The 101,539-nt window shown below is 69.8% G+C and carries 75 protein-coding genes, 7 tRNA genes, 4 pseudogenes and 1 riboswitch (1 of these 87 cut by a window edge); of the genes and pseudogenes, 38 read left to right on the top strand and 48 right to left on the bottom strand.

The features are described from left to right. The 6 genes and pseudogenes from D456_RS0111960 to D456_RS27475 all read left to right on the top strand — a co-directional run. Positions 1-15, top strand: partial view of a roadblock/LC7 domain-containing protein gene (locus D456_RS0111960; protein ID WP_017576420.1) — the end only. It extends 414 nt beyond the left edge of the window; the window shows 15 of its 429 coding nt (coding positions 415-429); its start codon lies off the left edge, out of view; its stop codon occupies positions 13-15. Positions 16-176: 161 nt separating this feature from the next. After that, a tRNA-Gly gene (locus tag D456_RS0111965) sits at positions 177-249 on the top strand. Between the two features lie 78 nt (positions 250-327). After that, positions 328-400, top strand: a tRNA-Gly gene (locus tag D456_RS0111970). A gap of 50 nt (positions 401-450) precedes the next feature. After that, a tRNA-Cys gene (locus D456_RS0111975) sits at positions 451-525 on the top strand. Between the two features lie 23 nt (positions 526-548). Further along, positions 549-625: transfer RNA gene (locus D456_RS0111980), tRNA-Val, on the top strand. Positions 626-842: 217 nt separating this feature from the next. Then, positions 843-1,045 (top strand): annotated as a pseudogene (locus tag D456_RS27475) (IS5/IS1182 family transposase); the annotation flags it as partial. Between the two features lie 110 nt (positions 1,046-1,155). On the opposite strand, the gene D456_RS0111985 reads toward D456_RS27475, so the two are convergent. The 3 genes from D456_RS0111985 to D456_RS27765 all read right to left on the bottom strand — a co-directional run bounded on the left by D456_RS0111985 (position 1,156) and on the right by D456_RS27765 (position 4,461). After that, on the bottom strand, positions 1,156-2,754 hold the full coding sequence (locus D456_RS0111985) for an ABC transporter permease (protein WP_017576421.1): 1,599 nt from the start codon (positions 2,752-2,754) through the stop codon (positions 1,156-1,158). Positions 2,755-2,843: 89 nt separating this feature from the next. Beyond that, positions 2,844-3,773: an ABC transporter ATP-binding protein gene (locus D456_RS0111990; RefSeq protein WP_026115790.1), complete on the bottom strand. Its 930-nt coding sequence runs from the start codon at positions 3,771-3,773 to the stop codon at positions 2,844-2,846. Further along, positions 3,766-4,461, bottom strand: a complete 696-nt coding sequence (locus D456_RS27765) for a TetR/AcrR family transcriptional regulator (protein ID WP_017576423.1) — start codon at positions 4,459-4,461, stop codon at positions 3,766-3,768. Before D456_RS27765 ends, D456_RS0111990 begins: the two co-directional genes overlap by 8 nt. Before the next feature lie 780 nt (positions 4,462-5,241). Between D456_RS27765 and D456_RS0112000 the strand changes: the two genes are divergently transcribed. Beyond that, a complete protein-coding gene (locus D456_RS0112000; protein WP_017576424.1) occupies positions 5,242-8,616 on the top strand; it encodes a pyruvate carboxylase in 3,375 nt (1,124 codons plus the stop codon). 197 nt (positions 8,617-8,813) lie between these two features. Here the strand turns inward: D456_RS0112000 and D456_RS0112005 are convergent, their stop codons facing one another. The 3 genes from D456_RS0112005 to D456_RS0112015 all read right to left on the bottom strand — a co-directional run bounded on the left by D456_RS0112005 (position 8,814) and on the right by D456_RS0112015 (position 12,513). Then, a complete protein-coding gene (locus tag D456_RS0112005) occupies positions 8,814-9,944 on the bottom strand; it encodes a Gfo/Idh/MocA family protein (protein WP_026115791.1) in 1,131 nt (376 codons plus the stop codon). Between the two features lie 127 nt (positions 9,945-10,071). Beyond that, positions 10,072-11,481 (bottom strand): LCP family protein, encoded by a 1,410-nt coding sequence (locus tag D456_RS0112010; RefSeq protein ID WP_026115792.1) that lies wholly within the window; start codon positions 11,479-11,481, stop codon positions 10,072-10,074. A 339-nt stretch (positions 11,482-11,820) separates the two neighbouring features. Further along, a complete protein-coding gene (locus D456_RS0112015) occupies positions 11,821-12,513 on the bottom strand; it encodes a PepSY domain-containing protein (RefSeq protein WP_017576427.1) in 693 nt (230 codons plus the stop codon). A 160-nt stretch (positions 12,514-12,673) separates the two neighbouring features. Between D456_RS0112015 and D456_RS0112020 the strand changes: the two genes are divergently transcribed. Together D456_RS0112020 and D456_RS0112025 are read left to right on the top strand one after the other, a co-directional pair. After that, positions 12,674-13,339 (top strand): response regulator transcription factor, encoded by a 666-nt coding sequence (locus D456_RS0112020; RefSeq protein ID WP_017576428.1) that lies wholly within the window; start codon positions 12,674-12,676, stop codon positions 13,337-13,339. Beyond that, the gene (locus D456_RS0112025; protein WP_017576429.1) at positions 13,336-14,709 is read left to right on the top strand and encodes a sensor histidine kinase; all 1,374 of its coding nucleotides are present in this window, start codon (positions 13,336-13,338) and stop codon (positions 14,707-14,709) included. The genes D456_RS0112020 and D456_RS0112025 overlap by 4 nt, the downstream gene beginning before the upstream one ends. Before the next feature lie 373 nt (positions 14,710-15,082). Here D456_RS0112025 and D456_RS0112030 read toward each other — a convergent pair whose 3' ends face one another. Further along, the gene (locus D456_RS0112030) at positions 15,083-17,629 is read right to left on the bottom strand and encodes a glycoside hydrolase family 2 protein (protein WP_017576430.1); all 2,547 of its coding nucleotides are present in this window, start codon (positions 17,627-17,629) and stop codon (positions 15,083-15,085) included. 527 nt (positions 17,630-18,156) lie between these two features. Here D456_RS0112030 and D456_RS0112035 point away from each other — a divergent pair. Beyond that, a complete protein-coding gene (locus tag D456_RS0112035) occupies positions 18,157-18,786 on the top strand; it encodes an SDR family oxidoreductase (protein WP_017576431.1) in 630 nt (209 codons plus the stop codon). 8 nt (positions 18,787-18,794) lie between these two features. On the opposite strand, the gene D456_RS0112040 is transcribed toward D456_RS0112035, so the two are convergent. From D456_RS0112040 to D456_RS0112065, 5 genes are all read right to left on the bottom strand, one after another. Beyond that, on the bottom strand, positions 18,795-19,970 hold the full coding sequence (locus D456_RS0112040) for a PP2C family protein-serine/threonine phosphatase (protein ID WP_017576432.1): 1,176 nt from the start codon (positions 19,968-19,970) through the stop codon (positions 18,795-18,797). 384 nt (positions 19,971-20,354) lie between these two features. After that, on the bottom strand, positions 20,355-21,188 hold the full coding sequence (locus D456_RS24025; RefSeq protein WP_017576433.1) for a (2Fe-2S)-binding protein: 834 nt from the start codon (positions 21,186-21,188) through the stop codon (positions 20,355-20,357). A gap of 70 nt (positions 21,189-21,258) precedes the next feature. Next, positions 21,259-22,341: an ABC transporter ATP-binding protein gene (locus tag D456_RS24030; protein ID WP_449289278.1), complete on the bottom strand. Its 1,083-nt coding sequence runs from the start codon at positions 22,339-22,341 to the stop codon at positions 21,259-21,261. Next, positions 22,338-23,384, bottom strand: coding sequence for a FecCD family ABC transporter permease (locus D456_RS27485; RefSeq protein WP_239643821.1), 1,047 nt, complete (start codon positions 23,382-23,384; stop codon positions 22,338-22,340). The genes D456_RS24030 and D456_RS27485 overlap by 4 nt, the downstream gene beginning before the upstream one ends. A 5-nt stretch (positions 23,385-23,389) precedes the next feature. After that, positions 23,390-24,616 carry an ABC transporter substrate-binding protein gene (locus tag D456_RS0112065; protein WP_017576436.1) on the bottom strand — a complete coding sequence of 409 codons (1,227 nt, stop codon included), beginning with the start codon at positions 24,614-24,616 and terminating at the stop codon, positions 23,390-23,392. A 206-nt stretch (positions 24,617-24,822) separates the two neighbouring features. Beyond that, a riboswitch (cobalamin riboswitch) is annotated at positions 24,823-25,010 on the bottom strand. A 324-nt stretch (positions 25,011-25,334) separates the two neighbouring features. On the opposite strand from D456_RS0112065, the pseudogene D456_RS28030 reads away from it, so the two are divergent. Then, positions 25,335-25,631 (top strand): annotated as a pseudogene (locus tag D456_RS28030) (dihydrofolate reductase family protein); the annotation flags it as partial. 109 nt (positions 25,632-25,740) lie between these two features. Continuing rightward, positions 25,741-25,890, top strand: a complete 150-nt coding sequence (locus tag D456_RS27770; protein WP_272980474.1) for a dihydrofolate reductase family protein — start codon at positions 25,741-25,743, stop codon at positions 25,888-25,890. A 22-nt stretch (positions 25,891-25,912) separates the two neighbouring features. Here the strand turns inward: D456_RS27770 and D456_RS0112080 are convergent, their stop codons facing one another. The 9 genes from D456_RS0112080 to D456_RS0112120 all read right to left on the bottom strand — a co-directional run bounded on the left by D456_RS0112080 (position 25,913) and on the right by D456_RS0112120 (position 40,335). Beyond that, positions 25,913-30,382: a molybdopterin cofactor-binding domain-containing protein gene (locus tag D456_RS0112080; RefSeq protein WP_017576439.1), complete on the bottom strand. Its 4,470-nt coding sequence runs from the start codon at positions 30,380-30,382 to the stop codon at positions 25,913-25,915. Between the two features lie 146 nt (positions 30,383-30,528). After that, the gene (gene guaD / locus D456_RS0112085) at positions 30,529-31,977 is read right to left on the bottom strand and encodes a guanine deaminase (RefSeq protein WP_017576440.1); all 1,449 of its coding nucleotides are present in this window, start codon (positions 31,975-31,977) and stop codon (positions 30,529-30,531) included. Between the two features lie 211 nt (positions 31,978-32,188). After that, positions 32,189-33,718 (bottom strand): fatty acyl-CoA synthetase, encoded by a 1,530-nt coding sequence (locus D456_RS0112090; RefSeq protein ID WP_017576441.1) that lies wholly within the window; start codon positions 33,716-33,718, stop codon positions 32,189-32,191. Between the two features lie 205 nt (positions 33,719-33,923). Then, positions 33,924-34,775: a DUF2231 domain-containing protein gene (locus tag D456_RS0112095; RefSeq protein ID WP_017576442.1), complete on the bottom strand. Its 852-nt coding sequence runs from the start codon at positions 34,773-34,775 to the stop codon at positions 33,924-33,926. 174 nt (positions 34,776-34,949) lie between these two features. Continuing rightward, entirely contained in the window at positions 34,950-35,486 is a 537-nt protein-coding gene (locus D456_RS0112100; RefSeq protein ID WP_017576443.1) for an Hsp20/alpha crystallin family protein, read from the bottom strand. 464 nt (positions 35,487-35,950) lie between these two features. After that, complete coding sequence (locus D456_RS0112105; protein WP_017576444.1) at positions 35,951-36,775, bottom strand: carbohydrate ABC transporter permease; 825 nt, start codon at positions 36,773-36,775, stop codon at positions 35,951-35,953. Further along, on the bottom strand, positions 36,772-37,695 hold the full coding sequence (locus D456_RS0112110) for a carbohydrate ABC transporter permease (RefSeq protein WP_017576445.1): 924 nt from the start codon (positions 37,693-37,695) through the stop codon (positions 36,772-36,774). Before D456_RS0112110 ends, D456_RS0112105 begins: the two co-directional genes overlap by 4 nt. Continuing rightward, a complete protein-coding gene (locus D456_RS0112115) occupies positions 37,688-39,022 on the bottom strand; it encodes an ABC transporter substrate-binding protein (protein ID WP_017576446.1) in 1,335 nt (444 codons plus the stop codon). Before D456_RS0112115 ends, D456_RS0112110 begins: the two co-directional genes overlap by 8 nt. Positions 39,023-39,090: 68 nt before the next feature. After that, positions 39,091-40,335, bottom strand: coding sequence for an ROK family transcriptional regulator (locus D456_RS0112120; RefSeq protein WP_017576447.1), 1,245 nt, complete (start codon positions 40,333-40,335; stop codon positions 39,091-39,093). 95 nt (positions 40,336-40,430) lie between these two features. Here D456_RS0112120 and D456_RS0112125 point away from each other — a divergent pair, with 95 nt between their 5' ends. From D456_RS0112125 to D456_RS0112135, 3 genes are read left to right on the top strand one after another with little or no spacing between them, the layout of a single operon-like run. Beyond that, the gene (locus tag D456_RS0112125) at positions 40,431-42,575 is read left to right on the top strand and encodes an alpha-N-acetylglucosaminidase (RefSeq protein ID WP_017576448.1); all 2,145 of its coding nucleotides are present in this window, start codon (positions 40,431-40,433) and stop codon (positions 42,573-42,575) included. 50 nt (positions 42,576-42,625) lie between these two features. Further along, complete coding sequence (locus tag D456_RS0112130) at positions 42,626-43,519, top strand: N-acetylmuramic acid 6-phosphate etherase (RefSeq protein WP_017576449.1); 894 nt, start codon at positions 42,626-42,628, stop codon at positions 43,517-43,519. Then, a complete protein-coding gene (locus D456_RS0112135; RefSeq protein ID WP_017576450.1) occupies positions 43,516-44,469 on the top strand; it encodes an N-acetylglucosamine kinase in 954 nt (317 codons plus the stop codon). The genes D456_RS0112130 and D456_RS0112135 overlap by 4 nt, the downstream gene beginning before the upstream one ends. Positions 44,470-44,533: 64 nt before the next feature. Here the strand turns inward: D456_RS0112135 and D456_RS0112140 are convergent, their stop codons facing one another. Then, complete coding sequence (locus D456_RS0112140) at positions 44,534-45,484, bottom strand: helix-turn-helix transcriptional regulator (protein WP_017576451.1); 951 nt, start codon at positions 45,482-45,484, stop codon at positions 44,534-44,536. 62 nt (positions 45,485-45,546) lie between these two features. Here D456_RS0112140 and D456_RS0112145 point away from each other — a divergent pair, with 62 nt between their 5' ends. Next, the gene (locus D456_RS0112145; protein WP_017576452.1) at positions 45,547-46,710 is read left to right on the top strand and encodes an epoxide hydrolase family protein; all 1,164 of its coding nucleotides are present in this window, start codon (positions 45,547-45,549) and stop codon (positions 46,708-46,710) included. Between the two features lie 194 nt (positions 46,711-46,904). Next, positions 46,905-47,849, top strand: a complete 945-nt coding sequence (locus tag D456_RS0112150; RefSeq protein ID WP_026115793.1) for an SGNH/GDSL hydrolase family protein — start codon at positions 46,905-46,907, stop codon at positions 47,847-47,849. Positions 47,850-47,900: 51 nt separating this feature from the next. Here D456_RS0112150 and D456_RS0112155 read toward each other — a convergent pair whose 3' ends face one another. After that, entirely contained in the window at positions 47,901-48,395 is a 495-nt protein-coding gene (locus tag D456_RS0112155; RefSeq protein WP_017576454.1) for a nucleoside deaminase, read from the bottom strand. Positions 48,396-48,711: 316 nt separating this feature from the next. Here D456_RS0112155 and D456_RS0112160 point away from each other — a divergent pair, with 316 nt between their 5' ends. The 3 genes from D456_RS0112160 to D456_RS24040 all read left to right on the top strand — a co-directional run bounded on the left by D456_RS0112160 (position 48,712) and on the right by D456_RS24040 (position 53,106). Continuing rightward, positions 48,712-49,800 (top strand): hypothetical protein, encoded by a 1,089-nt coding sequence (locus tag D456_RS0112160; protein WP_017576455.1) that lies wholly within the window; start codon positions 48,712-48,714, stop codon positions 49,798-49,800. Positions 49,801-49,932: 132 nt separating this feature from the next. Then, positions 49,933-50,595 carry a TetR/AcrR family transcriptional regulator gene (locus tag D456_RS0112165; protein ID WP_026115794.1) on the top strand — a complete coding sequence of 221 codons (663 nt, stop codon included), beginning with the start codon at positions 49,933-49,935 and terminating at the stop codon, positions 50,593-50,595. Positions 50,596-50,637: 42 nt separating this feature from the next. Then, the gene (locus D456_RS24040; RefSeq protein WP_017576457.1) at positions 50,638-53,106 is read left to right on the top strand and encodes an MMPL family transporter; all 2,469 of its coding nucleotides are present in this window, start codon (positions 50,638-50,640) and stop codon (positions 53,104-53,106) included. 133 nt (positions 53,107-53,239) lie between these two features. Here the strand turns inward: D456_RS24040 and D456_RS0112175 are convergent, their stop codons facing one another. Next, positions 53,240-54,460 (bottom strand): flavin monoamine oxidase family protein, encoded by a 1,221-nt coding sequence (locus D456_RS0112175; RefSeq protein WP_017576458.1) that lies wholly within the window; start codon positions 54,458-54,460, stop codon positions 53,240-53,242. Positions 54,461-54,784: 324 nt separating this feature from the next. On the opposite strand from D456_RS0112175, the gene D456_RS0112180 reads away from it, so the two are divergent. Genes D456_RS0112180 through D456_RS0112190 form a run of 3 tightly spaced genes read left to right on the top strand, consistent with a single transcriptional unit; the run spans position 54,785 to position 59,284 of the window. Beyond that, entirely contained in the window at positions 54,785-55,813 is a 1,029-nt protein-coding gene (locus D456_RS0112180; protein WP_026115795.1) for a LacI family DNA-binding transcriptional regulator, read from the top strand. After that, complete coding sequence (locus D456_RS0112185; RefSeq protein WP_017576460.1) at positions 55,806-57,335, top strand: sugar ABC transporter ATP-binding protein; 1,530 nt, start codon at positions 55,806-55,808, stop codon at positions 57,333-57,335. Before D456_RS0112180 ends, D456_RS0112185 begins: the two co-directional genes overlap by 8 nt. Beyond that, entirely contained in the window at positions 57,335-59,284 is a 1,950-nt protein-coding gene (locus D456_RS0112190) for an ABC transporter permease/substrate-binding protein (RefSeq protein WP_017576461.1), read from the top strand. The genes D456_RS0112185 and D456_RS0112190 overlap by 1 nt, the downstream gene beginning before the upstream one ends. Before the next feature lie 150 nt (positions 59,285-59,434). Here the strand turns inward: D456_RS0112190 and D456_RS0112195 are convergent, their stop codons facing one another. Further along, on the bottom strand, positions 59,435-59,962 hold the full coding sequence (locus tag D456_RS0112195) for an ArsR/SmtB family transcription factor (protein WP_017576462.1): 528 nt from the start codon (positions 59,960-59,962) through the stop codon (positions 59,435-59,437). A gap of 222 nt (positions 59,963-60,184) precedes the next feature. Between D456_RS0112195 and D456_RS0112200 the strand changes: the two genes are divergently transcribed. Then, positions 60,185-60,688 carry a DUF7144 family membrane protein gene (locus tag D456_RS0112200; protein ID WP_026115796.1) on the top strand — a complete coding sequence of 168 codons (504 nt, stop codon included), beginning with the start codon at positions 60,185-60,187 and terminating at the stop codon, positions 60,686-60,688. Between the two features lie 133 nt (positions 60,689-60,821). Here the strand turns inward: D456_RS0112200 and D456_RS0112205 are convergent, their stop codons facing one another. Then, positions 60,822-61,712 carry an oxygenase MpaB family protein gene (locus D456_RS0112205; RefSeq protein WP_308433799.1) on the bottom strand — a complete coding sequence of 297 codons (891 nt, stop codon included), beginning with the start codon at positions 61,710-61,712 and terminating at the stop codon, positions 60,822-60,824. Positions 61,713-61,835: 123 nt separating this feature from the next. Next, on the bottom strand, positions 61,836-62,282 hold the full coding sequence (locus D456_RS0112210; RefSeq protein WP_017576465.1) for a carboxymuconolactone decarboxylase family protein: 447 nt from the start codon (positions 62,280-62,282) through the stop codon (positions 61,836-61,838). A 150-nt stretch (positions 62,283-62,432) separates the two neighbouring features. Between D456_RS0112210 and D456_RS0112215 the strand changes: the two genes are divergently transcribed. Continuing rightward, positions 62,433-63,791 carry an MATE family efflux transporter gene (locus tag D456_RS0112215; RefSeq protein WP_017576466.1) on the top strand — a complete coding sequence of 453 codons (1,359 nt, stop codon included), beginning with the start codon at positions 62,433-62,435 and terminating at the stop codon, positions 63,789-63,791. An 18-nt stretch (positions 63,792-63,809) separates the two neighbouring features. Here the strand turns inward: D456_RS0112215 and D456_RS0112220 are convergent, their stop codons facing one another. The 3 genes from D456_RS0112220 to D456_RS25040 form a co-directional block, all read right to left on the bottom strand. Then, positions 63,810-64,499, bottom strand: a complete 690-nt coding sequence (locus D456_RS0112220; RefSeq protein WP_017576467.1) for a response regulator — start codon at positions 64,497-64,499, stop codon at positions 63,810-63,812. Next, positions 64,496-65,830 (bottom strand): sensor histidine kinase, encoded by a 1,335-nt coding sequence (locus D456_RS24045; RefSeq protein WP_017576468.1) that lies wholly within the window; start codon positions 65,828-65,830, stop codon positions 64,496-64,498. Before D456_RS24045 ends, D456_RS0112220 begins: the two co-directional genes overlap by 4 nt. A gap of 149 nt (positions 65,831-65,979) precedes the next feature. Continuing rightward, a complete protein-coding gene (locus D456_RS25040) occupies positions 65,980-66,165 on the bottom strand; it encodes a hypothetical protein (protein WP_152442548.1) in 186 nt (61 codons plus the stop codon). 96 nt (positions 66,166-66,261) lie between these two features. Here D456_RS25040 and D456_RS25045 point away from each other — a divergent pair, with 96 nt between their 5' ends. Then, complete coding sequence (locus D456_RS25045) at positions 66,262-66,540, top strand: hypothetical protein (RefSeq protein WP_152442549.1); 279 nt, start codon at positions 66,262-66,264, stop codon at positions 66,538-66,540. Positions 66,541-66,564: 24 nt separating this feature from the next. On the opposite strand, the gene D456_RS0112240 is transcribed toward D456_RS25045, so the two are convergent. Then, complete coding sequence (locus D456_RS0112240; protein WP_017576471.1) at positions 66,565-67,788, bottom strand: MFS transporter; 1,224 nt, start codon at positions 67,786-67,788, stop codon at positions 66,565-66,567. 90 nt (positions 67,789-67,878) lie between these two features. On the opposite strand from D456_RS0112240, the gene D456_RS0112245 reads away from it, so the two are divergent. Beyond that, positions 67,879-68,463, top strand: coding sequence for a TetR/AcrR family transcriptional regulator (locus D456_RS0112245; protein WP_017576472.1), 585 nt, complete (start codon positions 67,879-67,881; stop codon positions 68,461-68,463). Between the two features lie 46 nt (positions 68,464-68,509). On the opposite strand, the gene D456_RS0112250 is transcribed toward D456_RS0112245, so the two are convergent. Next, positions 68,510-69,163, bottom strand: coding sequence for a TetR/AcrR family transcriptional regulator (locus D456_RS0112250; RefSeq protein ID WP_017576473.1), 654 nt, complete (start codon positions 69,161-69,163; stop codon positions 68,510-68,512). Between the two features lie 222 nt (positions 69,164-69,385). Between D456_RS0112250 and D456_RS0112255 the strand changes: the two genes are divergently transcribed. Further along, complete coding sequence (locus D456_RS0112255; protein ID WP_017576474.1) at positions 69,386-70,561, top strand: acyl-CoA dehydrogenase family protein; 1,176 nt, start codon at positions 69,386-69,388, stop codon at positions 70,559-70,561. 205 nt (positions 70,562-70,766) lie between these two features. Here D456_RS0112255 and D456_RS0112260 read toward each other — a convergent pair whose 3' ends face one another. Together D456_RS0112260 and manA are read right to left on the bottom strand one after the other, a co-directional pair. Next, a complete protein-coding gene (locus D456_RS0112260) occupies positions 70,767-71,141 on the bottom strand; it encodes an FKBP-type peptidyl-prolyl cis-trans isomerase (protein ID WP_017576475.1) in 375 nt (124 codons plus the stop codon). A 55-nt stretch (positions 71,142-71,196) separates the two neighbouring features. After that, entirely contained in the window at positions 71,197-72,567 is a 1,371-nt protein-coding gene (gene manA, locus D456_RS0112265) for a mannose-6-phosphate isomerase, class I (RefSeq protein WP_017576476.1), read from the bottom strand. Between the two features lie 743 nt (positions 72,568-73,310). Between manA and D456_RS25630 the strand changes: the two genes are divergently transcribed. Further along, a complete protein-coding gene (locus D456_RS25630) occupies positions 73,311-73,664 on the top strand; it encodes a transposase (protein ID WP_152442550.1) in 354 nt (117 codons plus the stop codon). Positions 73,665-73,677: 13 nt separating this feature from the next. Continuing rightward, positions 73,678-73,779: pseudogene (locus tag D456_RS27915) on the top strand (hypothetical protein); the annotation flags it as partial. A 148-nt stretch (positions 73,780-73,927) separates the two neighbouring features. Here D456_RS27915 and D456_RS0112275 read toward each other — a convergent pair. Continuing rightward, positions 73,928-74,485: a TetR/AcrR family transcriptional regulator gene (locus tag D456_RS0112275; RefSeq protein ID WP_017576478.1), complete on the bottom strand. Its 558-nt coding sequence runs from the start codon at positions 74,483-74,485 to the stop codon at positions 73,928-73,930. 292 nt (positions 74,486-74,777) lie between these two features. Here D456_RS0112275 and D456_RS24055 point away from each other — a divergent pair, with 292 nt between their 5' ends. Further along, positions 74,778-76,505 carry an MFS transporter gene (locus tag D456_RS24055; RefSeq protein ID WP_017576479.1) on the top strand — a complete coding sequence of 576 codons (1,728 nt, stop codon included), beginning with the start codon at positions 74,778-74,780 and terminating at the stop codon, positions 76,503-76,505. Positions 76,506-76,659: 154 nt separating this feature from the next. Here D456_RS24055 and D456_RS0112285 read toward each other — a convergent pair whose 3' ends face one another. Then, positions 76,660-77,994, bottom strand: a complete 1,335-nt coding sequence (locus D456_RS0112285; RefSeq protein ID WP_040699205.1) for a molybdopterin molybdotransferase MoeA — start codon at positions 77,992-77,994, stop codon at positions 76,660-76,662. Between the two features lie 365 nt (positions 77,995-78,359). Between D456_RS0112285 and D456_RS0112290 the strand changes: the two genes are divergently transcribed. The 3 genes from D456_RS0112290 (at position 78,360) to D456_RS0112300 (ending at position 78,634) form a co-directional block, all read left to right on the top strand. Then, positions 78,360-78,432 (top strand) — tRNA-Gly (locus D456_RS0112290). Positions 78,433-78,474: 42 nt separating this feature from the next. After that, positions 78,475-78,545, top strand: a tRNA-Cys gene (locus D456_RS0112295). A gap of 12 nt (positions 78,546-78,557) precedes the next feature. Then, positions 78,558-78,634 (top strand) — tRNA-Val (locus D456_RS0112300). Positions 78,635-78,682: 48 nt separating this feature from the next. Here D456_RS0112300 and D456_RS27495 read toward each other — a convergent pair. Continuing rightward, positions 78,683-78,856, bottom strand: a complete 174-nt coding sequence (locus D456_RS27495) for a hypothetical protein (RefSeq protein ID WP_230480144.1) — start codon at positions 78,854-78,856, stop codon at positions 78,683-78,685. 655 nt (positions 78,857-79,511) lie between these two features. Continuing rightward, positions 79,512-79,874 carry a hypothetical protein gene (locus D456_RS0112310; protein ID WP_017576482.1) on the bottom strand — a complete coding sequence of 121 codons (363 nt, stop codon included), beginning with the start codon at positions 79,872-79,874 and terminating at the stop codon, positions 79,512-79,514. Between the two features lie 800 nt (positions 79,875-80,674). Between D456_RS0112310 and D456_RS0112315 the strand changes: the two genes are divergently transcribed. Together D456_RS0112315 and D456_RS24060 are read left to right on the top strand one after the other, a co-directional pair. Beyond that, entirely contained in the window at positions 80,675-82,438 is a 1,764-nt protein-coding gene (locus tag D456_RS0112315) for a PP2C family protein-serine/threonine phosphatase (RefSeq protein ID WP_160166725.1), read from the top strand. 971 nt (positions 82,439-83,409) lie between these two features. Beyond that, positions 83,410-84,981 carry a BCCT family transporter gene (locus D456_RS24060; RefSeq protein ID WP_040699206.1) on the top strand — a complete coding sequence of 524 codons (1,572 nt, stop codon included), beginning with the start codon at positions 83,410-83,412 and terminating at the stop codon, positions 84,979-84,981. A gap of 432 nt (positions 84,982-85,413) precedes the next feature. Here the strand turns inward: D456_RS24060 and D456_RS0112335 are convergent, their stop codons facing one another. The 3 genes from D456_RS0112335 to D456_RS0112345 are packed head-to-tail and all read right to left on the bottom strand — an operon-like array spanning position 85,414 to position 89,005. After that, positions 85,414-87,489 (bottom strand): xanthine dehydrogenase family protein molybdopterin-binding subunit, encoded by a 2,076-nt coding sequence (locus D456_RS0112335; RefSeq protein WP_017576487.1) that lies wholly within the window; start codon positions 87,487-87,489, stop codon positions 85,414-85,416. Next, positions 87,486-88,493, bottom strand: coding sequence for an FAD binding domain-containing protein (locus D456_RS0112340; protein ID WP_017576488.1), 1,008 nt, complete (start codon positions 88,491-88,493; stop codon positions 87,486-87,488). Before D456_RS0112340 ends, D456_RS0112335 begins: the two co-directional genes overlap by 4 nt. Further along, positions 88,490-89,005, bottom strand: a complete 516-nt coding sequence (locus tag D456_RS0112345; RefSeq protein WP_017576489.1) for a (2Fe-2S)-binding protein — start codon at positions 89,003-89,005, stop codon at positions 88,490-88,492. The genes D456_RS0112340 and D456_RS0112345 overlap by 4 nt, the downstream gene beginning before the upstream one ends. 406 nt (positions 89,006-89,411) lie before the next feature. Between D456_RS0112345 and D456_RS0112350 the strand changes: the two genes are divergently transcribed. Then, complete coding sequence (locus D456_RS0112350; protein ID WP_026115799.1) at positions 89,412-90,593, top strand: hypothetical protein; 1,182 nt, start codon at positions 89,412-89,414, stop codon at positions 90,591-90,593. 763 nt (positions 90,594-91,356) lie between these two features. On the opposite strand, the gene D456_RS0112355 is transcribed toward D456_RS0112350, so the two are convergent. The 7 genes and pseudogenes from D456_RS0112355 to D456_RS27500 form a co-directional block, all read right to left on the bottom strand. After that, positions 91,357-92,520: a calcium:proton antiporter gene (locus D456_RS0112355; RefSeq protein WP_017576491.1), complete on the bottom strand. Its 1,164-nt coding sequence runs from the start codon at positions 92,518-92,520 to the stop codon at positions 91,357-91,359. 246 nt (positions 92,521-92,766) lie between these two features. Continuing rightward, positions 92,767-94,155 (bottom strand): tripartite tricarboxylate transporter permease, encoded by a 1,389-nt coding sequence (locus D456_RS0112360; protein WP_017576492.1) that lies wholly within the window; start codon positions 94,153-94,155, stop codon positions 92,767-92,769. Continuing rightward, the gene (locus D456_RS0112365; RefSeq protein WP_017576493.1) at positions 94,152-94,616 is read right to left on the bottom strand and encodes a hypothetical protein; all 465 of its coding nucleotides are present in this window, start codon (positions 94,614-94,616) and stop codon (positions 94,152-94,154) included. Before D456_RS0112365 ends, D456_RS0112360 begins: the two co-directional genes overlap by 4 nt. Beyond that, the gene (locus tag D456_RS0112370) at positions 94,613-95,884 is read right to left on the bottom strand and encodes a hydroxymethylglutaryl-CoA reductase, degradative (RefSeq protein ID WP_017576494.1); all 1,272 of its coding nucleotides are present in this window, start codon (positions 95,882-95,884) and stop codon (positions 94,613-94,615) included. The genes D456_RS0112365 and D456_RS0112370 overlap by 4 nt, the downstream gene beginning before the upstream one ends. A 120-nt stretch (positions 95,885-96,004) precedes the next feature. Then, a complete protein-coding gene (locus D456_RS0112375) occupies positions 96,005-97,891 on the bottom strand; it encodes a helix-turn-helix domain-containing protein (protein ID WP_026115800.1) in 1,887 nt (628 codons plus the stop codon). 154 nt (positions 97,892-98,045) lie between these two features. Then, positions 98,046-98,876 (bottom strand): alpha/beta fold hydrolase, encoded by an 831-nt coding sequence (locus tag D456_RS0112380; protein ID WP_017576496.1) that lies wholly within the window; start codon positions 98,874-98,876, stop codon positions 98,046-98,048. Between the two features lie 651 nt (positions 98,877-99,527). Next, positions 99,528-100,271, bottom strand: a pseudogene (locus tag D456_RS27500) (ABC transporter ATP-binding protein); the annotation flags it as partial. 311 nt (positions 100,272-100,582) lie between these two features. Here D456_RS27500 and D456_RS0112390 point away from each other — a divergent pair. After that, positions 100,583-101,410 (top strand): sigma-70 family RNA polymerase sigma factor, encoded by an 828-nt coding sequence (locus tag D456_RS0112390; protein ID WP_017576498.1) that lies wholly within the window; start codon positions 100,583-100,585, stop codon positions 101,408-101,410. Positions 101,411-101,539: the final 129 nt, after the last annotated feature.

Genomic DNA, 101,539 nt, shown 5'->3' on the forward strand with positions numbered 1-101,539 from the left:
CACGTCGAGAACTGACGCGGGCCGACTGCATCCGGGGCGGGCCTCGGTGGGGCCGCCCCGGTCCCGGGAGAGCCCTCCACAACGCCGATTTCGCACTCGGCCCGGGAATCGGCTAGAGTTCCAACAGCAGCGAACGAGGCGCAAGGCCCCGAGCCGGAAGGCCTCGCACTCGCCGCGCGGACGTAGCTCAGCTGGTAGAGCATCACCTTGCCAAGGTGAAAGTCGCGGGTTCGAGTCCCGTCGTCCGCTCGAGATCGGCCGGTCCGAGCCCTCCCCGAGAGGGTGTAAACTGGCCGGGCAGCGGGAGCCCACGAGGTTCCCCGTTACGCGGACGTAGCTCAGCTGGTAGAGCATCACCTTGCCAAGGTGAAAGTCGCGGGTTCGAGTCCCGTCGTCCGCTCGACGAGGCCCGCATGGGGGTCGGCCACCGGTTCCCGGCGTGTTTCGCAGGCCGGAGTGTCCGAGTGGCTTAGGTAAGGGACTGCAAATCCCTGCACACGGGTTCGAATCCCGTCTCCGGCTCCATGCTCCTCATCACCCTCCGAGGAGGGCGGTTAGCTCAGTTGGTTAGAGCGCTACCTTGACACGGTAGAGGTCACAGGTTCGAATCCTGTATCGCCCACCAGCATCACCAAAGGCCGGAGCCGTCGGCTCCGGCCTTTGGTGTGTCCGGGGCCCCACATGGGAGATGTGTGGGAGATCAGCATCGGAACGGGTTCCTCCGGGAGCCCGTTTCCCGTGTCTTCACGGTAGAGCTCTTCCATCCCCGGGGGCCGTGGCGAACAGGCGCCCGCGTTCGGCCGGAGCGCCCAGAGGGTTTCGCTCACCCCTGCGTACACGCTCCTCTTTCGGTGGTCCTCTCCGGCGCGAACCTGCACGAGTGCCCAGACCTGCAACCTCTGGTGCGAGGTACAGCGCCGGTACGTGCCGCCCTGGGCACCGGCGGCGCAAACCGGCCAAGCTCCACGTCGGCAAGGGCTACGACTACGGCCACCTGCGCCGGTGGCTCCGCGAACACAGGAGCGTCCACCGCTTGGCCCGTAAGCGGATACATGGTGTGATCATGAGCGTTCTGTCGGTCCTTCCAGCGGTGGGTTGTCCGGGCAGGTGGCGATCGGTGCTCTGATCTTGTCATCGCCGTCATCGCCCGACAGTTCAGCCGAAGTCTCTTCTCCTCAACCCCAGCAGGCCGCCGGCGGCGAGGAGTGCGGCGACGGCGGTGAGCGAGAGCAGGGTGAACGGACCCACCTCGGTGGATGGGTGGACGTGGGCGAAGGGGGAGACGGCGAAGACGGCTTCGCTGATTTGCTGCGCCTCCCAACCCAGCTCGATGAGCAAAAACACCCCCAGCGCGCCCCAGCCGACGAGCACGGCGAACCTGGGCAGCAGACCGTAGGCGGCCGTGGCCAGAGCGGCCATCACCCACACGGCGGGCAAGGCCGCCATCGTGGAACCGAGAATGCGCGGCAGTTCCCCGGCGACATCGCCGCTCACGAGGCTGTAGGTCGACCCCGCGCTCAGACCGAGAGCGGCCAGCAGCGCGACCGGTCCGAGGGCGGCGATCAACAGGTGGCTCGAGGCCCAACGCAGCCGGGGGGTGGGGCCGCTGAGCAAGGAGTCGGCGTGCCCGCTGGTTTCCTCCGAGCGGAGCCTGAATACGACCATGATGGCGTAGGCCGGGACCAAACTGACGGAGAGGGCGTAGACGATGAGCGACACGAAGGCTTCACCGACGTCGTCGGCGCCCGCGAAGGCGAGGAACTCGCCCCCCGGTTGCGCGTCGCCCAGAAGCTCCGTGGAGATCGGCGCGACCGCTCCCGCCAAGCCACCGATGAGTGCGAAACCGACGGCGCAGGACAGCAGCGTGCTCCTGTGCAGCCGCCATGCCAGGGCGAGCGGGCTGCGCAGTCCCGGAGCGGCCTGTGCCGGTCCGGGCCGTGGCCGCAGGAAGCCGGCCTCCAGGTCGCGCCTCGCGCAGAGCGCGTAGGCCGCGGCGGCCAGCGCGGCGGTGAAGGCCAGGACCAGGGCGAAGACCCACCACTTCTCGTCGGCGAAGGGGCTGGTCAGGCGGGTCCAGTTGAGCGGCGAGAGCCACGCGAGCCATGCGAAGTCGCTCTCTTGACCGGCCGCGTCTCCGGCGATGCGCGGGAGGAAAAGGGCGGTGAAGGCCATCAGGGAGATGCCTCTCGCCGTGCCGGTGTTCTCGCTCATCTGGGCGGCCATGCCCCCGATGGCGGCGCACATCCATCCGGCGCCCGCGAAGGAGAGTCCCAGCACGAGGGAGCCGGCGAGGGGAAGTCCGAAGGCCAGCAGGGCGGTCGTGACAGCGGCGGCCAGGACGAGGTTGGCGCCCAGCACCGCGGCCAAGGCTGCGGTGAGCGGGGCGTTGCGGCCTGCGGTGGTGGAGCTGAGCAGTTCGCGTCTGCCCGATTCCTCCTCGGCGCGGGTGTGGCGGATCACCAGGAGCAGGCTCGGGATCCCGGCGAGGAGCATGCCCATGACACCGACCCGCCACGCGACCAGACTTCCCAGGGTCGAGGCGAAGATGGGTCCGAGCATCCCCAGGGTCGCCGGGTTGCTGTTGCTCTGCTGGGTGAAGGTCTGACGTGCCTCGGCGGTGGGGTAGAGCTCCTGGAAAGCGGTCGTCTGGCCGGCGACGATGAGCACGGGCAGGGCGATGAGGATCGCGAGCAGGATCCGGTCCCGTCTGAGGATCAACCAGATCAGGCTCCCGGTACCGGTGAGAGAGGCCATCAGGCCGTCCCTTCCCGCTGGGGACTCCCGCCGATGGGCGTCTTCCCCGTTCCGTGGTGGCGCGGGAACGGTTCCTCCGTTGAGGGATGTCATCGGACCGTCCCTTCCCGCTGTGCACTCCCGCCGATGGGCGTCTTCTCCGTTTGGTAGTGGCGCAGGAACAGCTCCTCCATGGTCGGGGGTTGGCTGATGAGGCTGCGCAGCCCGAAGGAGGAGAGGTGACGGAACACCCCGTCCAACTCCTCGGTGTCCACCTGGAAACTCACCTTCCTGCCCTCGACGGTGAGGTCGTGGACCCCGGCGAGGCCGCCCAGGCCCGCGACAGGCTCGGCCAGCTCCGCCCGGACGGAGGTACGGGTGAGGTGGCGAAGCTCGGCCAGAGTCCCGCTCTCGACCGTCCTGCCGTCGCGGATGATCGAGACCCGATCGCACAGGGCCTCGACCTCGGCGAGGATGTGGCTGGACAGAAGCACCGTCCTGCCGCGCTCGCTCTCTGCCTTGATGCAGTCGTTGAAGGCGGCTTCCATCAGCGGGTCGAGCCCGGAGGTGGGCTCATCGAGCAGAAGCAGCTCCACATCGGAGGCGAGCGCGGCGACCAGGGCAACCTTCTGGCGGTTGCCCTTGGAGTAGGTGCGCGCTCGCTTTGTGGGGTCGAGTTCGAAGAGCTCGAGAAGTTCTGCCTTCCTCACCGGGTCCAGCCCGCCCCGCAGCCGTCCCAGCAGGTCCACGACTTCCCCTCCGGAGAGGTTGGGCCACAGCGTGACATCGCCCGGGACATAGGCCAGCCGCCGGTGCAGCTCGGTGGCCTGCGACCACGGATCGCCGCCCAACACGCGGGCGGTGCCGGAGTCGTGCCGCAGGAGACCCAGCAGGATTCGCAGCGTGGTCGACTTCCCAGCGCCGTTGGGGCCCAGGAAACCGTGTACCTCGCCCGTGGCCACCGACAGATCCAGCCCGTCGAGCGCACGAGTTCGACCGAAGGACTTGGCCAGGGCCGATACCGATATCGCCTCAGACATCATCAGGTGGAACCTCTTGTGTTGGTTGAGGGGTGCTGCGTGCTGTCTCGCTCGGGTCCGCGGACTGTCCCGTTCGTTGGGGGAGGTCGGTCAGGTCCGCGCGCCAGCTCTCGGCCAGGTCGGTGTCGACGAGTCCTGGCGCCAGCAGGTCGAGGGAGGCCAGGCTGACCCGGGCCACGCCTTCCTCGGAGAACACGTCGGTATCGAGCCCCCGGCCGACGTGGCGGTGCAGCACGGTGACGCCCAGCCGCATGGCGGTGAGCACGACCGCCTGCGCGTGTAGGTCAGTGGCGCCGACGTCGCGTGTTCGCAGGTGGCCCTCGGTCACCGCCACCAGTGCTTCGAAGATGGCGGTGGCAGCGGGCGAATCCTCGACCAGAGCGAGCGCGAGGTAGCGCACCAACCAGGAGGCCTCCTCGCCGATGTGGTGGCCGTCGGGCAGCTCGCCCTTGGTCACACCGCGTTCGGCGATGTCTATGTAGGCAGCGAGGGCGTACGTGTCGCAGGCCTCGCGCAGCCCGTCCTTCGTACCGAAGTGGTGCTGCACAAGGGCCGGCGACACACCCGCCGCAGTCGCGACATCGCGCATGGTGGTCGCGGCGAAGCCACGCTCGGCGAACTGCCGCAAGGCGGCGTTGCGGATACGGGCGCGGCCCGTGAGATCGGAGGAATGGGGTGCAGCAGCCATGGCGTGACTATACACAGGCACAGTTGGCTGTTCAACAGTACAGCGGTCGCCTCGCGTTCTCGCCAAGGGCCCCAGCTCGGCGCTCGCGTATTCGAGTAGTGCCTGTTCGAGACTGAGCTGTCGTTGAATCATCACGGAGAGTCGTGGCCACGGGTGCAGCGGCTCCAGGGACCGCCTGCATCTGAAGTGGTCCGGTCGGGGGATGCCGTACGGGCGCAGAGGCCGCGCAGCTCGCCGGCCAGCGTGAGGGGGCGCCGGGTACCGATGGTGAACCGGGTCCCGCCGCCATAGGCGTAGCGGTCCGGGACCGGGGCGAGCCCGACCGGGGCCGACCTCGGTCGCGGCGAGCGGGGCGTCGGCGTGGCGGTCAGGGCGGGGTATGGACAGGCGCACCGGCCGACCTTGTGGTCGGGCCGGGCGGACGATGTCGGCCTCGGGGAGAACCCGGTGGAGGGTCACGAGCAGCAGCACGTCGGCCTCACGGGCGCACTCCTCAAGACACAGCCGGAGACGGCCAGGCCCGGGGACCTGGAGAACAGGCGCTCGAGTTCGACCGGAGGCTCATGCGCGGGAGGTCCGACCACACCTGTCCAAGGCACGGTCCCGGCCGCGAGCCGGTGCCCGGACTTCGGCGCGCGGGGAAGCGGTCAGGGCCGCCCCGGTCCGTCCACCCGTACATCCTTGCGGTTATCGTGCCCCGTGACCCATTCGCCACGGTCACCGGCAGCGTCGCCGGCCGTCCCCTCAGCAGTACGCCTGACCAACCAGGAGGAAGTCGGCATGTTCCGCAAAGTACTCGTGGCAAACCGGAGTGAGATCGCCATCCGGGCGCTGCGTGCCGGGTACGAACTGGGTGCCCGCACCGTCGCTGTCTTCCCGTACGAGGACCGCAACTCGCTGCACCGTCTCAAGGCCGACGAGGCCTACCAGATCGGCGAACCCGGCCATCCTGTCCGCGCCTACCTGTCCGTGGACGAGATCATCCGCGCCGCGGTCGATTCCGGAGCCGACGCCGTCTATCCCGGTTACGGTTTCCTGTCGGAGAACCCCGACCTCGCACACGCCTGCGAAGAGGCAGGCATCACCTTCGTCGGCCCGCCCGCCGAGGTGCTGAAGCTGACCGGTGACAAGTCACGCGCGGTGGCCGCCGCCCGCGAGGCCGGCGTCCCCGTTCTCGAGTCCAGCGCTCCTTCCGACGACGCCGACGCCCTGATGGCCGAGGCGGAGGAGATCGGTTTCCCCCTTTTCGTCAAGGCCGTGGCCGGCGGCGGTGGCCGTGGCATGCGACGGGTGCAGGAGCCCGGGGAACTGCGTTCCGCGCTCGAAGCCGCCATGCGGGAGGCCGCCACAGCCTTCGGGGACCCCACCGTGTTCCTGGAACGTGCCGTGACCTCCCCGCGCCATATCGAGGTGCAGATCCTCGCCGACGGCGCGGGCAATGTCGTGCACCTCTACGAACGCGACTGCTCGCTCCAGCGCCGGCACCAGAAGGTCATCGAACTGGCCCCCGCCCCCAACCTCGATCCCGCCCTGCGCGAACGCATCTGTGAGGACGCGGTGCGTTTCGCCCGGCAGATCGGTTACCGCAACGCGGGAACGGTCGAGTTCCTGGTCGGCGCGGACGGCAGCCACGTCTTCATCGAGATGAACCCGCGTATCCAGGTCGAGCACACGGTCACCGAGGAGGTCACCGACGTCGACCTGGTGCAGTCCCAGCTGCGGATCGCCTCGGGCCAGACCCTGGGCGACCTCGGCATCGCCCAGGAAGACGTCTACGTACGCGGTGCGGCTCTGCAGTGCCGCATCACGACGGAGGACCCGGCCAACGACTTCCGCCCCGACACCGGGACCATCAGTGCCTACCGCTCCCCCGGTGGCTCGGGGATCCGGCTGGACGGCGGCACCTCGGCCACGGGCACCGAGATCATCCCGCACTTCGACTCCCTCCTGGTGAAGTTGACCTGCCGGGGCCACAACCTGGCCACGGCGCTCAACCGGGCCCGCCGAGCCGTGGCGGAGTTCCGCATCCGCAGTATCGCCACGAACATCCCCTTCCTGCAGGCAGTGCTGGAGGACCCCGACTTCGAGGCGGGGCAGATCACGACCTCCTTCATCGAGGAGCGCCCGCACCTGCTGACCGCTCGTCCCTCTGCGGACCGGGGTACCCGGCTGCTGACCTATCTGGCCGACGTGACGGTGAACAAGCCGCACGGTGAACGCCCCCAGCTGATCGATCCGGCCACGAAGCTGCCCTCGCTGCCCACGGGGACGCCGCCCGCGGGGTCGCGTCAGCGCCTGACCGAGCTCGGCCCGGACGGGTTCGCACGGTGGCTGCGTGAATCACCGAACCTGGCGGTGACCGACACCACCTTCCGGGACGCTCACCAGTCCCTGCTGGCCACCCGGGTACGTACCAAGGACCTGCTGGCGGTAGCACCAGCGGTGACGCACACCCTGCCCGAGCTGCTCTCGCTGGAGGCCTGGGGCGGCGCCACCTACGACGTGGCACTGCGTTTCCTGGCCGAGGACCCCTGGGAACGGTTGGCCGCGCTACGCGAAGCCGTGCCCAACATCTGTCTCCAGATGCTGCTGCGCGGCCGCAACACGGTGGGCTACACGCCCTATCCAACGGAAGTGACCAGCGCCTTCGTCCACGAGGCCGCGGAAACGGGCGTGGACATCTTCCGGATCTTCGACGCGCTCAACGACGTCGAGCAGATGCGTCCGGCGATCGAGGCAGTACGCGAGACCGGCACCTCGGTGGCGGAGGTCGCCCTGTGCTACACCTCCGACCTCTCCGACCCCTCGGAGAAGCTCTACACCCTGGACTACTACCTGAAGCTGGCCGAACGCATCGTGGCGGCGGGCGCCCACGTGATCGCGATCAAGGACATGGCCGGGCTGCTGCGCGCCCCGGCCGCCGAGCAGCTGGTCTCGGCGCTGCGCCGTGAGTTCGACCTGCCGGTGCACGTCCATACCCACGACACCACGGGTGGCCAGCTGGCCACCTACCTGGCTGCTGCCAACGCCGGAGCGGACGCGGTGGACGGCGCGGTGGCATCGATGGCGGGCACCACGTCCCAACCGTCGCTGTCGGCGATCGTGGCCGCTTTCGACCACTCCGAGCGCTCCACCGGCCTGGACCTGGACGCGGTCAACGAGCTGGAGCCGTACTGGGAGTCGGTGCGCCGTGTCTACGCACCTTTCGAGGCGGGGCTGTCCTCTCCCACCGGGCGGGTGTACCACCACGAGATCCCGGGCGGGCAGCTGTCCAACCTCCGCACGCAGGCGGTCGCTCTGGGGCTGGGCGAGCACTTCGAGGACGTGGAGGCCATGTACGCCGCCGCCGACCGGATGCTGGGCCGTCTGGTCAAGGTCACGCCGTCCTCCAAGGTGGTGGGTGACCTGGCGCTGCACCTGGTCGGTGCGGGAGTTTCCCCGGAGGAGTTCGAGTCCGACCCCGGCAAGTTCGACATCCCCGACTCCGTGGTGGGCTTCCTCCGCGGCGAGCTGGGCCTTCCCCCGGGCGGGTGGCCGGAACCGTTCCGTACCCGGGCGCTCGAAGGGCGGCCGGGGGAGCTGGCGACAGCGGAACTGACCGAGGAGGACCGCACCGGGTTGGCCCAGGAGCGGCGGGCCACGCTCAACCGGCTGCTCTTTCCCGGACCGACCGAGGAGTTCGAGGAACACCGGACCGCTTACGGCGACACCAGCGTGCTGTCCAGCTCCGACTTCTTCTACGGCCTGAGTGCGGGCGAGGAGTGCTCGGTGGACCTGTCCCCGGGTGTGCGGTTGCTCATCGAGCTGGAGGCGGTGAGCGAGGCCGATGAACGCGGGGTGCGCACGGTGATGGCCATGCTCAACAACCAGCTGCGCCCGATCCAGGTCAGGGACCGCGCGCTGGCTTCGAACGTGCGCGCCGCCGAAAAGGCGGACAAGTCGAACCCGGGGCACGTGGCCGCGCCCTTCGACGGAGCGATCAGCCTGGCGGTCTCCGAAGGTGAGGAGGTCGAGGCCGGGGCGACAGTGGCCACCATCGAGGCAATGAAGATGGAGGCCTCGATCACGGCGCCCGTGTCGGGGCGGGTCACGCGCTTGGTGACCGACCCGGTGCAGAAGGTGGAGGGCGGCGACCTGCTCCTCTGCCTGGAGTGATGCCCGACGTTCTCGAAGCAGCCACCGGTTGACGGCGCCGCGGCCGCCCCTCATCGGGGGCGCGTCCGCAGCGCCGCCCGCGCGGCGCGAACCCCCGGCCTCGCGCAGCAACGGAACGGTTCCGGACGCGAACGGACGGGGCGGTCGCCCTCGGCCCGGACCGGGCGAGGTGACACCCACCCGGCGCCCGGGCCGTCCTACCGCGTTTCAGGGGCCGGAGGGGCTTCGAGGCTGCGGTGCCGGCGGACCCCGTGTGCGAAGTCCGGCACCAGCGACGTACCGGTGCGCAGATCCTCACGGAACTGCCGGTAGGCGTGCGCCACAGAGTACGCGGCCGAGTCCGAGACGGGGTCGAGCGACGGGACCCCGACGTAGGGGCCCGGTACGGTCAGCGGGGCCGGTTCGGTCTCGTCCCCCCGCGCGCCCCACAGGCTGATCGGTGCGAGCTGCAGATGACCGGTCGGCGCAGTCACGACGATGTCGCCCTCGGTACCGTTGATCTCCCAACGGAAGTTCGTGCCGCGGGAGGACCCCCCGCGGTAATGGAAGGTCGCGACCGCCCCGCCCGGCAGACACCCGGAAGCCACCACCTGGTCGGGCGAGGACATCGGGACCCTCTCACCGGTCTCACGGTCCACAGTCGAGGTCCGGCGCTGTGCCTGCTCGACCCGTAGTTCTTCCGGCTCACCGAGAACAGAGGCCACCCCGTCGAAGGTGTGGCCGAAGGGGATGGTCAGCAGGGTGGCCCCGTTGGCGGGGTCGAGCAGGTACCGGTTGCGCGGATCGGTGTAGGCGCCCCACGCCTGTCCCGTACCGACGACCGTGGTCGACAGGACCCGGCCCACGTATCCGTCCGCCACCAGGTCGCGGATGTAGGCCAGGGCCGGGTTGGACCGGGCCTGGAGGCCGACGGCGTTGGGCAGTCCCCGGCTGCTCGCCAGGTCCGCGAGCTCCTCGGCCTCCGCGAGCCCGTTGCCCAACGGCCACTCGCACAGTACGCCCTTGCCCGCATCCAACGCCGCCTTCACGAGCTCACGGTGGTGGGGGACCTTCACTGCGACGACGACCAGGTCCACCTCGTCCGCGGCAGCCAGTTCGGCCGCGCTCCCGAAGGCACGGGGCACCCTGTGCATCTCGGCGGAACGCATCGCGGACTCGTGGGAGCCGGCGCTCACCGCCCGCAACTCGTAGCCGTCCACGGCCCGCAGAGCGGGTAGGTGTGCAGTCCGTGCCCAGCTCCCGGCAGCCGCGCCCAGGCCGACGATCCCGACCCCGATGGGTGTGCCGGGTTCGGCCGAGTGACTCGGTGTCGTGTCTGAGGTGTCCATGGCGCGCACCGTATCGGGCCTTCGTCCAGGTCCGAGCTTCGGATCAAGGAGCCATTCCTGCGTATCGGTCCGAGACAGGGACCTCTTTCGACATTGACCTGAACAGACCTCGGCGCGTGGTCTCACCTCAGCAGGCGTTCTCCTCTTCGGCCTCGGCGGTGACACCGTCCAGGTCCTCGGTGACGGACAGGTCGGTTTCCGCGGCCGAACTCTCCTCGAAGCCGTCCCAGTCGGTTCCGGCGACCAGTTCGAGGGTCCCCTCCAAGCCCTGGGCCTCCTCGATCCGGGCGTTCTCGGTGAAGTCCGCCAGCAGCGTGGCCGCGGACCCGCCCCCGGGGCCGTAGAAGATCGTGGTGGCCTCGGGGGCACGTGTCTCGGGGTTTCCCGTGCCGCTGACCTCGTAGCCTTCTCGGAGCAGGACGGTCTCGATCTCCGACGCGAGTCCGTCGATATCCGTGTTGTTGACGACCTCGACGGAGACGTCGGAGGTCTCGGGCGACTCGGCCTCGCGCTCCTCCTGTGTGTCTTCGTCCTGCTCGCCGGTCAGGTCCGCACCCGCATTGATCGCGGCGAACAGCTCCGAGGCCTCGGGCCGGCTCATGACAAGGCGGTCGGCGTTCTCGGGGTGGGCCTCGGTGGGGACCGTGACGAACTGAACCTGGTCCAGGTCGATCCCTCGCATCGAGATGGCGAGGTCGGTCATCGTGTCGACGGTCAAGCCGTCGTCGGTGGTGATGGAGTCGGTCACCGCACCGAGGAAGTTGGTGATGGTTACGGGTCTGGCCATGATGTCGCTGTTGAGGACCTCGCGCAGCATCGCGCCCATGAACTCCTGCTGGCGGTCGATGCGCGACAGGTCACTGCCGTCGCTCTGGGCGTAGCGTGAGCGCACGAACCCCAGGGAATCCTCACCGTTCAGAACCTGGAGTCCGGCGTCCAGTTCCAGCTGGGCTTTCGGGTCCTCGACAGGCTCGGGGATACACATCTCCACCCCGCCGATGGCGTCCACCATGTCCTTGAATCCGACGAAGTCCATCATGACGAAATGGTCCAGGTGCACACCGGTGGCTTCCTCGACCACCTTCCACTGGCATCCCACTCCGCCGAAGGTCATGGCGGAGCTGATCATGCCCTGCTGGGGGGCCATGCCCTCGTACCCCTCGACCGGGTCGCACCCGGGCAGGTCGACGACGAGATCGCGGGGCAGGTTCACCAGGGTGGCGGCTCCGCTGTCCACGTCGATACTGGCGATGAGTATCGTGTCAGCGCGCTCGCCCTCCGCGTCTCCGTAGTCCGCGTTCTCGCCCGTGCGTACGTCGGAGCCGAGCACAAGAAGGTTCATGAGGCCCTCGACATTCACGGGGCGGTCATCCCACTCGTCGGTATCGACCTCGGCTGTCGTGACGTTGCCGATCAGACCCTGGTACCAGCCGTAGCCGGCCAGACTCACGATGATGGCCAGCACAGTGGCGACACAGGCTGTCCATTGCGCAGTGGACAGCCGGGACGCGCCACGGACAGAGCGTTCTTCGAACATGAGGTAGCAGAGCCTTCGGTGAAGCGGACACAGGGAATAGGAAAAACCATTGCCGGTCAAAATAAACGACTGAACACGGCCCCGCTTCGAGCCGCGATTAATTCACGGAAGTACCCCCTGAAGTAAATACCGCAGGAGCCTACACGGTAACTCCGAGCCGAATCGGTCGATATCCTCCTGCACCGAGAGGATCCGCCCATCATGTCAGCGATGGCTGAATACTGACTGAAGCGGCCCTGAAGGCCGTCTTCAGGTGAGCTTCAGAAAACACCAGGAAAACCGCACGAGGTGCCCCACCCGGCCTGATGCCGTCGCACCTCACTCGGGTGCCGGATACCGTCAGTCGCCTGAGCGAATGTCCACGACCTCACCGGAGAAGTCGAGGAGCACGTCGTAGAATCGCCCGTCGGGGCTTCGCACACCGACCTCCCAGCCGTCCTCGTCGGTCCACTCGATGCTGGTGGCACGGGAGCTCTCCCCGACAGCCTCTTCCGCTGCGGCGCCGACCTCTTCCCGGCCGGCTTCGGACCGGGCCCCAGGGTCCTCCCACGGAGCCGGGCCCCCATCGGCGTCTCGAAAGGGCAGCCCGTTGATGGTGAACACACCGAACTCGTCACGCTCCCCGTCCTCGTCGGAGCCGTGGCGCACACCGAGCGTAACGTCGGACCCGTTCAGAGCGTGCAGCTCGTCCAGGACCGGATCAGCGGTCCCATCACCATCGAAGTCCTCCAGGACCGGGTCGGTGAGCAGCCACGCACGAGGGCCGAAGTCGACCTCGACACCCGCGCCGTACCAATCGTCGAGATCATCGCCGGAACGCAGTTCGCCGGCCAACTGTTCCAGGCCGTCGACCGGTATGGAATCCCCCTCTCCGCTGGGTTCGGGAAGTGAGGAGGAGCCGGTGAACCCATCGAGGCGAATCGTGTCGACCGCCCGTTCCGGGTCCTCGGAGAAGTGGTATCCGCCGATGCCCAGGACCGCCGACACCGCCATCATGCAGGTGACGAGTACGGTCGTCCGTCGTCGCATCATCGTTCCTTATACGGTGGAGCCGGACAGGTCCCCATTATTCACGGGCCTGATGATGGGACCCTGAAAACATCCTGAAAATCGCATTCAGGTTTCTTTTATCGTGAACCCAGCATTCCTCTGCGTGCTGGGCCGGACCGAGTGAGCAGGAGGATGCAACGCGGTGACGATTCTGTTGGTCGAGGACGAGGCGGGTATCGTCTCCTTCGTGCAGCGAGGGCTGGAAAGCGCCGGATACCAAGTGGTGACCGCCTCCGACGGTATCGACGGGTTGGTCATGGCCCAGTCCTCCGATGTCGAACTGGTCATCCTGGACCTGGGGTTGCCGGGCCTGCCCGGCGAGGAGGTTCTGCGCAGACTGCGCCGGCGCCGCCCTTCGGTCCCGGTGATCGTACTGACCGCGAAGGACGCGGTGAGCGACCGGGTCGCGAACCTCGACGCCGGCGCGGACGACTACACCGTCAAGCCGTTCAGCCTGAACGAACTCCTGGCCAGAGTCCGGGCCCGGTTGCGTACCAGCGACCAGGAACGCGGCGATACCTTGGCTGCTGGAGGCCTGACGCTGGACTTCGGAGCACATGTCGCTCGCGTGGACGGTGCCACCATCACCCTGTCGGCTCGGGAGTTCGCCCTGTTGGCGGTCTTCATCCGCCATCCCGGCCAGGTGTTCTCCCAGCCCCAGCTGCTGGATCTGGTGTGGGGATACGATTTCGAGGGTGCCTCCAATGTCGTCGAGGTCTACGTCAGCCAGCTACGACGCAAGCTCGGCGCGAATCGTATCCAGACCGTGCGCGGTGCCGGGTACCGCTTGAGCGGCGACTCGGGATGAAACTCGCCGGCCGCCTGGTCCTACGGTCACTGCTGGTCATGGCACTGGTGATCGGTGGAATCGCTGCCCTGACCTACGAGCTGGTGCAGGTCTCGGGCCGCAATGACGTCGACGATCTGTTGCAGCAAGAAACCGAGTTCCTGAGCGATGCCCTGGGAGACCGGATGCCCGCCGTCGCGGGGTTGGACGGCGTGGTGTCGGGACCCGAGGCCGAGGACGCCGCGCGCCAGGCACTGACGATCCGCCCCAGTGGGGGCCGACATGTGTCGTCGGTGCATGTCAATGGGTCCCGGTTGCAGAGCACGGGCGGCCCTCCCGGAACCGCGGCTCTCATGCGCGGTGACGACGCACCTGCGCCGGAGCCCGGAGCCGTGCGCACCGTGGACACAGACATCGGCCCGGTCCGCGTGCTGGACACCGCCGTCACCGACGGGACCGGGCGGCGGGTCGCCGTCCTCAGCCTCGCCTCGCCCTTGGACACGGTCCATGACAAGGCCGCCACCGTTCTGCTGTTCACCGCTGGGACCGGGGCCCTCGGTCTCGGCGTGGGCGGAACGACGTTGTGGTTGGTGGTGCGCCGCACTCTGGCACCGGTGCGAACGGTCTCCGCGGCCGCGAAGGAGATCCGCCCGACCGACCTGGCCACACGCGTACCCGTCCCGGACACACACGACGAGATCGCCGAGTTGGCCACCGAGATCAACCAGATGCTCACCCGCATCGAACGGGCCGACACCACTCGACGCAGCTATCTGGCGGCCATATCCCATGAAGTGCGTACGCCACTGGCAGTCGCCAAGGGGCACCTGGAGTTGCTGGGCGGCCCCGAGGCAGAGATCGTGCACGCCGAACTCGACCGGTTGCGACAAGTGCTGGAAGACCTCATGGCGGTAGCACGCGGAAGCGACGAGATCGATGCTGACCGTGGGCCGGTTTTCTTGCCTGACCTGATCGAAGCCGTACGTGCCCGGGTCCGCTCCCTTCCCTTCGCGCGGTCCGTTGTTTTCCGGGAAGCCGTCCCCCAGGTCGTACTGGGAGACCAGGACAGGTTGGAACAGTGCTTGATGAACCTGGTCTCCAACGCCATCGACCACAACCCACCGGACGTGCTCGTCACCGTGGCCACCCAGGTGGAAGAGGACACCGCAGTCCTGACGGTCACGGACAACGGGAGCGGAATCGATCCCGACGTGCTCCCGCACGTGTTCGAGCCGTTCGTGACGACGCGCTCCAACGAGTCAGGGGGGTTGGCCGGGTTGGGGCTGGCGATCGTGCGGTCCCGGGTGAGGGCGCAGGGGGGACAGGTCGAGATCGAGAGCAGCTCCGAGGGGAGTTCGGTTCATATCCGCCTTCCTCTCGCTACAGCGTGAGGACGGAGTCTGCGGCGGTTGTTCACCGGCCGTCTCGAGGACGGCACCGGCACGGAGGCGACGAAGGTCGTCGACGTGGCGTGGCTCCCGGTCGCGGCACCGACCGTCCACACGTGGTCCGACGGCACGAGTGGCTGTTCAGGCGGTCTCCGTGGGTTCCGAGGGGCTCTTCGCCGGGGTCCGGGCCTTCCAGCACCGGATCACCCGAACGTTCCCGTCGGCCACCGCCCCGGCAGTTTCGGCTCCGGCACGCCGGGCCCGGAGGAGCGGGCGGCCCCGTCCTCCGGGTGAACGATGCGGGCGCCCGGAGGGCAGGAGCGCGCGGTACTCCTCTTCCGGAGAGCCCGAGGCGCGCCCCGCCCGGTCGTGCCGGTCACCGGGCCGGTTCCTCCTCCTGGCCCACGAGGTCGTTGAGTGTTCTCAACACGTTCCGGTCCGTGAGCAGACCCGGGTCCGCCTCACTCGGCATCCGGACGTGGAAGGTGGTGCTCTCCCCCGGCATCAGGTCGACCAGCATCCGGTCGACCACGGCTTCCGGGTGCACACGGTCGGCCAGCACGGTCAGGTCGCGTACCAGGTTCACGGCGGTGACGTGCACGTGTACGCCGTCCTCGACCGCGGAGACCGACACGTCCAGGTCGGCCTCCGTGAGCGCGGAGTTCCGGGGTTCGGTGAAGTACCAGGTGGCGGACGTGTCGTCGAGGTGGGCGGCCACCGTCTCTCGTGAGGGGTCGCGGGGCGAGGCCACGCTCTCGGGCAGGTCGATGGTGCAGGTCTCCCTGGCGGCCACCCGGACCGGAACCTCGGCCGTCTCCAGCACGGTGCCGTCGAAGTCGAGACGGCGCAGGACCAATGCCCCCGACCAGGTGCGGTCGTCGTCGTTGACCACGACCGCGGCCAGGCCCGTCTCGCTGCCGGCGCGCGGCTGGATCGTCAGGAGGCGGTCGGCGAACGCGTGCCGCATCGCGTAGAAGAGCGGTTTGCGCCGGCCGTCGCCGTCCACGGCCGCCCACGAGGTGACGGGCCAGCAGTCGTTGAGCTGCCAGACGACCGCGCCCATGCAGCGGGGTGTCCAGGAGCGCAGGTGTTCCAGGGCGACGCGGATCGCCGTCGCCTGGTTCCAGGACATCGCCCAGTGCCAGTCGTCCATGTTCTCCGGCAGCGGCACGTGGGGCAGCAGGCCGTCGGTCAGCTTGTCGTTGCCCTGCAGGGCCTTCTGGTGCACCTGCATGCCGGGGGACTCCGGCGTGAGCGGGTCGTCAGCGATCGCCCGGGTGAGTGTGGACCACGTGGGCGGACCCTGCCAGCCGAACTCGGCCATGAAGCGCGGGACGGTGTCGCGGTAGTGCGGCCAGTCCTGTCTGTTCCACAGTTCCCAGGAGTGCATGGACCCGTGGTCGGGGTGGTTGGCGTCCCGGTCCATGTCGATGGGCGTCTCCCCGGACCAGGGGCTGGAGGGGGTGTATTCCCGCCCGGGGTCGAGTTCGGCCACGATGTCGGGCAGCAGACGCTCGTAGTAGTCCAGCCCCCAGGACTTGCCGTCGAGGCGCTCGAGGAAACCCCACTCACGCATGCCCCAGATGTTCTCGTTGCTGCCGTTCCACAGCGCCAGGGCCGGGTGTTTCATGAGGCGGGACACGTTGTCGCGGGCCTCGGCCTCGATCTCGCCGCGCAGGGGTTCGTCCTCACTGTAAGCGGCGCAGGAGAAGGCGAAGTCCTGCCACACCAGGATGCCGCGTTCGTCGCACAGGTCGTAGAAGTCGTCGGCCTCGTAGAGCCCTCCGCCCCACACGCGCAGGAGGTTCATGTTGGCGGCCTCCGCCTGGCCGATGCGTTCCGCGTAGCGCTGCCGGGTGATCCGCTGGGGGAAGGCGTCGTCGGGGATCCAGTTCGCGCCCCGGATCCACACGGGGCTGCCGTTCACGACGAAGGTGAACGACGTGCCGTGCTCGTCCGGGGCCACGTCGAGGCGGACGGTGCGGAAGCCGATGCGTGCGCTCCAGCGGTCGTGTTCCCGGCCGTCGGACGTGGTGAGCCTGGCCTCGAGGTCGTAGAGCGGCTGGTCCCCGTGGCTGTGCGGCCACCACAACCTGACGTCCGTCGCCTCCAGGGTGAGCGCAGTGGAGGTCTCCCCCGCTGCGACGGAGGCCGTTCCCTCGACCCGTGTGCCGTGGCCGGTGAGCACGGCCTCCACACGCACATCGGCGGAGCTCGCGTGTTCCAGGTCGATGTCGACCGTGACACGGCCGGTCGGGGCAGCAGCCCCGCCGTGCCCGGGCTCCCCGTCGACCTCGACCACCGGCCGGGCCCGGGCGATGCGCGCGGTGGACCACGATTCGAGGTGCAGCGGACGCCAGATGCCGGAGCTGGCGGTGTCGATGCCCCAGTCCCAGCCGAAGCTGCAGGCCATTTTCCGTATCGCGTTGAAGGGATGGTGGTTGACCTGCGGGCGGTAGCCCAGCTCCAGGCTCTGCGCGTCGGCGTGGCGTACCGGCGAGGAGAACCGGACACGGAGTTCGTTCTCTCCCGGGAGGAGCTTCTCGCCCACGTCGAAGCGGTAGGTGCGGTGCATGTTCGCCGTGGCGCCCACGAGCTCGTCGTTGAGGCGGACCTCGGCGACGGTGTCCAAGCCGTGGAAGAGGAGGTCGTGCCTGTCGTGGCCGCCGGGCTCCCACTCGAAGGTGGTGCGGTACTCCCAGTCGCACCGGCCGATCCACTGCAGCAGCGCTTCGTTGTCGTCCAGGAAGGGATCGGGGATCAGCTCTGCGGCCATCAGGTCGGTGTGGACGCAGCCGGGCACCGTGGCCGGCACCTGACGGATGGTCATGCCTTCCGGTACCGGCCCGCTGACGGCCGACAGGGTCCATCCCTCGTGCAGTTCGCGGCGGTGGAGGGGGGTCTTGGGGGGTTGCTGGCTCACTTGACTGCTCCTGACGTGAGTCCGTTGTGGATGTGGCGCCGCAGGACGAGGAAGTGTCCCCGCAGGCACTGTCTGCGCACAGTGTTCCGGTGGCCGGCACCACGCTGTTCCGGCCAAGGACCAGTGAAGCGCTCGAATCGGGTGAAGTACAGACGTCGGGGGCAACGGACCCGACACGGCGGTCGCACCGACGGCGCGAGGGGTGAGCGCACCGGGCGGGCGTGCTCCCGGAAACCGCTCACCGCCCACCGGGCAGGCTGCACGCGCCCCACAAGCCCGGGTTCGCGCCCCGGTGCCGGGGACGGCCGCTGTGGCGGGCAGGGGCATGCCAGGCCGGAGGGTGTTGGGGTCGGTCCCCTGCCGGTGTGCGCATCCTCATGTCCAACACAGCACACGAGAAGGCATCCACCCTGGTGAAAGCCGGGACGGGTTGCCAGTATGGGCAGGAGGGAGGGTGTGTCGCGAGCACCGGCCGGCCCGGTTCCGCGGCTGATCCCCGATCGCGACCCGGAAGGGAGCACCGACCCATGCCGAACGTACTGGTGCTGGGCGCCGGCGGGCAGATCGCCCGCTGGGCCGTCCCCATGTTGGCGCAGGCCGACGTCGAACTCACGCTCCTGGCCCGGAACTCGGGTGACCTGGTGGATGTACCTTCAGGGGCCCGGGTCGTGGAAGGTGACGTCCTCGACCGGGAGCGGCTCGACGAGGCAGTCCGCGGCCAGGACCTCGTCTACGCGAACCTGTCCGGCGATCTGGGCGAACAGGCCGAGAACATCGTCGCCGCGATGACCGCCGCGGGGGTGCAACGGCTCGTGTTCGTCACCGCTCTGGGTATCTACGACGAGGTTCCCGGGGCGTTCGGCGAATGGAACCGGAGCATGATCGGCCCGGCCCTGGGCCCGTACCGCCAGGCGGCCGACACGATCGAGGATTCGGGGTTGGATTACACGATCCTGCGCCCCGCCTGGCTCACGGACGTCGACGAGATCTCCTACGAGGTCACCCGGAAGGACGAACCCTTCGGTGGGACCGAGGTCTCGCGCAAGAGCGTGGCCTCACTGGTCGTCGAGCTCATCGCGCACCCGGAGCTGTGGCCGCGCTCGAACCTGGGTGTGCACAAGCCCGGGACGGACGGGGACAAGCCGTCCTTCCTCTGACGCAGCGCTCAGTCCTGGTCGGAACCGACGCCGTGCCAGTCCATGCAGAGGACCGTGGCGTCATCAGCGGGCTCTCCCCGAGAGGCCAGGATCACCTCTTCGGTCAGGATCCGCACCACCTCTCGCGGGTGCATGTGTGCGGTCTCCTGAAGCAGGAACCGCAGGTCGACGGCTTCGGCCCGGCGCTCCTGCATCCCGTCGGTGAACAGGAGCAGCCTGTCGTGGGGGCGCAGGGCGATCTTCTGGACACGGTGAGGCTCGGACGAGTCGATACCGAACGGAAGATCGACCTCCAGGTGCACTTCTTCCACAGCGCCGTCACGCAGTCTCAGCGGCCAGGGATGGCCCGCGTTGACGAATTCCGCGCTCTCCTCCTTCAGACCGATGCTCATGAGCTGTCCGGTGGCCATGTTCGAGTCACCGTGGTCGACGAGGGCCCGATGGGCTTGGCGTGCCTGCTCCTCGAGGCCGTGGCCGACCCGCCGGGCACCTCGCAGGGCGCCCACGAGGAGGTTGGCCATGAGGGCGGACTTGACGTCGTGCCCCATGATGTCGGTGATCGACACGTAGAGGATGTCGCGGTCGAGTGCGTAGTCGTAGGTGTCACCCGCGATGTCCTCGGTCGGTATCAGAGCGCCCGCGAGGGTGAACTGGGCCGCTTCACAGCAGGAGGCCGACGGCAGCAGCTGGTGCTGGATCTCGGCGGCCAGGCTCATGGGGATCGTGCGCTGCCCCCAGTGGTAGAGGTCGGTGAAACGCCGGTCGGTCACGACGATGTACGCCAGAGCGTGGAGCGTCTCACGGACCCCCTCCACCATGTACTGCTCGAACCGGGGCAGGGTGAGCTCGAGCACGCCGATGGTGTCGCCCCGATTGGTGACCGGTGCGACCAACCGCTGTCCGTCCTCCCCGACCGGCTCGAAGTGGATCTGCTGGCTGTTCAGTACCTCTTCGTAGACGCTCCCCCGTAGGGGGGTCCGGTCGGGTCTGCTCCCGGCATCGACCTCCCCGACGCTGGTCAGCCGCACCATTTCCCGTCCGACGAGGTCGAGGAAGAGGAAGGACACGTCCACTGCCCCGAAACGCTCCGTCAGGTTCCTTGCGACCACCCGGACCGAATCCGTCGGAGCGGCCTTCTCGGCCGCCGTGAAGATGCCGCTCAGCCCGGACTCGTCTCGTGCCATATCGGTCCCCCTGGTCCGCGTCGTTCGTCAACGGTCAGCTCGGGCCGTGTCGAGCGCACCCGAACACCCTTCGACGACCCCGCCACTGCCCCGCCCCCACCTGGGCCGACACGTGCTCTCTCTACCCACAGGTAAGGAGGGGTACCCGTTCCGCGGGACCGGCGTCGGGGTGAACGCCGATCCGGGGTTCGTCCTGTCCCTGGGAGCAGGGGTGCTCCGTCCGCCGTCGTTGACGGTGTGGATCTGCGTCGCGGCGCTGCTCAACCTGGCGACGATCGTGGTCCGGGCCCGGCACCTGTGGCGGGCACGTTCCGGCCGAGCCCCGCGGGCCCGGCCTCCTTGCCCCGGGGCAAGGAGGCGCTGGACGGTTCACCCCGGAGGTAGTCACCGGGCCGGTTCGGTCTCACGCAGCAGAACACAATCTGCGCACTTGCCGCCACCCGGCAACCGGTAGTACAGGCAACAGCTGTTACGAGTGAACCGGGCCTCCCGGTAGTTGCCGGAGCGGGCGCTGCGGACCGAACGGGGCGCCCCGAACTCCCCCGAACCGGACAACGTGGGTGTGGAGAGGAGCGCCTCTGCGAGCGCGTGTGCGGCAGGGCCGTGTTCGGGCCGGAGTTCCTCGATACGGCGGGCCGCTCCCGCGACCGAGGAGGCGGTGTTGCCGCGCAGGACCTTCGGGGAGAGCTTCACCTCATCGCGGAAGGCCGTGGCGGCCGGTTCCAACAGACCCTGCAGGATCAGCTTCTCGAGGGTCTCGGCTGCGGCTCCGGGCCCGTGGTCGTGCGGGCGCGGCGCGAGCACCGCACGGTCCTCGGCCAGCAGCAACGGCAGGGGGCCGGTCGTCACCGTGCGCCAGCGCAGGGCAGCAGGGTCGGGGACGAGCCCGTGCACCACAGCGGTCGCCATGACGGGTGAGACCAGGCGTGCGGCGAGTCCTTGGTAGAGCACCGAGGCCGCCACGCGTGGTTCGACCTGCTCGGGGGTGATGTCCACACGGTCGGCGAACACGCGGCGGGTGTTCGCGATGCGGGCACCCAGAATGCCCGGGCCCCACACCTCGGGCAGGGAGCGCCAGGGCCCCTCCCCCGCCGTGTCCGGCGCCTCGGGGTCCGTGGTCACGGCGAAGAAACCACCGAGCAGGGCGATGTCGGTGACGGCGGTCCGGGCGGTGTGGACTGCGGTCGAGGGATCACGGGGGACGCGGGAACTCGGCATGGGGCCTGCCTCTCATCGTGGGGGTTGCTCGTACAGGTCTCTGGTGCGGGTGGTCGGCGGGGCGGGTCGGTCAGGCCCCCTCCTTCCCGGAGGCCAGGCGGGTCGCCCACCGGGTGAGGGCTCCCAAGGATCCGTGGCTGCGCTGGAGCCCCCGGTATTCGGTCCGGTAACCGTCGTCGGTGACCCGCACGAGCAAGGGGGCGTTCGGTCCGACATCGGTCTCCTCGCCCGTGTCCCCCCGGACTCGCCACCCGGCGCGAACCAGTGCGCGCCGAAGGAGGGGTTCGTGGTCGGGACGGGGATCGACCCGGGCGACCCCGGCCGCACCGCTGGGTGCGTCGGCGGGATCACGGAGCCGGAAGACCCCTTCGGCCGGTGCGAACTCCAGGTCCGCACCGTCGAAGACCCGGCCGACCGCCCCGTCGAGGGTGAGTTCCTCGGGGGTTCCCTCGTGCAGGGAGCCGCCGTCCAACAGCCACACCGCGTCGGCGGTGCGCAACGCCATCTCCAGGTCGTGTACGCACATGACCACTGCCAGGTCATGTTCACGGGCCAGCCGCCGCAACAGCCCGGTGAGCGCGACCTTGCCTGGCACGTCCAGGAACGCGGTCGGTTCGTCCAGCAACAGCACCGCCGGTTCCTGAGCGAGGGCTCGCGCGGTGAGGACCCGTTGCCGTTCACCGTCGGAGAGTTCGGCGACCCGGCGCCCGGCCAGATCACCGGCACCGACGGCGTCCAGGGCCCAATCCACCACGGCGTGGTCGCGCGGTCCCAAGCGTCCGGCCAACCCGGTGTGGGGATGCCGGCCCAACGCCACGAGGTCGCGGGCGCTCAGCAGCGGGGGCACGTCGCGTTCGGTGAGCACGGTGGCCAGGACACGAGCGCGTTGCACCGGGTCGAGCCCGGCCACGGGGGCGCCGTCGACCCGGCACTCCCCCGCCAGCGGCCGCGCCGACCCGCTCAGGGCACGCAGCAGTGTCGACTTCCCGGCGCCGTTCGGGCCCAGCAGCGCTGTCAGCTCTCCACGGCGCGCTCGTGCGTGCACATTCGAGAGCACAGTCGTCCACCTGCGGCGAGAACGGGGGTACCCCACGGAGAGACCGTCGATGACCAGTCCGGTCCCGGACGTGTGCTGTGGTGTGGATGCGGTCACGGGTTCACCCCTTTCGCGGCGCGGCCGTTGAGCAGTACCCCGATGACGATGGGTGCGCCGACCAGCGCGGTCACGGCGTTCAACGGGAGCACGCCGCTGGTTCCGGGCAGGACGGCGACGGTCCCGCAGGCCACGGCGACACATCCGCCCATGAGCAGCACCCCGGGGACCAGGGCCCGGTGGTCGGCGGTCCTCAGGGCGATGCGGGCGAGGTGGGGCACGGCCAGCCCGAGGAAGGCGACCGGGCCGCAGAACGCGGTGACGGTGCCGGCGAGCAACGCTCCCACCGCGATCACCGTCCACCGCACGGCCGAGGTGCGCACCCCCATGGTGCGTGCGTAGGCCTCGCCGAGCAGCAACGCGTTCAACGGTTTGACGAGGAAGGCCGAACCGAGCAGGGCCACCGCCAGGACCGGGGCGAACCAGGCCAGGTCCCTCCAGCCCGTCGCGGAGAAACTTCCCAGGCCCCAGAGCACGAAGCGTTGCACGTCCTCGGCGCGTGCGTAACTGATCAGGATGCTGACAACGGACGAGACGACCGATCCCACCATGACACCGATGACGAGCAGGGTCACGACCGAGGAGGCCCACCGGGCCAGGAGCAGGATCAGAGCCATGACCCCGCCGGCCCCGAAGGCCGCGGCCAGCACCATGCCGGGACGTCCCAGTCCGACCAGCCCGGCGGTGAAGGTCCCACCGGTGGTACCCGCGGCCAGGACCACCAAGGCCACACCCAGGCTCGCACCAGAGCTGACGCCCAGGACATAGGGCTCGGCCAGAGGATTGCGCAACAGGGTCTGCATCTGCAATCCGGCCAGTCCCAGGGCGGCGCCCGCGAGCAGGCCGGTGAGCGCCCTGGGTAGGCGCACCTCCCAGACGATGGCCGCCGTCCGGGGATCGGGATCGCCGGCCCCGAGCAGGGCTGCCGCCACTTCTCCGGGCGGGATCGGTGTCGAGCCCAGACTGAGCGCGCAGGTCAGAACGGTGACCACGCCCGCGCTGAGCAGAGGCAGCACGACGCGGGCGCGGCGATCGGGGACCACTTCGTTCACTCTTGGTCCAGCTGCCGGTAGTAGCGGGTCTCGTGGTCGGGGAGCAGGTCGGGGTGGACCACGTGCACGAGGTCGGCGAGCACCAGATCGGGACGGAGTACCCCTTCGTCCCAGTACTGGTTCCCTCCGGTGGGTCCGATGGCCTTGTTGTTGGTCCACACCTGGCCGGTGGCGAAGGCGGCGAACTCGGTGTGCCGTTCGTCCCCGGCCTCGGCGTCGGCGAGGGTGTCCCAGTCGGCGGAGGCGACCCAGACATCGGCCTCACGTGCTTCGGCGAGCACTTCCTCCAGGTCGAGTTCGACGCTCTCGGTTCCCTCGGTCCCGTCCCAGGGATGGGTTGCTCCGGCGTCGGCCAGCAGGCGTCCCACGTAGGATCCGCCCGCGGGTACGAACCAGGATCCGTCACCGAGCTGGCCGGGCAGAACCTGGACCGGGTCGGCGTCCGCCGTGAGCTCGGCGACCTCGTCGTAGTCGGACTCGATCTCGGCGAACAACTCCGCGGCCCGCTGTTCCTGGCCGGTGAGTACGCCGGCGAACAACAGCCATTCGGCGCGGCCGAGCGGGGTTGCCTCCAACCACTCGGCGTTGGCCACCACGGGGACCCCGGCCTCGCGCAGGCTCTCGTAGCCGGGGTCCTCGGTGCCTCCGGTCATGAGCAGGTCGGGGTCCTCGGCGATGACCAGTTCCTGGTCGATCGTGCCGCCACCCGCGTACTCGACGGTCTCATCGGCCTCGATCTGGTCGGAGATCTCCTCGGTGGACACGAACGAGGCGTCGGAGACACCGGTGAGGGCTCCGGCCCGGTCGAGTTCGGTGAACAGCGGCAAGTGGGTGGTGGATCCGGAGAAGACGCTCTCGACCGGGACCTCGATGGTCGGTACCCCGTCGAGGCCGTCCCCGGCGAGTCCGGTCCCTTCCAGGTCGCCGGCCTCGGGTTCGGGGGTGCCGCACCGGTGCAGGAGGTAGCTCTCGGGGTCGGCCCCGGGAGCAGGCTGCTCGACGGTGACCACCACGTAGTGGTCGCCGTACTCGAAGGAGATGTTCTCGGCGTGGCCCGGTTCGACCTTGTCTGGGAAGTGGTCGGTACCGGGTTCGAAGTCCTCCACGCAGCCTCCGGCGGCGGTGCCGTCGGTCTTCTCATCCGCGAGAGGCGCACCGCATGCCGTGAGCAGGGCGACCAGTGGCAGCGCGGTCGCTGACCTGGTGAGGGGGGACAAGTGCACGGGAGCCGTCCTTCCGTGATCGGCACCGCTCGGCCTCGGGGGCAGTAGCGGTGACACGGGACGGTTCCGCCGTACGGAGGTGAGGACCACCCGCCTGCGAGGGGGCATCGCAGGCGGGAAGAAGGCAAGGCACGGGCGCGGCCGGCAGGCACGCGCACGGGGATACCTCATGCGTCTCGTTCCTCTCGCGGGGAGATCCGCCCCGGATGGTGAGGACGACGGCGGTGAGTATCCTGGCTCACGGGTCACAGCCTCGTGGTCCCGGCCTTCCCATCCCCTGAGGGACAGTGGCCGTGCGGGACCGGCTAACCGATTCACAGTGGCGGGACCGCGCCGGATTCGCACCGGCTTCCTCGTTCCGCCGTCGTTGGTCGCCCACATGATGGCACAAAGGGCCCGGCGCCCCAGAGGCCAGGGCCCTGGGGGTCCCGGCGGAACGGAACCACGAGGACAGGAACTCCCATCGGTACCGGCTGAGGGCCCCGCAGGTCCGACCGGGCAGTCCGGGAACCCCTGCGGGCAACTGAGGCCCCGGCCCTGCCCCCGGAGAGCCACCCGCGCAGCCCCTGCCCGAGGCCTCATGGGTCCCGCCCCGGCAGGCGAAGGGAACAGGCCGGCGAGTCCGACGGCCGGCGCGGGTCGATCCTGGTACGAGGGCACGACCGTGGCACTGCACCACGGTCGTGCCCAGGCACCGCGACCGCACCGGAGGCTTCCGATGGGCACACTCGTCTACTCGGTCCTGGTCTCGCTCGACGGATACGTCGAGACGAAGGAAGGTTCACTCGACTGGTCGTTCCCCGACGACCGGCTCCACAGTTTCATCAACGACCAGAGCCACGCCGTACGGGCTTCCCTGTACGGCCGGCGGCTGTACGAGCTGATGGCCGAGCGCTGGCCGGCCGTGCAGGGCCCCGACACCCCGCAGGTCGAGGCCGACTTCGCGCGTGTCTGGCGGGACACGCCCAAGTACGTGTTCTCCACGACCCTGGAACGGGCCGAGTGGGCCGAACGGGTGATCAGCGAGGACACCGTCGGGGAGGTCGCTCGCCTCAAGGACACGACCGACGGCGAGATGGACGTGGGCGGCCCCACCCTGGCCGCCCACCTCCGTACGGCACGGCCTGGTCGACGAGTACCGGATGTTCGTCTTCCCCGTGGTGCTCGGCGGCGGCACTCCGTTCTTTCCCGGGCTCGAGCGCCCGATCGGCCTGCACCCGGCCGAGACCCGCACGTTCGGCTCCGGGGTGGTGTACCTGAGCTACCGGATCTGAGCGGCGGGCCCCGGTGTGGGGATCACTCGTGGCAGGCCCTGCGCACTTCCTGCACGGTGGCGGGGGCGTCGAGGCGGAACGGGCCTACGAGATCGTTCTCGTACCTGGCTTCCCGCACGGCGGCCTTGACCGCGAAGAACACCGTGGAGGCCAGGACCAGCGGCGGCTCCCCGACCTCCTTGGAGGACATCAGGTCGTTGGGGTTCTCGGGGACGGATGCTGCCTCGTCCCGCGGGAAGAGGTGGGTGTCCATCCGTTCCGGGATGGTGGAGACCGCCGGCGGCTTGTAACCCCAGGTATTGGTGCTGTTGAGACGGCCCTTCTCCTCACCTTCGGTCTCGTAGGCCAGGTGTTCGGTGAGCAGGTATCCGATCCCCTGGACGAAGGCCCCTTCGACCTGCCCGACGTCGACGGCGGGGTTGAGACTCCGGCCCATGTCGTAGACGATGTCGGACTTGAGCACGGTGACCTCGCCCGTGAGAACGTCGATCTCCACCTCCGAGCAGGCGGCGGAATAGGTGAACCCCAGGAAGGAGTCGACCCCGCCGCCGGGGGTCGCCTCCTGGTCGATCTCGATGCCGGGGATCGGCTTCTGTTCCTCCATGGGCTTGTAGGTCAACGCCGGCACGGGTGCATCACCACCGACGATGGGGGCGGTGAAGGCGGCGACCAGGTCGACACGGTGGGCGTGGGCGAGCTGGACCAGGTTCTGCCAGACGAACTTGCCGGAGGGGGTCCTGGCCGCCCAGCCTTCCCGCGGGTGGTTCCAGTGGTCGACGCCCTGCTTCCTGCACCACTCATCGCCCTGTTCCCGGCGCAGCTGGGTGGCGAAGTCGGTCAGGCGACGGCGCAACCGTTCACAGACCTGTTTGACGGCCTCCCCGTTGTAGGTCGTGCCGGTGGAGGCCCCGGTGCTGGTGGGGTTGGGGATGACGCTGGTGCGCGGTCCCTCCACCCGCAGCAGGCTGAGCGGGACACCGAGGACGTGTGCGGCGATCTGCTCGACCTTGGTCACCACCCCCTGGCCCATCTCCACACCGCCCTGGTGGATGACGACGCTGCCGTCCCCGGCGTACACGGCGACGTGTGCGGCGGCCTGTTCGAGCATGGCGAGGTTGTAACCGGATCCGTACTTGACCGGGATCATCGCCACACCGCGCTTGCGCCAACGGTTCCGGCTGTTGAACTTCTCGACCCGCTCACGGGTCTTCTCGTATTCGCAGACCTTCTTGAGGTGCTCCCAGACCTCGCGCATGTAGCAGTAGGTCAGGGCCTGGCCGTAAGGGGTGACCTCGCCCTGCCGGTAGAGGTTCTTCTCCCGGACCTCCTCCGGCGTCATACCGATTGCGTGGGCGGCGTCGTCGATGGCGTTCTCGGTGATGATCTTGCCCTGGATGTCACCGAAGGCGCGGAAGGCCGTGTTCGGAGCGGTGTTGGTGCGGCAGACATCGATGCTGCTCTCGAAGTTGCGCACGTGATAGGCGTTGTCGGTGCGCAGCTGGATGCAGTTGGCAACGATGAAGGAGCAGTCGTAGAACGCTCCCCCGTCGCCCCACATGTCGGTGCGCACCCCGCGGATGATGCCCTTGTGGTCGAGGGCGATCTGGTACCGGCCGTAGTAGGGGTGCCGCTTGCCGATGAGCGCGGTGTCCAGGTCGCGGGGCAGGGCCAGGCGTACGGGCCGGCGCAGTGCGTGGGCGGCAACGACCGCGGGGCCGGTGACGAACCGGGCCGACTCGGTCTTGCCCCCGTACCCTCCGCCCAGCTGGCCCACTTCCACCTGGACCCTGTGGTGTTCGATCCCCAGCGCCATGGCGGCGGTCTGGTGCATCTCCATGGGGCTCTGGCTCGCCGGGCGCACCAGCCACCGGTCACCGTCCAGGGGCTCGACGACACACGCCTGCGACTCCATGTAGAAGTGGGCCTGGCCGCCGGTGCTCTGCGCGTGCTCGACGACCGTACAGGAGACGCCGTCGACCTCTGCGTAGCGGTGGACGGGCTTCCGGTCGAGCGGGTCCCTGTCGATGGTCCAGTCGAAGCTGCTCCCGGGCCGGGTGACCTTCCAGATGTGGGAGACGAAGGAGGCGCTCTTGGGACAGTCGGGGAAGACACTGCCCCGCGCGACCGCGTCCTCCAGACCCAGTACCGGCTTCTTCCACTGGGCGGGCCGGTCCACCTCGCCGTAACGCACACACTCCTTCGAGACGTACTCGGCGATTTCCTGTGCTTCGCGTTCTCCGTGCGCGGTGACCAGCGCCAGGCACTGGCCCACGTAGTTGACCTGTTCCTCCGCGAACAGCGGCTGGTCCGAGGCCATACCGTGTTTGTTGACCCCGGTGGGCGGCACGTCGTCGTGGGCGACCAGATGCAGGTAGGAGGAGGGGTACCGGAGCGCGAGGTGGGCGCGCAGTTCCTCCGGCCCCGTCTTGCCGGTGCCGGGGACGACGAAGGTGAACGAGGCCAGGGCCCGGAGTCCGGTCACCATGGCCGCGTGTGCGGTCGTCGGGGTGGCCGGCAGGTCCTGGGTGTAATGGAGTTGTCCGGAGGCCTGGTACATGGACAGGCGCTTGACGTGGGGCTGGGCGACGGGTTGGCGGTGGCTCTCCGCTTCCCAGGTCTGGGTGCCGTCGCTGACGGGCCGGGTCCCCCACGTGGCCTCTCCGGCGGAACGTTCGCGTTCGGGGACCGACAGGCCTCGGTCCCGGAGCGTAGCGACCAGGGACTTGCGCAGGAACGCGCAGGCCAGGTCGGTCAGGTAGGTGTCGGTGATGCCTTCGGACGGTGAGACACTGCGGCGCGTGCGCGAGTTCTCCAGAGCTCCGGCGGCCTCCGTGCGCAGGGTCTCCACCAGTGCGTCCACGCGTTGGAAGGTCAACGGCTCCCGGAGGAGCTCCTGCGTGGTCCGGGTCGCCTTCCACGGGATCGCGTCCAGCCCGCCGAACACCAAACGGGCCGAGCTGAGGTGCAGGCCCGACTCTTCCGTGGAGGGGTGGCCCTGGTCCACGGCCACAGCGATCGTGGCGTTGACCAGGGCGTGCGCATTGACCTCGCGCAGCGCGGTCTTGTGTGCGAAAGCCTCCACGCCGTCCTTGGGCAGGGGCAACTCGTAGTGGAGCAGGACCATGTCGTCGAGGTCGGCAGGGTGCTTCGTGGCCAGGGTGGCGAGTTCCTCGGCGCTCACGGTCAAGGTCCGTCGGTCGGATGCGCACCGGTAGGTGATCCGCGCCTCCACGGCGACCAGGGCCGTGAACAGGTCGGAGGGAAAGATCTCGCCCTCGTGGATGTGCCGGAGTACCAGCATGGTGTTGCCACCCACGGTGGCGGTGTTGCGCAGCACGGTCCCGGCGGTGCGCCGGGCCATGTAGCGCAAGGCGCGCAGAGCGGTGGCTCCGCTGCCGTGCTCGTGCGCGTCGATCGTCCGGTCCAGGGCGGCGATCAGGTCGGTGTAGGTGGTGGCGGCCCCCACCTTCAGGTACCCGTCCCGCTCCTCCGCCCCGTGGAGTTCGGGGATGCGGCGGATGTCGACGATCACTCGTGCGGCTCCGACCTCCCGGGGGTAGACGCCGTAGGAGGTGTTGGCGCAGACCAGGCGGCGTTGGTCGCCCTCGGTCCCGGCCATGGCGTTCCTGAGCCCGTCGAGGGTGGTCACCGTGTGCCAGGTGCGTCCCTCCGCTTCCACGGAGAAGGGCTGCGTGGCCGTCCTGGCCCCCTCGGGGAAGGAGAGGCTGGGACGGTCCTCCTCGGACGGAGGCAGGTGCACGGGTTCGGGCAGGCACTTCATCCGGTTCTCCTCGTCCTCCTCCGACCAGTCCGTGGCGAAGGTCTTCATGCCGGTGAGGATGGGCCGGTACCCGGTGCAGCGGCACAGGTTCCCGTCGAGTGCGTGCTCGATGTCGGCCTTGGTGGCGTCGGGGCGGTTGGTCAGGTACTCGGTCATGTTCATGACGAACCCGGGCGTGCAGAACCCGCACTGGGTGCCGTTGTTGGCGGCCAGCCGGTACGCGACAGGGTTCATGCGGCACACGCCACCGGTCCCGGTCTGCTCCGCCGTCCCCTCCTCCGTGTCCCGGCCGGAGGGTTCCTGCGCCGCACGCGCGATCTCGGCAGCCGCGTCCGCGGCCTCGGCGATGGGGGGCGGTGTGTAGCCGGGCGGTGCGCCCGAGCGGGAGTTCAGGGTCTGGTGGGCCAGGCTCTCGGGGACCGGCCGGCATGCGCTCCCGGTGCCCTCGACGGTCGTGACCGCCATCCCCTCGAGGGCACAGACCGGGATCAGGCACGCATTGGCGGCCCGGTGCACGGCCCTGGCACCGGCCTGGTCCCAGTGGGAGAGCACGACCGTGCAGGCGCCGCAGCCCCCTTGTCCGCAGCCCTTCTTCGTGCCGGTCAACCCCACGCTCGTGGAGCGCAGGTGGTCCACGAGCAGCAGGCTCGGAGAGGGGTTGTCGAGTTCGGTCTTGTGGCCGTTGAGGTGGAACACCACACGGTGGGCCATGGACGCTTCCTTTCATGCCCCGGACAGGGGCACCGGTGTTCGTGGCTGGACAGGGGGATTCGTGTTCCGGTCCAGCAGACGCGGGAACGGGTCGGCGCGGGGAGCCCGGTTCAGCTGCGGTGGACGCACCGGGTCCGGCGGTGGCGCTAGGGGCGCTCGGGTTTGGGGTCCAGGCAAGGGCTGCGTTCGTGGGCGGGGCGGCCGTTGACGTAGGTGGCGGCCACGGCCCGTTCGTCGCCCAGTTGCGCGAGGGCGAAGAGCAGGTCGTGGACGTCCTCGCTCTCGGCGGTACGGACGGCGAGCAGTTGTGTGGCCGAGGGGTCCAGGACCACGAAGTCGGCCTCGTGGCCCGGGGCGAGAGAACCCACCACGCCGTCCAGGCCCATGGCATCGGCCCCGCCCCGGGTCGCCAGGTAGAAGAGCTTGGTTCCGTCCATGGGGTACCCGCCGAGCTCACCGACCTTGTAGGCCTCGTTCATGGTCTGCAGGAGGGAGAGGCTCGTCCCGCCACCGACATCGGTGCCCAGGCCCGTGCGGACCGGCCGTTGCGTTGCCTTGGCCTCGGACATGGAGAACAGGCCGCTGCCGAGGAAAAGGTTGGAGGTGGGGCAGTGTGCGATGCCGCTGCCCGTGGCGGCCAGGCGTCCCCAGCTGCGCTCGTCCAGGTGGACGGCGTGGGCGAAGACCGCACGGCGTCCGAGCAACCCGGAGTGTTCGTAGACGTCGACGTAGTCCTGGCGGTCGGGGAAGAGCCGGCGGACCTGGCCGACCTCGTCGAGGTTCTCCGCCAGGTGGGTCTGCACCAGGGTTCCGGGGTTGTCGTGCCAGAGCTGCCCGGCCAGACGGAGCATCTCGTCGGTACAGGCCACGGCGAACCTGGGGGTGATGGCGTAGAGGCTGCGCCCCACCCCGTGCCACTTGCGGATGAGTTCGGCCGACTCCTCGTATCCCTGTTCAGGACTGGGGTCGAGGAGGTCGGTGCGGGCGTTGCGGTCCATGAGCACCTTGCCGGCGGCCATGCGCATGCCGCGACGGGTGGTCTCCTCGAACAGTGCGTCGACGGAGACGGGGTAGGTCGCGCAGTTGACCAGCGCCGTGGTGGTGCCGTTGCGCAGGATCTGGTCGCAGAACAGGGCCGCGTACCGGCGGGCGTACTCGGGTGAGGCGAAGCGGGCCTCCTCCGGGTAGACGCTGTTCCGCAGCCAGTCCAGGAGCTGGTTTCCGTAGGCGCCGATGATGCGCGTCTGCACGTAGTGGACGTGCGGGTCCACGAACCCGGGCGCGATGAGCTTGTCCCTGTGGTGGACCACGGTGGTCCCGGTCGGGAGGGACTCGGCCAGTTCTTCGTAGGGTCCGACCGCTGCGATCCTGCCGTCGCGGACCACGAGCAGACCGTCCTCGATGAATTCCAGGGCCTTTTCGCTGGAGGTGAGGAAGGGGTCGCTGGAGAACCAGACCAGGGACCCGCGCACGGCGCCGACTTCGGAACAGCCCCCTCCCGTGCCTGCCGGTGTACTGCGGCTGCTCGGTCCCTGGTCCCCCTCCGGTGCCGTCGGTTCCCGGATCGTCTGTGCCCTGCTGGTTCCGTGCGTCACGTGTGGCTCCTGAGCTCGGGGGCGATCAGTCATCGCGCCTACCCCGGGGGGAGCGTGAAGAAAACCCCACACGTGTTTTCGCCGCAGGTCAGAGCGGTATGCGGCATTGGCCCGCATTCACAGCGCACTCACGTCGGGTAACGGGTGAGCCGGAGGCCGATCTCCGGTCGCACGGAAACGGTGGCGTCCGGGGCGGGTGTGAGGAGGCAGGTCAGCCCTCGTCCTCGCGCAGGCTGCGTTTGAGGATCTTGCCGGAGGCGTTGCGCGGCAACCCCTCGACGAGGTGAACGGCCTTGGGCACCTTGAAGGGCGCGAGGTGGTCCTTGACGTGGTCGGTGAGCGCGCCGGGAAGTTCGCCGGTGTCGGCGTCCGGGGTGGGCACGACGTAGGCGGTGACCGCCTCGATCCACTTGGTGTCGGGCACCCCGACGACTGCGGCCTCTGCGACCTGGGGATGGGCGAAGAGCACGTCCTCGATCTCGCGGGAGGCCACGACCACGCCGCCGGTGTTGATGACGTCCTTGATCCGGTCGACGACCTCGATGTAGCCCTCGGCGTCGGCTCGTACGAGGTCGCCGGAGTGGAACCAGCCGCCACGGAAAGCCTCCGCGGTCTCCCCGGGTTCGTCCCAGTACCCCTCACACAGTTGCGGGGAACGGTAGACGGCCTCGCCGAGCTCTCCCGGGGCGACGTCACGGTCCTCACCGTCCACGACCCGCAGTTCGACGAAGAGGGCGGCCCGCCCGGCGGACGCGGGACGGTCGGCGTGCTCCTCGGGGCGCAGGACGGAGACGAGGGGGCCGATCTCGCTCTGCCCGAAGCAGTTGTACAGGCCCAGGTCGGGCAAGGTCTCCTGGAGGGTGGACAGGACGGGGGCGGGCATGACCGAGGCCCCGTAGTAGGCCTTGCGCAGGCTGGAGAGGTCCCGTTCGCGGAAGTCGGGGTGGTTGGTCAGCGCCACCCACAGGGTCGGGGCGGCGAAGAAGGCGCCGTGGCGGTCGGTCTCGATACGGCTGAGCAGGTCGGCGGGGTCCGGGGCCTCCACGAGGGTGTTGGTGGCACCCACAGCCAGCCACGGCATGAGGAAGACGTGCATCTGGGCGCTGTGGTACAGCGGCATGGCGTGCAGCGGACGGTCGTCGGCGGCCAGGTCCAGGCCCATGAGGCAGGACATGTACTCGTGCACCAGGGCACGGTGGGTCATCATGGCGCCCTTGGGCCGGGAGGTGGTCCCGGAGGTGTAGAGGAGCTGGACCAGGTCGGTGTCCCGCACGTGTACGTCCAGCTCCGGCACGGGCCCCGCGGAGGCATCCGCCACCAGGGACCCGGGGCCCTCGCGCAGGTTCAGTACGCGGCGCACGCCGGTGTCCTCGAGTACCTCTTCGAGCGCGGGGCGCAACGCGGGGTCGGTCAGCGCGAAGGCGCTCCCGGACTGGGTGAGCAGGTAGGCCAGTTCCTCGCCCCGGAGCGCGTAGTTGATCGGCACGTGGACGAGCCCTGCGCGGGCGCAGGCCAGGAAGCCGATGAGGTAGGCGTCGGAGTTGCGGCCGTAGGCGGCGACACGTTCGCCGGCGGCAGCGCCGAGGTCGAGGAGGCGGGCGGCGGCACGGGTGACGGCCGTGTCGAGGTCGGCGTAGGTCCAGGTGCGGGTGCCGAAATGCAGGGCAGCGCGTTCGGGCACGCGTGCGGCACTGCGGCGGAGGAGGTCGTCGACCCGGCTCGCGGTCGTCGATACGGACATGGCACCTGTCCTTCCATCGGCACGGCCGTAGGTTCGGGCCGTTGCGGTGGGAACCATCCTGGATTCCCGCCGTTGTCCCCGCAAGGGCCCGCCCTGCAGCTGTGGACGGCATCGAGGACACCGTTCCCCCGGCCCTGTGGACGTGGACCGCACCGGCGGTTCGGTCGCGGAGCCGGGAGAACGGGTCAGTGCTGTGCCACCGGGATCAGGTGCCGGGGTGGCGCACCCACAGGCGGCCGTCCGCGGTGGAGGTCTCCAGCACTTCCAGCGAAGCGGTCGCGGGCCCGTGGGCGACCGTTCCCCCTTCGAGGGAGAACTCACTCCCGTGCCAGGGGCAGCGCACGCATCCGTCCACCAGTTCCCCCTGCTCCAAGGGTGCGCCCATGTGGGTGCACAGGCCCAGGAAGGCCGAGACCGAACGGCCCCGGCGCGCCACGACGACGGGGACACCGTCCGCGTCCGCTCCGCCCAGGCCTCCGTCCGGGAAACCCTCCAGAGGTCCGAGATCGTGCCAGTCCCGGGGTGTGAGGTCGAGGAGGGCGTCGGCGCTGTTGGCCCCGCCCGCGCGGTAGTAGGAGATGTGTGCGCCCAGGTAACCACCGATGCCGACGGCTCCGATGCCGCACAGGGCCAGTGCCTTCGCCTTCGTCCCCTGTTCGCGGTACCGCGCGAAGGAGGAGGCGGCGAACAACGCCGTTCCCGTCGCGTTGAGTGCCGCGTGCACCACGCCCACGCGTTGCTGGCGCTCGTGCTGCTGCGACCAGTCGGCCAGACCGCTGACCACGGCGGGCAGGGTGGCGAGCAGTCCCGTGTTGACCAGCGCGTGGGCGCTGCGGGAATGGTTTCCGGGGAGCAGGTCCAGCACGACCGCGGCCGTCCAGCTGCCGATGGGCAGATGCACCGTGATCGGGTGCAGAGGGTGGCCGAGCGGCACTCCGTGCAGAAGGTCGCGCGGTTTCCCGGAAGGTAGGCGCCGGGCGAGCTTCTTCATCCTGGCAACGGTCGGGTCGAGACGGCCCTCGCGTTCGATCCGCCGGAGGCGTTCACCGAGTCTCATGGTGGGTCGGCTACCCGGACACGGGCTCACCACGCATCCGGTGCCCGGTCGGTACGACCTTCGACATGCCTTTTTCGCGTGGTCCGGGGATGAAGGATCCCGACGCCGAGCGCCCTCCGGCCGGGACGCCGTGCCTCGGCCGGAGGGCGCTGCAAGTAACGGGACGGATCGTGGTCAGGCCTCCTGCGGAACTCCCCCGGAGGGGGCCGTCTCCGCCGACGGCCGCGGTGCGGGAACCTGGGCGGCCGTGGTGACCGGGATGTCCGCCGCCTCCGCCGACGGGGTGGTCGTGCTCTGCACGGTGATCCAGAGGAGGCCGTCGCTGAGCTCGGCGTCCACGTCCTCCTGCGTGATCCCGGGTTCGAGGGGGATCTCGCGCCGGAAGCTGCCCCTGCACCGTTCGCTCCGGTGGTGGGCGGGGCCTCCACCGGCCCCGTGGTCGCACTCACCGGTGACGAGGAGGCTGTCTCCGGTGTAGGTGACCTCGATGTCGTCGCGGCTCACTCCGTCGAGTTCGCAGCGGATCAGCAGCTCGTTCCCGCTGACGAGGAAATCGGCGAAGGGTCGCCAGGCCTCGGGCCCGGAGCGGGCCTGCGCCATCTCGTGGCAGGTCGTCGAATCGGCGATGCGGTTCATTTCCCGGACCAGGCCCCACAGGCTGCGGAGCGGGCTGGTGAAGGTGGACCGGCGAAGCTCTCTCGTGGTGTCCATACGTGACTCCCTCTCGCCACGGGGGCACGGTCGCGGTTACGGGAACGCCGTGGGGCGGCCGTGCACCCTGGGTCAGGTTCGGTTCCCTGACGTGGACGGCTGTGAAGTGGGGACAACCCGGGGCGGCGCCGACCGGGATGACTCACTTCATGGCAAATTTCGGCGCTCGGCCCCGAACGAGAGATCGGGTGGAGTTCCTGCCCATATTGTGTCTTCCCTAACGGGGTGAACACAACGGTTTGATTGAGTTTCTGCGTGTGGCCGACCACACAGCTCAAGCGGTCTGCTCAGCCGACCGCACAAGGCACGGGACACGCCCCGAGACGGCGGACGCATGGCCGGGCGGGACCCGCCCGGCCTCACCTGCGGCGAGTGGACGCTCTGGGCCGCGGCTCGGCGCCCTGGGGCGCGGACGCGCCGAGCCGCTGCGTTCGGGGCCCGGACGGCCCCGAACGGCCGCTGCCTCAACCCTTGATCGCGCCCTGGGTGATGCCGTTGACGAAGCTGCGCTGGAAGACCAGGTAGACCACGACGATCGGCGCGATGACGATGAGGCTCGCGGCGGCCAGCAGCGGGATGTCGGTCCCGTACTGGCCCACGAAGAGCCCCAGCCCGGTGGGGGCCGTACGCATCGACGGATCCTGCATCATCACGAGCACGAGCAGGAACTGGTTCCACGACCACATGAAGACCAGCACGGTCAGAGTGGTCACGGCAGGCCAGGAGATCGGCATGAGCACCCGCCAGAGGACGGTGCGGTTGCGGGCGCCGTCCATACGGGCGGCCTCCACGAGTTCGCGGGGCACACCGGAGAAGTGCGTCTGCATCCAGTAGACACCGAAGGGCAGGAACAGGGCGACCTCGGCCAGGACCACCCCGAGGTAGGCGTCGGTGAGGCCGACCTCGCGGAGGTTGTAGTACAGCGCAATGACCAACAGCTCGACGGGCACGGTCAGGCCGAGCACGAACCCGAGGGAGATGACCCGGCCGCCCCACGCATTCAGGACCGACAGGGCGAAACCGGCCATGGTCGCCAGCAGCACGACCAGTGGCACGACGGCCCCGCTGATGATGAAGCTGGAGCGCATGAGGTCGTCGAACCCGCCGGCTTCCCAGGCCAGGCCGAAGTTCTCCCAGGACCACTGTTCGGGCAGGGCCATACCGTCGACCTGGCTCCCGGAAGGGTGCAGAGCGGCCAGGACGATCCCGACGAAGGGCAGGAGCACGAGGAGGGCCAGGAGGCTCAGGAGCCCGTAGCGCAAGGTCGTGCCCAGGGTGCTGTGTCTCATGAGTCCTCCCTGGCCAGGTAGCGGATCGCGCTGACGAGCGCGATGACGAGTACGGTCAGGACCACGGCGAGGGCGCTCGCGGCTCCGATGTCGCCCTCGTTGAAGGCCAACCGGTACACGAGCAGGGCGGGCACGTTGGTGGCGCCGGCGGGCCCGCCGTTGGTGGTGACGAAGACCAGGTCGAAGCTGGCCAGGGCGGCGATGGTGGTGATGACGCCCGCGATGCTGATCTCCTTGCGCACCCCCGGGAGGGTGACGCTGAGGAACTGCCGGACGGGCCCGGCCCCGTCGATGGCGGCGGCCTCGTGCAGGGAGGTGTCGACCTTCTGGGCCCCGCTCATGAACAGCATCATGCAGAGCCCGCTCATGGTCCAGGTACCGATGAGCCCCAGGGCCGCGAGGGCGAACTGTTCGTCGCCGAGCCAGGGCCGGGCGAGACCCTCCAGTCCGACCAGACCCAGGAACTGGTTGATCATGCCCTCGTCGCTGTAGACCCAGCGCCAGGTGGTACCCACGGCCACCAGCGGCAGGACCTGGGGCAGGAAGAACACGACCCGGTAGAAGGTCGTGCCCCGCTGGACCCGGCCGATGAGCAGCGCGGTCATGGCCAGACCGACGGCGATGGGGATCAGGGTGAAGAAGACGATGAGCAGGAGCCCGTTCCCGATCGCCTCGGCCAGCAGCGGATCGGTCACGGCCTGCACGAAGTTGTCCAGCCCGCCCCATTCGGGCGGTGCGATCCCGTCCCATTCCAGGAACGAGAACTGCAGGGTGCTCACGGCCGGGTAGACGAGGAACCCGACGTAGACGGCGACGGCCGGCAGCAGGTAGAGCCAGGCACCGCTGCTCGCCCGTCCGGGCCGGCCCCGGCGCTTGACCCTGCTCTCGGGGCGGGGCGCGTTCGTTGCTCCCTCATTCATGGTGTTCGTCCCATTCCTGCTGAAGCGAGCGGAGGAACTCCTCCTCGCTCGTGGTCCCTGTCACCAGCCCCTGGACCCCGGGGGTGAGCTGGTCGACCATGCCGGGGGTGGCGAAGTCGGGGAAGGGCAGGAGCGACTCCTGCTCGATGACCCGGCCGAACCCGGCGTTGACCTCGCCCATGACCCCTTCGCTCTCGGAGGGGGCGTCGGGGTCGACGGGCATGAAACCGCTCGACAGTTGGATCTGTGCGGCCTCGGCCGAGCCGAGGTAGTCGAGGAAGGCGGCGGCGGTGTCGTAGTTCTCGGTCTGGGAGGAGATCGCGTAGGACACGCTCGATCCCGCGGCGACCGGGGGCTCCTGCCCCGTGGGGCCGGGCATGAGGAAGAAGCCGACCTCCTCACCCATCTCCTCGGCGAGCTCGGCGGTCGCCCAGTTGCCGGTGACCAGGAAGGCGCTGTCCCCCGCGGCGAAATCGGCCTGTGCGTCGATGTCGGAGACGGCACTGGTGCCCTCGGGCAGGTACCCCTCCTGTGCCCACCGGGTCAGGGTCCCGGTGGCCTCCTTCGCGGCCTCGGTCTCGATGCTGGCCCCCGGCGCGCCGTAGACCCAGTCGCGGTACTCGTCCTCATCGCCCAGGACGTTGAGCAGGGAGCTCCAGATCTGGAACCCGCCGACCTCCAGGGAACCGTTGCCCAAGGGTGTGGCGTCGGTCCTGTCCTGCACCTGTTCCAGGGCCTGCTCGAACCCGCCCAGGGTCTGCGGAGGTCCGTCCACTCCGGCCTCCTCCAGCAGGGACTTGTTGTAGAAGACCCCGAGGACCGACAGGGCCCCGGGTGCGGCGTAGAGGCTGCCGCTGCCGTACTCGGCCGCCTCGGGGTCGATGTGCAGGGACTCCATCGCGGAGGTCGGGAAGGTCTCTTCCCACCCGTAGGCCTCGCTGTGCTCGTCGAGGTCGAGGATGAGTCCGGCGGGCACGAGCGAGTCCATGGCCCCGGAGTTGTACTGGGCGATGTCGGGCGGGTTCTCGGAGGACATCGAGAGTTTCACCGTCTTGATGTAGTCGGTGAACTGTGTCTGCTGCAGTTCGATGTCGACGTTCGGATGCTGTTCGGTGAAACCGTCCACCAGGGCCTGGGTGGGCGGGTCGTCGGTGAAGGCGAGCCGGAGCGTGACCGGTTGGTCGGGCACTCCTGTGGAGACGGACTCGGGTGTGTCGTCCTCGCGCACGCTCGTGGACAGTACGGCGCACGAGCTGAGGACGAGGGCTGCGGCCGTTCCTGCGGCGGCAGCGGCCGCCGGGCGCCGTAGGCCCGGTGTGGTGGGCATGCTCTCTCCCTACGGTGTGGGGCCCGGCGACCGTGCGGTGGCCGGTGTTGCGGCGGAGGGTTCCGGGGTCACGAGAAGAGCCTCGCCGTCGGCGGTAGGGCCAACGTCCCGCGTTCGACCTCGGCGAGTGCGCGGTGCAGTGCGCCGTGGACGGTCGTGTCCTTCTCCAGGGCCGACAGTTCCAAGCGCGGCGGGTCGAGGCGTTGGTGTTGCAGGTGTGTGGTCAGGGCGGTGAGCAGGTGCTCTCCGCAGCGGGCCATGGGGCCGCCGATGACGACGACCTCGGGGTCGAGGAGGGCCCGCACGGCGCCGAGCCCCTTGGCGAAGCGCCGGGTGATCTCCTCGAAGGCTTCGGTGGCCGCGGGATCGCCCCGGTGCAGGGCCTCGACGACGGTGTCCACACCCCGATCGCCCCGGGGCAGGGACCGGGCCAGGGCGTGGTCGCCCCTGCGTTCGGCGGCCCGGCGGACCAGTGCGGTCAGGCGGGTGGTGCCGGCCCAGGCCTCGAAGGCGCCGAGCCCGTCGGTGCTGTCCCGTTCGGCATCGGGTTCCTCGACGCACAGGTCGAGGAACCCGAGGTCGCCGGCGTCGTTGGAGGCGCCCCGGTAGAGCCGGTCGAAGACGACGATGCCCGCACCGATGCGCTCGCCCCACTGGACGAGGATCATGGGGCCCTCGTGCCGGTCGTGTCCGGCGCTGCGGCGTTCGCCCTCTGTGGCGAGCTTGACGTCGTTGTCGAGGTGCACGGGGCAGGGCAGGCACGCACCGAGGGTGCGCGGGAGCAGGTCGCCGGCGATGTGCGGCATGCTCGCGGTGAACCGGACCTGCTGGGTGTGGCGGTCCACGATCCCGGGGACCCCCAGGCAGGCGTGCCAGAGCTGGTCCGGGGTGAGGGCGGCCGACTCCAGGGTCGTGGTGACGGTGGCGGTCAGGGTCTCGGCCAGGTGTGCGCCGTCGGTCCCGGTGAGCGGTGCCGTCTCCTCGGCGACGACGGCGCCCCCGAGGTCGGCGGCCACCACGTGCAGCACCTCGGGTGTCAGGGACAGGCCGAGGACGTGCCCGGCCTCGGCGCGGAACCGTACGACCTGGGGCGGCCGCCCCGTACGTCTGCCCGGCCGTTGCGGCGCCAGCAGTTCGACCAGGCCGTCCTGTTCGAGCCCGGAGATCGAGCGGGTGACCGCCTGGCGGGAGAGGCCGGTGGCACGCGCCAGTTCGGTCACGCTGGTTCCGGTGCACTGGCGCAGTTGCGTGAGGACGGCCGCAGTGTTGACCTCCCGCATGTACCTGGTGCCCGACGCGACCGGTGTGTCCACGTCACTCCCTCGTCCTGCTGCTCTTGCTCGTGTTCGAATTAGTTATGTACTGTACGGAACTAATTGTGAGGCAGGCAACACCCCGGAGGGAAGAGATGGCCGACGACGTGGCGCAGGTCCCGTGGGGCACGACCGTGGCCGGTCTGGCCCGCAGGGTCCTCGGTGAGGACCACCCACCGATCGCCCTCGGCGAGCTCGCCCCGGGTGAACGTTCCTTCGAGTACCGCGCCGACGACGGCACCCTGACGCTCCGTGCGACCGACGGTGTGGCCGCCGCCGTCGGACTGCACACCTACCTGCGCCGGGTCTGCTCGGCCGCCGTCAGCTGGGACACACCGCTACCCCTGGGCATCGCCCGTTTCCCCGACGCCCCGCCCACCCGTTCGACCGCCCGGATCGCGCAGACCTACCACCTCAACTTCTGCACCTACGGCTACACGAGCACCTACTGGGACCGGGCCGACTGGGAACGCGAGATCGACTGGATGGCGCTGCACGGGGTCACCGCTCCCCTCTCGCTCGTCGGCCACGAAGCCGTGCTGCGCGACGCCTACACCCGGCTCGGCCTGGACGAGGACACGGTGCGCACCTTCCTCGGCGGCCCCTCCTACCTGCCCTGGCAGTACATGGGGAACCTGGACGGGTTCGCGGGGCCGCTGACCACCCGCTGGATCGACACCCATCTGGAGCTGGGCCGGTGGATCCTCGAGCGCCAGCGCGCCTTCGGCATGCGCCCGATCCTGCCCGCCTTCACCGGACACGTGCCCCCGCAGCTGGCACCGGAGCGGACCACACCGCGCACCTGGCACGGTTTCGTCACCGAGGTCCTCTCCCCCACCGACCCCCTGTACGCACGGGTGGCCGAGCAGATCACCCGCAGCCAGGCTGCCCTGCTGGGCACCGACCACCGCTACGCCGCCGACCCCTTCATCGAGATGCCGCCGGTCGAGGCCGACCTGTCCTACCCCGGGGCCGTGGCCGACGCGACCCTGGAGGGCCTGACCGCCGCCGACCCGGACGCGGTGTGGGTGCTACAGGCCTGGCCGTTCTCCTACCAGCGCGACTTCTGGACCGACGACCGGGTCACCGCCTTCCTCGACGCGATCCCCGACGAACGTCTGCTCGTGCTCGACCTGTGGGCCGAGGCCGATCCGCAGTGGGAACGGTTCGACGCTTTCGCGGGCAAACCCTGGATGTGGTGCGCGCTGCTCAACTTCGGCGGGCGCACCGATCCCGTCGGCGACCTCCAAGGGGCGACCGACGCCCTCAACCGGGCCAGGAACGCCCCCACCGCCCCCACCGGTCTGGGCCTGGCCATGGAGGGCACCCACAACAACCCGGCCTTCTTCGAACTGATCCTCGACCAGGCCTGGACCCGCGTGGACGACGTCGGAGGCGACTGGCTCCCCGGTTTCGTACGGGAGCGCTACGGCCCCGACCACGCCCCCGCCCTCCTTCGGGCCTGGCAACGGCTGAACACGACCATCTACCGCACCCCGGGACCCCTGGTCTTCCCCGAACGGTTCAACGGTGTCCTGACCGCACGCCCCGACTACCGCGACCTGGCCGAACCACAACGGCTGCGCGCCCAGGCCGAGGAACTGGTCGGCTACGACCCCGCCGAGCTGCACCGTGCCTGGGAAGAGATGGTCGATGCGGCCGAGGCCGATCCGGGATCGGCGCGCGGGCCACTGGGCCACGACCTGGTCGATGTCGCCACGGCGGCCCTGGCCCGCGTCGCCGACCGTGCCTACCTCTCCCTGGTCGACGGGGTCCTGCGCGAGGGAACCGTCGACGCCGGAGCCACCGAGCGGTTCCTGGCCCTGTTCGACGACCTGGACGCGCTGTTGGCCACACGTCCCGAGTACACGTTCCGCCGGTGGGAGGAGAAGGCCGCCTCCTGGGCGGGGGACGCCGACGAACGCGCAATGCTCGTGGACAACGCCCGGCGGCTGCTGACCGTGTGGGACAGCCACGACAGCCCCTTCCTGAACGACTACGCGGGTCGGGTCTGGTCCGGTCTGGTCGGGGGGTACTACCGCGACCGGTGGCGGATGTGGGTCCAGGGCCTGGAGCGGGCGGCGGCCGCCCCCGAGGAGGCCGCCGCCCGGCTCGACCGTCGACTGGACGAGCGGGCACGCGTGTTCCTGGCCGAGGGCGCACCCGACCCGGAACCGGCCGACGGTGACGTCGTGTCCCTGTCCCGGACACTGCTGGAGCGCTACGGGCTCCCCCGGTGAGCTCGGGACAGGACCGGACCACAACGGCGACAGGTACGGGAGGAGGCCGTATGCCCGAGCAGTCACCGACCGAGGCCCGCAACCCGCGCACGGTCGGCATCGACACAGTGGGCACGCAGGAGATCATCGGCCTGCTGCAGAACGAGGACGCACACGCGGTGGAGGCGGCATCGGCAGCCTCCGACCGGATGGCCGCAGCGGTCGACGGGGCCGGTGCACGGTTGCGGCGCGGCGGCCGGGTGCACTACTTCGGTGCCGGCGCCTCCGGGAGGCTGGCCGTGCTCGACGCCACCGAGGTCACCCCGACCTTCGGCGCGGACCCGGAGCTGTTCACCGCCCACTTCCCCGGCGGACCCGCCGCTCTGGCCGATTCCACGCTGGACCTGGAGGACGCCGACACACTCGGTGAGCGGGACGCCGGTCAGCTCCGTCCCGACGATGTGGCCGTGGGCGTGACCGCGTCGGGCTCCACCGCCTACGTGGCCGGGGCCCTGCGTGCGGCACGGCGGAGCGGGGCGCTCCGTGTACTGATCACCTGCAACCCGCAGGCGGCCCTGTTGCAGGCCTGCGACCTGCCCGTCGTGGCCCACACGGGGCCCGAGGCGATCACGGGCTCGACCCGGCTCAAGGCGGGTACCGCCACCAAGGTGCTGCTCAACTCCTTCTCCACAGCGCTCATGGTCGGGGCGGGACGCACCTACTCGAACCTGATGGTGGGGCTCGTCGCCACCAACGACAAACTCCGGGAACGTTCCGTGGGCCTGCTGGTCGAGGCGTCCGGACAGCCACGGGAGCGCTGCGCCGCCGCACTGGAGGAGGCCGGCGGCGGGGTCGAGGCGGCCCTGGTGAGCCTGCTCGCCGGAACCCCGGTCCGACGGGCGCACCAGCTGCTGGCCGAGCACGGCGGTGTCCGTGCGGCGGTCGCGGCTCTGGAGGAGGGGTGAGCGGCCCTCCGGTCCTGGCCGGTGTCGACGTCGGAGGGGGCGGGGTGCGGGTCCTCGTGCGGCACGGCGGGAGCACGTCCCGCGCCGAGGACGAGGCCGCGGTCCCGCGGACCGGCGGGGGGATCGACGTCCCGGCCCTGGTGCCGCGCGTGGTCGCGCTCCTGCGGAGTGCCGCATCCTCCACGGGGTCCGAGGGGTTCGACCGGGTGGCGGTCGGCCTGACCGGTCTGCCCGACCTGGTCGACGACCCCGGCGAACTCGTGCGGGCGCTGCGCTCCGGTCTTCCCGCCGGGGACGTGACCGTGGCCGCCGACGCACTGACCACCCACACCGGGGCGCTCGGCGGGCGTGCCGGTGTCGTCGTCGCAGCGGGCACAGGGGCGGTGGCCCTGGGCACCGACCTGCGGGAGAACTGGCGCCGCACCGACGGGTGGGGGCACCTCCTGGGTGACCGCGGCAGTGGCGCCTGGATCGGTCGGCAGGGTCTGCAGCACGCGCTCCGGGCCCTCGACGGGCTCTCCGACGGCTCCCCGGAACTCCTGGCGCACTCGCAGGAGCACTTCGGCGGTGTGGGCGAACTGGAAGCCCAGGTCTACCGGGGCCGGGTCGCGGCCTCGTCCCTGCTCGCGGGGTTCGCTCCGCGTGTGGCCGAGGCCGCCCACGCAGGAGATCCGGTGGCACAGCGGATCTGGTGGGAGGCCGGCACACGTCTGGGCGAGACGGCGGTCGCGGCCGCGGCCCCCGGGTCGGAGCCCCGTTTCTCCTGGGGCGGCAGGCTCTTCGAGGCCGGCGCGCTGTTGGCCGAACCCTTCCGTGCCGAAGTGCTGCGTCACCTACCGGACGCGTGTCTGCAGGAACCCGCCGGTGACTCCGTGGACGGTGCCCTGGCCCTGGCCGAGTCGGGACCGGAGCTCGTGCACCGGCCGCCCTACCTGTACCGCCACGGTTGAGCCTCCGGGTGATGGGCTCACGGCCCCGACCGCGGTCACCGGCTCCGGCCCCGGGCCGGCGGCCTCAACCGTGGGCGCGGGCGTAACGCCGCGCCAGCAGGGCCACCTGTTCGGCGAGTTCGGGCGGGTCCAGTACCTCGAAGTCGGCTTCCAGGGAGCCCAGCCAGGGGGCGAGCACGGTCACCGACTCGCCCCCGACACTCAACAGACAGGTGTGTTCGTCCACGGGCTCGACCACACCCATGCCGTGCGCGGAGATCTCGTCCGCGGGGGCGTACACACGCACGCGCGCCCGCACCGTCCACATGTGGGCGCAGAGCCGGCGCTGCAGGTACAGGGCCACGTCGCCCTCCGGGTCCTCGCGCGGTGGGAACCGCTGCCCTGCGGGGCGGGGTTCCCGTAGCCGGTCCAGACGGAAGGTGCGCCAGTCGTCGCGGTCCAGGTCCCAGGCCACCAGGTACCAGCGCTGCCACCAGCTGACCAGGCGTTGCGGCTCGACCCGGCGGCGCCCGGCACCGCCCTCGTGGTTCACGTAGGCGAAGCGGAGCCGTTCGCGGGCGCGGCAGGCCGAGGCGACCACGGCGAGGGACTCGTGGTCCACGGTCGGTGCGTCCTGGTCGGAGACCGTGACGGTGGCGGCCTGGAGGGCGTACACACGCGGCCGCAGCCGGGAAGGGAGGACGTTGTCGAGCTTGGCCAGTGCCCGCAGGGAGGCCTCCTCGATCCCGGTCACCGACCCCTGAGCGGCCGTGCGCAACCCCACGGCGACGGCAACCGCCTCCTCGTCGTCCAGCAGCAGCGGCGGCATCCGTCCACCCGGGCCGAGGCGGTAGCCGCCGGTGGCACCGGGGACGGACTCGACGGGGTAACCCAGGGCGCGCAACCGGTCGACATCTCTCCGGACGGTACGCACGGTCACCCCCGTCCGAGCGGCGAGTTCGGGACCGGAACGTTCCGGTCCGGACTGCAACAGGGACAGCAGGCGCAGCAGGCGGGCCGTGGTCGGTTCCGGCATGGGTCCAGTATGCCGGGGAAAGAGGACCGCAGCTGTCCTCTTTCCTCTCTAACGTCGGGGCCATGAACAACAAGGACACCGAGATCCGCCCGTTCCGTATCCGTATCGCCCCGGAGGAGATCGACGAGCTGCACGAGCGCCTGGCCCGGACCCGCTGGCCCGATTCCCTGCCCGGTGTGGGATGGACCTACGGGGTCCCCGGCGACCACTTGAAGGAACTGGCCGAGTACTGGCGCACCGGCTTCGACTGGCGCGCCGCCGAGGCACGGCTCAACCGCTTTGCGCAGTTCACCACCGACATCGACGGTCAGAGGATCCACTTCCTGCACGTACGTTCGCCCGAGCCGGACGCGGTGCCGTTGATCCTGACCCACGGGTGGCCTTCCACGTTCGCCGAGTTCCGGGACGTGATCGGCCCGCTCACCGACCCGCGCGGGCACGGCGCCCCGGACGCGCCCGCTTTCCATGTGGTCGCGCCCTCCGTCCCCGGTGTGGCTTTCTCGGGTCCCACCACCGAGCCGGGGTGGAGCATCGAACGGATGGCTCGGGCCTGGGTCGAGCTCATGGACCGCCTGGGTTACGAGCGCTACCTGGCCCAGGGCGGTGACACCGGTTCCCTGGTCTCACCCGAGATGGGGCGTGTGGCCCCCGACCAGGTGATGGGTGTGCACGTCAATGGTCTGGTCTCGGCGTCCATGCTCGACTGGACCGCCGAGGACCCCACGGCCGGATTCACCGAGGAGGAGACAGCCCTGGTGTACGCGGGCGAGACCGATTGGGAAGAACGGCAGGGCTACGCGGCCCTGCAGTCCACACGTCCGCAGACCCTGGCCTACGCGCTGACCGACTCCCCGGTGGGGGTTCTGGCCTGGAACCTGGAGTGGTTCGTCGACTACGACCCCGAACGCGGGGTGCAGCCGCCCGTGGACCGCGACGTGGTCCTCACACACGTGTCCCTGTACTGGTTCACGCGTACTTCCGGTTCGGCGGCCCGCATGTACAAGGACGGTGGGGACGCCTTCTACGGCGGCCGGGACTCGGGGGTTCCCACCGCGGTGGCGCTCTTCCCCGGTGACGCGCCCGTGCGCACCCTGGCCGAGCGCTCCAACTCGATCGTCCGCTGGACCCGGTACGAACGCGGCGGGCACTTCGCAGCGACCCAGGCACCGGACCTGCTCACGGCGGATGTGCGTGCCTTCGCGAGCGAACTGGCGGGAACCGGCTGAGGGGTTGGATGCGTCCGCGTACTCCTCCCGCCCCTGATCGGGACCCCGGGGCCGGGGTGGCCGTCGGTGTCCTCGGAGCACATGTTCTACGGTGGTTTTCTCCGGTTCCTCCCTTCCCCGGTCTGCCGGGGGATGCCGAGCACGTACGAGCCACCGGCCCGACCGCACCCCGTGTGCGCCGTTTGGAGGACCCCGTGAGAGCAGTACCGACGGCGGCGCTGACCGCTGCCCTCGTCCTGGCCGTGGTCTCCTGCTCCCCGGACGAAGGCGGGCAGGAGGGGCCGGACACCGACCGGTACCTGTCGGTCGGCGACTCCCTGACCGTGGGGGTGCAGCCCACCGGAGGGGGCCAGGGCCCTCCCGAGGAGACCGACGAGGGCTACACCGACTTCCTGGCCGCGTCGCTGGCCGATCAGGGGCAGGAACTCGACCACGAACGCAATGGTTGCCGGGGCGAGGACACCACGACCTTCCTCGACGGCGGCAACCCGGCCTGCGGTGACCGTTACGACGGTGATTCCCAGGCGGAGACAGCAGAGGACTTCCTCGACGAGAACGGGGACGAGGTCGAGCTCATCACCCTGAGTCTGGGCATCAACAACGTCGCCGGGTGTTTCGAGCAGGTCGACCTGAGCGACCCGGTCGACGCCTCCCGATTGGACACCGACTGTGTCGAGGAAGGCCTGGAGCGGGTCGACGAGGAGCTGCCCGAGGTCACCGAGCAGCTGCGCGAGGCGGCCGGGCCGGACACGCAGATCGTGGGGATGACCTACTACAACCCCTTCCTGGCCCCGTGGGCCGTCGAACACGCGGGCGAGTCCGACCCGGGTACCCCCGGCGGCGAACTCCCCGACGGCCGCGGGGTCGTCGACTACGCGGTCGAGGTGATGGAGCAGCTCAACGAGACCCTGCGGTCGGCCTACGCTGAACAGGACATCGACGTCGCCGACGTCGAGGCGCACTTCGACTCCGGGGAGTTCGGGGTTCCCGAGGACAGCGGGTCCGACCTGCCGCTCAACGTGCAACGGGTCTGCGACTGGACGTGGATGTGCAACACCGAGGTCGGTCCCGACATCCACACCGACCCCGAGGGCGCGCAGGAGATCGCCGAGGTCCACGAGGAGCAGGTGGAGTTCTAGCGCGCCTCCGACGGGTGCACGGAACGTGCGCCCGTCGGACAGGGCCGGTCGTCAGGCCACGCCGGAGCTGCGGGCCTGGAGCGCGCGGATCTCCTCGGTCAGCTCCGCTGCGGGGCCGCGGGTGGGCACGCCCGGAGCCACGGCGTGGATCGGCAGCGGGGTGAGCGGTCCCGGGTCCACGCCCCATTCGGTGCGCCAGGTGGTGAGCTGTTCGGTGCTGGAGGCGTAGACGATCGGGCCCAGGCCCACCAAGGCGTGCGCGGCGCTGCACAGGGCGCAGTGCTCGCCCGAGGTGTAGGCGGTGGCGGAGGCCCGCTCCTCGGGGGTCAGGTTCTCGGCGGCCCAGCGGGCGATGGCGAACTCCGGGTGCCGGGTGGAGTCCCCACCGGAGATCCGGTTGCGGTCCTCGAAGCGGACGGTACCGCGGCTGTCGACGAGGACGGAACCGAAGGGTTCGTCCCCGTCGTCCAGTGCCTCGCGTGCCAGGTCGACGCAGCGGCGCAGGTGGGTCAGGTCCTGGTCGGTGATCGTGTGTGTGCTCGACATGGGGCGAACCTAACACCGGGGGCCACTCCGGGAACCCCTGCATCCTGGGGCGGGAAGAGGGGCGGGGCCGGCGCTTCCGGAGACCGGAGCGGCCGTGAGTACGCTTTCGTCCGCTTGCCCGGTCTGCGTCCGGGAGGGGGAGGTGACCGGCAGGAGAACCGTCGATCGTGGCCGAGGTACAGGGAAGCCTGCCGGTACGGCCGGGGCGGCAGTCCGAGGCGTTGTCACTCTGTGACGCCGCCCTCGGAACCGTCCGAGCCCGGCCGAAGTCACATGGGGGAACGTTTTTCCTGGCTTCGAGAGGATCGGATTCCCCTTGTCCCCCGACAGCACCGACCACGGGCCGCCCACGTCCGCGTCGGCTTCCTCCGCCCCCGATCCGGGCCCTGCCGAGCCCGTACCCTCCTCCGGCCGCACCGAGGACGGAGCGCGGCCCCGTTGGTGGGTGACCGCCTTGTGGATGGGCCACGGCCTGCTGCGCATGGGCCTGTTCAGCTACCTGCTGGTCTACGGCTGGACGAAGCTGATCCTGATGCAGATGGGCCAGGCCGATTACGGCCGTGCCCTGACCACCATGGGTGAGAAGAGCCCCATGGGTCTGTTGTGGGACTTCATCGCCTACGCGCCCACGGTGCAGTTCCTGTCGGGCCTGGTGGAGGTTCTGGCTGCCGTACTGCTGATCTGGCGGCGCACCGCATGGTTGGGCGGGCTGCTCGGCGCCGGGGCGATGGGTGTGGTGTTCCTGCTCAACATGGCCTACGACGTGCCCGTCAAACAGCTCGCCCTGGCCATGGCGATCGGGTGCCTGCTCGTGGCTCTTCCGGAACTGCGCCGCCTGGGCGGGTTCCTGGCGGGCCGCCCCGTTGGGGCGATCACCCCGCCGCGGCCGGTCCCTTGGCCCCGCGTGCACGCCTTCACCCGGTGGGTGTTCGGTTCCCTCGGTGTGCTCATCGCCGTGGCTCCCTCAGCGGCGGTCCCGATGATGTGGCCGAGCGAGCTCGACTCGCCGCTACCGGGGGTCTACCACGTCGTGGAGGACACGGCCGAACCCGCCGGGCAGCTCGCCGAGGACGAACGCTGGCAGGCGATCGCCTTCGGCCAGTACGACCATGGGGACATGTCCCAGCTCGCGATCAGGACGGCCGACGGCGACCTGCTGGAAGGCACGTACACACACGATTCCGGGGGCGGGCTCGAACTCCGTCTGCGGGAGCCTCTGAAGGGTGACCGGCCCTTGAACCAGGAGCCCCGGGAGACGGTGGAGCTGACCTGGCAGCTCGACGACGGCGGGCGTCTGCATCTGGAGGGTGAGGGGCACGAGCTCATCGCCGAGCCCGACCCCGAGCTGACCTATCTCCACGACCGCGGGTTCAGGTGGGCCCCGGGTCCGCCGGTCAACCGCTGAGCAGCCACCAGGAGCGCCCACTGTCGCACAGGCCGGGGCGCTCCTTGCTGTGTCCGGACGGTGACCGGACTGTGAGTGGATGCACCCGGTGCAGCGTTGCACTGAGTGCATGCAGCGCCGTACCGTGACAGGGTGAACGATCAGGGCAATCCTCCCTCGCGGGATCGGCGCGAGGCACTGAAGTCGCGACACCGTCGCGCGATCATCGACGCCGCAGCTGCGTTGATGTCCGAGATCGAAGGCACACATTTCACCGTCGACCAGCTCGCCGAGCGGGCCGACGTGTCCCGGCGGACCGTCTTCAACCACTTCGGCTCCCTCGACGACATCGTTCTCGAGGTGTTCGGCGAGATCCTGGAGTCGATCCTCGGAGACATCGAGTCCGGTTTCGACACCGAGGTCAGTACCCGCCCGGGCGCCATGTTCGACGAGGTCGCCGAGGCTCTGCGCTCGGCCGACCTGGTCACCCCGATCACCCGCCTCAAGCGCATGCTCGCCCGGGGAGGAAGTGAACCCTCCCCGAGCCAGGCGGCACTGTTCGAGAGCGCGATCAACGACGTGACCGCCCGCCTCGCCGCCCTCATCCTGAACCGCCGCCCCGAGGCCGATCCGCTCGTGATCGACCTGATGTGCGGCGCACTGGTCAGCGGCGGCGTGGTCGTGGTCCACCACTGGGAGCGGGCCACCGGCGGGGTCGACACCGAGGACTCACGCCGTACCTGGACCGAACTGGTGGACCGCATGATCTCGGTGAACCGCGACGGCTACGGGTCGTTCGGACCCGGAACGCCCTGAGCGCAGGCGCGCTCCTCACCCACATTCATTGGCGAAAGACCCATGGCTGAATTTCTCTACAAGCTCGGTCGCGCGTGTGCGACCCGGGCGAAGACCGTCATCGCGGTCTGGTTGGCCCTGTTGGTGGCCTCCAGTACCGCGTTCTTCCTCTTCTCGGGTGAGCTGGAGGACAGCTTCTCCATCCCTGGGACCCCCACCGACGAGGTGAATCAGCGCCTGTCGGAGAAGTTCGACGGGATGGGCGGCGGTGCGGGCACCGTCGTGTACCAGACCGAGGACGGGGAGCCCTTCACCGAGGAGCAGAAGGAAGCGATCGCCGACCGGGCCGAGCAGACCACCGAGGTCTCCGGTGTCGAGGACGCGGTCGACCCCTTCGCCACGGAGCAGGACCGCGCCGACCGGCAGCAGGAGATGGAGGAGGGCCGCGAGGAGCTCGAGGAGGGGCTCGAGGAACTCGAGGCCGGCCAGGAGGAGCTCGACCAGGGCCGCGCCCAGGCCGAGGCTGCCGGGATGCTCGACCAGTCCGAGGACCAACTCGACGCCCAGCAGGCCGAGATCGACCGGAACCGTGAGGAGATCGAGGCGCAGGAGGAGCAGCTCGACCGGGGCGAGGCCCTGTTCGAGATGGCCTCCGAGATCGGCACGGTCTCCGAGGACGGCGCGACCGCACTGGTCAACATCTCCTTCACCGACGCCCAGGAAGAGGTCTCCCAGGAGACCCGCGACACCGTCATGGGTGTCTTCGAGAGCGACCCGGTCCCCGGCACCGAGGTCGAGTTCGGCAACGACCTCGCCATGAGTATGCCCAGCCTGGTCAGCACCGCTGAGGTCATCGGTCTGATCGTGGCCGGTGTGGTCCTGGTGGTCATGCTCGGTACCCTCATCGGTGCCGGCCTGCCGATCCTGACGGCGCTGGTCGGTGTCGGGATCGCCACGCTGACCGCGATGTCGTTGTCGGACGTGTTGCAGATGGCGTCGGTGACGCCGATCCTGGGCCTGATGCTGGGCCTGGCCGTGGGCATCGACTACGCGTTGTTCATCGTCCACCGCCACCGCCGGCAACTCAAGCAGAGCACCGAGCTGCAGGAGTCCATCGGCCTGGCCAACGGGACCGCGGGCAACGCGGTGGTCTTCGCCGGCACGACGGTGCTCATCGCCCTGCTGGGCCTGAACATCACCGGGATCGGTTTCCTGGGCCTGATGGGCAGTGTGGGCGCCATCGCCATCACCGTCGCGGTGCTCATCGCGGTGACGCTGGTGCCGGCTCTGTTGTCACTGGTGGGCACGCGCATCCTCTCGCGCCGTGAGCGCTCCCGCCTGGCCGAGAACGGGGAGTCCAACGGCAAGCACCGCCACGGGGACGAGGACGAGGTCCGGCCGATGTCGACCGGGCGGGCCCTGCTGCGTTCCGCGGTCGCCGTCCTGGCGCTGGGCATCGTCGCCGTGCCCGCGCTCGACCTGCGGTTGGGCATGCCCGACGGTGCCTCCGAGCCCAGCGACTCGACCCAGTACCAGGCCTACACCGCCATCGAGGAGAACTTCGGCGAGGGCATGAACGGACCGCTCCTGGTCACGGCCGACCTCAGCGGCGGTCCCACCGACGAGGCCGCCGAGGCCACCGCAGAGGAGGAGCAGTTCCAGGTCGCCGAGGAGCTCTACTCCCGTGACGCCGTGGCCGGCGTGGCGCCCATCGGGATCTCCGACGACCAGACCCTGGCGATCTTCCAGGTCGTGCCCGAGGACGGGCCCTCGAGCGAGTCCACCGAGGAGCTGGTCCACACCTTCCGGGACCTGGAGGTCATCGAGGGCACCGGGCCGCTCGGTGTCGCCGGCATGGCCAGCGGCAACATCGACATCTCCGAGACCCTGAGCGATGCGCTCCCGGCCTACCTCGCCGTGGTGGTGGGACTGTCGCTGGTCATCCTGCTGCTGGTGTTCCGGTCGGTCTTCGTGCCGGTCGTGGCCACACTCGGGTTCATCCTGTCCTACTTCGCCGCCCTGGGCGGTGTGGTGGCCATCTACCAGTGGGGCTGGCTCAGCGCGGTCTTCGGGGTCGACAACCCCGGCCCGGTGCTGAACTTCCTGCCGACACTGCTGGTGGGGATCCTGTTCGGCCTGGCGATGGACTACATGCTCTTCATCGGAACGGGCATGCGCGAGGCCTACGCGCACGGCACGCCCGCACGGTCGGCGGTCGTGCGGGGCTTCCGGGCCGGGCGTTCGGTGGTCACCGCAGCTGCGATCATCATGGGTTCGGTCTTCGGCGGATTCATCTTCTCCGAGACCATCATGATCAGCTCGATCGGGTTCGCGTTGGCCTTCGGTGTGCTCATCGACGCGTTCGTGGTGCGCATGCTGCTGATCCCCGCGCTGATGCACCTGGCCGGGGACGGGGCCTGGTGGCTGCCCAAGTGGCTGGACCGGATCCTGCCCGACATCGACGTGGAGGGTTCGGCCCTGGAGGCGCGCCACCTGGGCGGGGAGAGCCCCGAGGGGCCGGTCTCCGCCTAGGACTCCGGCGCCGGGGAGGCTTCCGAGGGGGCTCGGCACCGGTGCCGACGGCTCGCCACGCGGGGCCGGGGGACGTGGAGTTCCCCGGCCCCCGCTCGTGTGTGCAGGCACCCCGCGCACGCTCGCGGCGGGCTCAGCCGGAGGTGATGCGGGCCGCGACGCGGCGGCCGCTGCGCAGAGCGCTCTCCAGGTAACCGCAGATGATCTCGGTGTGCTCCCCGGCCAGGTACAGGCGGCCGAAGGGTTCGCGCAGGCGCCGCAGTGAATCGAGGTCACCCGGGCCCAGAGCCGAGTAGGTGCAGCCGGACTCGGGTTCCTCACTCCACCAGGCCGCCACGGGGTCGCCGTCTGGGGTGCCGAGTTCGGGGAAGAGCGCGCCGACCGTGTCCAGGACCTCTTGTTCGGGCAGGGGCCGGTAGGCGTACGCGGTCAGGATCCCGGGGAGGCCGGGCTGGTCCTCGGGGGCGTTGTCGTACACGTGCTGGAACCCGGCGTGGTCGACGCGGCGGTCGCCCGCTCCGGCGTCAGGGCGCTGTGCGTAGGGCACCAGGAGTTTGCCACCCCGGCCCTGGTGCACGGAGGGCACGGACACCACGGGGTCCAGGGTGATGCGTTCCAGGGCAGGCAGGGGCACGGCGATCACGGCACGGTCGGCGGTGACGGTGTGGCGGTCGGTACGGACCACGACCCCGTCCCGGCCGTGTTCGACGGTGCGCACGGGGTCCGCGCGGCGTATGCGGTCCTGGCCCAGTTCGCGGGCCATGGCGTCGGTGAGTTCGGCGGTACCGCCGGCGATGCGGTACGCGGTCTCCCCCGAGTCGAGTTCCTCTCCCAGGGCCAGCGCGAGTTCGGACAGTTCTTCGGGCTCGACCATGTACTCGGCGCGGATGTGGGCGGTCGTCCAGGCGCACTCGCTCGGTGAGAGGCCGGCGCTGTCCATCCAGTCGGTGGCGCTGCGGCGGTCCATCCCGCGGGCGACCGGGTCGTCCCAGGGGTGTTCCAGGTCGCTCAGGCGCCCTTCGAGGCCTTCGAGGGCCTCCGCCACACGTTCGGCGTCGCCGGGTTCCTCCACGTGGGCCCGGCCGTCGACGACGAGCGCCTCGAAGCCGCCACCCGAGCGCAACCCGAGCCCGTAACGTTCGGCCAGGCCGAGTACTTCGCGGTGTTCGGGGTTGACCCATTCGGCCCCGGCGTTGGCGAGCCGGCCGTCGGGGAAACGGACGGTGCGTGCGCGCCCGCCCACACGTGGGCGGGCCTCGATCACCTGCACGTCGTGCCCGGCGGCGGTGAGTTCGAGCGCGGCCATGAGGCCGGCGGCGCCCGCTCCGATGACGACGGTGTCCCTGCGTTCCATGCATCCCATTGTGCGGCTGGGGACGCTCCGGACGGGGCGTGTGCGCCGCCCCGTTCCCGCCGTTCTGCACCGCGGCGGGAAAATGTGATCTGGATGATACGGAGTTGCGGATTCGCACCACAGGTGCCCCGGATCCCCCACCGCGCCGCCCTCCCGGGTGCCTGAATCGCCACGCCTCGTCCCCATACGCCCCGGTCTGTGAACTTATGTGTTGCTTACGCATGGTGTAATCGTTTCCAATCATGTAATCGTTTTCACGGTGTGCGGCCCCGATCTCTCCCCGCACCCGCCCCCACGAAGGCATCGGAGGAGGTGAACACGGACGTGGTGAGCATCAAGGACGTCGCCGAGGCGGCGGGGCTGTCGGTTGCGACGGTCTCCCGTGCGCTCAACGGGCGGTCGGCGGTCAGCGACGAGGCCCGGGCCCGAGTCCTCTCGGCCGCCGAGTCGCTCGGATACCGGCCCAACGTCGTGGCGCGCTCCCTTCGCACCGACCGCACCGGCACCATCGGGCTGGTCATCAGCGACGTCCTCAACCCCTACTTCACAGAACTCGCCAGGTCCGTGGAGGAGGAAGCACGAGCGCTCGGCTACAGCGTCATCATCGGCAACGCGGACGAGCGCGCCGAGCTGGAGGCCCACCACGTGCGTTCCCTCCTGGAACGGCGTATCGACGGGCTGATCGTCTCCCCCGCGGACGGCCGCTCCCCTCTGACCCTGGACGCGGCCGACGGACCCACCCCTCTGGTCTTCGTCGACCGCTGGATCCCCGGCTGCGCGGCCCCGGTTGTGCGCGCGGACGGGCGCGGCGCGATCCGCGACCTGGTCGCCCACCTGTACGGCCTCGGGCACCGCCGGCTCGCCATCATCACCGGGCCTGCCGCCACGACCACCGGCAGGGAACGGGTGGAGGCCTTCCGCTCGGCACTGTCGGAGTTCGGGCTGTCGCTGCCGGAGTCCCACGTCGGGCGGGGCGACTTCCAGGCCGAGAGCGGGCGCCTGGCCACCGAGCGCTTCCTGGACCTGCCCGAACGCCCCGACGCGGTCTTCGCCGCGGACAACCTCATGGCTCTGGGCGCGCTCGACGCGATCCGTGAACGCGGCCTGAGCGTGCCCGACGACATCGGCCTGGCCGCCTTCGACGACATCCCCTGGTTCCCGCACACCGCACCACCCATCACAGCGGTCTCCCAGCCCACCGCCGAACTCGGGCGGGTGGCGGTACGGGCCCTGGCCGACCTCATCTCGGGAGGAACGGCCGGGTCGACCGTCCTTCCCGCACATCTCGTCGTCCGCCGCTCCTGCGGCGAGCCCGAAACGTCTGCCCCGACCGGAGGAGCCACACGTGAGTAGTCCGGACGAACTGCTACGCATCGAGGGCGTACGCAAGTCCTTCCCGGGCGTGGTCGCACTCGACGACGTCGACTTCGACCTGCGCCGCGGCGAGGTGCACGTCCTGCTCGGCGAGAACGGGGCCGGTAAGAGCACCTTGATCAAGGTGCTCTCCGGCGCTCACCGCCCCGACACGGGTCGGGTGCTCGTCGAGGGGCAGGAGGTCCAGATCCGTGACGCGCAGGACGCGGCGCGCCTGGGTATCGCCACGATCTATCAGGAGTTCAATCTCGTCCCCGACGTGACGGTGGCCGAGAACATCTTCCTGGGCCGCCAACCGCGCAGGTTCGGGTTCATCGACACCAAGCGTATGGAGGCCGAGGCCGCGAAGCTCCTGGAGCGGGTCGGTGTCGACGTCTCCCCCAGCGCCCGGGTACGCGGCCTGGGCATCGCCCAGTTGCAGATGGTGGAGATCGCCAAGGCACTGAGCCTGGACACGAAGATCCTCATCATGGACGAGCCCACCGCGGTCCTCACCACCGAGGAGGTCGACCGGCTCTTCGCCATCGCCCGCCGGCTGCGTGAGGAAGGCGTGGGTCTGGTCTTCATCACCCACCACCTGGAGGAGATCGCGGCTCTGGGCGACCGGGTCACGGTCCTGCGCGACGGGCGGTCGGTCGCTCACGTGGACGCCTCCGAGCCCGAGGACGAACTGGTGCGCCTCATGGTGGGCCGCAGCATCGACGAGCAGTACCCGCGTGAGCGGCCCGAGCCCGGGCAGATGCTCCTGCAGGTGCGCGGCCTGACCCGCAACGGTGTGTTCGAAGGCATCGACCTGGACGTGCGCGCCGGCGAGGTCGTCGGTCTGGCCGGTCTCGTGGGTGCGGGCCGCACCGAGGTCGTCCGTGCGGTCTTCGGCGCCGACCCCTACGACTCCGGCGGGGTCGAGGTCCTCGGCAAGAAGTTGCCCGGCAGCGACGTGGGCGCGGCTCTGAACGCCGGTCTGGGTCTGGTCCCCGAGGACCGCAAGGGCCAGGGTCTGGTCCTGGACGCGTCCGTGGAGGAGAACCTGGGGTTGGTCACGCTGGGCCCCACCAGCAAGGGCGGGTTCGTGAACCTGGCTTCGCAGCGCTCGTCGGCGGCGCGTGTGGCCGACGAACTCGCGATCCGGATGGCCCACATCGGCCAGCACGTGCGCACGCTCTCCGGCGGCAACCAGCAGAAGGTCGTCATCGGCAAGTGGCTGTTGGCCGACTCCCGTGTGCTCGTCCTCGACGAGCCGACCCGCGGCGTCGACGCCGGCGCCAAGGTCGAGATCTACCGGCTCATCAACGAGCTGACCGCCTCCGGTCACGCGGTCCTGATGGTCTCCAGCGACTTGCCCGAGGTGCTGGGGATGAGTGACCGGATCCTCGTCATGGCCCAGGGCCGGGTCACCGGTGAGCTCTCCGCCGAGGAGGCCACCCAGGACTCGGTGATGTCGCTCGCGGTCGCCGCCAACCCCGGGCCCAACCCCGAAGAGAACGAAGTGGAGGGCCGGTAGTGGCCACTGACACAGCAAAGAACGGCGGTCTCCGGCCCGCCGTGCGTCGTTTCCTGTTGGACAACGGAGCGCTGACCGCGCTGGCCCTCCTGGTCGTGGTCATGTCGCTGATGTCCGGTGACTTCCTGACGGCGCAGAACCTCCTCAACATCGGGGTCCAGGCCGCCGTCATCGCGGTCCTGGCCTTCGGTGTCACCTTCGTCATCATCTCCGGTGGTATCGACCTGTCGGTGGGTTCGGTCGCGGCTCTGTCGGCGACGATGCTGGCCTGGTTGGCGACGGTGGAAGGGGTGCCCGTCTGGTTGGCCGTCCCCCTGGCCGCCGCCACGGGAACGGCGGCCGGCCTGGTCAGCGGTGCTCTGGTCGCCTACGGCAAGCTGCCCCCGTTCATCGCGACCCTGGCGATGCTCTCCATCGGCCGCGGCCTGTCCCTGGTGCTGTCCGAGGGCAGCCCCATCTCCCTTCCCGACTCCGTCTCCCACCTGGGCGACTCCGTGGGCGGCTGGCTGCCCGTCCCGGTGCTGATCATGGTCCTCATGGGCCTGATCACCGCCGTGATCCTGCGCCGGACCTTCGCCGGCCGTGCCATGTACGCGATCGGTGGCAACGAGGAGGCCGCGCGCCTGTCGGGAATCCGCGTCAAACGCCACAAGCTGGGTGTGTACGCGCTCTCGGGCCTGTTCGCGGCCGTGGCCGGTGTCATCCTGGCCTCCCGTCTGGCTTCCGCGCAGCCGCAGGCCGCACAGGGCTACGAGCTCGACGCGATCGCCGCCGTCGTCATCGGCGGCGCCAGCCTCGCCGGCGGTGTCGGGACCGCATCGGGCACGCTCATCGGTGCACTCATCCTCGCGGTGCTGCGCAACGGCCTGAACCTGCTCTCGGTCTCGGCGTTCTGGCAGCAGGTCGTCATCGGTGTGGTCATCGCGCTGGCGGTGCTGTTCGACACCGTGCGCCGCCGTTCCGGTTCGGGTGGTTCGGGCTCCGGCGGGGGCGCCGGAGCCGTCGGCGGACCCGGCGGCCGCGGCAAGCGTATCGCCGTCCTCGGTGCCGCAGCCGCGGTCACGGCGCTCGTGGTGGGTGTGCTGTCCTTCCTGCCCCCCGACTCCTCCTCCGACAAGCCCCGGTTGGGTATGTCGATCTCGACGCTGAACAACCCGTTCTTCCTGCAGATGCGGGACGGCGCCGAGGCAGAGGCCGAGGAGGCGGGCGTGGACCTGGTGATCACCGATGCCCAGGACGACCCCTCTCAGCAGGCCAACCAGATCCAGAACTTCGTGAGTACCGGGGTGGACACGATGGTGATCAACCCGGTCGACTCCGACGCGGCGGGGCCACCGGTGCGCCGGGCCAACGACGCCGGCATCCCGGTGGTCGCCGCCGACCGTGCGATCAACGACGCGGAGTCCGAGGCGCTCGTGACCTCGGACAACGTCGAGGGCGGGCGTCTGGCCGCCCAGGTCCTGGCCGAGGAGATCGGTGAGGAGGGCCGGATCGTGGTGCTGCAGGGCACCCCGGGCGCCTCCGCGAGCCGTGAGCGCGGTCAGGGCTTCAGCGAGGGCATCGCCGAGTACGGCGACATCGAGGTCGTCGCCGAGCAGCCCGCCGACTTCGACCGCACCCGCGGCCTGGACGTGATGACCAACATGCTCCAGGGCAACGACGGCATCGACGCCGTCTTCGCCGAGAACGACGAGATGGCGCTGGGCGCGGCCGCCGCGCTGGACGACAGCGGCGAGGACGCGGCGGTGATCGGTTTCGACGGGACCCCGGAGGGCTTCGAGGCGGTCGAGGAGGGCATCCTGCACTCGACCATCGCCCAGCAGCCCGCCGAGCTCGGACGCGTCGCGGTGCGCAACGCCGTCGACGCCGCGCGCGGCGAGGGCCTGGAGGAGGACGTGCGCGTCCCGGTGGAGATCGTCACCGAGGACAACGTCGACGACTTCTCCTGATGCCCGCGCGTGTGCCCGGTCGTCGGCCCCTCGGGGCCGCGGCCGGGCACACGTGTGTCAGGGGCGTGGCGGCCGCGAAAGCGGCTGGGGCCGTGTCCGGCCGAGGCGGTCCACGGTCCGTGGCGGGACTTCGCGGCGCGCAGGCCGTGGTCAGGGGGTGTCGCCGGCGGCGGCCAGGATCACCAGCAGGGGCACCACACGTTCGGGCGGGATGGAGTAATGGCCGCGCCGCGTGGGGGCCAACCATCCGGCCGAGGTGAGCTGGTTGACGTGGTGGTAGATCTGCCCGGTCGTACCGAAACCGGGGCGTTCGGCGAGCTCGGCGACGGTGCTGGCGCCGTTCCAGATCTCGTGCAGCAGGTTGAGGCGCACGCTGTTGCCCAGGGCGTCGATGCGCGGGGCCAGTCGGGACCAGTCGGATTCGTCGAGGCGTTCGAGAGGGTGCCCGTGCTGCCACTCCAGCGGTTCCTCGTCCGCGTTGCGGCGCACGCTGCCCGCGTAGAGGACACCGCCGAGCCCCTGGACGCGGCGGCGCAGCTCGTTGACCGCGAAGAAGGTGTCGTCGGTGGATCCGGGTGCGGCCCCGGGGCGGGGCGGGCCGGGCCGGTCACCTCCCTCCAGGGCGGCGACGCGGGCCTCCAGATCGGCCAGGCGCTGTTCGGTCTTGTCCTCTGCCACGCACCCCACCTTAACGGTGACGCGGTTACGTAATCCCCGGGAAGCACGGTGGGACCGGACTTCCCGCTCGATGTTCCCGACTTTGCCCGATCCAGGACGAACACGTGGACGCCAATGACCTTCCCTCGCCGATGATGAGGGGGCGGCGTGCGGAACGGCGCACCCGACCGTGACACCCGAAGGGCGCTCTCCGGCCGGACAGCGCCCGGTGAGGAGCACGACATGCGCTACGAGGCCGCCAACGGTTGGCAGTTCTTCGTCGCGACACTGCTGGTCGTCATCGGATGCGTCAACATCATCCAGGGACTGGTGGCCTGGTTCGTTCCCGACTTCTACTTCGCCTCCGCCAGCGAGATGCTCGTACTCGAATACGAGTCCTGGGGTGTACTCCTCGGGCTGTGGGGCGTGGTCCTGGTCGCGTCCGGGCTGTCCGTGCTCTCGGGCAGCCCGTGGGCACGGTTCCTCGCCATCGTGCTGGCCTCGCTCAACGCGCTCGCCCAGCTCGCGTTCGCGTTGGCCATGCCCCTGTGGGCGATGGTGGCGATCGCGATCGACGTGGTGGTCATCTACGGGCTCACCGCCGGTTGGCCGCGTGTCGACGGCTACGAGGACGAGAAGGGCGAGCGCGAGGCCGTCTACCGCAGCGGGTACCGGGCCGCCCAGTCCTCACCCCCGCCCGTGCGTTCACCCGAGGAGCCCGGCGGGCACGGGCAGCACACGCGCTGACCCGCACCCCGTCCGGGCCCGCACGTCCCACGACCTCCCGTCACGACCGGCTCCACTGCCGGGACGGGAGGTCGTTCCTGCGCGGAGAGCCGTGCGGCACCTGCTGCACGGGGGGCGGGGTACCTGTCCCGGCTCACCGGTTCCCGTTCTGCTGCCGCCGGCCGACGGCGGCCAGCGCACGTGTGTGGGCGCGCCGCAACGGTGGCGGGGTGAGGGCGGACGCTGCACGCACGGCGGCGGCGAGCCGGCGCAGGGAGCGTTCCTGCCGCGGCCCCCAGTGCAGACCGAAACGTTCCCGCAGCACCGGCGGCAGACTCCCCACCGTGACCAGCAGGACGGGACGCGACAGCAGTGTCCCCACCGGTTCCCACAGGGCGCGCGGGATCCGGGTGGAGGGAGAGGCCGGGTGCGCCAGGACCCACACGACGTCGTCCACCGCCCGGTTGTGTTCGAGCCGGTCGTGCACCATCGCGTCGTAGTAGCGGAGGAAGGACTCCCAGTCGGGCGGAAGATGGTGTTCGGCCAGCCCCCACACCCGCCCGACCTCGCGCAGGCCCGTGTAGTAGGCGTCCAGTTCGGCGCGTTCCAGGCCGGGGCCGAAGAGGCGGTGGGCGTCGACGGGGCCCTTGACCAAGGTGGCGTGCACCCAGTGGTAGGCCTCGGGGTGGAGCGCGTGGTAACGGCGGCCGTCCTCGTCCACACCCTTGATGGTGGTGTGTTCGCCGCGCACACGCGTGGCCTCGGCCACCGCGGTCTCCTGGCCCCCGTAGACCACGGTGCTCAGTGAGACCAGGGTGCGCCACAGTCTCCGCCAGGGGTGTTTCCGGAACTCGCTGTGCTCGAGCACGCCGGCGCCCACGACCGGGTGGGCGACCTGGAGCAGGAGCAGTTGCGGTCCCATCAACAGGGACCGTACGTCGCCGAACCTGCGCCAGGCCGCCTCGCCGGGTCGCGGCGCCCTCACAGGTGCGGGTGTGTCGGTCATTTTTCCCCTCTCCGTGGGCGGGTGGGGCCCGGGTCCCATCTTGACGGGGACGGAGGATCCCCGAACGCAGGGGGCGCGGCTCAGGTGGTGCCGGGGTGTGGACAGCACCGGCCACGGCGGCGGCCACCGGAGAGTGCCGCCGCCGTGGCCGGAGAGCAGGGGTCAGCGGCGCTTGGGCCGGAGTTCGCTGGTGACCGCGAGCCGGTTGTAGAGGTTCATCATCGAGATCGCCGCCGTGAGCGCCGCGATCTGCTGGTCGTCGAAGTGTTCGGCGGCCTGCTCGTAGACCTCGTCGGAGACCCCTCGGTCACCCAGGTCGGTGACCTCGTCGGTCAGCGCCAGGGCCGCGCGCTCGGCACCGGTGAAGAGGTCGCCGGCCTCGTGCCAGGTGGAGACCTGGAAGAGGCGCTGCTGGCTCTCGCCCTCCTTCAGGGCCTTCTGGGTGTGCAGGTCGACGCAGTAAGCGCACCCGTTGACCATGGAGGAACGCAGTTTCACCAGTTCCAGGAGGCCGATCTCGAGGTGGCCGCCGATGATCTGGTCGATCTCGTCGAGTTTCTTGTACACGTCGGGCAGCTGTTTGGCCCAGACCACACGTTTTCCGTCCACGGAAACCTCCTCGAAAAGACCGCGGCCGCGGCCGTGACCCGGCCGGGCCGGGTTGGGACCCGTTGCGGCAACGCTAGCAACCGGCCGGCCCACTGCTAGGTTGGACCACTACGCCCCCTATTTCCTGCGTCCTGGAAACGGAAGACCCCTGTGACACACGACCAGGGCCGCTCCCCCACCCGGGAAGAGACCGCTACAGCTGCCCCGAGCGTGCGCGCCCTCGCCGGACGTATCGGGCGCAAAGCTTTCCCGCTGTACCTGTCGATGCTGTCCAACATGGTCGGTGGCCTGGTCACCGCGGCTGTCCTGGGACACACCGCCACGGCGGAACTGGCCGCCTACGCCCTGGCTCTGGCCGTTCTGAACCCACTGCTGATGGTCGTGCAGGGGTGCCTGCGCGGGTCGATGCCGTTCGTCGCCGAGAACGAGGACGACCCCGCGTCGCTCGGGTCGGTGGTGCGTGACAGTATCTGGTTGTCCCTGCTCGTGGGCGTTCTGGGCGCCGGGGCCCTGGGAACGTTGCCGTTGACCGCGCCCGCCCTGGGCGTCGACCCGGCCGTCGTCGCCGCGCTGGGTTCCTTCCCTCTCCTGCTGGCCGTGCACACGCTCGTGCTCTCGGTGAAGTCGTCGGTGAGCACGCTGCTCGTCGGGCTCGGCGAGACCACGGGGGTGCTGGTGGTCAGCGTCGTCACGACCGTGTTGTCGGTACTCCTGACACCGGCACTCGTGCTGGGTACCGGTCCCGTCCCCGCCCTGGGGCTGGGCGGGGCCGGGGTCGCGATGCTCACCACGAGTGTGCTGACCGCGGGACTGTCGCAGTACGTGCTCCGCACCCGGACGGTGCTGCGCGGTCACCGGGTGGGGGTGGGCCCGCCCCAGTGGGCGAGTGTGTGGCACATGGCCCGGGTGGGGTTGCCCTCGGGGGCCACGCTCCTGGTCAAGTTCGGGACGATGAGCGTGCTCGCCGTCGCCGTGGCACGTGCCGGAGTGACCGAGGCCGCTGCCCACCAGCTCCTCGTGGTGGTGGCGACGTTCGCGTTCCTGCCCGCGACCGCCGTAGGACAGTCCACCGTCCCCTTCGTGGCCCGTGCCGCCAAGGCCGACGACCGTGCGGGGGTGCGCTCTGCGTTGCGTGCCGGCTACACCGTGGCGGTGCCGGTCGTCGTGGGCAGTGCGGCGCTGCTGTGGGCCGCGGCGGGGCCGACGGTGTCCCTGTTGACCGCCGACCCCGGAGTGCAGACACTCGTCGTGGCGCTGTTGCCGGTGCTCTGCGCGGTGGTGCTGGCCGACACGCTCCAGGCCCTGCCCGGTATGGGTCTTCTGGGGTTGAAGCGACCGCGCCCTTCGCTGCATGCGTTCGCGGTCTGTTACGGCCTGCTCGCCGTGGCGGCGGTGCCTCTCGCCGCCCACGGTGGTCTGGCGCTGCTGTGGTGTGCCTACGCCACCGCCACCGCGGGCCTGTTCCTGTGGCAGAGCACGGCTTTCCGCCTCACCTCCGCCCGACTGTGATCTTCTCCGGCCCGCCCCTCAGTTGTCCTCGGCTGCGTCGTGGGTGATCAGCGCCAGTTGCACCCGGCCGGTGAGGTCGAGCTTGGTCAGGGCGTTGGACACGTGTGCCTTGACCGTGCCCATCGACATGTACAGGCGTTCGGCGATCTCCGCGTTAGACAACCCGGCCGTGACAGCCTCGGCGACCTCGCGCTCACGGTCGGTGAGTAGGGCCAGGCGCGCGCGTGCTCGGTCGCGGCGCGAGGTGCGTCCCACGGTGGTGCCCGAACCGGCGACACGGTCCATGAGGGTGCGTGTGACGCTGGGTGAGAGCACCGGCTCCCCCGTCGCGGCGCGCTGCACCGCCTCGACGATGCGTTCGGGGTCGGTGTGCTTGAGCAGGTAGCCGGCGGCGCCGGCCTGCAGTGCTTCGACGACGGTGGTGTCGGCGTCGAAGGTGGTCAGCACCAGCACTTGCGGGGTCGCGACCTCCTCCTCCCGCAGTCGTGCGGTAGCGGCGATGCCGTCCACGCCGGGCATACGCACGTCCATGAGCACCACGTCGGGTCGGTACTCCTCCACAGCGGCGGGCACTTCCCTTCCGTCCGCGGCCTCCCCGACGATGGTGATGGACCGGTCTCCGGTGAGCATCATGCGCAGCCCCGAACGCACGAGCGGGTCGTCGTCGACCAACAGCACCCGCACCGGCGTGTTCGTGGTCCCGGTCAACGTCTTTCCTCCTGGGCTCCCCGCGCCGTCTTCGTGGACTCGATTCTTCGGCCGTGCTCCCAGGGAAGCACGGCCGTGAGGTGGAACCGTCCGTCCACGGCCCCGTGGCTGATGCGGCCGCTCTCCAGGGCCACCCGTTCGGTGAGCCCGGCCAGCCCCGCCCCGAGCCCGGGGATCTCGGCAGGCGCGATACTGGACGGGAGCGCGTTGGCCACCGTCACCTCCATCCCGTGCTCGGGGTCGCCGGACAGCTCCACGTGCACACGGGATCCGGGCGCGTGTTTACGGGCGTTGGTCAGTCCCTCCTGCACCACCCGGTAGACGGTGCGCCCCACGGATCCGCCGGGCCGGTCGTCCTCGGGCAGTTCTCTCTCGATGACCACACGTTGCCCGGCGGCCACGGCCTCCTCCACGAGTGTGTCGATGTCCGCGGCCCCGGGCTGAGGCCGCGCGGTCCCGGTGTGTTCCTCGTCTGTGACCAGGTCGCCCGAGCGCAGCACCTCCAGGACCCCGCCGAGTTCGTCGAGGGCCTGGTGGGCGTTGTCCCGCACCACGGAAACGGCGGTGGCCAGTTCCTCGGCCTCCAGGGGTGCGGACTTACCCTCACGGGCGCGTTCGGTGCGGTAAGCCAGTGCTCCGGCGTGCACGCTCAGCAAGGACATGCGGTGGGCCACGGCGTCGTGCATCTCGCGGGCGATGCGCCTGCGTTCCTCGGAACGGGCGTCGTCGAGGTGGCGTTCACGGTCCTGTCGAGCACGCGCGACGTCCTCCCGCAAGCGTTGCACGAGAATGCGCCGGGAGCGGATGGCGGTCCCCCATCCCACGCACGCGAGCATGAAACCGATGGCGGCGGCGAGGGTCACGACCTGCATCCCCGTGCCGGGGACGTTCCACAGGACCCAGGGCAGTACCAGCACGCCCAGGATCGCGAAGGGCACGGTCCACACCCGCCAGGACCGGTAGATCGCCGCGCCGGCCAGACCCACGAACAGGGCCCCCATGGCGCTGACGGCCACGGCGGCGGCCAGCCCGACGGCCCACATGACGGACATGGGGTGGGAGCGCCGCCACCGCAAGCTCAGGCAGGCCATCAGCCCCACGGCGGCGTCCACGGCGTAGTGCCAGTCCGGCTGGACCGTGCTGTAAGTGAGGCCCATCAGGAAGAAGAGCACGAGCTCGACACCCCACAGGGACAGGGCGAACAGGAACAGGGCGATGTCGACCGTCCTGTCGCGTACCGTGCGCCGGCCCGTCCCGGGCACGTCGTTCCCGGCTTTGGCGGCCGTTCCGGTGGGTGTTCCGGTCGGTCGGGGATCCGTGCTCGTGTCCACCGCCCTGTGTCCTCTCCCCCGTCGTGGTGCCCTGAGGTGTGCCGCTGAGCCGCCACTGTCCTCGGTCGATCCGCCGTCGGGACGATTGTGACCGATCACGGAAGAGCTCGCTTCGGCCCTGTGGACGGCGGTGACCGGTCAGGGTTCATCTACCGCCCGCGCGGACGCTGGCCGATCATGCCGACCCTCATGATTCCGATGGCCTCGGCGCTCAGTGCGCTGTTCGTGGTGGGAGCCGGGGAGCGCTGGGCCTGGCCAACGATCATCACCGGCATGGTCACGCCGTTCGAGGTGGACAGCGGGCTGTCGATCCTGCTCCTGTTGTCGGTGGTCATGCTGACCCCGGGCGTGGACCCGCACCTGCGTGTGGACGCCAACGACAGCAGCGACAACCAACTCCAGGTGTGGGCGGCGTTGCTGGGGACCCGTTGTTGTCTGCGCCTGCGGTGGTGGCGACGGTGTGGCTGTACCTGGCCGGGATGCCTTGGTGGTCGGTGCCGTTCGGGACGGTCAACGGGATCGTGGTCGCCTGGATCCTGGGGCGGCTGGCCCATCGGCGCCTGGAGAACCGGTTGGCGGAGACCTTCACACACATGCGCCACGGCCGGGAGGTGGCGTTGGGGGCGTTGCCGGAGCGGGGCTCGTGGTTGGACGCCCTGCAACGGGGCGCCCTGAACACGAACGAGGAGAACCGCGCCAAGGGTTCCTGACCCGGGCCCGTGCGGGTGTCCCCCTCACTCGGCGCGGGGCGGGAGCGGGCCCGGCGCCCCCCGCTTCGCTCCGGCCATGACGACGAGGAGCGCGAGCGCGGCCGTCGTCGCGGCGGCCACCGGCAACAGTCCGGTACTGACCGCGACGGCCGCCCCGCCCGCCACGCCTCCGAGGGCCGCGCCGAGGTGTACCGAACTGCTCTGTACCGCCATCGCCTGGGTGGCCACTCGTGGTCCGACCCGGTCGAGTACCAGCGCCTGGAGCGCGGGAGGAACCGCCCATGCCGCCGCGGACCAGACCACGAGCACGGCGGTGACCAGCAGGATCGGGACCGGCCGCGCGTTCCAGACCAGGAGGAGGACGACCATGGCCGCACAGAAGAGGACGAGGGTGAAGCGCAAGGTGTGTTCGGCGCCGAAGCGGTCCACGGACCGCCCTGCCCCTTGTGTCCCGACGAGCCCGCCCGTACCGACGGCGACAAGGACGGCGGCGAGGGTATGCGGGGTGGCCCCGGCGGTGTCGGCGAGGAAGGGCGCCAGGTAGGTCTGGAAGGCCAGGTTCCCGGCGACCGCCAGTGCGGTGGCCACGAGAAGGACAACCACAGAGGGCGTGACCAGTGGGCGCAGCAGTCCACGGACGGAGGTCGGTTGCCCGGTCCCGCCCTTCTCCCCCGCCACGGGACCGACCGTTCCGTCTGCCTCCGGCAGGGTCCGGCCGCCCACCACCAGGGCGAACACACCCAGCGTCCCGCACAGCACGAACGCGGCCGCCCACCCCAGAGTTGCCCCGGTCCAGGCCCCTGCGGGCACTCCGACCAGGACGGCAGCGGTCAGCCCGGTCATGACGGTGGCCAGGTACCGTCCGCGCTGTTCGAGGGGAGCGCGGGTCCCGGCCAGGGCCAGGGCGGCGGGCAGGACCACGGCACCGGCGAGCGCGGCCACCACCCGTACCGCCATGAGCTGGGTGTAGGTGTCCACGAGCGGCACGACGAGGTTGGCGGCGCCGAAGACGGCCAGCGCGGTCAGCAGCGTGGCCCGGGTGGGAAGGCGGGTGAGTAGGAGCGCCCACAGTGGCGCGGTCACGGCGTAGGTGAGCGAGTAGACGGTGACCAACTGCCCGGCGGCGGTCTCGGAGACCGACAGGTCGTCGGCGAGTTCGGGGAGCACACCGAGCACGATGAAGTCGTCGGTCTGGATGGTGAAGGCGGCCAGTGTCAGGGCGAGGATCCAGAGAGGTGGCGAACGCATCGAATTAAGGTAACAGCTGTTCCCCTAATTTCGTGTGCCAAGGTGAGGACCGACCTCGCCCGAAAGCTCTCGCCCGGAAGGTGGTGCCTCGTGGCCCGACCCACCGACCCCGCCCGCCGCCGCGCGGTTCTCGACGCCGTCGCCGAGCAACTCACCCACACCGGCGTGAGCGGGTTCACGCTGCGCGGCCTCGCCCAGGGCATGGGACAGAGCACCCGCGTACTGACCCACCACTTCACGGACAAGGAGGCATTGCTCGCCGCCGTCCTCACCCACCTGGACGAACGCCAACACACAGCGCTGCGCGCGGCCCCCGGCTGGGACGACCCCGCGGTGCCGGTCTCGGCGATCGTGCGTGATTCCTGGCGGCGCCACCTGTCCGAGGAGGAACGGCCGATGACCCGCCTGGTGCTGGAGATCGAGGGTCTGGCGGCGGCCGGGCACCTGCCGGTGGGCCCGGGGTTCGTACGCGGCCGGGCCGAGTTCGTCGCCGACTGCATGCGCGTGCGCGGCGCTTCACCGGAGGCTGCGCTGACCGGGGCGACCCTGCTCAACGCGGCCTACTCGGGCCTGGAGAAGGATCTGCTCATCACTGGCGACCACGAGCGCGCGGAGGCCGGGCTCGAGGCGCTCTGCACGTGGGCGGACTCCCTCACCCGACCCGGGCACCTCTGAAAGCCACCGGCGCCCCTCGAGACCGCCGACAGCCCCGGGCCCGCGCTCAGGCCTCCTCGGCGTCCATGTCTTCGTCCCGCGTGATCTGGGCGAACAGGCCCTCGAGCCCGTCCAGGAACGCGGTCAGTGCGAGCTCGAAGCTGGCGTCGTCGATCTCCGAGGCGTGTTCGGGGAGCCGGTGGGCCTGGGTCAGGTTCGGGTACCGGTCGCGGTAGACCCGCACGTCGTCGTCGAACCCGCGCGCGAACGACTGTGTGGCCGCTCCCACGATCAGGTACTTGACCGAGGCGCCGATCATCGTGGCCTGCTTGGGCGGCCACCCCGCGCTCACGAGCCCGCCGTGCACGGCGTCGGCCCGGCGCAGGGCCTCCTCGCGCCGTCCGGGTCCGGCGGCGGCCACGGGCAGCAGGTTGGGGTGGCGGGTGAGCGCCTCACGGTAGGAGCGCGACCAGCGGGCCAGGCCCTCGCGCCAGTCCTGGTCGAAACCGGACACGTCGATGTCGGCGGTGACTTCCTCGGAGATCTCCGTGAGCAGCTCGTCCTTGTTGCCGTAGTGGCTGTACAGGGAGGCGGCGCGCACGTCCAGCTCCTGAGCGAGCTTGCGCATGGACAGCTTCTCGAGCCCGTCCCGGTCGATGACCGCCAGTGCGGCCGCGCGGATGGCCGGCTTGCTCAGGATCGGCGTCTTGGGTCGGGCCACGGACCTGTCTCCCTACTTCTCCGGGCGCGGACTCCCCGGGGCTGTCGGTGTCCGACCTGATCATCGCACGTCGACCGGGAGCCGGTCCCATCGCAGCCCGTACCTTCCCTCTCCGTGGCCGGGGAGCTGGGGTGATCCGTGGCGTCGGGGGTCTTGCACAAGCGGCCTGGGAAACCGTACCCTCCAATAACCGAACAGTGTTAGGTTATTGGGGAGCTGACCGTGATCGACTTCTCGTTGAGCGACGAGCAACGCGCCGTGCGCGACTGGGTCCGGACCTTCGTCGAGCGCGAACTCATGCCGCTGGAGAACGAGGTCCTGCGCCGCGAACGCGCCGGCGCCGAGCCGGGCCTCAACGCGAACGAGGTCCGCGAACTGCGTGCTCTGGCCCGCAAGTCCGACTTCTGGGGCGTGGAGACCCCGGAGGAGTACGGCGGGATGGGACTGGATCCGGTCACCGCCGCCATCATCGAGACCGAACTCGGCCGGACCTTCCTGACCTTCAAGTTCGGTGGCGAGGCCGACAACATCCTCTTCCACGCCAACGAACAGCAGAAGCGCGACTATCTGCTGCCGACCATCAACGGTGAACGCCGCTCCTGCTTCGCCATCACCGAACCCGGCGCCGGCTCCGACGCCAAGGCGATCCGCGCGACAGCGGTCCGCGACGGCGACGAGTGGGTCATCAACGGCGAGAAGACCTTCATCACCGGCGGGAACGAGGCCGACTTCGCGCTCGTCTTCGCCGTCACCGACCAGGACAAGGGCGCCAACGGCGGGGTGACCTGCTTCCTCGTCGACCGCGAGCACGGCTGGACCTCCGAGCCCATCGACACCATGGGTGAGCGCCGCCCGGCCTCCCTCGTCTTCCAGGACGTGCGCGTGCCCCACGCCAACATCCTGGGTGAGGAGGGGCGCGGCTTCGAACTCGCGATGAAGTGGATCGGCAAGGGCCGCTACCTGCTGCCCGCCCGCGCGCTCGGCGGCTGCGAGCGGCTCCTGGACATGGCGATCGAGTACTCCAGGACCCGGCAGACCTTCGGCTCACCCATCGCCGACCGCCAGGCCATCCAGTGGATGATCGCCGACTCCCAGACCGAGATCGAAGCGCTGCGGCTGCTCGTGCTGCACGCCGCGTGGCAGGTGGAGCAGGGGCACGACTCCCGCCACGCGCAGTCCATCGCCAAGCTGTACGGCGGTGTGAAGGCCAACGAGATCGTCGACCGGGTCATGCAGATCCACGGCGGAATGGGCTACACGCGCGAGCTGCCGATCGAGCGTTTCTACAGGGACCTGCGCCTGCTGCGGATCTTCGAGGGCACCGACGAGATCCAGCGGCGCACGATCGCCCGTGACCTGCTCAAGGGCCACGTGAAGGTGGGCGCAACCTTGGGCTGACACGGGAGCCGGGAGGGGCCCGACCGGACGGCATGGAGTCCGGTCGGGCCTTTCGCACGTCACGGGCGCTCCTGCGTCCCACGTGCGGCACGCATGGCGTGCATGGCGTGTGCCTCGGGCCGTGAGCCGTTCCCCGCACGCCCGGGGCAGGCGCACGGGGACGAGACACGGGGGTGCAGCCCGAGATCCGGCACGCAGGGCTCTTCTAGCTGACGCCGACCAGGTCGCAGACGAAGACCAGCGTCTCGCCGGGCTTGATGATGCCGCCGGCGCCACGCTCGCCGTAGGCCATGTGCGGCGGGATGAGCAGCTGACGGCGGCCGCCCACGCGCATGCCCATCACACCCTGGTCCCAGCCGGAGATGACCATGCCCGAACCGAGGCGGAAGCTCAGGGGCTCACCTCGGTTCCAGCTGGCGTCGAACTCCTCGCCGGTGGAGTGTGCGACACCGACGTAGTGGACCTGGACGGTGCTGCCGTGGCCGGCCTGCTCGCCTTCACCGATCTTCAGGTCGGTGACCTGCAGGTCGGTCGGCGGCGGGCCGTCGATGAAGTCGATCTCGGGGCGCTCGAGCTCCATGGTGTTCCCCCTCGTTCTCCGTGGAAACGGATGGATGTGAACCGAAGGGGCCAGGTTATCCGCGGGACCGGTGTGCGGAAGCCGGGGCCGCAGGGACCGAAGCCCTGGTGACGCCCCCGGAATCGGGCCCGGCGGTGGCGCCGGCCGAGACGCCGACGCTCGCGGCGGCCCTCGCAACAGCAGCGGACCCGGCGGAGGAGCCGACAGGTGCCCCGGACGCGGCCCCCACGACGACGTTCGATGCGGCCCCGACGGTGGCGGCGACGACGTGCCCGCGGCCTTCGATCTTGACCGCACCGCTGTCGGCCGGGACGAAGACCGATTCCCCGCGGGAGAGGGTCATCCCCTGCCCCACTTCGGCGACCAGCTCGACCTGCCCGTCGAGGACCAGTACCACGCAGGGCCCCTGCCCGGGCAGGTGGGCGGTGATGCGGCCCGGCCCGATCTCGTGCAACGCGAACTCCGGGGCTCCGGGCCTGTACTCGCGTCTTCCGTCCAGGAACTCCGGCTGGGCGTAGGGGATCGGCAACACGGAGAAGTCGACGACCTCGAGCAGCTCGGTGGCGTCCACGTGTTTGCCGGTCAGTCCGGCACGGAGCACGTTGTCGGAGCTGGCCATGACCTCGATCGCGGTGCCCTGCAGATACGCGTGCAGGTTGCCCGCAGGCAGGAACAGTGCCTGGCCGGGCCACAGGGTGATGCGGTTGAGCAGGAGCGAGGCGACCGCCCCCGGATCGCCCGGGTAGCGCTCCGCCAGATCCGGGACGATGCGTCCGTGCGGCCCGCGCCGGTCGCACGTGGACCATTCGGCCACGAAGTCGGACAGGAGCCGTTCGCGGCGGTCCTCGGAGAGGGTGAGCAGGCGGGTCAGGGCCGAACGCAGGGCCCTGTGGGTGTCGGCGTCCGCGAGGTCCCCACGCAGGTCGCGGGCGAGCTCACAGGTCAGGTCGCGCAGGTCGTACCGGGCGGCCTCGGGCTCACGGAAACCGCACAGGGCCTCGAAGGGTTCCAGGGCCAGGAGGAGTTCTGGTTTGTGGTGCGGGTCACGGTAGTTGCGGTGCGGGGCGTCGAGCGGGATTCCGCGGTGTTCCTCGGCGTCGAACCCCTGACGGGCGCGTTCGGCGTTGGGGTGGACCTGGAGGGACAGGGGCTGCTCAGCGGCCAGATACTTGAGAAGGAACGGCAGGCGTGCACCGAACCGTTCGGTGACCTCGGGCCCCAGGACGCGCTGCGGGGCGTCGGAGATCAGGCTCGGCAGGGGGTGCGCGGAACCGTCGGCGGACCGGGCCGAACTGGGGGCGCCGTGGTGGGCCCCGAGCCAGAGTTCGGCCTGCGGGGTGCCGTCGGATTCGGTGCCCAGGAGGTCGGGGATGGCCGTGCGCGCTCCCCAGGCGTACGGTCTTACCTGGTTGGTGAGCCTGTGCATGCGCTCCCCGCTTTCCGGTCTGCGTCGTCCCTTCCCGTGGCCGTGCTGCGAGGTCCACGGGAATCGCGAGGTCGGATCAGTCTCGCGAAGAGCCCTGCCGGAGTCGATCCGGCGCGCCCCCTCTCGCTGGGGCTCGGACACTGTGTACCTCGCCTGTTGGGTGGTTCCGGAAGGGTTCCGGGTCCGCCGATACGACCACGAAAGTTACTCGGAAGTAAACCATGACCGTGGACACGTGAACAGCACCACATGGTCACCTTCCGGTAGCTACGTCCGGTTACTCCTTTCACCCGACTCTCCCACCTGGTCTTCCCATTTGGCACCCCGTCTGACCCGTCGACCCCCTCAAGGACTCCGGCCGGAAGGCCCCGGACGGGAGACAAGACCGGGGCCCGGTCGAGAACCGGCCTCGCACGCGTGCGCGCACACCTGGGAAGAGGGGGGAACCGTGCACCCGCGGCAGCACGCCCTCGCACGCGTGCGCGCACACCTGAGAGCAAGCGCGAGCGGGCGACTCACGTACTCAGGGGCAGGCTTCGGCGCGGTAGAGGCGAGACGTAACCGGCGAACTCGTCACAGACGTCGTTCACCAGATCGGCCAGCTGCTCGCGGGGGGAACGATCCGCACCGACCTGCCGTCCCGTGAGCGGTAGATCCAGTAGGCACCGTCCTGACTGAGGTGCCTCGAAGCTTCCGGACAGCGCCCCCAACTACTGTTGGGGACGTTCGGAAGGGAAGGGTGGTTGGCTCGCAAGAAACCGTACTCTCAGGAGTTCAAGAACGAAGCGGTCCGCATGGTGCTCGATGGGCCGCGCCCGGTCGTGCATGCCGCACGGGAACTCGGCATCCGTGACACCACTCTCGGGAACTGGATCGCGGCATACAAGCGCGACCACGGACAACTTCCCTCCCAGCAGGACGCCGAGAAGTCCGAGCGTGAGCGAGAACTGGAGCGCGAGAACCGGAAGCTCCGTGAGCAGGTCGCTTTTCCAAAAAAGCGACTGCCTTCTTCGCAGCCGAGAATCAGTGACGTCCAGGTACGAACTGACCGCCACGGAGCCCCCTCCGTCCTACGCCCCCGCGGTCGACGAACGTGAGCTGTACGTCCACATGCTCCTTGCCTCCCGCTCGTACCCCGGCCGGAGGATCGGTTCCGGTCTCCTCGACCATGCCCGTGAACAGGCACGCGCACGAGACATTCCCCTCGTGCGCGTGGACTGCTGGAGCGGCGGGGACGGCGCCCTGATCCGTTACCACGAGAGCCAGGGCTTCACCCCGACCGAGCGGGTCCCGGTGGGTGAACGCGAGCTCCAGGTCCGCCAGAGCCGGGCCTGCTCCCCGACCCCGATCCGGCCCCGGCCTACCACCCGGCCTGCTCGTTCGCGGCGTCCGCCATCTCCACCAACCGGTCGGTCATCTGCTGGTTCATCTCCGGCGACGGCTGCGGCATGCCCGCGATCGCCGACATGTACAGCCCGTCCCCCGCGCGCAGGATCACCTCTGCCAGGACCGGGTCGGCCACGGCCTCGTGCAGCATCTCGCCCCAGCGGGTGAACGTGCCCTGAACCTTGGCCATCGCTTCCTCGGGCAGGTCGTCGTGCGTGCGCAGGGCGGCGATCACGGCCCAGTACAGCTCCCGTTCCTCGGTACTCTGCGGCAACGACGTGCGCAGGAACACCCGAACGACGCCTTCGTCCCCCTCCACGGCCTCCCGGAACTCCTCCTCGGCCATCTCGACGAGCCGGTCGATGAGCCCGGCCAGCATCGCCACCTTCGACGGGAAGTGGTACAGAAGCCCGCCCTTGGAGACCGAGGCCTCGCGTGCCACCGCCTCCAGGGTCACGGAGGAGAACCCGTCACTGATCAGGATGTCCTGGAGCGCGTCCAGGATCCGGTCGCGCGTATTCGAAGCAGTCACGATTGACAGTGTACCGGCCGGACGGTACTGTACCGGCTGGACGGTTCAAGAATGGGCAGGAGTGTGCCTCACCAGCACACGACCCCCGGGAAAAGCAACACTTCCGCGGAACTCCCCGGAGGAACAACACCACCGGACCACTGCGCCCCGACCCGGGACGCGGCTCGCCACCGAGCACGGCCCTACGGAACCCGGAGCCCTCCACCACTCCCGAGCCCGGAACAGCACCACGGCCCGGCCGGCCGCCCTCACACCGTGCGGCGGCAGAAGAAGCCACACGTTACGAGGAAAGATGAGCTCCGCCACGGCCGGGAACGGCCCCAACGACACGCGCGGCGGCCACGGCAACCCGCCGGCGCTCGCGGGCCCCCGCGAATGGGCCGCCCTCGCGGTACTGGTCCTGCCGGTGATCCTGATCTCGGTCGACATGACCGTGTTGGGTTTCGCCGTTCCCGCGCTCAGCGAGGCGCTCGAGCCCTCCGCCGACCAACTGCTGTGGATCGTCGACATCTACGGCTTCGTCCTCGCCGGGCTGCTGATCACCATGGGGTCCCTCGGCGACCGCATCGGCCGCCGGCGCCTGTTGATGACGGGGTCGGCCGCTTTCGGACTGGCCTCGCTCCTGGCCGCTCTCGCACCCGTGCCCGAAGTGCTCATCGCCGCGCGCGCACTTCTGGGACTGGCCGGGGCAACACTGATGCCCTCGACCCTGTCGCTGCTGCGCAACATCTTCCTCGACGCACGCCAACGGCTGCTGGCCATCGCGATCTGGGCCTCCGGTTTCTCCGGCGGCGCGGCGCTCGGCCCGATCCTCGGCGGATGGCTGCTCGAACACTTCTTCTGGGGTTCGGTCTTCCTCATCAACCTGCCGGTGATGGCACTGATCCTGGTGCTGGTCCCGTTGCTGGTCCGCGAGTCCCGTAACCCCGACGCCGGCCGGATGGACCTGCCCAGCGTGATCCTGTCGATGGGGGCCATGCTGCCCGTCGTCTACGGCATCAAGAAGGTCGCCACCGACGGCGTCGACGTACTCCCCCTCGTCTCCTTGCTGTTCGGGCTGGCCGTGGGGTGGCTGTTCGTCCGCCGCCAGCACAGGCTCCAGGACCCGCTCATCGACGTGGGCCTGTTCCGCTACCGCGTGTTCACCATCGCGGTCGTCACCAACCTGATGATCGTCTTCGCGATGGTGGGATCTCTGTTCTTCCTCACCCAGTACCTGCAGCTCGTACTCGGCGTCTCACCCATGCGCGCCGGCATCGTCCTGCTGCCCGGACTGCTGCTGTCGGTCGTCGCCGGCCTGATCGCGGCGCGTGTGGCCCGACGGCTGAGCCTGTCCACGGTGATCGGGGTGGCCCTGCTGGTGACCGCGAGCGGATTCGCCGCCTTCGCGTTCACCCCGGTGGAGGACGTGACCCTGGGCGTGGTGCTCATCTCGGCCGGGTTCGCGCTCATCGCGACCGGGTCCGGGTTCGCCGAGACCCTCACCAACGGCGCGATCATGTCGACCGCTCCGCCCAAGCGCGCGGGGGCGGCCTCGGCGATCTCCGAGACCGCCTACGAACTGGGCGGCGCGTTCGGTATCGCGGTCCTGGGCAGCATCCTGACCGGGTCCTACCGCGGTAACCTCACCGGGGTGGAAGGGGTCTCCGGCTCCGCCCTGGAGACCGCGCGCGAGACCCTGGGCGGTGCTGCCAACGCGGCCGAGGCCGTGGGCGGACCGTCCGGGAGTGCGCTCATGGAGGCCGCGCGGGTGGCCTTCACCAACGGCATGCACCTGACTTCGGTCATCGCCGCGCTGATCATCCTGTTCGCCGCGGGCCAGGCCTGGATCTCGCTGCGCGGCCAGGGCAACCCCGCTGTGGAGAACCGACAGCCCGAACCGGAGATCACGGCGCACCGCAAGGGCACCGACACGGAAACGGATGCCGTCGCCGCTCCCGAGAAGCCTGCTCAGGACCCTGTGGACATCGACGCAGCCGAAGGCGCCGCAAACGGCTCGGAGTCCGACAGGAGCGTCTGACGACCACATGGGGCCGGTGCTCGCCCCAGCAAGTACGAATCGGGGTCGACGGGTCCCGGTCGCACCGTGCGGCCGGGACCCGTTCCCGTGTGTCCGGGGATGCAGAACCGCCGGAGCAGGGGGAACACGGACCGCGGAGGGGCGGTCTCCGGGGTCAGGGCAGGCGCACCAGTTCCACGTCGTCGGTGCCTTCACCACCTGCGCCGACTCGCCCCGCAGCCGTCGGCCGTCCGGGCGGGACGACCGCGTAGGCGTCGGCCAGCGCCGCGCCCCGCAGACTCCCGGGACGGTCGTGTCCGACCGGGACCGCACGCCCGCGTCCGTCCAGGCGCACAGCGACCAGACGCGTGTCCCCGGGGTGGGAAGCGATCTTCCCGGACACCGGGACCCGCCCGTCCACGCGCGCCGGATCGGGTCGGCCCGCGAGTGCGCTGACCAGAGGCGTGAACAACGTCAACGCCGCGACCATCGCCGCACCGGGGTTGCCGGGAAGCCCGACGACGATCGTGTCTCCGCTCTCCCCGCCGTTTTCTGGGCCCGCCGGCCCGCCACGGGCTCCGGGACGGTCTCGGCCGTCGGAACTGCCGGGTCCACCGGTCCCAAGAGCAGCACCGGCGTTCCTGAGACGCGCGAGCAACTGGGGATGGCCCGGCCGGCACTGCACCCCGTCCACGACCGTCTCCGCGCCCGCCTCCGCCAGGATCGAACGCACGTGGTCGGCAGGCCCCTTGGAAGAGGACCCGCACACCACGACCACGTCCGTGTCCCCCGCGGTCATCATCTCCGCCAGGGCAGCGCGGTCGTCACCCAAGTACCGGACCGCACCCACCTGCGCGCCCGCCCAGTCGGCGACCCCCGGCAGGATCGGCCCGATGGCGTCGCGCACACGCCCGTCCCCGGGCAGCCCGCTACGGGTGATCTCGTCTCCGGTCACCACGATCGCCACCGTCGGTGCGAACACCGGCAGGGTCTCGTGCCCCAGACTCGCGGCGATTCCGAGTGAAGCCGGGCCCACCCGGTGACCGCACGTGAGAATCGTCTCCCCCGGTGCGGTCTCCTCGCCCGACCACCGCACGTGGCGCCCGTGCTCGACCTCACCGCTGACACGGGATCCGTCGGAACCGGGGCTCTCCTCGACCCGGGCACGTTCGTAGGGGAGCACGCTCTCGGTCCCCTTGGGAACCCGCGCCCCGGTGGCGACCTCCACCGCATCCCCCGGCCCCAGCGCCACGCCGGGTCCGGAACTGCCGGCCAGGTGGCGGCCGACCAGACGCCACGGTCCCGCTCCGGCCACGGCGTAACCGTCCATGGCGGAGGCGTCGAAGGCCGGAAGCCCCGCGAGGGCGCGCACATCGCGCGCGAGCACCCCGCCCATCGCGCGGTCCAGGGGCAGGTCCCGCACCGGCGCGGGCAGGGACTCCCCCAGCTCCCGCGCACGTCGGCGTGCATGTTCCCAGGGAAGGTGTCCCTCGTGTTCGCACCCGTGCATGTCGGCCTCTCCCGTCGCCCTCTCCACCGGTCTTCCATTGTCCCTTCCGCCCGACGGAGGAGAGGTACCCCGTCGGTGCGGGCCTGTCGGTCACGTGCCCCGGTCACGCCCCGGCCGCACGCGTGGAGACGGCTCGTGGTTCCTGCGGCCCGGCGCCATGAACACCTCTGCGCCCCATGGCCGCCACGAGATTTCCCGGGCCGCGCTCTCGGCGCGTACAGGGTTCGCACGCGCCCCCGGTGTCACCTCCCACACGACCTGTTCGACCACTCCGATTTGCCGTCTCGCCACTTTCCGCTAAAGTCTTTACCAGCAGCGAGGCGAGGGCCGCGGAGACGGGGTCCACACAAGAAGCCGAGCGGCAAGCGGACGTAGCTCAGCTGGTAGAGCATCACCTTGCCAAGGTGAAAGTCGCGGGTTCGAGTCCCGTCGTCCGCTCGGAGGAGACGCGGGGAGCCGAAGGCGCCTCACGTGCAACTCGGTGGAGTGGCCGAGAGGCGAGGCAACGGCCTGCAAAGCCGTCTACACGGGTTCGAATCCCGTCTCCACCTCACAGCAGCAGCGGGCGGTTAGCTCAGTTGGTTAGAGCGCTACCTTGACACGGTAGAGGTCACAGGTTCGAATCCTGTATCGCCCACCAGCATCACTGCAGGCCAGAGGCCTCTTCTGGTGTGCAGGTCCTGGATGGTCACCCAACAATGGGAGATATCCGGGAGATCGTCTTCGAAGCGGGCTCCTCCGGGAGCCCGTTTTTCGTGCCTTCACGGTAGAGCTCTTCCAGGCTCGGGGCCATGGAGAACAGGCGCTCGCGTTCGGCCGGGGTCAGAGCACACACGCTCTGCGCCCACAGGGTTTCGAGCACGATGTGTACACGCTCCTCCGTCTCGGGGGACGTGTTCGTAGGTCCGAACCATCCCGGCATCCGATGCCCCAGCCGGGCGGCCCGCGCCGCCTCGGGCACACCTTCCTCTGCCGGCCACGTGCGGTGGGCGTGCCGCCCCTCGTTGAAAGTGATCCCCAGCAGGATCGGCGTACGCGACCGTCCCTGGCCGGTAGGCACGTAGGTGACGCCGGCGGTCCATTCGGTGCGGGGACGGCGGCGATGAAGTCCCTTTCGACCGGGGCGTGCAGGGTGGTGGCCATCCGGTCCTGGACGATCAGGCCTTCGCGGCCGGTGCGGCGATGCACCCCGACCAGGCCCTCTCTGCATCAGGCGGGCGGTTCGGTTGCTTCCCAGCCGCAGGCCGTCAATCTCGGACTGGGCGCCTGCGGCCGACCTGGGCGCTCCGTACCGGCTGGCCACCGAGCGGCGGTGCGGCCCGCGCGGTGAAACGCCGCAGGGGCCGCTCGCTCTTTCCGTAGGCGTATCGCTCGGCGGCAAGCCGACTCACTCGCAGAGCGAGTTGCGCCCCACAGCAGCAGTCCACCCGCGTGGGTTTCCCAGGCAGGAGCGGACCCCGACGGTTCGGCGGGCGGGGGTGCATTGTGCAAGGGAGACCCCCACGCTGGGTGGCGGGTCAGGACCGCCAGGTTCGCACCACGTGCAGCACGACCGAGACCACGGCGAGGATCGCCCACGGCGCCAATGCCTCGGGGGCGTCCTCGGCCGCCCAGGCGGCGGCGATGACAGCAAGCGTGCTCCACAGTGCGACCTTGCGCGTCCGCTCGCCGCGCGTGGCGGAGCCGGGCCGCTCGTGCTCCCCCTCGCGCTTCGGCGCGGTTTCCGACTCGCGCTTCGGTACAGTCTCCGATTCCATGCGTGTGGCCAGCGAGTCGGCGATCTCGGTGTCGAATTCCGGGCCGAGTTCGCGCCCGGTGGAGATCGCGGCGGCGATCTCGTCGCGCAGGTCGGTGGTGCGAGCGGGGGGTGTGGTGGCCATGGTGCCTCTTCTCCAACTGCGTTGCAGGCCTCGACCGGCCGAGGGCGGATCCTTCAGTCTACGGCACGGTCGACGAAGCGGCCGGCCACGACACACCGGTATTCACCGACGCCTCTTCCGGCCTTGCAGCATCCTCCTTGCCATCGTGCTGCCGCCCTTTCCCATGTGGCCGGTGCTCCCGATCCCGGAGTGCTGCGGCGGCCCCGCCCAGCACCTTCGGCCGACGACATGCCGCCCGGCCGGCCGTGCTGGTCGCACGACCCGTGGGCGGCTGCCAGGCGGTTCCCACGTTCACCATCGGGTCGATCTCCTGACAGGCGCCCAGCTTCACCCCCGCAGCATCGCCACAGCTACGCCGCAGACCTTCACCGTGGCCTCCCGCCGGACTGACCTTGATCCGACCAGGAGTTCCCGCCCCCGGGCACCTTGCCCACGAGCGGGGACGCGCACTGCACACCACTCCGGTTCGCCGTGGCGCAGCGCCGGCTCGCACATGTGCGAGTAGGAGACCACAGCAACGCTCGTGACCACCGAGACCAACGAGAAGTGGCTGTCCTGTTCACTCCCCCGCACCCCGGGCACTCGTCCCGCGGGCCGTCATACCCGTCCCTGCGCACTTTCGCATGGTCGGGCAACAGCTCGAGGTGGGGACCTTGGGTCACCGGACCGAGGTTCGCATTCTGTCGGGCCGGAGCCACCGGCATCACTCCGGGTCAGAGCCTTGCTCTTCCAGACCCGTGACCATGGAGAACAGGGTCAGCCCGGTTACCAGGGGGAAGGATGATGCGAGGGGGATTCTGTTGGGAAACGATGACGTGGACTACCGTGGTTCCGTTCCGCCACAGACGTCCGAGGCTCCCTCAGGCTCGCAGATCGCCGGGCTGAGCGCCGGACCGGACGAGAGTATGGAGCGCTTCGCCCGCCTGGTCACACACCTGCTCAGGGTCCCCATGGCGGTGGTCTCGCTGGTGGAGGACGGCCACTGTGTCCTTCCCGGACTGGCCGGGGTGGGTGAACCCTGGAGTTCCTCCCGGCAGGTTCCGCTGCCGCGCACGGAAGACTCCAACGCCCCGTCGACCGGAGAACCGCCTGTCGGTGACACCGGCCGTGTGGCACAGGCCCTCGGGGCGGCTTCCTGGACACAGGCGCCGCTCACCGACGACGACGGCAAACTCTTGGGTTTCCTCATCGCGATCGACACCACCGCGCGTACCTGGAACAGCCGGGAAGGCGAGGCACTGCACGACCTGGCACACGTGTGCGGCGCAGAACTGCGGCTCCGTCTCCTGGTGAAGAAGAACGAGCGGGCCCGCCTCAAGGCCCGGAGCGCCTACCGGCGCTCCCGGATGCTGATGCGTATGGCCGACGAACTGGCCGGCACCACCGACCTGACCCTGGTGCAGCGTTCCGTCAAGAAACTGGTCACCACCGACCTCCGGCCCGCACACGTGGAGCTGTTGCTCGTCGAGGGGCCTTGTCTGCGCCGGGTCATCGACCCCGAGAACCCCTCGGCAGCGGGGATGGTCTACCAGGAATGCGACCTGGACGGCGGCCGGCCCGAGGCCGTGGCCGTGCGCACTGGCACCATCGTGAAGATACCCGAAGAGACCGCGCTGGAGGAGTTTCCCTCCGAGGTGCGAACAGCGTTCGCTGCGGAGGGGTTGGCCAGCGCGGTGTTCCTTCCCCTGCCCGTGGGCCACGACCCCGTGGGTGCGTTGGTGTTGGGCTGGCAGGACCCCTACGAGGTGGATCCCGTGGAACATGCGTTGTTCCGCTCCCTGGCCGAATACGTCGCACGTGCCGTGAGGCACGTGACCTACGTGGCCGACCAGGTTCGGAGCGCCCAGGAGATGCAGCGGGCCATGCTGACGGAGATCCCCTCCGTCCCCGGCCTGGAGATCGAGGCGCTCTACCTTCCTGCTGCCCGGGCCCAGGGTGCCATGGTGGGCGGCGACTGGTACGACGTCTACCTCTTGCCCGAGGACGCCCGTGGAACGCTTGCGTTCACGGTCGGCGACATCACTGGCCACGACCTCTCGGCGACCATCCTCATGGGTCAGGTCCGTACCATGCTGCGCCAGGCCGACCTGGACCACCCCGACCAGGACCCCGCGCTGGTCCTGTCGGCCTTCGAACGCGCCAACGCGAAACTCGGTCTCGGGGCCAGCGGCACGCTGGTGTACGCCCGCCTGGAGGAGACGCGTAGCGGGTGGCTACTGATCTGGACCAACGCAGGCCATCTCGGTCCCCTGCTCACCTCCGTGGACGGCGCCGTCGAGCAGTTGCCCGAACAGGATCTGCTCTTTCACCCCGACCTTCCCACCATGCGGGGTCTCAGCCACCAACGGCTCCTGGAGCCCGGCAGCACACTGCTGCTCTTCACCGACGGACTGGTCGAGAAGCGGGGGCAGGACATGGAGGTGGCCGTCGACCGGACCGCGCGCCTGCTCGCGAACGGCGTGGACACGCCCCTGCCGACCCTGCTGCAAGAGATCACCGAGGCCAACGCGGCCGATACGAGTGAGGACGACGTCGTCCTGCTGGCGATACGGCTGGCGCGGTGAAGGCGCCGGGGCCGGGGCCCCGGGCGCTCGAGTTTCCGGTGGGCCGGGCCGAAGAGTCCCGGACCGGTGCGTTGGTGCGCGGGCACTTCAGCTTCGAGGCCCGGCACCACGTCGAAGACGTCCTGTCGGGTGAGGACGCGTAGCAAGGTGCGCTCCGGTCACGGCCGGAGGGCCTGGCCGCGCTGAGCACGGCCGCCGCCGTGCTCTCGGCACGGTTGGGGCAGGACACACTGCCCGGTGCCTTCCGGTGGGTCTCCTGTGCGACATCCGTCAGTCCGTTGGACGTGCTCGGCCCCGTGACCGACACGAACTTCCGGAACGGTCCGGCGTAGGCCCTGCTGTGTCCGAGCACCGCTCGACCGTGGGACGCGACGTCACCGGACGGTCTCGGCCAGGAGGGCTGCGGAGCGTCGCACTCCGCAGTCCGGATGGATGATCCGCTCCCCAGGGGCGAGTAACCTCGCCCGGAGCTCCGGGGCCTCCCCCGCCCCCGGAACTTCTCGACCACCTCGCGCAATGAGGAGCCACATACGACGGTGCCGGGCACGAACGAATCTCGAACGCCCCTTCGCCCCTGAGCTGTCTGATGCCCCTCCGAACGGTGCGCGGTCGGTGCTGTCGGTTCTGCCTCGGGCAGGGACGATCCCGGGTGGGGTCCACCACCGGTGTTCGCGTCGCGGAGTGCCTCCACGACACTGCCCACCCGTTCCCGAACCCAGCGACGGTCGTCCCGATGACGGCCGGCGCGTTCTCCTGCACGGCCTCCCACACGGCACGGAGAACGAGTCACCGGACACCCACGACCACCAGGACCCAGATCCCTGACACCTCGACATTCGGACGGGAAAGCCACGCCGTGGACCCCGCCCCCGACACATGGCCACCTGAAGACCACGGCTCACTGCCGTGCAGAACACCGCGCGGTGTGGGACCACATCGCGCACCCCGAGTCGCGAGAGAAGAACCGACCCATGCATGACACCACGACCACCCATAGAACCCTCGGGGTGGTCTTCTGGGCCTCCCTCTCCGTCTCAGCGCTGTTCGTGGTCTGGGGAGTGGCCGCCCCGGAACACCAGACGGCAACGATGAACGCTTCCCTGAACTGGATCACCGCCAGGTTCGGTTGGGCCTACCTCCTGCTCCCCGTGCTGCTCCTGGCGCTCCTGGTCGGACTGGCCTGCAGCCGTTACGGACGCATCCGGCTGGGCTCCGACGAGGACCGGCCCGAGTTCGCCATGCACACCTGGATCGCCATGATCCTGTGCGCGGTGATGGGTATCGGCCTGGTCTCCTACGGCGTCGCCGAGCCGATCTCCCACTTCGCCACCCCGCCCCACGGGCTGGCCGAGTCGGGAACGCCCCAGGCGGCCGTCCTTGCGCTCCAGTACGCCTTCTACGACTGGGGGCTGCACGCCTGGGCGATTTTTGCGGTCTTCGGTCTGGCCCTGGGCTACTCGATCCACCGCAAGAAGCGCCCCGGCCTGATCAGCGCCCTGTTCCGACCGCTGTTGGGACGGCATGCCGACGGGTCCGCAGGCAAGGCCATCGACATCTTCACGGTCTTCGCCACCCTGTTCGGGACCACGACCTCACTCGGGTTGGGGGCCCTGCAGATCGACCACGGCCTGAACCTCCTCCTGGGCACTCCCAGCGGGACCACGGCCCAGGTCGTCATCGTGGTGGTGATCACGGTCCTGTTCAGCCTCTCGGCCGCATCGGGCATCAAGCGCGGCATTCGCTACACCAGCGAGGTCAACCTCTCGGTCGCCTCCCTGCTCTTCCTGTTCGTGCTCTTCCTCGGCCCGACGGCGTTCCTGATCTCGCTGTTCCTGGAGTCCATCGGCCAGTACAGCAGCGAGTTCCTCCTGATGAGTCTGCGCGGGCCGGCCTTCGGCGACACCGAGTGGATGCAGGGCTGGACCTACTTCATGATGGCCTGGTGGGTGTCCTGGGGTGCCTTCGTCGGCGTGTTCCTGGCGCGTATCTCGCGCGGGCGCACCATCCGCCAGTTCGTCCTGGTCGTCCTCGGCCTGCCCAGCCTGGCCTTCTTCGCCTGGTTCTCGGTGTTCGGCGGCGCGGCGATCGAGCTGGACATGAAGCACGGCACGGACATCGCGGGCGACACCGCTGCGGAGCTCAACAGCGCCTTCTTCGCGACCCTGGCCGAGTTCCCCCTCCCCACGGTCACGGCGGCGCTCGTGGTGCTCCTGGCGGCGCTCTTCTTCATCTCGGGTGCCGACGCCAACACCTACGTGTTGGGCATGCTCACCACGCACGGCTCCACCCGGCCCCGCACGCCGATCCTGCTGCTGTGGGGAGCGATGACCGGAGCCCTGGCGATCATCCTCCTGCTCTCGGGAGGGCTCGATGCGCTGCAACAGACCGCCATCGTCAGCTCGGCGCCCTTCCTCCTCGTCATCGTGGGCATGGTCGTGTGCTTCCTTCGCGACCTGAGATCCGAGGGGACGGCCGAAGAGGCGGTGGAAGCGAACATCGCGCCGCAGCACCTGGCACAGGTGACACCGGAAAAGACCGAGTGACTCAGCGACCACGACGCCGGCCGCCGAGGAAGGCCCCTCTGCTGAGGCCCCGCACCGGACACCTCGTGCTCAGTTCCCCGGGTCGTGCCCCGGACGCCGGGCACGACCGGTCAGCCCGCGGGCCCCTCGGTCCCCGGGTGCTCGTCGTGGTGATTGATCCCGACGGCCATGTGGTGCGGCATCCCCGGGAACGCCGCACCACATGGGGAACACGGAGCCCTTCCTCCTGGCCCTCGCCGAGGCGCCGTGGGTGTCGACCGCCGAAGTCTCCCCACTCGCCCCGAGCACGGAACAGGTCGTAGGCGCCGACGGACGAGTCGTCCTCGATCACGCATCCGGTGTTCGCGGCGCAACTCGCGGGTGCGGCGCAGCGTCTCGTCCAGAAGGACTCGACGAGGCACACGAGCTCGTGAGACCCCAGGGCGTCATCGCTCAGACGAAGCGGTCCGGGGTGAGCGGGAGGTCCCGAACCCGGACGCCCGTGGCGTGGTGGGCGGCGTTGGCGATCGCGGCAGCGGTGCCCACGATCCCGATCTCGCCGATGCCCTTGGCACCCAAGGCGTTGACGTAGGGGTCGTGCTCGTCGATCCAGTGCGCCTGGACATCGCCGATGTCGGCGTTGGCCGCGATGTGGTAGTCGGCCAGATCACGATTGACGACATGGCCGGTACGTGGATCCACCTCGCTGGACTCGTGCAGTGCCATGGACAGGCCCATCACCATCCCGCCGAGGAACTGGGAGTGCGCCGTGCGCGCGCTGATGACGCGTCCGACCGCCCACACCCCCAGCAACCGCGGCACCCGGACCTCGCCGGTGTGGGCGTGCACATGCACCTCGGCGAACTGGGCACCGAACCCGTGGCTGGAGTAGGCGTCGCCCTCCTCGGGCGGCGCCGCGTCCCCGGTCGCCTCCGCGCCGGTCCCGGGTGCGCTTCCGTGGCGCTTGCGGAACTCCTGGGCGGCAGCAGTGATCGCCGACCCCCACGAGACGGTGCCCGTGGACCCGCCTGCGACGGTGGCGGTGGGCTGCTCGGTGTCCCCGATGCGCATACGCACCCGGTCCGCCGGTACCTCCAGGGCCTCGGCGGCGATGAGGCCGAGCGCGGTCTCCGCGCCGGTGCCGATGTCGGCGGCGCCGATGCCGACCTCGTAGCGGCCCTCCCCCAGGTGGCGGACCACAGCCGATGACCCGGGCATGAGCATCGCCGGGTAGGTGGAGGAGGCTACTCCCGCACCGACCAGCCATTCGCCGTCGTGGCGCGCGCCCGGCGCGTGATCGTGGTCGGCCCAACCGAAACGGCGCGCACCCTCGCGCAGGCACGCCACCAGGTTGCGGCTGGAGTAGGGCAGACCCGAGGAGGGGTCGCGGTCGGGTTCGTTGCGTACCCGCAGTTCGATGGGGTCGATGCCCAGCGTGCACGCCAGCTCGTCCATCGCCACTTCGGGGCCGAACATCCCTGGGCATTCGCCGGGTGCACGCATCCACGTGGGCGGGGCCGCGTCCAGAGTGACGGCGGAATGAGTGCTGCGCCGGTGCGGTGCCGCATACATCATCCGCGCAGGGGCGGCGGCCGTCTCGATGAACTCGGCCACACGCGAGCTCTGCACGGCAGCGTCGGCGCTGATCCCGGTCAGTACGCCGTCGGCGCCGGCGGTGAGCCGCACCCGCATCGATGTGGGGCTGCGGTAGCCGACCTGGTCGAACATCCGCTGCCGCGGCAACAGCAGCTTCATGGGCCGCCCGGGGAACGCGCGTGCCGCCAGCACCGCGACGATCGTCGGCGCGTGCAGCGGTCCCTTGGAACCGAACCCGCCGCCGACGAAGGGGGCGATGACGCGCACTTGGTCCGGTTCGAGCCCGACCATGGGTGCGAGCGTCTCGCGGACGACATGGGGACCCTGCGTCGACTCGTGCAGAGTGAGCCCGCCCGCGCCCCACTCGGCGATGGTGGAATGCGGTTCCATCGGGTTGTTGTGCTGCATCGCGGTGCCGTAGACCTCGTCGACCACGGCGTGGGCGCCGGCGATCTGGGCGTCGGGATCGCCCCGATGCTCGTCGGAGTCCTCCGGCGTGTAGAAGTCGTCACGGTCACGGAAGAACGCCGCGTCGTGCGGGCTCCGGTCGATGTCGGTGCGCAGCAGTCCCGCCGCGTGGCGGGCGGCCTCGGTGGTCTCAGCGACGACGGCGGCCACCATGTGACCGTGGTAGAGCACCTCGTCGCTCTGCAGGACCTGCAGTTCCGCGGCGAGGGACAACCCGTCCGGTTCGGCCTCCTCCAGCCGCGGCGCGTTGCCGTGCCACAGCACACCGAGCACCCCCGGTACGGCCTCCGCCTCGGCCGCATCGATCGCCCTGACCTTCCCGCGGGCGACCGGGGCACCCACGGGGTAGACATAGGCCATCCCGGACAGCGGGTACTCGCTCGCGTAGCGGGCCCGTCCGGTGACCTTGGCGGGGCCCTCGACCCGCGCCGAGTCGGCGCCGAGGTGCGTCGTCGTGTCGGTCATCGATCTTCCCGCCCTTCCCCTGCGCGCCCGGCCAGTCGGCCGAACACGGTCGTCAGCGCCCCGGCGGCGATCCGGGTCTTGAACTCGTCCCCCTCCAGCGGACGCGCCTCTGCGAGTTCCGCCGCGGCGGCCGCGCGCACTGCTTCCTCGGTGGGTGCGTGGCCGATCAGCGCTTCCTCGGCGCGCCGCGCGCGCCAAGGCTTGTGCGCCACTCCGCCGAACGCGATCCGCGTGGACGCGACGGTGCCGCCGTCGAACACGGCCTCCACAGCGACCGACGCCAGCGCGAAAGCGAACGACGCCCGCTCGCGGGCCTTGTAGTAGTCGGACAGGGCACCTTCGGGGGCCGGCGGCAGCTCGACCGCGGTAATGAGGTCGGCCGGTTCCAGGACGGTGTCGCGGTGCGGTTCGTCGCCGGGAAGCCGGTGCAGCCCCTCCACTGGGACACGGCGCTCGCCGTCCGTCCCCTGGACGACGGCTTCGGCGTCCAGCGCGCACATGGCGGTGGCCATGTCGGAGGGGTGAGTGGCAACGCAGTTCTCGGATGCACCGAGGACCGCGCGGTCGCGGGAGACGCCGCCGAGCGCCGAGCACCCCGTTCCCGGCTCCCGCTTGTTGCAGGGCATCTCGGCGTGCCGGTAGTAGGGGCAGCGGGTGCGCTGCAGCAGGTTGCCGCCGGTGGTGGCCAAGTTGCGCAGTTGCCCCGAGGCACCGGACAGCAGGGCCTTGGACAACAGCGGGTAGGTGCGGCGCACCTCGGGGTGAGCGGCGAGGTCGGCGTTGCGCACACCGGCGCCGATCCGCAGGCCGCCCCCGGGAAGCACGTCGACGGTGTCCAGGCTCAGTCCAGTTACGTCGACGATCCGCTCAGGGGCCTCGATGCCGAGCTTCATGTTGTCCACCAGGTTGGTGCCGCCGGCGAGGAAGGCGGCTCGCGGATGCTCGGCGACCGCGGCGACGGCTCCGGCTGCGTCCCGTGCACGGACGTACTCGAACGGGATCACCGGGCATCCCCTTCCGCGGCGCCGCGCACGGCGGCGACGATTCCGGCGTAGGCACCGCACCGGCAGAGGTTGCCGCTCATCCGCTCGCGGATCTCGGCCTCGTCCAGCCGGGGTGTGTCGGCGGGGTCGGCGGTGACCGCACTGGGCCACCCCGCCTCGGCCTCCTCCAGGACACCGACGGCGGAGCAGACCTGTCCGGGGGTGCAATAGCCGCACTGGAAGGCGTCGTTGTCGATGAACGCCTGCTGGACGGGGTGGAGTTCGCCGTCATCGGCGAGGCCGTCGGCGGTGCGCACGTCGGCGCCGTCGTTGGCCACGGCGAACGTCAGGCAGCTCGTGGCGCGCCTGCCGTCGAGGAGGACCGTGCACGATCCGCACTGGCCGTGGTCGCACCCCTTCTTGGGGGCGATCACGCCGAGGTGCTCGCGCAGGGCGTCGAGCAACGTTGTGCGGGTGTCGGTGCGCAGTGTCCTCCTTTCTCCGTCGACGGTCAGGGTGACGTCGGCTTCCATCGCGGGTCCCTCCGAGGGCGAATCGTCTGGTCTGATCGGTCCCGGAACCGGGACCGGCGCAAAGCCCGTATCAGCGGCCTCATCGGTCACTGTCCCACCGCTGCCCGGCCGTCGGGGAGCGTACACACCGGGCGGCGTCCCTCTCCGCCCACTGGCCGAGGACGGATCCTCAGCAGAAAAGCCAGACAGACCGGCACACATCTCCACCGATGCCGCGCCGCAGCCCGCCCCGAGCACGGGGGTGCTCTCCGGCCTGTGGTTCACCGGTCCCGAGCGTTCCTGCAGGGGCATACCGTGTGAGGTTCCCCGTCGTCAGAGCGGGTTCTCCCGCGCCCGGCCGCCCGGGAAGGGGCACGATGGGGAAAGGAAGAACCCCCCGCGAATCCGACCGGAAGTCGCACCAGAGATGACAGACAGCACGCCTACGGGCAGCAGTCCCCAGAACGTTCCCGACCTCATGTCCCTGCTGCTCGAGACATACGGGCGTCACGGCGTCGAGGTGGAACAGCTCCCACCGACGGGGATGCGTATCCAGATCCCCGGCAACGACCCCTTGGAGACGGATTACGCCGACGCCATCGAGCAGGCCCGGGGCCTGCCGGCCGAGCAGTACCCGGAGTTGGCCGAACAGGTGGTCCTCGCCCTGATCCGCCAGGTCCGCGAGCAGGGTGTGCCTCTGGGGACGCACTACCCGCCGCGCCCGGACGACCACGGACGACAGGTCCTGGTGAGGGTCCTGCAGGAGCTCGGGTACTCCGCACGTTTCGAGGACCCGCAGACCATCAGCGTCCCGCTTCGCGACGGCGAACGGGGCGCCATGGACATGAGCGACTACCTCTCCCGTGTCGAGGGCGCGGACCTGGACACGGCCTCCGAAGAAGTGACCCCCTTCGCCGAAGCCGTCATCAAGCGGGTCTCCGAAGTGGCCGACATCTCGCAGGCTTCCTCGGAGCAGCTGCGCGTACGCCTGTACCCGGAGTCCGGTTTCCCCGATGGTGTGGCCGAGACCCTGCTCGGTCGGCAGGCGGGGGCCGATCTCTTCGAGACCGTCGCCCTGGACACCACCGACACCGTCCAGCCGGTGACACGGCAACAGCACGAGGAGACCGGCCGTTCGGAGGAGGAGACCTATCGTGAGGCGGTCGCCAACAGCGTCGCCGAACCCGTGGAGGTCTCACACCACGACTTCGGCGGTATGAACTTCGTGCACATCGGCGGTGAGCACCCGTACGTGTCCGCCCAGCTGCATGTCCTGAGCAAGCACTTGGAGCACACCCCGCACGGTGTGCTCGTGGCGCTGCCGGTCCCTCAGGTGGTTCTGGCCCATGTCCTCGGGGAGGAGAGCAGCCACCCCGTAGCGGCACTCGAGCTCCTCCAGAACATGGCCGGTCGCTTCGTCGAGGAGGGTGAGAGGCCCATCACCTCTCAGGTGTACTGGTGGCACCCCTCTTCCCGGGAGCGCGCCGAGTCCGATCTGCCCGACCTGCGTGCCGTACGGATCGAGATCGACCAGGAGCAGGGTTCGGCCTCGCTGTTCACCGACGACGACGAGTTCGGTGAGCTCCTGCAGTCCCTCCTGGACTCCTGAGGACCCGGTGGGGGCCTCGGGAGACGCGGAGCTCTCCTGAGGCCCCGCCGTGAGGCCTCCTCGACGGAACCCTCCGAGCTGGGCGTGTGTGCACGCGCCGACTCGCCGGAGACCGGCGACCGTCTCGATCCGGTTGAGCGTCTGCCCATCCCCACGTGCGTGGGGCGCAGGCCCAGCGGCGCCGTGCCCGAGGCGGGGGTGACGGTCCATCCCCACGTGCGTGGGGCGCAGCCCGACTTCGGGGACCCGTCGTGTGGCAGGCCCGGTCCATCCCCACGTGCGTGGGGCGCAGCACGAACAACCGCCCGCTGAGCCACGAGACGCCGGTCCATCCCCACGTGCGTGGGGCGCAGTGATCACGCCCCCGCCGGTGCTCCGGCGGGGGCGGTCCATCCCCACGTGCGTGGGGCGCAGTCGGATGCTGGCCGAGACGCTCGGGCATCGTGCGGTCCATCCCCACGTGCGTGGGGCGCAGACTTCCCGACCTGCACAAACTCTCGCCGTTATCGTTTTGAAGCCAAAACTATCGGGGTTGCGCGCACCCCTGTAATCAGGCAGACACTCTTCGCACAAGCCAGCCCTGACCTTGGCCATCCGTACCGTTTCACGAGAGACCTCACTCCCCTGCCCGAGGAGACCTCACCCCCTCTTCTACCCCACAGGCGCGCGGAATCGGCACCCGTAGGCCCTCAGAACGTACCGCGCGGGAGACGACTCGGCCCCCTGTTCAGTCGCATCCGCAGCTGAGTCCGGTTCCGAGCTGCTAAGAGAACACGGTGATGCCGTAGAGCACGAAGACCAGCAGATGCGCGGCACCGTGGAGAGCTGTCACACGCTGAGCGGTGAAGGTGCTGACGGTGAGCAGCAGACTGATACCCAGTAGGACCAGGTTGGTGGGGTTCTCGGCCAGAGTCACGGTCCGGTCGGTGATGAGCCCGATGGTGAGCACCGAGGGGATCGTCAGGCCGACCGTGGAAACCAGGGCACCGTGGCAGAGGTTGCTCACGCGCTGGATCTCGCCGGTGTGGGCGGCACGGACCGTGGTGATGGTTTCCGGTAGGAACACGATCATCGCGATGATGATGCCCGACAACGCGATAGGTGCGCCCAGGCGGTCGAGGCCGTCGTCGAGCAGGGCCGCCATGTCGTGTGAGAGCAGCACGATCGGGATCACCGTCGCGACGAGCACGGCCGTCCGGGCGACGACCTCGGTGCGGTGCCTCGACAGGATCGTGGTGATCGGCGTACGCGCGGCCGCCTCCACTACGGGGGAAGAGCCGTGTGTTCCGGGGGCCTCCTGGGGTGCCGGCTCCTGGAAATCTCCGCGTTGCGCGCCCGTCTGCCGGTACAGGAAGAAGACGTACAGCAGCACGGTGAGAGCGATGACCGCGAACGCCTGCCCCGTGCTGTAGGAACCGCCGGTACCGATGAGCCCGGGCAGCGCGAACGCCACGGTGGTGAGCACGACGAGGACGGACACGTAGGCGGAGACCCCGGTGTGGTTGGGCCGCAGGTCGGAGTGCCGCATGCCGCCGACGAGCAGGGCGAGCCCGACGACGAGGTTCAGGATGATCATCGAGACCGCCATCACCGAGTCACGGGCGATGGTGGCGTGTTCGCCGGGTCCGAGCATCACCGCGGAGATCAGGATGACCTCGATCAGCACGATCGACAGGGTCAGTACGAGGGTGCCGTAGGGGTCTCCGAGGCGGTGCGCGAGGTGTTCGGCCTGGGTGACGACCCCGAAGGCGCAGACGACGATCACCGCGATGATGCCCGCCAGGACGGCGAACAGCGCTGGTGTCGGTAGGTTCCCGGAGAGCGTCGGCGCAGCGAGGGAGAGGGCGCCGAACGCGCCCCAGCCCAGGAGGAGGCGGACAACGGCTGCCGGGGTGAGAACGGTGCGGACGAGAGCGGTGGTGCGCACGGACCTGTACCCCTGTTTCTACAGGGCCGTCCCTGCTCATGTTCGTGCCGACGGGTCGTCCCGCCGGTCTCTTCCGTCCTGTACTCATCCTACCGATCGCCGGCGTTCGGGGCCCGCGTCCTCCGGGGAGCACGGCTGCGCGGGTCGGAAGTGCTCAGGCACCCGGGGCGCCCACTCGGGGGGAGAGTGGACGCCCCGGTACGATCCGGTGTCCCCGGCTCGGCGGGCCGCGCCCACCGGTCCGGTTCAGCCGAGCGCGGCCAGCAGTGCCGGGACCGTCAGCAGAGCCACGTAGAAGCCCATGAACTGGACTCCTGTGTGCATGCTGAACAGTTTGTTCAGCAGACCGCCGACCAGTCCGACGGTCACCGTGACGCCCACGGCGAGCAGGCCTCCCTCGTACATGCAGATGACCAGGATCAGACCGGCGAAGGCGCCGATGATCGCCTCGTGGGAGATGCGGCGCATCACGAACGCGGCGGCCCGGTGGGCGTAGGTCATGGCGAACGGGTAGACGAGTACGACCGCCAGGACCACGCCCAGGAGCCCGTAGAAGAGGAACTCGCCCCCGGACAGCAGGTCGTGCAGGTTGTTGGTCTGCCCTGTTTCGTTGTCCATCGTGTGGACGGGAGGCGCGTTGAACAGGGGCGCTGCCGGTCCGGCCGCCATCGGCGACAGAGGAAGTCCCAGAGCGATGAGCGGGATGAGGGTCTCGGCGATGTAGGTGGCCTCAGTGGTGCCGTTGCGCACCGACATCACCGTGGTCAGGCGGTGATACACGTTCTTGATGCGCGAGCCGGCGAGCTCGCCCATGAGCACGGTCATCGCCACCGGGGAGAACACGAACGTGGCGCTGGAGGCCGAAGCGGCAGCCCCCGTGTATCCGAGCTGCTTCCGGTCGAGGATCTTGAACGGACTGGGTAGGCGTCCCTTCCACGTCCGGTTGTCCGGAGCCAGGTCGAAGGAGCGGGGCCGGTCGCGACGCAGGGTTTGCCGGCCACCGGGGGACAGCGACAGGAACAGGTCCGCGATGAGCGGTCCGATCGCGATACCCAGGAAGAAGCTGATGGTCAGCGAGGAGCCCGTGGTCTCGGTCACGAAGCTCTGCAGGCCCACGACCATCAGGACGAAGGGGACCAGGGCGAGCACCGCGGCCAGTTTGCCCTTGGAGGTGTAGGCGATGAGCACCGCCGCCACCAGGAAGATCCACGGTGCGGCCGATCCGATGGCCTCGGCGAAGGGGCTGAGCAGCCATGCGAAGAGCACCGACAGGGGCACGGAGACGAAGGCGGCGAGGACCCCTCCGGAGAGTGCCTTGCGCAGCGCGATGTGCGGTACCCCGAGGTCGCGCAGCATCTGTGCGTCCCGGAGCATCGGTACGGCCAGGGTGTCGCCCGGGATCCCCAACAGCGTTGTGGGGATGGCGTGGGTCATGTGTTTGGCGACGATCGCGCCCATGAAGAAGGTGAACACGGCCGCGGGCGGCACACCCAGGAGCACGACCAGCAGGGTCAGCGGCGCCACGGTGGCTGTTTCGTCGGTGTAGGAGGCCAGCCCGATGAAGGCGAAGACCACCGCGCCGACGACGCCCATACCCACGGCCCAGGCGATGTCGTTGATCAGGTCAGGGCTCATTGCCGCTCCTCCGCGTCGGTGGACCGGCGTTCGTGCTGTTCCCGCAGATCGTCGTACAGGCCCAGGGTCCGTAGCTCCTGCTGGACCCCGGGCGGGAGTTCTCCCGGATCACCGAGGGGGCCGAGCTCTTCCTCGATGCCGTCCATCGCCTTGCGGCGGCCCTCTCCCCCGGCCTCGGACACTCCCAGGACACGTTTGGGACGGAACAGCAACGCGCAGACGAATCCGCTGAGCAGGCAACCGGCCAGACCCACCAGGAGCGCGTACGTGGAAGCGACCTCGGGGTCGTCGCCGATGTGTTGCAGCAGCATCTCCGAACCGAGGTAGAGCGGCGCCGAGATCCCCAGGCCGATCAGGATGGCCCAGAGGGTGTGCCGGGGTGCGACCGTGTCTCCCCAGATTTCCAGGTAGGGGGCCTCCTGCGCCTCGGGGGCCGCCCCGGTCTCCTGCTGTGTGCTCATTCCCGGCCCCGCATCCGCGCCAGGACGGCCTCGGCGTGCTCGGCCCCGAAGGAGCGGTCGGCCACGAGTGCGGCCACCAGGGGCGCGACCTCGTGGGGTTCTGCCCCGGCGGCGACGGCGATGTTGCGGGCGTGCAAGGACATGTGGCCGCGTTGGATGCCTTCGGTGGCCAGGGCGCGCACCGCCGCGATGTTCTGGGCGAGCCCGACGGCGGCGATCAGTTCGCCCAGCTCCCGGGCGGTGGAGACCCCGGTCAGCGCCAGTGCGGCGCGAGCGGCCGGGTGGGTGCGCGTGGCCCCGCCGACCAGCCCCACAGGGGTAGGCAGTTCCAGGGTGGCCACGAGGGTGCCGTCGGCTCCCGGTTCGAAGGTGGACAGCGAGGTGTAGCGGCCGGAGGCGTCGACCGCGTGGGCGTGCGCGCCGGCCTCCACGGCACGTGTGTCGTTGCCGGTCGCCAGGACCAGGGCCGAGACCCCGTTCATGATGCCCTTGTTGTGGGTGGCGGCGCGGTAGGGGTCGGCGGCGGCCAGCCGCCAGCCGTGGACGATGTCGCGCGCGACCTCCGCGCCTCCGAGCGCCTCGGTGTCCAGGACCGCGCGGGCACGGCTGATGCGCCGGTCGGCCCGGTTGGTGAGGATGCGCAGCAGAGGGCGGCCCTGGGCGAGTTCGGCGACGCGCGGGGCGATGGCTTCGGCCATCGTGTTGACGGCGTTGGCTCCCATGGCGTCGCGGACGTCGACGGCCAGGTGGGCCACGACGTAGGTCTCTTCCCCGGCCGGGACGGTCCGTACGGTCAGGTCGACCACACCGCCGCCGAGGCGGGTGAGGGTGGGGTCCTGGCTCTGGGCCAGGGCGATGATCTCCTCCTTGGCCTCCAGCACGCGGAGGCGGGCCCCTCCGGGGTCGGCGACGTCGACCACTTGGACCTGGGCCTGCATCACCGGGTCGGTACTGGTGGTGGTGAAGCCGCCGCGTGTACGCGCGATACGGGCGGCGTTGGAGGAGGCGGCGACCACGGACGGTTCCTCGGTCGCCATCGGCACCAGGACGTCCTGGCCGTTCACCGTGAAGTTGGTGGCCACACCCAGGGGGACACCGAGAACCCCGATGGCGTTCTCGATCATTCCGTCGGCCGTGCCGGTGTCCAGACCTCCGGTCTGCAGTACGGCGAGCGCGTGGGGATCGATGCCGCACTCGCGTGTGATGGCCTCACGCCGGGCGTCGACATCGAGGTCGCGGAAGCCGGAGAGCCTGCTGTTGCGGGCCAAGGTGGGATACCTCCTGTGAGAAGGCACCAGAGTTTGTGTGGTGCATCACTGTTGACTTCCGCTATGCAAGCAGCTGGGGCCACCCCGGCGATATGTCCGATTCGGCCACAGGGCGCGGCGTCAGCATGGCCGTTTCGTGCGGATGCGGTGCAGTCGGGCGGCCACGCCGAGCCGGAAGAGGCTCTCGGGGGACTGCCAGTTCGGCCCCAGGAGTGCCGTCAGGCGTTCCAGCCGCTGTTTGACCGTGTTGGGGTGCACGAACAGGGCACGTGCGGTGCGCGTGACGCCGGCACCGTGGTCGACGTAGGTGATGAGTGTGTCGGTCAGTTCGGTGCCGTGTTTGCTGTCCCAGTCGATGACCGGCCCGAGCAGCCGTTCGGCGAACCGTCGTGCCCGGCGCCCGTCGGTGCCGAACATGGAGAGGTAGGGCTCGTACTCCTCGGTGAGGAAGATCCCGTCCTCGTCCGTCAGGTGGGGCAGCAGCTGCGCGCAGTCCCAGGTCTCCCGCGCCACCTCGGGAAGGGACGCGGGTCCCTGCGCGAGTCCGGCCACCGCGATCACGGGGGCGCGTTCGGTCTGTCGTGCCCTGGCCCGGACCTGCTCGGCCAGCTCGCGGGGGCCGTCCACGGGGGCGAGTACGGCCACTCCGTCCTCCTGGGCCGCCGCGAGCCATCCCCTGCCGCCGGACAGGGAACGGAGCAGAGCGTGGCGGCGCTCGTCCGGCACGGGAAGGGCCACGACGGTCCAGGGCCGGTCGAGTTCGATGCCTCTGGCCCGGGCGCGGCGTTCGAGTGATTCGGTCTCGCCGCTACCGGAGAGCAGGTCCAGGGCCAGTTCTCCGCGTACCCGCTCCTCGGCGTCGGTCAGCGCATCCTGCCGCATGGTCAGCAGCGCCAGGATCTGCGCAGAACGCTCGATGGTGAGTTGTTCCAACTCGGTCGGGGGCGCTTGCGCCTCCCCCACCAGGACCAGCCCGAGGAAGGCCGACCCGGCCACCACCGCCGCCACGGTCGCCAGACCGTGAGAGCCCACGTGGGCACAGCGTCCGGAGACGCGGCTGCGTTCGGCCGCCCGCACGGCCTCGGGGATCAGGCTCCCCGATCTCCACCAGACCTCGGCCTCCTCCGGGGCCGATGCGAGGAGGGCGAGGTCGCGGTCGGAGACACAGACGGGCCGTCCCAACGCGCCGGAGAGGGTGGCGGCCATCTCACGGGGGCTGTGGCCGGAGAGCACGAGGGTCGTCAGTTGTTCGTGGACCTGAGCGGCGGTGGCCGTGTCGTCGGCGTGTTTCTCGGCGCGTTGCGCTGCCTCCGTGGCCTCGGAGAACAGGCGTGCGGTACGCAGGATGAGCGCGGCCTGGTCAGCGAAGGCCGACAACAGGGCGATCTCGTCCCTGCCGAAGGAGCGGGCCGAGCGGTCGGCCGCGAAGAGCACCCCGAGGATCTCTCCGTCGGCGGAGACCGGCACCCCCAGGATCGAGCGCAGGTGCTCATCGGTGATGGCCCGGTCGATCTCCGGGTCGTGGGAGAAGTCGGCGGTCCCCCAGTAGTCGGCGACCCACTGCGGGGCCAGCGTGTGCACGACCCGACTGGCGATACCCACCCCGGCGGGGACCCGCAGCCCCGGGAAGAGCGGGGAGACGGTGCCTCGGCTGGCCCGGACGAACAGCTCGTCGGTGCGGCTGTCGTAGAGGGACATGTAGGTGACCTCGGTGCCGATGAGGTCGTGTGCGCGGCCCACGAGGCGGTTGAGGACCGCTTGGACGTCGTGGATCTGCACCAGGTCGTGGGTACTGGTGATCAGCGCGAGCAGCTCACGTTCGCGTCGGCGGAGACGCCCGACGAGGGCGGAGGTCCGCTGGAACTGGGCTGTCAGTTCCTCTCCGGTCGGGCCGAGGAACTCACGTGCCTCCTCCGGCCCCGGCTGCTCACCCGTCTCCAGACGGCGCAGCAGGTCGATGACGGCACGTTGCGCCGCTTCGTCCAACCGCACAGTGCTGTCTTCCATCCGTCCAGTCTGTCAGCAGGGGTGATCGGGTACCTGACCAGGCCTGGAGGGATCCCGGATCGGGCGATACGGCCCCGCGGCCGCACCTGTCGGCCGCCGAGGACGCAGCTGGGGTCGGGGGTCGGACCTTCTGCCCAGCTTGCGCCTGCCGGCCTCAGGCGCCGACGGACTTCAGGAAGGCGAGCAGGAAGGAGGCGACCTGCTCGGGGTGCTGGTCGTGCGGGTAGTGGCCGGATCCCTCGATCATCTCCAGGTGTCCCAGCCCCTCGGGCAGGGCGTCGACGACGGCCTGGCCTTCGGCGCGCGGGTCGATCCAGTCGGGGTCGAGGGTGCCCATGAGGACCAGGACCGGGCAGCGTACGCCGCCCAGCCGGGCTCCGGCGTCGGTGGGGGTGGTCATGCCCATGCCCTTGAGGGCCTTCATCCGGCCCGGTTCGCGCAGCAGGGTATCGACGTGGTCGAGCCGCTCGGCCCAGTGGTCGGGCTTGGTTCCGGGGTAGGCCGTGTCCAGGTAGGAACGCCACATCCGTACGCTGCCCAGGCCGACCGTGCCGAGCAGGCGCAGCATGCCCCGCCGCACGCGCCGGTCGCGTAGCTGGGCCGGTCCGAAGGACTGCTCACGGGTGAAGGGGGCCACCTCGACGACGGCGGTGAACAGGTCGTGTTCCTGGGCCGCGGCGATGGTGGCGGCCCCGCCGGAGATGGAGTGGCCGACCAGGACGGCGGGAGCTCCCAGGTGGCGGACCACGGCGCGCAGGTCGCCCGCGATGGCGGTGCGGCTCCAGTCCGTCCACTCTGTGCTGGATTCGCCGCATCCTCGCAGGTCGACGGAGGCGAGGCGGTATCCGGCCTCCAGCAGGTGTGGCACGAGCGGGCGGTAAGCAGCGCGGCTGTCGCCCATGCCGTGTGCGAGAACGATCAATGGACCGGTGCCCTCGACCTCGTAGGCGATCGAGCCGGCATCGACGGTCAGGTGTTCGGTCATGGTGTCCTCCGGTTGCCAGAGAGCGTGGAACCGAAAGTTAATACCATTAGCCTTTGCGGTCAACAGAGTCCGGGGGCCGTCCCGGACAAGCCGTACCTGTTCGGCCAGGCTCGCTCTCAGCCTCTCAGTGGTGGGGGATGTCGAAGCCGGCAGCGCGCAGCCTCTCCTCGATGAGCTCGGTCAACCGAGCCATGCTCGGCATCTGATCTGCCCGGTGGTTGTTGATCAGTCCGTAACGGGTGATGGCGTCCGGTGTGGAGAAGAAGTCGGCCTGCGCCTCCATCAGCACGCGGTCGGCCAGCAGGTTGTCGGCCAGAGCGGATGCGATTTCCTCGAGTCGCGGGTCGTCCGGGTCCCAGGACAGTGCGTCCCAGCCTCGTTTCTGCAACTCGACGTACTCGGGATCGTCGAGCCGGTGCTCGAGCTGGGTCACGAAGCCCTCGAAGAACTCCGGAGCCAGCGCCCGAGCCAGGACCAGGCCCTCGCGTTGTGTGGCCACGAAGTCGGAACGGAAACCGAGATCGGTGAGCCGGTCCAGAATTGCGCAGGCGCGTTGGGGAAGGAGGGACCGGTCGCCGTCGGCCAACCGTTGCAACGTGTCGCGGCGGGCGATGAGTGCCTCGATCCGGTCGCTGAGCTGTCGATCGACGTCGGTGAGGGACTCCATTGACAGTTCCCTGGCCCCTGCGCCCTTGATCTCGGCGACGAGGCCCGGCCTGCCGTGTCCGAGATTGAAACCGCGCGGGGTGTCGATCGCCGCGATCCGCCCCCGGGTCACGAAGGCGAGCCGGTCACAGAGCAGATCGGCCGTGACCATGTCGTGTGTGGTCAGGAACACCGTGCATCCCGTCTGCGCGGTCTCCCGGACGAGCCCGCGCAGGAGTGCGGAACGCACCGGATCCTGCCCGGAGGTGGGTTCGTCCAGGAAGAGCAGTTCGGGCCGGTTGATGAGCGACCGTGCCAGGTTCATCCGCATCCGCATGCCCTTGGACAGCTCGTCGGCCCGGCGGTCGGCGGCATCGGTCAGGTCGACGCGTTCGAGCAAAGCGTCTGGGTCCTCGACCGGGCCTCTGTACAGCGACGCGAAAGCGGCCAGGTTCTCGCGGACGGTCAGCCTGCCGAACCCGGCGGGGAGCTCGAAGCCCACACCCACGTGCTCGAAGTAGTCCGCCCCCACTCGTGCAGGGGACGGCCCAGCACCTGGACCCTCCCCCCGTAGCGGCGCAGAAGGCGGGTGAGCACTCGCTGGGTAGTGGACTTTCCGGCCCCCCTGGGCCCGAGAAAACCGAAAACCTCCCCCTCCTCCACGGAGGATTCCATTTCTGCCACCGCAGAGACATCACACCCAGGGTAGCTGACAGAAAGTTTATCTACGGAGATGACAGGGTCGAGCACAGTGGATCCTCACATGGGGACGATGGTTCACACAGACCGGAAGAGCACCCTGCACAGACTGGGACCGAGCACAGCGAGCGACAACGCAAACACCTCTGAAGAAGGCAATGGAAACTATTTATAAAAAACTATACACCTTGCATGTAATTTCATTGGCAAGAGTTTATTGACGTGCGGCGCTGCTTGTGAGTAGCGTGCGGATCAGGTCCGATAGCGCGGCCTATTACACGGGGTCCGACCAGGCTGTACGCCTTGGTCGTGCATGCCCTCTCGCCGCCGGTCTCCTCTCGAGGGGGCGGGTTAGGAGCGCTATGCAGAACACGACGACAGCTCCACGAACCCAGAACCGGAACCTGGTTCCCCAACCACGGAAGCCCGTCGAGCGCCGGGAGGCGGAGAACCTCCTGGAGGCCCTGTCAGAAGTGAAGAGCGACAGCAGCACCGCCTGTGAATTGCGCACACGCATCGAACAGATCGTGCGCCCCGTTGTGGCCAAGGAGGCATCCCGGTTCCGCAACCGCGGGGTCGACTCCGAAGAACTGTTCCAAGTGGCCTGTCTGGGGCTGATGAAGGCGATCAGGGGGTACGACCCCACGCGCGGGGTGCGTTTCGTCTCCTACCTCTTGCCGGTCGTTTCCGGTGAGATCAAGCGCCACTTCCGCGACCACGAGTGGTCGGTGAACGTACCCCGCCACTGGCGTGAGAAGCGCTCCGAGCTGAACAAGTTCGTCATGGAGTTCACCCAGAACCACGCCAGGGAACCGCGCCGGGACGAGATCGCCGAGCACTTCGGCCTGAGTGAGGCACAGACCTCGGAGTTCCTCAACGCGGCCGCCTCCTACTCGGCGATCTCCCTGGAGACCCCTTGGGGTACCGCGGAGGAAGGTACCGCCGGAACCCTCGCCGGCACCATCAGCCAGCTCGACAAGGACCTGGAGTCCGTCGTCGACCGGCAGACGCTGAGAGCAGCGATCAACAGGCTTCCGCAAAGAGAGCGCCATGCCATCGCCTTGAGTTTTTTCGGTGAGCTGCCACAGACAGTCATCGCCGAACACCTGGGTTGCTCCCAGATGCAGGTCTCCCGGATCCTTTCCTCGGCGGTGAGCCAACTGCGCAAGGAGTTCTTCGTCCGAGAATAACTACCGAACGTGCTCGATCGAGGTCCGCTACGGCAGAGAACGCGAGCGGTCCCCGGTTTTCGGTCAGCACCTGGTACTACAGTCGCGCTTCCGTTTTGCTCTGACCTGATGTTGTCTGGGATGACCTGA

The sequence above is a fragment of the Nocardiopsis kunsanensis DSM 44524 genome, from assembly GCF_000340965.1.
Lineage (GTDB): Bacteria > Actinomycetota > Actinomycetes > Streptosporangiales > Streptosporangiaceae > Nocardiopsis > Nocardiopsis kunsanensis.

Coding starts and splice junctions, on each gene's coding strand:
- D456_RS0112025 (WP_017576429.1), top strand. CDS start 13,336: ATGAAACTCGCCGGCCGCCTGGTCCTACGGTCACTGCTGGTCATGGCA.
- D456_RS0112035 (WP_017576431.1), top strand. CDS start 18,157: ATGCCGAACGTACTGGTGCTGGGCGCCGGCGGGCAGATCGCCCGCTGG.
- D456_RS0112110 (WP_017576445.1), bottom strand. CDS start 37,695: ATGAATGAGGGAGCAACGAACGCGCCCCGCCCCGAGAGCAGGGTCAAG.
- D456_RS0112130 (WP_017576449.1), top strand. CDS start 42,626: ATGCCCGAGCAGTCACCGACCGAGGCCCGCAACCCGCGCACGGTCGGC.
- D456_RS0112360 (WP_017576492.1), bottom strand. CDS start 94,155: ATGAGCCCTGACCTGATCAACGACATCGCCTGGGCCGTGGGTATGGGC.
- D456_RS25040 (WP_152442548.1), bottom strand. CDS start 66,165: ATGACCACCGACAACAGGAGCAGGATCGACAGCCCGCTGTCCACCTCG.
- D456_RS0112240 (WP_017576471.1), bottom strand. CDS start 67,788: ATGCGTTCGCCACCTCTCTGGATCCTCGCCCTGACACTGGCCGCCTTC.
- D456_RS0112175 (WP_017576458.1), bottom strand. CDS start 54,460: ATGGAACGCAGGGACACCGTCGTCATCGGAGCGGGCGCCGCCGGCCTC.
- D456_RS0112205 (WP_308433799.1), bottom strand. CDS start 61,712: ATGGGACCCGGGCCCCACCCGCCCACGGAGAGGGGAAAAATGACCGAC.
- D456_RS0112000 (WP_017576424.1), top strand. CDS start 5,242: ATGTTCCGCAAAGTACTCGTGGCAAACCGGAGTGAGATCGCCATCCGG.
- D456_RS0112080 (WP_017576439.1), bottom strand. CDS start 30,382: ATGGCCCACCGTGTGGTGTTCCACCTCAACGGCCACAAGACCGAACTC.
- D456_RS0112140 (WP_017576451.1), bottom strand. CDS start 45,484: ATGCCGGAACCGACCACGGCCCGCCTGCTGCGCCTGCTGTCCCTGTTG.
- D456_RS0112005 (WP_026115791.1), bottom strand. CDS start 9,944: ATGGACACCTCAGACACGACACCGAGTCACTCGGCCGAACCCGGCACA.
- D456_RS0112125 (WP_017576448.1), top strand. CDS start 40,431: ATGGCCGACGACGTGGCGCAGGTCCCGTGGGGCACGACCGTGGCCGGT.
- D456_RS24040 (WP_017576457.1), top strand. CDS start 50,638: ATGGCTGAATTTCTCTACAAGCTCGGTCGCGCGTGTGCGACCCGGGCG.
- D456_RS0112365 (WP_017576493.1), bottom strand. CDS start 94,616: ATGAGCACACAGCAGGAGACCGGGGCGGCCCCCGAGGCGCAGGAGGCC.
- D456_RS0112040 (WP_017576432.1), bottom strand. CDS start 19,970: ATGGCACGAGACGAGTCCGGGCTGAGCGGCATCTTCACGGCGGCCGAG.
- D456_RS0112100 (WP_017576443.1), bottom strand. CDS start 35,486: ATGGACACCACGAGAGAGCTTCGCCGGTCCACCTTCACCAGCCCGCTC.
- D456_RS0112335 (WP_017576487.1), bottom strand. CDS start 87,489: ATGACCGACACGACGACGCACCTCGGCGCCGACTCGGCGCGGGTCGAG.
- D456_RS0112200 (WP_026115796.1), top strand. CDS start 60,185: ATGCGCTACGAGGCCGCCAACGGTTGGCAGTTCTTCGTCGCGACACTG.
- D456_RS24025 (WP_017576433.1), bottom strand. CDS start 21,188: ATGCCGAGTTCCCGCGTCCCCCGTGATCCCTCGACCGCAGTCCACACC.
- D456_RS24055 (WP_017576479.1), top strand. CDS start 74,778: ATGAGCTCCGCCACGGCCGGGAACGGCCCCAACGACACGCGCGGCGGC.
- D456_RS27765 (WP_017576423.1), bottom strand. CDS start 4,461: ATGGCTGCTGCACCCCATTCCTCCGATCTCACGGGCCGCGCCCGTATC.
- D456_RS0112345 (WP_017576489.1), bottom strand. CDS start 89,005: ATGGAAGCCGACGTCACCCTGACCGTCGACGGAGAAAGGAGGACACTG.
- D456_RS24060 (WP_040699206.1), top strand. CDS start 83,410: ATGCATGACACCACGACCACCCATAGAACCCTCGGGGTGGTCTTCTGG.
- D456_RS0112115 (WP_017576446.1), bottom strand. CDS start 39,022: ATGCCCACCACACCGGGCCTACGGCGCCCGGCGGCCGCTGCCGCCGCA.
- D456_RS0112350 (WP_026115799.1), top strand. CDS start 89,412: ATGACAGACAGCACGCCTACGGGCAGCAGTCCCCAGAACGTTCCCGAC.
- D456_RS0112015 (WP_017576427.1), bottom strand. CDS start 12,513: ATGATGCGACGACGGACGACCGTACTCGTCACCTGCATGATGGCGGTG.
- D456_RS0112285 (WP_040699205.1), bottom strand. CDS start 77,994: ATGCACGGGTGCGAACACGAGGGACACCTTCCCTGGGAACATGCACGC.
- D456_RS0112090 (WP_017576441.1), bottom strand. CDS start 33,718: ATGTCCGTATCGACGACCGCGAGCCGGGTCGACGACCTCCTCCGCCGC.
- D456_RS0112010 (WP_026115792.1), bottom strand. CDS start 11,481: ATGTTCGAAGAACGCTCTGTCCGTGGCGCGTCCCGGCTGTCCACTGCG.
- manA (WP_017576476.1), bottom strand. CDS start 72,567: ATGCACAGGCTCACCAACCAGGTAAGACCGTACGCCTGGGGAGCGCGC.
- D456_RS0112260 (WP_017576475.1), bottom strand. CDS start 71,141: ATGGAGCTCGAGCGCCCCGAGATCGACTTCATCGACGGCCCGCCGCCG.
- D456_RS0112145 (WP_017576452.1), top strand. CDS start 45,547: ATGAACAACAAGGACACCGAGATCCGCCCGTTCCGTATCCGTATCGCC.
- D456_RS0112390 (WP_017576498.1), top strand. CDS start 100,583: ATGCAGAACACGACGACAGCTCCACGAACCCAGAACCGGAACCTGGTT.
- D456_RS0111990 (WP_026115790.1), bottom strand. CDS start 3,773: ATGTCTGAGGCGATATCGGTATCGGCCCTGGCCAAGTCCTTCGGTCGA.
- D456_RS0112105 (WP_017576444.1), bottom strand. CDS start 36,775: ATGAGACACAGCACCCTGGGCACGACCTTGCGCTACGGGCTCCTGAGC.
- D456_RS0112095 (WP_017576442.1), bottom strand. CDS start 34,775: ATGAGACTCGGTGAACGCCTCCGGCGGATCGAACGCGAGGGCCGTCTC.
- D456_RS0112310 (WP_017576482.1), bottom strand. CDS start 79,874: ATGGCCACCACACCCCCCGCTCGCACCACCGACCTGCGCGACGAGATC.
- D456_RS0112155 (WP_017576454.1), bottom strand. CDS start 48,395: ATGTCGAGCACACACACGATCACCGACCAGGACCTGACCCACCTGCGC.
- D456_RS0112380 (WP_017576496.1), bottom strand. CDS start 98,876: ATGACCGAACACCTGACCGTCGATGCCGGCTCGATCGCCTACGAGGTC.
- D456_RS0112375 (WP_026115800.1), bottom strand. CDS start 97,891: ATGGAAGACAGCACTGTGCGGTTGGACGAAGCGGCGCAACGTGCCGTC.
- D456_RS0111985 (WP_017576421.1), bottom strand. CDS start 2,754: ATGGCCTCTCTCACCGGTACCGGGAGCCTGATCTGGTTGATCCTCAGA.